This window comes from Microcoleus sp. K4-B3 (assembly GCF_036704615.1).
Classification (GTDB): Bacteria; Cyanobacteriota; Cyanobacteriia; order Cyanobacteriales; family Microcoleaceae; genus Microcoleus.
On sequence record NZ_JAUBSF010000009.1, the window covers coordinates 1 to 115,343 of the forward strand.

Here is a 115,343-nt window from a genome sequence, read left to right on the forward strand (position 1 = left end):
GAGACATACAGCAGATTGCACATTAATTATTCTCTTAGTATCCCTGATTTTGGATCATTTTTTCCTTGGATTACTCTTAATGGTTCAGCATCGCCGTCGAGACTTTATGGCAAAAGTAACTGAAGACTACAATGGTTCAGCCCGGAAAATAGAAAGATTTCTATGATGGAACCCTTAATAGTGTTCAACTCGGCTTACATGAACAAAGATAATCTTGGGTTTCTTAAATCTTGAACTTGCCAAGGATATTGACTTAAAAAGTGATGCAAGGATTGTTCATTTGCTAATCCTACCACTTGGGCACTCGCTGGTAGAGCTTTACGCGGTATTGAGGAGAGCCTCCCTAGATCTAGAGGCTTAAATGCCTCAAAACTTCTAACATCTGAAAACAAATTTCTCTAATAACCGCAATATTCATCGATACAATTAAGGGTAGGTGAAGCAGCAGGGGCTTTATCCATCTACGGCAATTGGGTTTGAGCAAGAATTTTTCTTGATTATACTCTTCTCACAGTGAAAGAAGAGCGATAAGCCGAATCAGGGAGATGTAGATCAGGGCCTGTGAGCAAGCCGGTAATCGCCGATCGTCCTTGCTCAACCGTCGATACCAATTGAGCCAACCAAAAGTTTTTTCAACCACCTATCTTTTTTTAAGTAAAACAAAGCCTTGGGTCTGTTGCAGTCGTAAAACCACCTGAATAATCCATCCCAAGCTATCCATCACCCATTTGAGAAACGGATGACGGCTGTCACCTCGATCGATCCAGATCAAATACAGCCGTGAAACCCTTTGTCCCATCTGGTAGACCGAAAGAGAGAACCTGTTTGCTCGCTTCACGTTCAGTAACACTTGCTGCTGTGACCACCACAGCACTAAGCCGAAGGTATCAACGGCAGTGTGGCGTTTTCGCCCCTTACTGCATGAAGGCTTTGTCAAACCTGACCCTCTGATGAACCATCGTTGCAGTGGCAACTGTTGAAACCAGGTTTTTTGCGGATGGCGCGTCCAAGACAGATTAAAAAAGCAGTCCTCAGTGTTTGCCCGAAGGAGGAGATCGAGGGCATTGCAGTTTGTCCTATCTGGGGAATACGGGGTAAAGTAGCGGTAGGAAAGATTTATCCATACTTTTACTAACTGTGCTACTTTCATTGTTAGCTGTAAACTATCATGCGGGAAATCTGCCAGAGCGTGGAAACCATCTTTCAACTGCTGTTAGACGAACTCAAAAAGTCCACTCGCGCGTCTGAGCAGAACTGCCGGGATGTAGCAGGACGACTCGCAGCAGAAGTCAACAGGATATGCACCGAAAGCCAGCGGATTCAAGCCTCTGGAGATATAGAAGGTTCAGCCCAGAGCCTCGCTCAGCACCGCTTGCAACAATGCCTCCACTATTACAATTTAGGCTCCGGGCCCGGGCGAGTAGAATTGCACAGTACCCTCAGCGCGATCGTCTATCGCTACATCACCCCACCCCAGGTGCAGTCTAGCTATCAGGCGCGAGTAGAATTGATCAAAGATTTTTTGCAAGGATTTTATCTCGAAGCTTTAAAGGCATTCCGGCGCGAAACCCAACTGCCACCCACCTACAGTCCCCGGACTCGCTTAGAACTAGCAGAGTACATGGCCTTTGTAGAGCGCTTTGGCAAGCGGCGCATTCCTTTGCCTCGGAACCGGAGCCAGCAACTAATTATTTTACGGGCCCAAACCTTTTCCCAGCAGCAGCCCAAAGAAACCTCCGTAGATATGGAACAAGCTGCCGACGGAGGGGCTTCTGATTCCGACCAAACTTGGAACGACACCTCGGTGCACTCCGTGCGGGAAGCGATGGCCGGACAGGGTTCGGCGGCAATTCGTCCGCTAGGCGACGAGTCAGAATCTCTGCGGCAAAACGTGATTGACGAATTAGTCGCTTACTTGAAAGAGCGCAACCAACAAGACTGCGCCGATTACTTCGTGCTGCGCTTGCAAGACTTACCGACTAATGAAATAGAGTCGCTTCTGGGCATAACTCCCCGCCAAAGAGACTATTTGCAGCAGCGCTTCAAGTACCATTTGCTCAGGTTCGCCATGTCGCACCGCTGGGAACTCGTTCACCAGTGGCTGGAAGCAGACTTAGATCGAAATCTGGGTTTGCTGCCTTCTCAGTGGCAGGATTTTGGCGAGCAAATTGGCCCAGAGGGACAGCGTTTGCTAAAGTTGAAACAACAGGGTCTGTCAGAGTCAGCGATCGCCCAAACCCTGGGCAGCACGGTAGCCCAGGTACAGAAGCGGTGGTTTAAATTGCTGGAACTTGCGTGGGAATTGCGAAATCGTTCAGATTCCGGAGAAGGGGCATCTAGTGATGAATAACGAAACGAACAGGGATGCAGAGGCTTTCGAGCGCCATTTTTTAGACTGGATATTGCAGGCGCCAATCGCGAATGCCTCTAGCCAAGATGAGGACAACCTCAATCCGTCCCCTCGCTCACAAGAGTGGGGCGACACAGAAGAGAATTCCGGGGTGGAATACTGGGAATGGGACGAACCAGACCCGCTGGACTATCAAGTGGGGGCGCACAGCAATGCACCCGCACAACCGCTGACAATTGGAGAAATACCGACCGTGCAAGACCGTTTTCAGACCTTGTTAAAACAAAGGCTTAGAGCCGAAATTGAATCCAACCCGCCGCTGTTCCCCTGGGAAACAGAATTCAAAAGCTACGACCACGATTACCCAGACGATGTAGCCCCGCAATGGGTTCCTCCCCTGCACCTCTGGACTCCCCAACTACAAAATATCAGGTGGGGCCGCCTGCCAATTCCGATCGCCCAAGGGGTTTTTGCTCAACTGCTAGAACCTTGTCAGGAACTGGTAATGTCGTCGCTGCGGCAAGGCTCGAAGTTAGTTCGCGCTGTAGATGGCTTGTTTCCGGGCCAGTCTCAGGAACTCAACGAATTAGCTGGTTTAGTGCTCAGAGGTTCTTTGCGGGGACTTCTAGATTTAGAAGATTTCCCGAATTACGAAGCAGCGAGTACCGATCAACAAATGGTGCTGTCGCTGTTGGCCGCCAAGGAAATCATTGAGTCTCTAACTTTGGATTGTCCTGTGAATCAGCCGCCGGTTTCGCGGGAGTGGCTGACTGGTTTGGGTTCGCTGACTCTGGAGGCTCAATACCTGTCGAACCGCAACAGAGAACAGCCAATGCCGTGTTTAAGAGTTGAGTGCCAATTTCCGGGGGCAGGAAGTTTGGAACTCAAGGGAGGAGATGCCGAAGCAACAGCACATCGTCCGAATTCCGGGCATTTAAGTGTGGAGTTGTTTGATCCACAACCTGACAAGACTTATGCCCTAGAAGTTCGATTCCAAAACTTCGAGACCCGACCTTTGATGTTTGCTATTCGTCCTATTTTGGCAGGACAAGATAGCAACTAGAAAGGTATAATTAGAGTAAATAATTTAGGTTTTTACTCTGTGGTTTGACCTCACACAAAAACAGATGCAATCCCTCGACTTCTGTCGTGGAAAGCAAAAAAAAATAGATATTAGTTAAAACCCAGATTTATCTGTGAAGTTAATCTGTGGATTCAATCTAAAATCTAATGACAGAAAAATAAGATTTAGATATTAGTTAAAACCCAGATGTATCTGTGGATTCAATCTAAAATCTAAAATCTAAAATCTAAAATCGTTGGATGGGTGCACATGACAACTGATAACCTGCGAAATATACCTGTTCTGGGTAAGCTGTGGGAGCAGATAGAGGCCATGCCTCCGCCGGTGATTGAGGATTCTTTACTGCTGCGAATCCTAGTTCAGTTGTTGGTAATTGTGGGAATTGTAGCTACTGACGTTGCTGCTGAAGAAGCCCTGAACCTGTGGGCTGTGCCTGTTAGTATTGTGGGAGCAACTTGGAGTTGGTACCGCCGCCGCGATCGCAATGTAGCTGCTAAGTTCTGCATAGCTATTGGAATGCTGGTGGCACTGTTCGCTTTTTTTAGCCGCTTGGTGGGAGAATTGAATGATACGCGGTTAGTTTTGGCGCAACTGTTAATCCAACTTCAAGTGCTGCACAGTTTCGATTTGCCTCGCCGCAAGGATTTAGGCTATTCGATGGTAATCGGGCTAATTTTGTTAGGGGTAGCAGCGACTCTCAGCCAAACCTTGACTTTTGGGCCGCTGTTGTTGGTGTTTTTGGCTTTAGCGCTTCCGACTTTGGTGTTGGATTATCGATCGCGCTTGGGATTTTTGAAGCCAGAAGCCATTGGCGAAAAAGCACAAGGTAAAGGGAAAAATGAAAGCCTGTCGCTATTTGCTGCTACTTTATCCCCAAAGTATTTTGCTTGGCTGCTGCTGATAACTGTCGGGTTGGGGCTGACTATTTTTGCGTTTTTGCCGCGCCTCCCTGGCTATCAGTTGCGGACTTTTCCGGTGAGTGCTCCTATTGAATATCAGGGCGAGTTTGACTCGCGCAGCATTTTGAATCCTGGGTATGTCAGGGGAGGAAACCAAAAAGGAACTGGCGGAGGTAAAGGGCGAAACCCAGACTCTGGGCCAGGAGAGGTAGACTCTACTTTTTATTACGGTTTCAACCAGCGCATCAATCAAAATTTGCGGGGGGAAATGAAACCCCAAGTGGTGATGCGGGTGCGATCGCAGGCTGCGGGTTTTTGGCGGGTGTTAGGCTTTGACAAATACACCGGTCAGGGTTGGGAAATTTCTCGCAACGACGACGCTTTTAAGGTGAATCGACCTAGGTGGTCTTATCAATTTTTTCTGAATCCTTTTCCCAATGCGCCTCGCACTCAAGAGGTGATTCAAAGTTATACTATTGTTGCTCAGTTGCCGAATTTGATTCCGGCTTTAAACAAGCCGAGGGAACTTTATTTTCCGACGCCAGAGGTGGCGATTGATGCGGAGGGGGGTTTGCGATCGCCTGTGGAATTGGCAGAAGGTTTGACTTATACGGTGATTTCAAATGTGCCTTTTCGCGATCGAGCTTTGTTGGGAAAAACTGGTACTAATTACCCGAAAAATATTCGCAAGTTCTATTTGGATGTGCCACCGGAAATTGCCCAGAAGGTGCGACAAAAAACTGAAGACATATTGGCGGCAAGAACTAGAGTATCTCAGTCGGACAGACCGATCGATTCTCCTTACGAAAAAGCTTTGTATTTGGCTCAATATTTAAAGCAAAATCCGAATTACAAAATAGAAAAAGCTTTGCCTTACTTAGAAGAAAGTGAAGATTTAGTCGAGGGTTTTCTGTTTGGCTACAAAAACACCCAGGGTGGCAAAAAAGTTACCGGTGGATATCCCGACCATTTTTCGACGGTACTGACAATTATGCTGAGGTCGATCGGGATTCCGGCGCGACTGGCGGGGGGTTTCGATACGGGGGAATTTAACCCGTTTACGGGTTTGTATGTTGTGAAAAATACCGATGCTTTCTTGATGACCGAGGTATATTTTCCCAATAACGGCTGGTTTGCTTTTAATCCGATTCCCGGTTATCCGCTGATTCCGGCTTCGGTGGAAGACAACCAGACTTTTAGTGCGCTGGAATCGTTTTGGAAGTGGATTGCCGGTTGGCTACCGACTCCTCTCAGAAGCGGGCTGGATTCAGTTATAGGTTTTGTAATTGGCTGGATCAGTTTGATTCTGGGCTGGTTTCTGGGACAGTTTGCTAAGGGTTGGGTGGGTTTATTTACTGGTTTGATTAGTGCGATCGGCTTTGGCTTTATTGGCTGGTTAATTTGGCAAGTGTGGCGCAAGTGGCGCCACCGCCGCTGGCTGGCGAAGTTGCCGCCGGTGGAGGGGGTTTATCAGGAAATGTTGAAGGATTTGGCGAGTAGGGGATTTGCCAAGCAGAAAGCTCAAACGCCTTTGGAGTATGCTGAGGCAATGCGCGGGAATCATGCAACTGATGAAGCCGAGGTGATTGATGAAGTTTCGCAAGCTTACGTGCGGTGGAAGTACGGGGGCGAAGCGGGAAATTTGAGTCAGTTGCAGCAGTTGGTGGAAAATTTGAGGCGATCGCACTTGAAGAAACTGAAAAAGTTAAGATAAAAATCAGCGATCGAAATCGCTTCTACACAAGTAGGAGTTACGGAGAAAAACCTTCATAACCGGGTTTTTTGCCCCGTTAAAGGGATGTAACGCGTCTTCAGGGCAAAAACTCGGTTTCTGGGCTCCCATGCGTAATATCAAATCTGGTGGCCTCGGATTTGATATTACCCACTGTCAGGACACCGCGCCAGGCCGTTTCCCGAAAATTAATCGGGCGATGGTTACACCTCTCATGGAGGGCGATCGATTATTTTCGGGTAGGGAAACGGCATTGCCGTGTCCAGAGTTGCTAAAGAAGTTGGGTATATAAGTATTCTGTTTTTTTATTTACTGTGCCTATCGAATCGGGAGTTCGACACCGAATTTTTGAGCTAAATCGGTGACATTGTTGGTAAAATCTGTCATGTTTGCGATCGGAGAAGCCATACTCCCCGCAATCGCTAAAATAGCAACCAATTTTTTCGCAATGAGTTTCAGATTGCGCTTTTCTTTGGGTTTCTTTAGTTGTTCTTCCACGTTGCCAATTTCCATCAACACTTCTTCGCGTTCGTCTTCGGGGAATTGTGCAGCGGTTTCACGCATGGATGAAATCAGTTGCAGAAGTTCGGCGGTATTGGCGTTATTAGTTTGATTAAATTGATTACCGCTAGCTTGGGCATTATCTTGAAATTGGGTGGCGTTAATTCCGGAGAGATTAGCACCTTGCAAGTTGTTTGTTTGGGAAGAATCTTGATTCATGCTGTTACCGTCGAAGTACAAGTTTAAAGTGTTTACAGTTTTCTGAGTTCTCGAATAATCTACCGCAGGCGATCGATCGATTCCAGGGACTTTCTCTTGGGAATAGTCTGGAAAATCCTCGATTAAGCCCCGCACCTGGACATCTTTATATGGCGGTTCTCCACATTCCACTGTGTACTTGCCATTTGCCAAACGGCGGCGCAAATCATCAAAGGCATAGGAAGAGGGATTTTGGCTACCTTTGCATTCGGAACAATTGCAGGGAATTAATTCTTCGTATTTGAGGCGCTTATCGTAACTATCATGAATTTCCCGGAGTTTGTGACGAATGCTATTTAGGAGATAGTTTTTCGGGGTTCCAGATACGCGGATGCGGATTTCTCGTTGATGATAATTCTCGATGACTTCGGCTTTGGCGTAGTTGTCTGCGAGGAGAACGCCGTCACGCCAGACAATATCCCGTCTAGCAGCACCTGAAGAGAGAGCGATATTGGGGCGGCAAATCAAGCGGTGCATCTCTACAATCAGCCTGGTGATGATGCCTTTGGGCATAAAGTCGTATTTGTAGCGCACTATCAGGTTGTCGGTGTCGTCCCAGTCGTACTTTGGTGCTTCCAAGGGGAGGCGTTGCGGGGCGACGTAGTGTCCCCGTTGGCCGGGGATTGGGTAGCAAATTTTGAAGTTTTCCATGAGCTCAAGTAGCTCATCGTGGAGGCCTTGGTATTGTCTATCGATCCAGATTTCCCTGAGGTTTTCGTCGGTGAAGTATCCACAATTGGCGATGACTTGTTCGTTATCGGTGACTTTGTAGACGGCGTTGGTTGCCCATTCGGGACGCAGGATGACCCAGTTGAGGAGGATAGATTTTTTTTTGTCAGCATTTGTTTGGAAGTGGAGGATAATACCCAAGTCGTGCAAATACTTGCTCAGACTCAGCATGGCCTGTTCGTCAGACTTGTCGAAGCCGTGGGTGGCGCAGATGTCGTAGAACTCAGAGACTTTGATGTGGGTTTTGCGCTGGGCGTAGTTTTCCAGGACGTGGCGGACTTTTGCCCAGTGTTTGGGGATGCCCTTACTGATGTGATCCAGGGTGGTGATGCGGTTTTGTAGGGCGCGCTGGAGGGTTTCGAGTCCGCGATTGTCGGCGAGGTTGGTGGTGAGGAGTTTTTCTAGGTTTTCAAAGTCACCGCGCAGTTGGGAAAAGTTGATTTCGCAGCGGCGGTCTTGTTTTTCGTTCTGGACGAGGAAGACGGGACTGCTGTTGCTGAGAAGTTCGATGATGTTCAACCAGTAGCAGAGGTTGGGGTTTTCGCGGCGGTTATCGACGAGGAGGATATAGAGGGAACGTTCGCTGAGGAAAAATTGGTGCGTGGCGTGGTAGATTTCCTGTCCGCCGAAGTCCCAGATGTGGACGCGGAAAGGTTTGCCGTTGGCTTGTGGGAATTCCCAGCGGATGACATCGATGCCTTCGGTGCTGGGTTCTTGTTTTTTTAGTGGGTAGTCGGGGTTGAGGAGTTTGTTTGCTAGGGTGGTTTTTCCCGATTCGCCTTCACCGACAATCAAAAGTTTAGCTTCGTTGAGTTCTTCGGTATCGTTGGGATCGCGGGTTTGGAAGTAGAAGTCGAGAATGGTACGCAAATCGCCAGCATCTCCATAGGATCGGCTGTCGCCCAGGATTTCCGGCGGGATTGGCATCGGATTACCCCGCAAATCTAGTTTTTCCAGCTTCTCCATGCTACGAATCCCCTCTGGGATGGCTGTAATCTGATTGTTCCAGAGGCAAAGCTGTGCCAGATTCGACAGTTGCGCGATCACCTCTGGGATGGAGGTAATCTGATTGTAATCGAGGGCAAGCCCTGTCAGATTCGACAGTTGCGCGATCACCTCTGGGATGGAGGTAATCTGATTGTCACTGAGGTCAAGCCGTGTCAGATTGGACAGTTGCCCCATCGCTTCTGGGATGGAGGTAATCTGATTCCTACGGAGGGAAAGCTCTGTCAGATTGGACAGTTGCGCGATCACCTCTGGGATGGAAGTAATCTGATTGTTATCGAGGTCAAGCTGTGTCAGATTCGACAGTTGCCCGATTGCCTCTGGGATAGCGGTAATCTGATTGCCCAGGAGGTAAAGCTGTATGAGATTCGACAGTTGCCCGATTGCCTCTGGGATGGAGGTAATCTGATTGTTATCGAGGTCAAGCTGTGTCAGATTCGACAGTTGCCCGAGCGCCTCTGGGATGGAGGTAATCTGATTGCGACTGAGGTTAAGCTGTGTCAGATTCGACAGTTTGCCGAGCGCCTCTGGGATGGAGGTAATCTGATTGCGACTGAGGTTAAGCAGTGTCAGATTCGACAGTTGCCCCATCGCCTCTGGGATGGAGGTAATCTGATTGTAATCGAGGGCAAGCCCTGTCAGATTCGACAGTTGCCCCATCGCCTCTGGGATGGAGGTAATCTGATTGCTATCGAGGTTAAGCAGTGTCAGATTGGACAGTTGCCCGAGATCCTCTAGGATGGAGGTAATCTGATTTTCACTGAGGTTAAGCAGTGTCAGATTGGACAGTTGCCCCATCGCTTCTGGGATTTGGGTAATCTGATTGCTACGGAGGTCAAGCTGTCTCAGATTCGACAGTTGCCCGAGATCCTCTGGGATGGAGGTAATCTGATTCCTACTGAGGTAAAGCTGTCTCAGATTCAACAGTTGCCCGATCGCTTCTGGGATAGCTGTAATCTGATTGTTATGGAGGTAAAGCTGTCTCAGATTCGACAGTTGCCCGATCGCTTCTGGGATAGCTGTAATCTGATTCCTACTGAGGTTAAGTATTTTTAAGTTGGTTAATTGAAGAACAGCATCAGGAAACTCAGTTAACTTATTCCCAACCCATGTTGTTTTCTCTTCATCGAAATTGCCCAACAGCAAAGTCTCAAGCTGCGAACACTTGCCAATCTCCGGCGGCAATTCCTCCAAGTCCAGCCCCGACAAATCCAGTTGGGTCAATTTTTCCTCGGCTGCCCGGTGAATTCGCCGCACTGCTTCCTCTCGCGTCATGCCCTTTGTCTCTCGGTAGGATTCATTTTATTGTGACAGGAATTTTTGTTGGGTGGGGAAAGCCAGCAAGAATCAGGACACGGCAGGAATCAGGACACGACGGGGTACCGTTTCCCGAAAAGTAATCAGGCGATGATTATATCCGAGGGAGGGCGAGGTCGATTATTTTGGGGTAGGGAAACGGCATTGCCCTGTCCAGAGTTGCCTGCGCACCAAAACCAAAGAAACCGGGTGTTTTCCGTTTTCTACGGCTGTAACGCCTCTTCTGGGCAAGAACCCGGTTTCTGGCCACCCGCGCATCATCTGATGGCGATCGCCAAATTTTCACTCTTAATACAGCCTCACGCTTTCAATCATCGGTTTGATGAGCAACAATCAGGCGATCGATTTCTTCGTGATGGCGATCGTAATAACCCCAAACATTCTCTCTTCTCGAAATCTGGCACAAGAAGCACTAGCTGACAGTGAAGCCGAAGGATTTGGACTATGAAAAGATTGCTGAGAGCGAGGAACTGCGAGGAATAAACTTTGAATTACTGTTGTGCTGCATTAATCTGGTTAATCATGTAGATGCTATCAAAACTTTTCAGCAAGCACTCAAGAACGATTAAAATAAGTAAGGGTTTTCAACTCAGATTGAGTATCAACCCACATAAAAATACGCCCCCGACAATAGGTGGGGTTGTCTGTTTTAATATAAAAATTTTGATGCGGATAAAAGGACTTGAACCTTCACTCCTTTCGGAACCAGAACCTAAATCTGGCGCGTCTGCCAATTTCGCCATATCCGCATTTTGACATTCAAATACTATAGCACACAACAGAGCGATCGGTCAATCGATTTTAGATTTTAGATTTTAGATTTTAGATTGAAGAAAGCGACCCACTGATAAATCCGCAGGCTGATGACCAAATCGCTCGATCGCTCAACATCGAGAAACCCGGTCATTGTTGGACACCGGGTTCAATCATGAGTTATGGCCACAGCAATTTTCCGTATTTTTCACTTGTCACTTACTTTTGGCCGAGCGCTTTCCAGGTTGTTTCGTCCACCATGCCGTCAGCAGTAAAACCCTTAAATTTCTGAAAGTTCTTGACAGCCGTAGCAGTGCGAGCGCCAAAAATGCCGTCGATCGGGCCCGGATCGTAACCCTGTATTTCCAAACGCACCTGTAGCGTCTTTACCTTGGAACCGACAGCGCCTTTATTTAGAAGAGTTGGAGGATTGCCGGGAACAGCAGCATTGCTCTGAATTGGAGCATTGCTCTGCACAGTTTCAGGAGCAGGCGCCGGATCTGCTGCTAAAGCTGTCCAAGTTTCCTTGTCCACAATCCCGTCTGAGTTCAAACCCTTAGACTGCTGAAAGGCACTCACAGCGGAGGTGGTGCGAGAGCCATAGGAACCGTCGATCGTCCCTACCTTGAAACTGTGCACCTGCAAGCGCTGCTGTATAGCTGCGACTTCTGGCCCGTCAGCTCCCGCCGAGATAGTTTTCTCCTTTCTCACTGGCGGCTGCTCGCCCGCGTAAAAAGGCTTGTTAAACATATCTGCTTGGGAATTTCCCTCGGGCGATGCTGACGCACCCGGATCGGCGGGAGCCGTAAAGTCTCTGCGGTACTGTTCCTGCACCAAGGGTTGGGAGTCGAAAGCAGCAGTTGCCTTTCGGGTCAAGGCCGGAGCGAGCAGAGCGATCAAGCTGAAAATCGTAACAGTAGTCACACGCATAAATTTCATCCTGTTAGTGAGGTTTGACAAGGTTTCCCTGTTTTCTAGTTTCTCAATCTAATTGTATTACCCGGACTGCTTTATGAGACATATAGCAGAAGGAAGAAGGAAGATGACCCTTCGACTTCGCGAGCAAGTAACTAGAAGTCCGAAGAAAGGGGTAATCGACCGCATTGGTTTGAGCCCTTAAGAAGCTCCTAAGCGTTTGGCGCGGTTGCTATATCTGCCCCGGCCTCTAGAAGAGAAGTTCGGCAATGGAGACACCAGCACTCAGAAGTTGCGAGTTTGAAGTTACGTGTTAGAAGTAGGGGCCGGTTCGTACTATTCCTAATAAACCCGGTTGATTCGGAGATGTTTCGTTACCAAAGCCCATATTTTCGTAGAAACAACGTCTTTTAGCCTCAGTCTAATGGTACAAAACCTGCCGTTATTCACAAATCTTTACAGGCTGATTTTGTACAAAGTTGCTCTATGAGAGGCTAAGTTTTTTCCTTCAACCCCGCCGTAATATCAATTCCGGTTGTATCGGAATTATTAAACCGCTCTTGACGCAGAGGATAAGGAGAAACGGAAGAGAGACATGAATAATTCCGATGCCAACGTATTTGATATAAAAAGCAAAACTCGCCACCACTTATCGGTTCGCGTGTTCGGTCAATAAAGCCTTGGCTCTTGGCTTGTAAATTAGATAAAACAGCGATTCTATGTAGCGGAGCATATCTTCGCGGTTTTCCTTAGATGAGTAGTTCCAGAAACCGTAAGTCCGGGCCAGCGTCAGCAGCTTGGTAGTGTGAATTTTCCATGTATACGTGCTGTAAACTCGGTCAATTCCTCGTGTTGAAATTTCATACCAATAGTTGGGATTGTGTTCGCACTTCGATAAAAAATCTAGAATTTTTTGGGCGGTTTCCTCGTGGTTTGTCGGGTTGATATAAAACCCATTTATACCATCTTGAATGATTTCCAGCGGGCCGCCAAACTGCGTCCCGAAAGTGGGAATTCCGGTAATCATTGCTTCTAGAATTGTCAAGCCGAAAGCTTCAAATAAGGCTGGCTGAACAAATATACCTTGGCCGTCGGCGATTACCCGGTAGATTTCACCGGACAGGCTTTTGGACAGCCGCACTCCCAGCCAGCGAATTTTACCGTGCAGGTTGTATTGGTCGATAATTGCGTAAAGCTTTTTAATTTCTTCGGCTTCTTCGCAGTCTTCGGTTTCTTCGACCCTGAGCTTGCCAGCTACTAGAATTAAGTTGCATTTTTCTTGCAATTCCTTGCTTTTTCCAAACAATTCTGCTAAGCCTGTCAGGTTTTTAATGCGATCGAGCCGCGCCATCGAAAATAAAGGGCGCTTGTGCGGGTCGTCGAGTTTTCCAAAGACTTGTTCCGGATCTTCTAGAGTAAATAGCAGTTCGCCCGGCCGATCGCGATCGCCTTGCACCCGGTCTTCGATCCGCGTGTAGGGAAAGTACACACTTTCGTTGACTCCCGGCGGCACGACGTTGAATTTAGGGCTGAACAGTTCAATCCCGTTCACAACGTGGTACAAATCCGGCATGGTAAAACAATGGTAAGATTCGTATTGACCGACACTATCGGGTTTGCCCACAATCTCTTGATAGGTGCTGGTGACAATACAATTAGCTGCATTCATGGCAATTATATCGGCAGTAAATTGCAGCGAAAAATGGTATTTTTCCTCTGACTCTTGCCAGTAGAGATTGCTTAACAAATATTTAGATTTTTCCAGCGCATGAGCAATATTGCACTGAGTAGTTTTGAGTTTTCGAGACAGCAAAAACGCTACTAAGTTACCATCGGAATAGTTGCCGACAATTAAATCTGGTTTGCCCTGAAACTCAGCCAGCAATTCTTTTTCTGCATCGATCGCGTAAGTTTCCAAATAAGGCCAAATCTCGAATCTCGAAATCCAATTTTGAGTTAGTTTGGGATTGAACTCCCGGAATGGAACCCGCAAAATCCAAGCATTCTCTGTGCCGTGAACTTTTTCCAAACGTTCGTTGCAGCGCGTGCCGTCGCTGTTAGGAATTAACCGGGTGAGAATAATTACTTTAGGTTTGACTCCTAAACTATCGAGACCGGCAAGATGAATGTCTTCTTGCAGTTGTTTCTCTAAACTCTTGGCTTGATCGAGGACATAAACTACCTGACCTCCCGTATCCGGTCGCCCCAAAACTCCTTCTTGGCCGAACCAGCCGTGAGGAGAAACTAGGACGATGTTGAAAATCATCGGGATGCGAGAAATAAATGCTTCTAGGGTTTGCGGATCGGGGGCATCAATTAATTCGTCAAGAAGTCCTAGGGTTTCATGCACGCGGGCTGCCGTATTTCCCCAACCTGCCTCCAAACCCATCATTTGCAGAACCAATCGAAATTTTTCGTATGGTTCTTCTTCAGAAAGTTCGCTGACAAAGGTGAGGGCTTTTTTGATTTTTTCTGAAAGTTGTTCTTGGGATTTTATGCGATCGTTAATTAGTAATTGTACGCCGTTGCAGCGGTGAATGCGCAAGAAATTAAATAGAGTTTCCTGCGATTGTCTGGGGTCTTGAAACAGTTTGCTGGACAGGTATCGGTTGAGGAATTGCACTCCTTTGCCGATGTTTTTGGGGTCGCGAATTGTGGGGGAATAGTCGTAAAACGGGCCGAAATCTAGTTCTAGAATGTCGCTTTCTTGGGGGTGAAAATGGTTGACGAAGCGATCGCGCACGTCGAGCAATTCTTGCACTGTCATCTGCTCAACAGTCAAGTCGTCTGCAACTCGCAGTATTTCCATTGTAGCAATTTTTGGCAGCAGCAGGACGCAAAGACTGCCATCTTCGAGAATAATTTCCTGAACGTAGTAAATCAGTTTGCTTAAAAGAGAAGATTGATGGAACTGTTCGGGCTTTTCGTATTTGGTGCAGTAGGCGGCAAAAGCGTTAACTATGTCGTTTCGCAGTAAATATTTGTTTCCCAAAGCGCGTAAATCGCTGGCAAACTGACGCAAGTCGGTTTTTTCGTCGCTGGCGATAACAGCCTGAAAGAGTTCCGACATACATACTCCCTTATTTAAGACTTTTGATTTGCGCTGTGAAATTAGGCGATACTCAAACAGTATCGCCATTTTTTTTAGCGGCTAATTTTTTTGTAATTTTAAAGTCTGCAATCTGAACTTGCTATCCCTCAAATGACATAAAATTCCCCGTATTTGTGGCGAATGTAACGGACAAAGGGATCGATACTTAAAGGTGAACCGGTAACGCGATCGATCAATTCGACGGCGGTGTATTTGCGGCCGTGCTGATAGATGTTTTGTTTTAGCCAGTCGTGGAGTACGGTAAAATTGCCCTGTTCTATTTCTACGGGAATTTCAGGATTGATTTTTACGGCTGTTTCGTAGAATTGGGCGCTCATCAAGTTGCCGAGGGTGTAACCTTGGAACATTCCGCCGATCGTACCAACATACCAGTGAACATCTTGCATGGCGCCTTCGCTGTCGGTGGCGGGGACAACTCCCAGGTCGTTTTGATAGCGTTCGTTCCAGGCTTCGGGGAGGTCTCGCACTGCTAATTTTCCTTCTACCATTGCCAATTCTAGATCGAAGCGGATGGCGACGTGGAGGTTGTAGGTTACTTCGTCGGCGTCTGTGCGGATGAGCGATCGCGAGACTTTGTTAATTGCCCGGTAAAATGCGTCAGTAGATACCTGTCCCAACTGTCGCAAAAATACGCCTTGGAGTTGCGGGTAGAAACATTCCCAAAAACCGCGGCTGCGCCCGACCAAATTTTCCCAAAGTCGCGACTGACTTTCGTGCAGGCCGGAGGAAATGCCGCCTGCCAGAAGCGTGCCTTCAAATTCCGGGGAATTTCCGAGTTCGTAAAGGGCGTGTCCGGCTTCGTGGATGCTGCTGAAGAGTGCTTGATCCAGGTGATCTTCGTAGACGCGGGTGGTGATGCGCACGTCGTCTATGGAGAAGTTGGTCATGAATGGATGCAGAGTGGTGTCTTGGCGTCCCCGCTGGAAGTCGTACCCCATGCGTTCTACGATTGTGCGGGTGAATTCTAATTGCTGGGATTCGGGGAAGTGTTGGTGCAAGCAGGAGTCGTCGGCAGGAGGTTGGGAGGTAATGGCTTCGACTATCGGCACTAATTCTTGACGCAGTTGGGCGAAAAGCGGGCGCAGCAGGGATACTTTCATGCCGTAGTCGCTACGATCGATCAAAGGATCGGCGATGTGTTCGTATCCGGGGAAAAACTCGGCGTACTGCCTGCTTAATTCTAGGGTTTTTTCGAGATACGGCTCGACGGCTGCGAAATTGTTGGCTGCTCTGGCCGCGGCCCAAGCTTCGTAGCAGTCGGCTTGGTGGCGGCAGAGTGCTGACATGAAGGTTGCGGGGATTCTGGCGGCGCGATCGTAGTCTCTGCGGGCGATGCGGATCAGGCTGGCTGCGGTGGAGTCGTAGGGGAGGGTTTGTTCGTAGAAACGCAAGTCTTCTAGGAGTTCACCAATTTTGGGGTCGGTAAATTTTTCATGGGATATTTGTTTGAGTGTAGCCAACTGCCGGCCTCTGGCACTTGCACCTTTGGCGGGCATATAAGTTGATTGATCCCAATGCAGCAGCGACGAGGCTGATTCGATGTCGTTAACTTCTCTGAGGTGGGCTGCCAGTTGAGCGAATTTTGCTTGAGTTTTGTCTAGGGTTTGCATGATTGGGGTTTATGGTGCTGTTTTACCTACAAAGGTTGCAGTGCGGCATCCGTATCCATCAATCATCGCTACCCTGAAATCAAGCTAAAAACCGCACTTCTTCCCGTATTGTACGCAATTTAGAGTCATTTTTGCACAGTTTCCGGTATTTATGGGGATTGAGTTCGATCGCCTCGGACAAGTTTTCGATCGCCAGCCGGATACTGGTGGCTACAAGTTCGGGGCTGTTTGTGAGTTCGCCTGCTGCTTTTTCCAGGGCGTAAACGCAAGCTTTTTGATAGTAAAGGTTTGGATCGTCGGGGTTGAGTGCGATGATTTTATCGTAGGAGGCGATGGCTTCGGTAAATCGTTGAATTGTTTTGAGGGCGACGGCGCGGTTGTACCAGGCTTCGGTGTTGTCTGGCTGCAACTCTACCGTTTTGTCCCACGAGGCAATTGCTTCTTCAAAGCGTTGTAAGTTGGCGAAGGCTAAGCCGCGGTTGTACCAGGTTTCGCTGTTATCTGGCTTGAGTGCGAGGGCTTTGTCCCAGGATGCGATCGCTTCTTCAAATTGTCCCATTTGTGCGATCGCCGTGCCGCGTTTGTTCCAGGCTTCGGCGGAATTCGGCCGCAGTTGCAGGGTTTTGTCGTAAGAGGCGACGGCTTCCGGGTAGAGTTTTTCATCGGCTAGGGCTAAGCCGCGGTTGTACCAGGCTTGATGCAAGTCTGGTTTAAGTTCGATCGCTTTGTCGTAGGATGCGATCGCCGCTGTATTTTGGTTGCATTTTCTGAGGGTAAATGCTTTGTTGTACCAAGCTTCGCAGTAGTCTGGTTTGAGTTCGATCGCTTTGTCGTAGGAGGCGATCGCTTCTGATAATTTTTCTAAGCTGACGAGGGTGTTGCCGCGGTTCGTCCAAGCTACGTGGTAGTCTGGCTTGAAATTTATGGCCTGTTCGTAGGAGGCGATCGCTTCTGAGAGTCTGTTGAGCTTCCGCAAAACGTTGCCCCGATTATACCAAGCTTCTGGATGGTTTGGTTTGATTTTTAGGGATTTGTTGTAGGCTGCGATCGCTTCTTCTAGCTGACCCAATTTTCGGAGGGCTACGCCTTGGTTGTACCGCGCTTCATAAAATTTTGGTTCGAGTGCGATCGCTTCTTCCCAAGATTCGATCGCAGCTTGGAAGCGCCCCATTGCTTCTAGGGCGTTGCCGCGATCGTACAAGGTTTGAGCCTTTTGGGTGTTGACTGCTATGGATTTTTCCCCTGAGTCGATCGGCTTTTCTATGCTGGCTAATTTTTGCAAGGGGTTTCACCTCATTTTCTGTCTAATTGATTCTTTTCTTTTTTATATGCGATCTTTTTCGCCTGTGAGTGCTTTTAATCGCGACTGTTTGGTTATTTATGGCAATTTTACAGGAATTTGGGGACTTTTTCAATTTTTTTCATTCTAATGCTAGAGCTGGGATTTGGAAGTATAGATTAATACTAATTTTTTTATATGACTGCGTAGAAGAGAGGGAAGGGCGATCGGGCTGACAGGATTACGTTAAAAGCATAAATAACCGCGATCGCCACCCGATTTTTCAAACAAACCGGGTTTCTGAGCATTTATTCGGGGTTAAATGCTATCTGGATCGATGTTCAATTCGCGCAGTTTAGCAGCTAAACGTTGAGCAATTTGATTTGCTTGTTCTGCCCTTTGATCTGCTTGTTCTGCCCTTTGAGATTCTTGTTGGGCTCTTTGAGATTCTTGTTGTAGGCGCTGACGATCTAATAACCTCTCTGCTTCTAATTCCGCATAGGAAAGAAACTTTTCTCCATTAGGTCGATAAATTTCTAACCCATCTTCTCCCAACTCAAACCGCACACCTAATCTCGGACTAATCCATCCCTCCATCGGCTCAATAACTTCTAAATTTCCCTCAATTCTTTGCCAACCTTCCAACTCATTTCTTTCTGGATCGTAAAGGTAATACTCCTCAACTCCATGACGCTGGTAAAATGAAAGTTTTTTATTCATTTTAGTGTTGCTGTCGTTGTGGGAACGAATCTCAAAGACGACTTGAGGGCCAATATTATTCTCTCGATATTGTATGTAGGAAAGGCGATCGCCCTTTGGCCTCCCAAATATCACCATTGTATCAGGTGCTTGAGAAATTTCAGGTTTCCCCTCAACGGGATACCACAGTAAATCGGCGGCTACAAAAACGTTTGGGTCATCTTTAAACAGCGATTCGCAACCTTCTTTGATTTTAACAATTAATTCGTATTGAATTGTGCTTTCTGCCATTGGTTGACCGTCGCTGGAAGGATAAATGATTTCTTCGGTTGTGACTTGCATAATCGTTGTCTCCGAGAAGTATTTAATTTTAATTATACTATTTATTCAGATGCCCGGCGGTTGAAACCGCTTCTACACAAACAATGTCCGCCTTCGCGGACTAAGAAATAGTGTGTATTTGTGATGCTGTAGGGGCGGGTTCGCCAACAATTTCTGCCAATAACTAACAATCTCAAAAACCCGCCCCCACCCAACGACAAGTCCCTATCCTTGAATTAATTCTTGAAACCGAGTATGCGATCGAATGCTGTCAAAATCCGAGTCAGTTTTTGCCATTTCTCGGTATTTGTCAGGATTCAGATTGATGGCTTGCTGCAAATTCTGAACCGCTTGGTCAATCTGACTCTGTAACGCATAGCAGCTAGCTTTATTATAAAATGCTGGGTGAAAATCTGCTTTGATTTCTAAGGCTTTGTCGTAGGAGGCTATCGCTTCTTCCCATCTTCCTAAATTACGCAGTGCATGGCCCCGACTGTTCCAGGCTTCGTGATAATCAGGTTTGAATTCTAAGGCTTTGTCGTAGGAGGCTATCGCTTCTTCCCATCTTCCTGAATTACGCAGTGCAATGCCCCGATTGTACCAGGCTTCGTGATAATCAGGTTTGATTTCTAAGGCTTTGTCGTAGGAGGCTATCGCTTCTTCCAATCTTCCTAAATTAACCAGTGCAATGCTCCCATTGTACCAGGCTTCGTGATAATCAGGTTTGATTTCTAAGGCTTTGTCGTAGGATGCTATCGCTTCTTCCCATCTTCCTAAATTACCGAGTGCATTGCCCCGATTGTTCCAGGCAACGTGTAAATCAGGTTTGATTTCTAAGGCTTTGTCGTAGGAGGCTATCGCTTCTTCCAATCTTCCTAAGTTACGCAGTGCATTGCCCCGATTGTTCCAGGCAACGTGATAATCTGGCTTGAATTCTAAGGCTTTGTCGTAGGATGCTATCGCTTCTTCCCATCTTCCTAAGTTACGCAGTGCAATGCCCCGATTGTACCAGGCTCCGTGTAAATCTGGTTTGAATTCTAAGGCTTTGTCGTAGGAGGCTATCGCTTCTTCCCATCTTCCTAAGTTACCCAGTGCCTTGCCCCGATTGTTCCAGGGAAAGTCTTTATCTGGTTTGAATTCTAAGGCTTTGTCGTAGGATGCTATCGCTTCTTCTAATCTTCCTAAATCCTCCAGTGCAGAGCCCCGATTGTTCCAGGCTTCGTGTTTATCTGGTTTGATTTCTAAGGCTTTGTCGTAGGATGCTATCGCTTCTTCTAATCTTCCTAACTTACCCAGTGCATTGCCCCGATTGTACCAGGGAAAGTCTTTATCTGGTTTGATTTCTAAAGCTTTGTCGTAGGATGCTATCGCTTCTTCCCCTCTTCCTAAATTACCCAGTACATTGCCCCGATTGTTCCAGGATTTGTGATAATCTGGTTTGAACTCTAAGGCTTTGTCGTAGGATGCTATCGCTTCTTCCAATCTTCCTAGATTACCCAGTGCATAGCCCCGATAGTACCAGGAAACGTGATTATCAGGTTTGAATTCTAAGGCTTTGTCGTAGGAGGCTATCGCTTCTTCCAATCTTCCTAAATTACCCAGTGCCTTGCCCCGATTGTTCCAGGCTGCGTGATTATCAGGTTGGATTTCTAAGGCTTTGTCGTAGGAGGCTATCGCCTTTGCATATTCTTCAGCATAGCCATACAATAAACCTTGTTCTAAAAACAATTCAGCTTGTTGTTCTGATGTTTGCCCATTCTCATCAATTAAAGATTGAATCCTCACCAATTCCCGTTTTCGTTCTTGGGGAGTCAAAGCTAGATAATCTTCTCGCTTCCATCTTTGGGAACAAGCTTGCTTTGATTCTGCTTGCAAGCTTTCTTCATCCATCGACAACTTAAATAAACTCGATCGCCAATCAAAGAAATCCGGAGCCCGCTGGATAAAATAATTAACTGCAAAACGAGGCAAAATAAACACAAAACACATCTTAAAATCATCTCTAAACCTTTCCCGCTGCTGGTTTAAATTGATTAAAACAGGCGGCACACCCCGCCAACTATAAGAATAAATATCCTTGCTTTCCCATCCGATCTCTTTTTTTTCTTTCTCATATTCATAAAGTGAATATTCTAAGCCTTTCACAAACAGAATATTAATTGCATCTCTGTCTGGCAAATCTTTAATTATGTTATAAAAATTATAAACCGACTCATCCAGCGACAACACCTCAATCTTTTTCTGCAGCACATCTGCTTGAACTTTCGCAATCAAGCGTTCACCTTCCGCCGGAAAACACTCAACAAACAACAACCGGAAACCATTTGTCCGTTTGAGAGTGCGTACCAGAGTTTGATATTCTTCCTCTGGTTCTGCTTCTGGTAAATCGGCATCACAATCAATTATTTCTGCTGTCATGGCTGAAGTTGTGCAAGACAATCTTTAAATTGCTTAATTCCTTTAATCAGCGGGTGAACATCATACCAAGGCTGCATTTCTCCTTCTTCATCATAGTATCGGTATTCCAAAATACAGCGGGTAAATAGCAAACCGCGGTGCTGTTCATCGTTCAGTATGCGCTGAGTTTGGGAGACTTTCGCTAAAATTTGCCATTCGCCTTCTTCAGGAGTTCTGCGGTAGACATCCCGCGCTTGAGTAATTGCCCTTTGCGCTGCTTTTGCAGTAATTGGCAAATCCTCGGTGCGAGTTATTGCTTCTTGCATCATCAACAGCAAATTTCTGACGTGACCCCCACTCATCAAACACAGGCGTTCTAGAGTTTCTAGACTGTCAAACAATCCTGTTTCTAAAGATTGATTCGGATTGACTTGTTTTACCCGCTTTTCAATCAACTCTTTGATTTTAGCAAGTCCCGCTTCGTTGGTGCTGCCGTCGGGATTCTGCACCATAATCATCGGCAACACTTGCGGGTCGTTATAATTATTGATTAACTCAGTAGCGCGGTTAGAATACACCATAGAAATCGGTATGGTGTAAATGACATGACAATCTAAAGCTTTGAGTTGTTCGGTGCGGTCTAAAAAGATTTCGTCGAGATTGCTGCGTTTCCCGTCTTGGGAAAACGGCACAATTCGGTCTAAATTATCGGCAATCACTGCGAGTTGCGAAGATTTATCCGGCAAGTTTTTTTTAGCATCGCCAATAAACTCATTCAGCGCATCAATCAGCGTCGTTGTGTGGGGATTAATTTTATCTCGAATTTTTTGGCGCAGAGTCGGTACGGTTCTGACATTCGCCGTCAGTTTGGCAAACTGAGCAATTTGCGACTCTAAGCTTAATGTTTCAAAAGACACTTCGGTTAGGGCTAAATCTTTCAAATCTTCCCACCTATCTCGCATCCAATCGCGTAAAGGTTTAGAGTTAGCATTTCTGAGATCTTCTAATAAATGCCTAGTGCAAGCTAGCAAAATATCAGTATATTCAGTATCTTCGGGATTAATATCTTGTTCGTCAGCCGCGAAATAAACTACAAAGCAGCCTTGATTTTGCAAATATTCCTGAAGTCGCAGCAATTCCGTTGACTTTCCCGCACCGCGATGTCCAGCATACAACTGACAAGTCATTCGCTGCGATAGCTTAATCTTTCTGCCCAAATCTTCGATAATATCGCCATCTCCTCGCACTTCCCGACAGTCAACATACTGCGGATCTCCTGCTGGTAAAGGATAGAATGGGTCAAAAGCATTGTAGAGGTTTGTTAGTAATTTTTCTGATTCTTGAGTCATAATTTGATCTTATTTTTATACTTTTAAATTTATTTTTCAGCACTTACACAAGACCACCAAAGAAACCGGGTTTTTTACCGAATCTGCGGGTTACAACTGAGATATTTAACTATTACCAAGAACAGGCAAGATGCCTGTTCCACAAAGAGTGAGTTTTCTTGTAGGTGGGCATCTGGCCCGCCCTCCCAAGACTTATTGAGAAGGGCGCAAGATGTGAGTTACAACGCGTAAAAAACCAGGTTTCAGGGCCCCCATGCGTAAGTCCTAAGAATGCTGCTGCACCCTATTTTTAAGCTTGATATTTTTTCAGAATAGCAACTTTTTCGGGAAAGATTTCGATCGCCATTTTGTCATCATAACGAGTCGCGAGCGATCGCCTCACCTCGCCCAAAAACAGCGGCTGCGACAGCCCTGGTTCAGGATGTACAACTGTACGAACCCGGATTGTCATGTAGTCTCTGCCCCGCCCAGAGCGCCCAGGAGAGTACAAATCCGCAGCCACTTGCTGCATCGTTGCTTCTAATTCCGATTCGGTGATCGTAGGTGGCACGGTAACTACTGTTTGAGCGCCGCCAGTATCGTAAACTAAAGAATAGCGAACTGCACCCGGAATTTCTGTGCGGGAAAACAGTCCCAAACCCAGACCGAATATACTTGCAGCAATTACTGCCATAAAGCTTGTCACTCCTACCAATCGGAAGCGAAAACCCCATTTGAAGATAAATGCTATAACAGTTAGAATAGCCAAGGCTGCTGTTAGAATTCCCGCCCATTGGGCGTAGATTAAAAGGTTAGAATTTACGCTCATTTGTCAATTTGGTAATTGGTCGTTTGGTCATTTGTCATATCGTTTTCCGTGGGATGGGCACGATCGAGTCAAAGTCAATAATTACACCTTCCCCCACTCCCCACACCCCACTCCCCACTCCCCATCATTCCGGTGCAACCGGAATTGATATCATGAGGCGTTTCGGGCTACAAGCAGATAAGTCATCATATCGCCTTTGCCTTTCACCGGAATCACGCCTCGCTCCTCAAAAACGTACTTATCCCGCAGGCGCTCGTAGGTAGCAACTGTCACCTGAATGCCACCGGGGACGCCTTGAGATTCCATCCGGGAAGCTGTATTTACCGTATCTCCCCACAAATCGTAAGTAAATTTTTTAGTACCGATTACCCCAGCTTCTACCGGGCCTGTGTGGATGCCGATGCGGATGCTGAGCGGCTGACCTCCCTTGGTGCGCATCTTAGTCATGGCTGCTTGAATTTCGATCGCCATTTCGGCGATCGACTCGGCGTGGTCGTCGCTGGGCGTCGGCAAACCGCCAACAACCATATAAGCATCGCCGATCGTCTTAATTTTCTCAAGTCCGTAGCGCTCGGCCAACTCGTCAAAAGCCGAAAAAATCTCGTTGAGCAACTCCACCAACTGAGCTGGCGATAAATGAGCCGAAAGCTTAGTAAAACCGACCAAATCGGCAAACATCACTGTTACCTCAGCGAAACTGTCTGCGATCGTACTTTCCCCGTGTTTCAGGCGCTGCGCGATCGCCTTCGGTAAAATATTTAACAGCAAACGCTCGGACTTTTCCTTTTCCAGGGCCAACTCGTGTAAATACGCCTGCTCCTTATCCCGCAGCCGCTTCTTTTCCAGACAAGCGCTAATCCGAGCCTTGAGCAATACCGGATTGAACGGTTTAGAAAGATAATCCTCCGCCCCCAACTCAATACACCGGACGATACTGTCGATATCGTCCACCGCCGAAATCATAATCACCGGGATATAGCGCAACTTTTCGTCCGCTTTCAGATTTTCCAGCACCTGATAGCCGTTCATTTGCGGCATCATAATGTCTAGGAGAACCAAATCAAAAGGATCTCTTCGCAACATTTCCAGAGCTTGAAGACCATCTTCAGCAACAGTGACCACGTGGCCTTGACGCTGAAGTCGGCGGGCCAGCAAATCGCGGTTTACCTCATTGTCGTCAACAACCAGCACGCTGCCCTCGTCACCTTTCATGTCATGGCCTCTTTCAGAAGCGTTTCAATTTTACCCAAAAGTCGGGGAAACTCGACCGGTTTGGTGTCGTAGTCGTCGCAGCCGGCGGCCAGACACTTTTCACGATCGCCCGCCATTGCGTGAGCTGTCAGAGCAATCACCGGAATCGTGCTAGTTTGTGGAGCCGCCTTAATTTGCTGGGTTGCTTGCCACCCGTCGAGCACAGGCAGACTCATATCCATCAGAATCAAATCCGGTACTTTCGCGAGCGCCATCGACACCCCCTCAGCACCGTCAACAGCAATAAAGACCTCGTGTCCCTTGCGGGCCAGACGCCTGGAAAGCATATCCCTATTCATTTCGTTATCTTCGACCAACAGGATTTTAGCCATTGGTGTTCTCCTTGCCTTTCGAGTCGTACCTGCGATCGAACCTGTCATTCACTATAGAGCGAACATCGCGCAACAAAGTATCGCAACTGTAGACTCCTTTTTGTAGCACCCGATCGACGTAGCCGTTTAGCTGCTGGCTTTCGAGTGGAGTTAGGTCTTTACCCGCGATCGCTACAATCGGTATAGGATCTCCAGAATGCGATTTGCGAAGTTCTCGGATCAACTCAAAACCATCCATTTCTGGCATCGTCAAATCCAGTAATATCAGGTGCGGGCGAGCAACTTTTAGCCGATCGAGAGCAGCGCGCCCACTATCAGCTTCCGTTACTCCCCAGCCTTGTCTTTCTAGTATCCGTCGCAGTATTTTGCGCGTGGCAACGTCGTCTTCCACAATGAGAATCTGACAGGTCAAATTGTTACTTGCAACGCCGTCTTGGTCGCGTCGGTACTTGTTCAACAAAGCAGCCAGCCGTTTGCCGTCCACTGGTTTGGTAAGGTAGTCCGAAGCGCCCAATGCAAAGCCGAGGCTTTTGTTGCCCACAAAGGATAGCAGGATTACGGGAATGGAGGCAAGGTCAGGATCTGCCTTCAGCGCGGAGAGTACCGCCCAGCCGTCCATTCCGGGCATAATCACGTCGAGGGTAATCGCGTCTGGCCGCAGTTGCTTAGCGAGCCGGAGAGCTTGCTCGCCGCCGCCGGCGACTTCTACGTGCAGCCCTTGGCGAGCGAGGGCGCGCTCGATCAAATCCCGCGAGATCGGGTCGTCGTCAACTACCAGCACCGTGCCGACAGCGGGGGCGACCGGAGGGTTAGTGCTGTCGCGGACTTTGTTGGCGATTTCCGGCTGTTGAATCGCGCTGGGCAAGAGCACGGTGAAAGTGCTGCCTGCGCCCAGCGTGCTGCTGGCCTCAATGCTGCCACCCATCATATGACAGAAGCGCTGGCTGATAGCTAGTCCCAAACCCGTGCCGCCGTACTTGCGGGTAGTCGAGGCGTCAGCTTGGGTGAAAGGTTGGAAAACTCGCTGCAATTGCTCTTTTGTCATGCCGATACCGCTGTCGGCGACGCGGAAACTTAAAAATTCGGAGTTGGAAATTAAAATTTGGGAAAATTCCTCTTGATTTATCATTTTTAATTGTTCATTTTTAATTCTTTCCACTCCGATCGTAATTGTCCCGTTTTGGGTGAACTTGGCAGCGTTGCTGAGCAGGTTGAGCAGCACTTGCCGGACTTTGGTCATGTCGGCGTGCATGGTGTCGAGGTTGTCTGGACAGTACACTTCTAGCGTATTACCGTTTTTCTCGACCAGCGGCCTCGCCGTGGCGACAGCACTTTCAATTAAGGCATGGATGTCGAAGGTTTCTAAGTAGAGATCCATTCGGCCTGCTTCAATTTTAGAGATATCTAGGATGTCGTCGATCAGGGACAGCAGGTGTTTGCCGGCGCTGCGGATTTTTTCGAGGTCGGGGACGAAAGCTTCATCGCCCAATTCTTCGGCTTCTTCTTTAAGCATTTCGCTGTAGCCGACGATCGCATTGAGCGGTGTTCGCAGTTCGTGGCTCATGTTGGCAAGAAATGTGCTTTTTGCCCGGTTGGCTGATTCTGCTGCTTCTAGGGCCGACTGCATGGCGGATTCTGCCTGTTTGCGATCGGTGATGTCTTGGACTGTGCCTTCGTAGTACAAAACGCTGCTGGTTTCGTCGCAGATGCTGCGGGCGTTTTCGGAAATCCAGATCGTGCTGCCGTCTCGGCGGTATATTTGGGATTCAAATTTTGATATTTGGCGGCGCGCGCCCAATTGGGCAATAAACTCGGCGCGTCGCTTGGGGTCTACGTAAAGTTGGCGGTTGAGGTTTGTGAGTTCGGCGAGCATTTGGGTAGAGGATTCGTAGCCGTAAATGCGGGCTAGTGCGGGATTTGCACTGAGGTAGCGCCCGTTTGGGGTGGTCTGGAATATGCCTTCGACTGCGTTTTCAAAGATGCTGCGGTATTTTGTTTCGGCTTGTCTCAAGGCTTCTTCTGCTCGCTTGCGCTCTAGGGCATTGGCGAGCATTTCTCCTACCATTTTTAGCTGTGTGGATATTTCGGGCGATGGACCTGCTGTTTGCTTTAAGGCATCGAATCCGAGAAATCCTACTAGGTTTTTACTGCTGCAAATTAGGGGAATAATTATCAGCGATTGGATATTTTTTAGCTGTTTTTTTGATTCTAAATTATAGAGGGAAGCGCCAATTGAAGGTATTGAGGCGATTGCTGTTTGATTGGCTGTTGGGGATGGGGAGTCTGTCTGGAATTGGGCGGGAGTTTGACCGACAAAATAGGCAATTTCGGCTTTGGCTGGGGGCGGGAGTTCGCCGATTTCGGGAATATAAAGGCATTCTGCGCGATCGAGCTTTTCTGCGATCCAAGGGATTTGTGCGATGTTTATTTGTTTGTCGGTGCTGCCTTTTATTACCGGAATGCCGTCAGCGCACCACTCGTAGGTTTTGTCGGCACGGGTTTTGTCTTGAGATAACAGGTAGATGTAACTGCGGTCAAACCCGCTCAAAGTGGCGATCGCTTCCAGAGTTCGATCGATGCTTTTGTCTATTCCCGATGCGGCCTGACTGATGAAATGGGTTGACCAACTGGCAATCAACTGATTGAATTCTACTTGATACTGCAAAGATTGTTCTACTTTTTTGCGCTCGGTAACGTCTCGAAAGCTCCAGACTCTCCCGACTCTGTTCGCTCCGACTTTTTTTGAGGGTAACGAATTTAATTCGATAATTTTTCCGTCTTTAAATTCTAATAATTCGCTGATTTGAGTATCTGGATCTGCCGACACTTCGATCGCGTTTTGGAGAAATCCTTGGGGATCTTTTAATTGTTCTCGGGCGAAGGGGAATCCTGTTTGGATGGTTTTTTTGACAGGGCCGAAGGTCGATCGGCTCAACTTTCCTTGGCTGGCGGACAAACCCCACATCTCGACAAATTTCTGATTATAATTGCATATATTGCCGTTTCTGTCAACCGCTATAATTCCAGCATCTGTAGATTCTAGAACGGCTTGCAGCATCGAGAGCGATTGTTTGTGTTCTCTAATGTCAAAAAACACCAAGACTGATATTTCGCCGCCCTCAACTGCGGGATTGAAAAAATAGGAAACTGGTAAAATCTTGCCGTCGCGGCACAGAAACTCGTCGTCCCAATTGCTGCAAGGTTGACCGGAGGCGATCGCCTCTTGTAAACCTAGTGTAGGTGCGATCGTCCCATCTTCACTCTTGCTTTGGAACTGTTTCGGAGCGCTCAAAACTTGGGATTTCTTGCTTTGATTTTGCTGACTGGCGATGCGCTGTAGCAGGGAAAGGCCTGCAAGTTCCGAATCTCGCCACCCCAGCAAGCGTTCGGCCTCTGGATTCACCGAGATGACAAACCCCTTCGCGTCAAGGATACACAATCCCGCCCCCAAATTGTTGACAGTGGCTCGCAGTCGATCGATTTCTGAAGCTGCTGGAGAGTCTTGAGGGGACTGGGGCGAGGGAACCAAATCCTGTAGCGCCACCGGATCGGAGTTCAAACAATCATGCCGCAGCGGTTCCTGCTCGCTCCGAGCTCCCTCGTAGCTACAACTTACCTGCTCTAAGAATAGCTGCCACTGCTCGGCATTGGGAGGGGGGGACTCCCTGGCTAAACCGAGCTGTTCGAGTTGGCGCTGGAGGTGAGAATGCATAATTTCTGGCGCTTTGTAGGCAACTTTATACAGTATATCTTTTTAATTAATAGTATATATACCCCGCTATACAGTTAGTGGAAAGGTACGGGATCGAACTTTCTCATAGGTTTTATCTAAAAGCCGATCGAGCATCTCTGCTCTCCAAAATTTTTCCAACTGCGCTAATTATATTTATAGCAGATGTTGAAGGCCCTTCGGCTCCCTTCGGCTTCGGGATCGGGCAAGTCGCTCAGGGTAAAAAGAAGGAAGAAGGAAGAAGCAATAAAAGCGAGGGTTTTAGCAATTAAGAACGTCCTTACCCTATGGACGCTTTCTATAATAGTATCAAAACTTTTTCGATTGTCACCAAACCCATGTTCTGAATGTCGGCCGCACACTCAAAAATGGTATCTTATCAAGTTAACTTACGCTCAAAAACCTGGTTTATGCCAAAAATCGCTTTTTTGACGGCCCGACTTAGGTGAAGAAACCGGGTTTCTGGAGCGATATAAAATCAAAATCCGGTTAGAAATGATACCGAGGGTGCGAGCACGACGCTCGCACTGCACTCTGATTATTCCGATGCCAGCGGAAACTCTATCAGGACTTTGTTACTTACTGCGAATTTAATTATGGTTAGAGAGCAAAACATGATATTATACCTAGTTTTAAGAATAAAATTAATAAAAATGAGTCGATCGATATGATAAATTATAGAAACCGCGCCCGACGGTTAGGACATTCTTAATTATTGCTAAAAAATGAACTCTGATATTGCAACTTCAGTCTTCCTTCTTGCTTCTGCTATATGTTCAAAATCTCCATACCTGCTAGCGAAATAATCAGCAAATTGCGGAGGCTAATAAATTTAGTAGCAATTGAAAATAACTGTTAAAAAATTATTATTTATCAGAGTTTTCGGTTGATATCGAAAGGTCGGTGAAAATAGCTGGCAGCCGAATGGTAAAAGTAGAACCTTTGCCCACCTCGCTGAATGCGGTAATGTCTCCGCCCATCATTTCGCAGAATTTCTTAGTAATCGTCAGCCCCAAACCAGTGCCGCCGTACTTCTTAGTAGTTGAGGAATCGGCTTGGGTGAAAGGCTCAAAGATTTTGGCTAACTGTTCGGGATTCATGCCAATGCCGGTATCTTTGACTGTAAAAACGATCCAATCTTGAGGGGAAGATAAGAGAGATAAGCTATTTTCAGCTTGGCCACCTTCTCTATACGCTCCAAGTTTTTTTCCTTTCTTTGCAGAGTCGGCGGGGGTTTCGACGGATCGGGTAACGGCGAAGGTAATCGCGCCGGAGCAAGTAAATTTCGCGGCATTGCTGAGGAGGTTGAGCAGAGACTGCCGGAGTTTAGTCAAGTCGGTCTGCATTGAGCCAATATCCTCGGGGCATTGTATTTCTAGGATATTGCTATTTTTGTCTGCCATCGGCGCGATCGTGGCGACTACTTCCTCAAGCAGAGTTGAAATGGTGAAGGTTTCGAGGTGGAAGTCGATGCGGCCTGCTTCAATTTTGGTCAAGTCGAGAATATCTTTAATCAGGTCTAGTAGGTGCTTGCCGGCCGTGTTAATTCTCTGGAGGTCGTCGATGAACTCTTCGGCACCGAGGTCTCGGGCGTCTTCTTGCAGGATCTCGCTGTAGCCGATGATGGCGTTGAGGGGGGTTCTGAGTTCGTGACTCATGTTGGCGAGAAAAATGGTTTTCGAGCGATTTGCAGCTTCCGCCGCTAATGCGGCCCGGCGGAATTCTTCGGAACGCAAGCGTTCGGTGATGTCGCTGGTCATGATTAAAACGCACTGAGTGCTGCCGAGGTCGATGAGTTCCACTGACAGCAGCCAGTCGCGCACTTCGCCGGCTTTGGTGCGAATTTTGATTTCTTGGTTGCTGATCGAATTTTGTGCTTGCAAAATCTGGGCTAGCCGCCGCCCGTCTTCTGAATTGACCAAGATTTTTAACTCGCTGGCGGTGCGGCCGATAAATTCGTGCCGCAGCCATCCTAATGAGCGCAAAAAGCTTTCGTTGGCATCGAGGAAGCATCCGTCTGTGAGGGTGCAGATGCTGATACCGACTGGGGAGGCGTGAAAGGTCTTGGAAAATCTTTCTTCTGAAGAACGCAGGGCGGCTTCGGCCCGCTTTCTGTCTGTGATGTCTTGGACGGTGCTGGTGATGTAGAGGGAGTTGACGGCGGCTTGTTCGTAGACTGTGCGGTTGCTGCCGTCGGGGAGTACGAGCCTGTAGTCGATGCTGTAAGGCTGTTGCTGAAATAAAGCGGCTTCGATCGAGGTTTTGACTAATTCTCTGTCTTCGGGGTGCACGTATTCCAAGAAGGCTTCAAGGCTGGGTTCAAAAGTTCTCGGTCGCTCTCCCAGGATGCGATAAATTTCCTCTGACCACCGCAATTGCTGGGTGTTGCGGTCTAAGTCCCAGTTGCCTAGTTGGGCGATGCGCTGGGCGTTGGCGAGGCTGGCTTCGCTGGCGCGCAGCGAGGCTTCTGCTTGGTTGCGTTCGGCGACGGTGGCGGCTAAGACTAAGCCGGTGACGGCGATGACGGCGATGAAGGCTTGCAGGGATAACAGTGCTTGGGGGATGCTGCTGGCGTGTTTGAAAAAGGGGCCGCTGCTTCGGGCTATGCCCCAGATGGCAAAGCCGCAGAGGATGAAGTTGGAGAGGGCCGTGTAGCGCTGGCCGAATCGAAAGGCAGCCCACACTACTAGGGGAAATGGTAAGTATTCGAGGGGATAGCGGGCGTAGGCGGCGCGGGTGCGCGAGCAGAAGACGAGCCAGCCGACTGCTAGCAGCAGCAGCAGCCAAATCGCTCGTTCAGCTATCTTTTTGCGATGGGTGGAGACTTTGGGGAATTGTTGCCACGTCAGCAGCAGCGGGGCGACGAGCAAAATTCCCATAGCGTCTCCCACCCACCAAGTCGCCCAAATCGTGCCAAAATTGCTGCAGCTAGATAAACTGCTCAGGCATAGGACAATGCTGCCAATGGTGGAGTTGATCAGGGTAGATCCTAAGGCTGCTAGTCCGACTATTCCTAAAACGTCTTTGAGCCGATCGAGCCCTGCGCTAAAGTTAATGCGCTGCAGTAGATAAGTTCCCGTCCACGCTTGCAGGGTTCTGGCGCCTGCCGATATCAATGCCGTGCCGATGTTGGCCGGCGGTACGCTCATGCTGAACAGGAAGCCTCCGATCGCGATTCCCGGCCACAGTTGCCGCCCGAACAGCAGCAGGGCGACTTGGGCAATTCCTGCTGCTGGCCACATCGGGTAAATTTCTGAACTGAGGGTGAGGGTGGAAACGGCGAATCGCGACGCCCCATAGTAGGTCAGGGCGATCGCACCTACTGCGAGGAAGTACCGCCAGGAATGTCCTCTGATGGCGTTAAGGAACTTTGTCTGCATGGTCGTTTGGGGAAAAGGTGGACGGTTGTTGGGGTTTCAGTAGGTGGCACGGGACGGGCACAGGGTAGAGAAAATGTTTCTATTAAGTGATGGTAGGTCATGGGTGGTAGGTAGGGGGAGAACCTTTTGAGCTAACTTTTTGTGGCGCCGTTGAAGGTTCGGTTTTTTTTTGCTGTGCGATCGAATCTGCGCATAAATTTCGGGGGTAGCCGTTTTTTGCCAATATATCTGTAATGACTAAGCATTTGGTTTGTAAATTTTGGGTTTTTGTTAAAAATTTATTACCGAGGGACAGCCGGTGTCTTTTCGTGTCGGGCGATCGCAACTCGATTTAACCTAACATCTTGCACCATTGTCAATAATACCCAAGCAACCGATAACAGCGACACAAAATCTCAGCTTTCAGGTAAGCCCAAGGCAAGAAATCCGGTTTCTGACTAGAAGTGCAGGCAGAAGTGATTTTAACTGGATTTTCAACCAATTAATTGATGCTTCAAGTCTTTTGATTCAATACAGTGAAAGCAGATAATTTACAGCAAATTTTTTTTATTCTCTATTTCCCTTTGGCTGTTGCAATATCTAAGGTTAGTGTCAAACGCTCTTGAGATTCTTTAAGGGCGTCTTGGGGGTTGCGGCCGAGAAGGGTTGCCTCTATGGCGCGACCGAGATTTTCTGACAGGCGGGAGTAACCTGAAATAATGGGTCGCGCTCTGGCGGAGTTCATTTGCTCTAAAAATACTCGCAAAACAGGGTTTTTTTCGACAAAGCTTTGATAAGCTTGGCTCTGTCTCGATTTTAAGTTAATTGGCAAGTAACCTGTTCCCAATGCCCATGCTGTTTGGAATTCTTCACCTAGAACGTATTCTAAGAATTCTAGGGCTGCTCGCTCTCGTTCAGGGGAGGTTTTCATTAAAAATAGGTTTTCACCTCCAACGACGGCTGCGGGGCGTTTGAGGGCGGGTATCGGCATCACTGCGTAGTCGATCGGGCTTTGCTGCAATTGTGCTAGCGTCCACGGCCCGGTGATTTGCATGGCGACTTTCCCGGCGATGAAGTTGTCGAGTTCGTAACCGCGTTCTGGTGCTGACAGTATTGCTGAACCTTCTTTTAACAAGTCGCTCCACAATTCTAAGGCCGCGCGAGAACCGGGATTGTCTATTTGGGGTACGGGAGTTTGAGGTGTTGCGGCTTTGAGTTCGCCACCTGCGCTGAACATGAATGGCAGCCAGGTAAATACTGTCCATTCTCCTTTGCCTAGGGGGAGCACTATGCCGTGTTGGTCTGTGCGGCCGTCTCCGTTGGTGTCTCGGGTGAGCGATCGGGCTGCTTGCTTTAATTGCGCCCAATTCTGGGGAACTTTTTTGATTCCTGCTGCTTTAAATAAGCTGGGACGGTAAAATATGGCGGTGTTATTTGTACCTAGGGGAACTGACCAAGTATGTCCGCCCAGTTCCATTGACTCGAAGAGTGCCGGGTCGATTTCGGCTTTCCGGGGCGATTTGTTAAGCCAGTTTTCTAAGGGTTGAATTGCGTTGAGTTCTGCTAGCTTTCCTGAAATTGTGGCACTATTCCACAGCAAATCCGGCGGTGCATTTCCAACTATTGCTGTTAGTATTTTTGGGAGTTGTTGGTCTGGCTGGCCGATGTAAACTGGTTTTATCTGGATGTTGGGATGCGTTTTGTTGAATTTGTCTGTGAGGGTTTGAAATACGTCGCGATTTGGTGGAGGATTGATGCCGTGCCACAGTGTAATTTTAATCTTTTCGCTGTTTTTTTCTGGGCTTTCACAGCCGCTTAATATTAGCAAATTTAAAATAAGTAAAATGCAAGCAGCTAGTTTGAGTTGCATTTTGATGGCTTGGGATAATTTTGATAAAATCATTTTTTAGTTGTATTCAGGAAAGAAGTTTTTTTAACCGCAGATGAACGCCGATGGACGCGGATAGTTAGAGGTTGGTAAAACGGGCTAATTCTATAAAATCTGCGGGTAGCTGATTTGTCTGTCCTGCTGAGGTGTTTTGAAACAAAACGGTAAAAGCTCCTGCTCCTAGTTTATCTTGCGGCCACATCCGATAGCAAGGAATTTCTGTCAGGTGCGATCGATATTTTTCTAAATGAGGAACAGTGACTGGCTGAAATTCGGGAAATTTGCTTAACAGCCATTCGCTGACTTGTTCGTTTTCTGCGGTTGAATAAGTGCAGGTCATGTATGCAAGATAACCTTGGGGCGCTACAATTTTAGCAGAATTGGCTAAGATTCTTTTTTGGCGGTTGGCATTGCTGTTGATGGTGACATGATGAAAGCATCCGGGTGCTTTGTCTCCTTTTGCTAAGAGTGATTGACCAGTACAAGGAGCATCTACTATTACTAAATTAGCAGTTTGTGGTATTTTTTCGGCAAGTATTTTGGAATCGACGTTAGCGGCGGCGGATGGTAGAATTTGGCAGCGTCTTAAATTAGAGATCAGCATTCCCATGCGTTTGCCTATGACTTCGTTACACAACAGCAATTCTGGGTTTAATGTTTTCCAGGAAAATACACTTTTACCTCCGGGGGCGGCGCACATATCTAAGATTAGTTTGATGGGCTGCGGTATTGTTAATAAGGTGGAGGCGGCGAAGATTGAGGAAAAGTCGAGACAGTAGTAATGTCCTGCTTGGTGTAAGGAATGTTTTCCCGGCTGGGATTCTAAGGCCAGTCTATCTACAAATTCCGGTTGCCAAGAGACGGGAATTTCGACCGTAAATGGGTGTTCTGTGGGTTTTGGTTGCAGCCACAAGATGGCAGGATTAAAAGGTTGGGGATTTGTGACGGCCTGAATAAAGTTTTCTTGTTCGGCGGTGTCGGCAAATAAGCTGCGGCTGAGTTTAAGCAGGAGATTAGATGGGCTTTCCATGTTCTGACAGATATGATAAGATTGAGATGAACACTAAAAACTGTAAATCAGATGATAATTCCTAGTGTAGAACAGTTAGATTTAACTTTGGAAGAATGGATGCAAAATCCTCCTGACGGGACGGAGTGGGCGGACGGTAAAGTTATAGTCAAACATCCTGTAGAATTTGTCAATGGAGAAGTAGTGGGGAAACCGGGAATGACTGCAAAGACTCGCCGCATTCAATCAAAGCTAGATTATTACTGGAGAAGTTACATGATCTCAAGCGGCCAAGGAGGCGAGGTTTATGTGGAAGTCACTTGTCAAACTCTGAAAAAAGGGCGAATACCCGATGTATCTTATATTACTCCTGAACTGTTGGCGCAAGTTGGGGAGTTTTCAGTTTTGGCGCAGAGTTTTCCGCTGCTAGCTGAGATTGTTTCGCCTAGCGACTTTGCAGATGATGTTTTTGCTAAGGCACAGGAGTATTTAGAATCGGGATGTTTGGAAGTTTGGCTGCTGTTTCCTAAGAGTAGTTGGGTGTTAGTAATTACTCAAAGTCAGGTGGTTTTGTTCAAGCCTGGTGAGGTGGCGATAACTCAGGTTGTTTTGGCAGGATTTAGGGTGGCGGTGGATGAATTAATGGCGTAGTTTTGTTGTTATTATTGTACGAAATAAGTAAAAATCTATGAAAATTGTCTTTTTTGGCACTCCCGACTTTGCTGTTCCTAGTTTATCCAGTTTGCTGAGTCATCCAGAATTTGAGGTTGTGGGTGTGGTGACTCAGCCGGACAAACGCCGGGGAAGGGGCAATAAATTGATGCCTTCACCTGTAAAAATGGCGGGTTTAAATCACAGTCTCCCGGTTTGGCAGCCGCGACGAATTAAGAAGGATGCGGAAACGCTTGCTAAGTTGCGGGAAGCGGCGGCCGATGTTTTTGTGGTGGTAGCTTACGGCCAGATTCTTTCTCAAGAAATTCTGGATATTCCTAATTTGGCTTGCGTTAACGTTCACGGTTCAATTTTGCCGAAGTATCGCGGTGCCGCGCCGATTCAGCGCTGTCTTGTTGACGGGGAAAAGGCGACGGGAATTACTACTATGCTGATGGATGCTGGCATGGATACTGGCGCGATGCTGTTGAAGGCTTTTGCGGGGATTACGCTGTTGGATAATGCTGATTCTTTGGGTGACAGGTTGGCGGAACTTGGGGCGGATTTGTTGATAGAAACTTTGATTAAATTGAGGGATGGAGAAGTTAAAGCTGTTGTTCAAAATGATGCTGAGGCAACTTACGCGCCGATGATTAAGAGTGCCGATTTTGTGCTGGATTGGTCGAAAAGTGCGATCGACCTTCACAATCAAGTTAGGGGCTTTTTCCCGGATTGCACAACCAGTTTTCGCGGCAATTCTCTGAAGGTGATGGCTACTGTGCCCGTGGGGCCAGAATATTGGCTGCAAATGCCAACGGATTTAAGAGTTTTGGAACGCGAATGGCCTGTTTTAGCCCAGTTGTCGGGCGCGAATGGGGAAGTTGTGAAGGTTGTGAAGGGGTTGGGGGCGATCGTCCAAACCGGTGATGGTTTATTATTGTTGCGGGAGGTGCAGTTGGCGGGGAAAAAGGTGCAGTCTGGGGTGGATTTTGCGAATGGAACTCGCTTGGCGCTGGGTGAGATTTTTGGGAGTTAAATAGTATATTTAGGGCGGGCAAGATGCCCACCATACAATACTTGGAAGCAAAATTATCCTGTAATATTAACTCCGGTAGCATCGGAATTAATATTACTCACAGTCAGGACACCGCGAGTGCCTAATTCCCTACAATTAATCGGGGTAGGGACACGGCACTGCCGTGTCCTCAGTATCATTCCGATGCCACCGAAAACGATATAATTAGATGCGCGATTCTTGACCTAAAATTCGACCAAAACTTCCTCGCCACCACCCAACAAACCTTGTGCCGCCTCTAACATACTCTCCGCAACATCTTTCAAATCTTCGCGACTTGCCAGATAAGTTTTCAAAGCGTCTAACGGTTCTATACTATTATTAGCATTCAATTCTGGCAACCGCGGCCTTGCTAGCTGACTGACTAATTCCGGTTGAATTGTGTAGCTGTGCGCTTCGCCCAGAAGTGCGTGCAATTCTGCGTTGTCGATTAAATCTAATTGTTCCGATCGCAATTGGTAGATCAATCTCACAACCGCGTCTGCGATCTCCTTCTTCCCAATAGCTTTCACCAGCTCAGCTTGCGGGTTTTCGGATTCGGAAACATTCACTTTAATCGTCTGAAACACCCGCACTGGCAAAGTGCAAAATTCCCACTCAGCTTTTCCCCGTTCCAAATTAACTAACACAAAACCTTTATCTTCTTTCTCTTCGCTAAAATCAACTCTTTCGATACTTCCGGGATAAATTACGGGCGGATTGTTGGATAAATTTAGATTTTGGTGTTTGTGAACGTGGCCGAGAGCAACGTAATCAAAACAAGGGCGAGTTAGCATAGAAACGGGAATGTTAAAACCTTTGCCAACTGCTAAAAAACGCTCGGCACCCAAACTCGCTTTATCTGCCATTAAATGCGCTAAAAGTACAGTTGGTATGTCGGGGTTAAGGCGGCGAATTTCGCCTTCCATTGCGATCGTCAGTTTTTCGGTTAATAATTGGTTAACATCGCCCATAGACAGGCTTTCAGTCTCGGAACGTGTCATTAAAGTCGATCGAGTCAACCAAGGTAATGTTACCACCTGTACGGGCCCGCTGCGGGTATGAATCAGGTGAGTGTCCAGGCGATCGCCTACAATAAACTTAGGTATCCCCAAAGTCCGATAAATCCCCAAACTCGCGCCGCCTTGTCCCTGAGAATGTTGGTCGTGATTTCCTACTAGCAAAACCGTCGGAATTTGCGCGTCCACCAAGCGGCTAAATTGGCAAGCAAAAGCCTCTTTGACAAACGGTGGAGGCGTCGAATCCGGGAAAGCATCGCCGCCGAATACGACTAAATCTACGGGTTCAGAAATTGCTCTGTCCATACATTTGCTCAGCGTCGCCGCGAAGTCTTCCAGCCGCGTATTTAAACCAGTTTCTGGATTAACCCGGCCGTGAGAAAAGCCGCTTCCCATGTGAATGTCTGAAAGGTGTAAGATTTTAATCATTGTTTTTTCTATTTGTTAGCTATCGTTGCGGTTCGTAGTGAGGACTGAAGTCCTCAGAAGAAGGACTTGCATTCGTGACTACGAACCCAAGAAAGTTGTTTTTCATACATCACAATATGATGCCGGGGACTTTTTCATATATCTCGCTAATTGCACAACTGAAACTCGTACTAACAAATTCTACTGTATCTCCTTGTCGGTAAGTCTGAGAAACCCAGTTACCCTCAGCATTGAGTCTAAAACATTCAATTTTGATTTCGGATTGAGTAATTAACACGTATTCTTGCAAACTCGATGCAGTTTGGTAATCGGCAAATTTATCGCCTCTGTCGAAAGCTGCTGTTGAGGGCGACAATACTTCTACAATTAAAGACGGATAAAGAATGAAATCTTCAGTAGAACCTGTATCTCTTTCATCGCAAGTCACCGCTACGTCAGGATAGTAATAGCAATTTGCTTCTGCCAGCCTGACTTTTATATCTAACGGTAAAATGATGCAAGGCGTAGGACGAAGATGATTTGCCAACAGCATGACTAAGTTGCTAGTAATGATAATGTGAGGTTTTTTTGCCCCCGTCATTGCATAAACGTGTCCGCGTCTGTATTCGTGTTTGATGGGGCTTACTCGTTCGCCTTCTAGGTACTCTTCTGGGGAGATGTAGAAATTATTTTTGCTAACAAACATTGATGTTTACTCCGATATTTTTATTTGACACTATTGGTTAATAATCGCATACCCGGGTGGGAAACGGCACTGCCGTTTCCCTACAGATTTAACAAAACTCCAGAAATCGTGCGTGCCATAATTTGCCACTTTCCGTCAAACCCTGCGATCGCACTTTAATTTTGACACTTTTGGGGTTAGCCTCGTAGAGTCGGGCAATTTCCTGCATTTCCTCCCCGCTAAACCCGGTTCCCACGGTTCCTACTGGGACTAATTTGCCATCAATTTCTTGCGCTACTTTGACGGCGCTAAACGGCCGCCCCGCCACTTTTGTAGCCGTCAATCCCACAATAAACAAATCGTATTCTTGACAGTATTTAGTCCTCACCATCGGATATTTTTTAATATCTTTTCCGCCGACATAGTGGCAGTTGTGCAATACCCAAACTTCGCCTTCTCTATTTTCAGATTCCTGCTGATTTGCCAGCACGAGTTTTTCGGCGGCGGTGCGAAATGTCGGTACAATTTCAAAGGCTGGGGATAAACTCGCCAGCATTTCGCCAACTTCAACTCCCGCTGCAATTCGTTCGGATTCTGCCACGGCAGTTAAATCATTGCCTTTGAAAAACAAACTTTTAAAAATGGCATAAATTGCGCTGGGCTGGATTGTCGGAAAACCGCTTTCAATATTAACTGTAGCAGCTTGCGCCCCCGTGCGGTGTTCGCTGCCGGTACAGCTTTTGTAATACAGTTCGCCGTCTAAAACAAAGGTGCCAATTTTAGCGGCTGTGTCGATTAATGTGCGATCGATCTCAATTGATGCTTGCTGTCGCAGGTTAGTCGATCGCGATTGGTAGTATACTTTATCTGGCGTCGCAATGACAACTACTCGATTGCCGTCGCGCTTCGGCTGCCCCCAATAATCGGGATTTTCGATATAATAAGAACGATCGCTCGGTGCGTCAACTGGCTGCATCGTCACAATCCTTCCCGGCTGCAAGTGCGGCGGCAATTCGGCAACAATGGGATTGTTTGCAGTTTCTATTTTTGGGGCGGAAGTTGATTGTTTAGCAGGAGCGAAATCGGCGGTAGAATTGTTTGGAGAATTCAGGGCGATCGGCTTTTCTCCGGTTTCCAATTCAAACGCTCTTTTCCAAAAGCCAAAAGCCATTTCCGGGTATCCTTCCGATTCCGCGCACAGTGCAAAACCAATAACTTTTGCCGTACCAATCCCGCGCCCGTAATCAGCTAAATACTGCACGGCACCCGCTTCACCCATCAAGTGCAATCCTCGCGTGACGATGCGATTGTTCCAGCGTTCTCGAATGTCGGCGCTGATTTTTTTAGCTGCTTTTCGCTTGGCTTCTGCGTATTCGGTGCAGTCCATACTGCCTCCTTTGTGTAGGGCTATTTATATACTATACTAAACATTGATTTATTAGTCAAGGTTAAGTTTACAATTAGGTGTTGTGAATAAATTTAAGTCTTTGATTTGTGAACTAGATTTATTTTTTAACCGCAGAGGCGCAGAGGGCACAGAGGAAGAGAAGAAAGAGAGGGATGGGGTTGTAGTGTTTTGATTGTCAAGCGCGGTAATCTGTTCGCTGCCAATGCTAAGATAACTTCGATCGCGCATTGCGACCAATAAAGCCGTGAGTTGCGTCTTACTCGCGTTGGGTTCGCCAACTTGCGATCGCACGTTTGAGAATTTAATATCGAGTCTAATTGTACTCTTATGATGCGATTGATTTTGTACAGCAAACCCGGCTGCCACTTGTGCGAAGGGTTGCAAGAAAAACTCGAACAGATTGAAAGCCTCAAGTTTCAACTCGAAGTCAGAGATATTACCGAACGCGATGACTGGTTTCAAGCTTATCAGTACGAAGTTCCAGTTTTGTTTAAAGTGCAGCCTCAGCCAATAAATTCTGCGGGCGAGGCTGCATTCTCCGCTGAAGAACTGTTACCCCGTCCTTCTCCCCGCTGTAGTGTCGCCCAATTGGAACAAATGTTACAGAAATATTTGCAAATCGATCCGTCACAATAATACGATTTACGCAAAAACTCAGGTATTAATCCTGGCCTCGGGGTGCGCGGTGCGCACTTTACTGTAAACCTGTAGGGTCGCACAGCAAAAGCCTGTAGATAGATAGCGGCTCAAAAAATGTGTTGCGCAAGTCATATTCAAGACATCCAAGTAAGGAGTTTTTCAGATGAAATTGAGAGAATTATTAGCAGCAGTTCCCAGCATTTCCTTTGACGCCAAAAATCCTGCCCTCGATGCCGAAGTCAAGGGTTTATCCACTAATTCCCACGCTTGTCAGGCGGGAGATTTATTTTTGGGAATGCCGGGAACTCGGGTAGATGGCGGAGATTTTTGGCAAAGTGCGATCGAATCTGGTGCACTTGCCGCCATAATTTCCACCCAAGCCGCGGAGAAGACACCCCCCCAACCCCCCCTTGCTAAGGGGGGGCGAGAAGAGGTTCCTTCCCCCCTTAGCAAGGGGCGAGAAGAGGTTCCTTCCCCCCTTAGCAAGGGGCGAGAAGAGGTTCCCTGCGTCATCGCAGCAGCCGATATGGCTCAAGTTTGCGGTCAAATAGCAACTGCTTTTTACGGCAATCCAGCTAGCAAATTAAAACTTGTCGGCGTTACCGGGACTAACGGCAAAACGACAACAACTCATTTAATCGAATTTTTGCTCAATGAAATGCAGTTGCCGACGGCGATTTTCGGCACGCTTTACACTCGCTGGCCGGGCTTCCAACAAACTGCACTTTACACCACACCTTTTGCAGTTGACCTGCAAAAGCAATTAGCAGAAGCTGTAGTCGCCGGATGCAAACACGGCGTGATGGAAGTCAGTTCCCACGCCCTAGCGCAGCAGCGAGTTTTGGGGTGTAGTTTTGAAGTTGCTGTGTTTACCAACTTGACTCAAGACCATCTCGATTATCACCGCGATATGGAAGATTATTTTGAGGCTAAATCGCTTTTGTTCAGTCCAAATTACCTCATAAATCGGGCGGTAGTTAATATTGACGACCCCTACGGTAAGCGGATAGTTGAAACCATTAAATCTGAAAAAGTTTGGAGTTATAGCACTAGCGACAAAACGGCAGATTTGTATGCTTTTGATTTGCAGTATCAGCCCAATGGAGTTAAGGGAATGCTGCACACTCCGAAGGGCGAAACGGCTTTTGTTTTGCCTTTAGTCGGTCAGTTCAATTTATCAAATATGTTGGCTGCTGTCGGTGCTGTTTTAGAATTGGGTTTAGATTTGTCCGCAATTGTGGAGAAGTTATCTCAGTTTTCGGGAGTACCGGGACGGATGGAACGGGTGCAAATTAGTCCAGACCAAGATATTAGCGTCATTGTCGATTACGCGCACACTCCCGACAGTTTGGAGAACTTGCTGAAGGCGTCGCGGCCGTTTATTCCGGGTCAGATGATTTGCGTGTTTGGCTGCGGCGGCGATCGCGATCGCACGAAACGCCCGATCATGGGTAAAATCGTTGCAGAATTAGCCGATTTAGCTGTTGTTACTTCCGACAATCCGCGCACGGAAAATCCCGATCGCATTTTGGAGGATGTTTTAGCAGGAATTCCCGCCGCAGTAAAGCCGATCGTGATGTGCGATCGAGCCGCTGCAATTCGCACTGCTATTATGGACGCTAAACCGGGAGATGGCGTGCTGATTGCAGGAAAGGGACACGAAGATTATCAAATTTTGGGTACCGAAAAAGTCCATTTTGACGATCGAGAACAAGCGCGAGATGCCTTAAAAGCCAGAATGAATTCGGTTAACTGAATTTGGTTAACTGTTAACGGTTAACTGAATTCGGTTAACTGTTAACGGTTAGCTGTTTGCGGCCTGGAAAATTAGTGGTATTTTCCAGTATTTATACCAGGGTTAAATCTGATTTACACTAAGTAAATCGGCGCGAAAAATAATAATATCTTGTAGGGGCTGCTTTAGCGGGTATATACACTAGCCACCAGTTTATCGCTTTAAAACCCACCCGATCCGGAGCTTTATTTCCACCTACCTACTTAGATTATCATAATAATAAAAAAATAAATTAATAAAAAAACAACTATCGCTCTAAAACAACTAACTGGTAATCAAATTCTCGCTCAAATTTACTCAGGAACTCGCACCCTAGTTTATCGCGGAATTCGCCTGTGCGACCAAAAACCTGTCGCCATCAAAGTCTTGCGGAACGAGTATCCCAGCTTCAGCGAACTGGTGCAATTTCGCAATCAGTACACGATCGTCAAAAACCTGAATTTGCCCGGAATCCTCCAAACCTACAGCTTGGAAGCTTACCGGAATGGCTATGCGCTGATTGTGGAAGACTTCGGGGGAATTTCTTTCCAGGAATGGACGGGGAAAGGGAAAACCGTTCCCTCTCTGGTTGAGTTTTTCCAAATTGCGATCGACCTGAGCAATACATTAGATAAACTTTACCGCCACCGCATCATTCATAAAGACATTAAACCCGCCAACATTCTGATTACTCCTGAGACGAAACAAGTCAAACTCATTGACTTTAGTATTGCATCTTTGCTGCCGCGAGAAACTCAAACGCTGATGAGTCCCAACGTGCTCGACGGGACACTAAGCTATTTGTCTCCCGAACAAACGGGAAGAATGAATCGCGGCATTGACTACCGCACTGATTTTTATTCTCTTGGTGTCACCTTTTACGAGTTGCTGACGGGAGAATTGCCGTTTCAGTCTAACGAGCCGATGGAATTGGTACACTCTCATATTGCCAAACAACCGCCACTGCTTGGCGAAAACAGAAGCGAAGAAATTCCCCACGTTCTCTGCGACATCGTGATGAAATTGATGGCGAAAAATGCCTAAAACCGTTATCAGAGTGCATTAGGGCTGAAATTTGATTTAGAATTTTGTTTGCGTCAACTAAAAGAAAGCGGTAAAATAGAAACTTTTGCGATCGCGCGGCGGGATGTGTGCGATCGGTTCATCATACCAGAGAAACTCTACGGCAGAGAAACCGAAGTTGCCCAATTATTGGCAGCATTCGATCGCATCTGTGGTTGCGAGACTCTTGCGGGGAACGAGGGAAGACGCGAGTTAATGTTGGTGGCGGGTTTTTCCGGTATTGGCAATTACTCGCATTGCGAATTTTATCCTCAAGGCTGGCACGATTTGTATGTGTACCTGAAAGAACTAAGATCGCATTGGGCTCAGCTTCGAGAACCTTCTCCTGTGCTTCAATGGAATGATATATTTTGGTGATATCAGCGTGAGCGGTAACGACGCTCTCGCCGTATAATTCGGATACAAACTGATTTGATATCACAGGTTACAGTCTGTGTAAGTGGAATCAAGAAATGAAGCGAGTAGAGGCTTATGCAAATTCCTGAAGAACCTATTTTCATCACCTTGTGCGACGCAGGTAGTCCGCGCGTCCAGCCACTGTATTCATCATTGCAGGGTAACTTGCGTATCCTCGATAATTACTGTCCGCGACTGGGACTCCTCTCAAAGATATTCAAGGTTCGCGACTTCTTAGCTTCTGATACCGATATTGCTGACGACACAATCATCGTCTTTACGGATGCCTATGATGTGCTGTGCATTCGTTACGATCCTGCTGGATTGGCAGCCGACTTCAGTGCCACAGGTAGAGATATTATTATCAGTGCCGAAACTGTATTCTGCCACCACAGTGCAGATGTACTTCCCTTCTTTTTGTCTAACTATTTAGGGCATCCAGCAAAGTACCTCAATAGTGGCTTTATTATTGGCTACAAATGGGCTTATCTCCGTATGCTTAACTATATTGCCAATAATTTTGTGGATAAATACATGATGGATTGCCGTCAGAATGACCAGCGTGTAATTTCGCGATTTATGTTAGAAAACTCTGAACTGGGTCTGTTGAACATGGCTATCGACAGCACGTTCAAATTCTGCTATACCCACACCTACGACAATAATCCACTATGCTGTGACAATTTGGCGTCTTATTTTGTCCATGTAACCTGGCTTGCCCTGGAAATACAGAAACAAGCCTACGAGGAGATACGGAGAGTTTTCAACATTTAGAAATGGCAGCAGGGCTGATTCAAAAAAGCCGATCGAGATAATCGGGAACGAAAGTTATTGAAATTAACAAATCCATAGGCTTGACACTTGCTCCTACTTCCTACTCTTTTGAAGCTCACAGACATAAAATTATTCAAGTCGTTGTATGTGATTCTTTATGTCGTATCGTTGGGTACAGAGAAAAGCGTTGTTAATCACCTTTTCTCTAAGGCACGAATCGCTTTCTATCATGGCTTGTTTGCTTGTGTTGGTAACACCAATAATATTGGTGGCACATTCCCATATCAAGCCATGCTTGCTTGGAGCATGAGGCGAATAGTATTTAATCGAAGGATGTTCCCTGGTGAAGATTCGTACTGGAATATGGGCGTAATAAACAGCTTGCATTCCAGCCAAGCTGCCGGCGAACCAATGAGTCTGAACAATATCGGTTTTATTTCCGATCGAGTGATCGTAAATAAATTTATCGTATCTTCGACCATCTATTTATCACTAAAGACGTGGGTCAAGGAACTGGGCTGGGACTGGCGATAGCGCGTCAAATTGTAGACTAAAAACACGGCGTAAAACTGAGTTGTATTTCTGCACTGGGGGAAGGAACGGAGTTTGTCATTGAGATTTTAATTGATTAATGCGATCGTGCTGTAGGGGCGGGTTTTACCAACAATATTTTAGGCTTACAAACAATCTATAAAAACCCGCCCCCACCAACCAATAACCTAGATTAACATGAGTCGTTGGGCTGGGGCGGGTTTATTATATTGTTCGTTTCTTACATAGATGGTTGGTTAAACCCGCCCCTACAGATTTTGCCAATAATTAATAACTATTGCAGCGGCAAAAATACCGTCATCACCTCACCCTTTTCAGGCCGCTGGCGAATTACCAACTTCCCGCCAGCAGCCCGAAATAAATTCTTAGTCACGCTCAAATTTAAACTCAAACTTCCCGTCTCCGGCTGCACCATCAACAAAGGCCCGATCGATCGCAAAGGAGCATTCGCCTTAGCTGCAAAAGTCGATGCGCCATTACCTTGAGGTAGGTGTTCCGATTCCAACTGCAACTTTAACTGATCGCCCGCCAATGTCACCTCCACCTGAATGCGACTCCCCGATGGCAAAGTTCGAGTAAAATTCTCAATCAAATTAGTTAAAACCTGATCCAACATCGTCGGATCGCTGACTACCGCCGGCAACTTTTTCGGAACAATAACTTCCAAAGTGTGGTTGCGCACAGCCGCCTGTTTTTGCCAGCGGGGAATGCTATTTTGCAGCACTTCACCGAGGGACATTGCTGTTAGCTGCACGCCCGAATTTTTGGCTTGCGACATTTCCAATTCCACGGCGCGGAAAATTAAACCGAAGCGATCGATCTGAGCGGTACACTCAGCATCAATCATTTCCAAACGCTTGACCACTACAGGCTCGAGTTTGGGTCGCTTCAGCAGCAGCCGAGTCAGCGTGCGAATAGTAGCCAAAGGTGTGCGGACTTCGTGGGCGATCGCCTGTAGCAATTCCACCTCTTTAGTAGCCAGAGGAATTGGAGATTTGCAGTTGATATCTGTAGCCGATAACTTTTGACGCCTCGGGTTCAAACCATCATCAATTCTTTCATCCTTTACCCTGCCTGCTTCCTCTTTCCCAACCGGCAAATTATGCAACAGCAAGCGGCTGAACTGCATCACTGTTTGATAATTTGGAGCAACAGGCGAAAACTGCTCGAACAGCGCGTCTAATTTAGTAGAATTATTAGTTAATTGGCTAACTGGTAAATTGAAGCTGCCGTCAGAATTGACAAGCAAACAGTCGCTTTCAGTCACCCTGCGCCGCAAAACTTCCCAAGCTTTGGCGACTACTTGCGGGTCGAAAGAAAATAGAAAAGCCGGAATTCCCGCAGAATTTTCACCCAAAACCATCACCAGGCTAAAACTAGCAGTTAAAACCAAACAAAACTGCTCGTGCGCCAAAGGATCGCCGATCGCCAAAGCCAAAGCCGGGGCCGCCGCAGGCACAGATATTTGCTCATCAGCCGCCGGCAGTAAAGCTAAAGTTTGTCTAGCCCGAAAAGACCACAAAGCAGCATCGTTGTCGGGAATACTGGTAAAAATCCAATTGGCAAAGCCCGAAGCCAAAGCGGGGTCAGTCAAAACCGAAGACGGGCCGGACAACACCAATCCCTGACAGGAATTGGGGATTGTCGATCGAGAATTGGCTCGATCGGCATCTGTTTTTTGTCCGGGTTTTTGCCGGTCGAGCATTTGATTCAAAGCTGCGATCGCCCCGTACCATTCCTGTTCAGCTTTCAGCCGAGCAGCCCCACGGCTGGCAGGACACCGATGGCGGTTGTTTTCTCCCGCCAACTTAGCATCAAAGAGACAGAGGTCATTTTCTTGGCCTTCGGAGGCTAAAATTTCGCTTATTGTCGGTAAAAAGTAAGTATTCACAGTTATAAACCCACCTTCGGAGGCATGAAGGGTGAAGTATTTATGTATAGGAAAGTTCAGGAGTTAAGAGTCAAGCACCAGCACGATCGAAAAATCCCGCATAGTTTCTTGCGCCTTCCTCCTAACCCACAGGATATCCACATTTGTCAACTAACGACATTGGCAGAACCGTACCAATAAGTCGCAATCTCCGCGCTTGGGGCGATATTTTGCACGATCGCCCTGACAAAAGTGCAAAATGAAGTCAGTTAAACACCGTGCTTTCCTTATGCCCACCTCGATCGCCGACTCGAAAAATCTGCTGTCAGACTTAATGGCACGCTACCGCAACCAAGTCGATTATCTGGCAATTCGACTCGAAGAAGCCGAAGGCACCGACATCCTGCTGCGGGGCGAAAAAATTGAAACCCTCAGCGAAGGAGTTTCAATTGGCGGCCAAGTCCGAGCTTGTCACAAAGGCGGCTGGGGCTTTGCCAGTTTTAACCGACTTTCCACCCTCGCCGAAAGAATCGAAGAAGCCATCGCCGCCGCCAAACTGATTGGCGAAGAAGAAACGGTTCTGGCACCAGTTACCCCAGTACAAGATATTTGCTTGCTGCCGCTGACAGGAACAGACCCCCGTCTGGTTCCCCTAATTGACAAAAAGCAATTGTGCGATCGCTACGCGGCGATTCTCCGCAGCATTGACCCCCGTATCGCCACAATCTCCGTGCGCTACGGCGACAGCACCCAGCGGATGATCCTCGCCACCTCCGAAGGCACCATGCTCGAACAAGGTTGGGCAGACATGGAAATGCGCTTTGCCGCCACAGCCCGCAGCGGGGAAACCGTACAAACCGGCCGCGAAACCACTGGTTCCCGCAAAGCTTACGAAGACTTAACCGATCTCGATGTTCAAGTTCGCAGCGCCGCCCAGAGAGCCGTAGATTCCCTAGCCTTACCCCCCGTCCAAGGCAACACCTACACCGTCGTCATCGACCCAATTCTGACCGGATTGTTCGTCCACGAAGCCTTCGGACACCTTTCCGAAGCTGACATGGCCTACGAAAATCCCGACATTTTGGAAATTATGACCCTCGGCCGCCAGTTCGGTCCAGAAAACTTGCAAATTTTCGACGGTGCAGCGCCAGAGGGACACCGGGGCAGCTATTTCTACGACGACGAAGGCACTCCCGCGACTACTACTCAGTTAATTAAAGACGGCGCTTTAGTCGGGCGGCTGCACTCGCGGGAAACGGCGGGCAAATTGGGAGAAACGCCTACTGGCAATGCTCGCTGTTTGAATTATCATTATCCGCCGATCGTCCGCATGACGAATACTTGGATAGAACGGGGTGACACGCCAGTTGCTGACTTATTTTCGGACATCAAAGAAGGAGTTTATGCGCGCAATTGGCAAGGTGGCATGACTAACGGCGAAATGTTTACTTTCAGTGCCGGCGAAGCTTGGATGATCCGCGACGGAAAACTCGACAATCCGGTGCGGGATGTTACTCTTTCGGGTAATGTTTTCAGCACTTTAGCCGATATTGAGGCGATCGGCGACGATTTCTACTGGGATGAATCCGGCGGCTGCGGCAAGGCAGGACAAAGCGGTTTGCCGGTGGGCTGCGGCGGCCCGAGTTTGCGGATTCGCGATGTCGTTGTTGGTGGCGAAGCTGCGGAAGAAGATTAAAGCTGCAAAAGTTGAAAGAATCAAGGTAAAGCGCCAGATTCTACTCGCGCTTTACCTTGATTTTTTGAGTACAACATTTCGCGGCCGTTTGTGGCATCTGATATCTTGAGTATGCTTGGCCAAAAAACCGGAATAGCCAAAAATTATGTCTTGAATCGTCAAATACGGCTAAAAAATCGGTTTTTTGGTAGGCAGTACGTAAGTCCTGAATTCATGAATTGAAATCTTCAAGTTTTCTCTTCTTGTCCCAATTTTCCATTCTGCCATTCTCCCCCTAATTCCCTGCAATTATCGCTTTTTTCGGCTTTATCTCCCCTCGCCTCGTTCTGGCGGGGTATTTTTATCGTTATCTGCGTAAAAGGTCTGAGTGTCGGCTACGGCGGTTAAAATTTCGGGAACACAGTTGTGTTGAGCAAAAAAGGTCGATCGAGTTTCTAAGCTTTGAGCGCTAACTGCGGTGCCGCTCAGTAACAGGCTTGACATCAGGATGGAAGAGTAAACGCGCATCATCAATTTTGGTGTTTGTATTTTCCCCTTCTTGATACACAGTCTGTACTCTGCTATCAGGATAAAAAAATTAATTGCGGTGAAACCATCAATTAGTAATTGACGGCACATACACTTTTTTTTATTTTTCCTTAAATGTGGCTGAAACCCCTGATCTAGCTCGCTTGTTCGCTCGTAACTTCGAGTTGTCTGCTATTGGCGGCCAACCAGCTAAATTCAATACCATCTAGAAAAAAACAATGCCACTCTAGGCCGGTGCTCCAAACCCTGGTAGTTATAAATCATTCCCAATTTTAAAATCTCAAATCTCAAATCTCAAATGGTATAAACCCTGGAATCCTCTTGAAACAATCTGCAAATAAGGAAACGAAAACCGCAAACTATAAATTTTTAATACTCTTCAGATTAATTTCATAATTTATTGATATTAGGATGCCACCCTCGAATTAAAGACAAAATAGCAGAGTACAGAGGCGCGTCATCAGCACCCTACATATAAATTAAAGTTTTTGGTGCATAAGATTCCTTAAAGCAAGCAATGTCTCATCCTTCAGAATAACTTCATAAATGGTTGCTATGGTATTTTTAAAGGAATTGTGAACGTTTTTTATTTTTTTTCTGCTCTTGCTTTTTGTCAAAATGGCTAGCGCGCCGCTCCGAAGGACGAGTCGAAAGCGGTTCGGGAAAAAAAGCCCGTTCACAAAATCGTGGAGTCAATCTCAAAACTCAAAACTCAAAACTCAAATCTACTAACTTGCGCGCAGGGATTAAAAAAACCGGCTTTTTAAACTGATATCGCTGAGTCAATCTGAAATCTCAAATCTTAAATCGACTGACTTGCGCATCTATCTGCACGAAAAGCGAATCCAGGGTTGACGAGTTGTCCAAAACAACATCAGCTTGTTGACACTTTTGAGCTAGCGATAACTGGGCGTTAATGCGGGCATTAGCTCGATCGTAACTCAAGCCGTCTCGCTGCATTAGTCGTTCTAACTGCACTCCCGGCGAACAGTACACCACCCAAATTTCGGTACACAAGTCAGTCATGTTAGCTTCAAACAGCAGCGGCACTACCAAAACCAAAGTCAACGTGTCAGTCGGGGCGCAGAAACCGGAGTTTTTTTCAACAATACTTCGTTCTAGCTTTTGATGACGGTGAACAAACCCGGTTTCTTGAGTTTTTGTACTTAAGTGATGTGTGCCTTGCGATACCGGAGTCAATGCAGCAATGCAGCTTTGGGTTTCCTCAACAAATCGGCGACGGACATAAGGGTGAATCTGTTGTTCCAACCACTGTCGCTCGGCTGGGTTACAAAAAATAATATTTCCCAACTCGGGCCGATTTAAATTGCCGTCGGGCAGCAAAATACCCGCGCCGTATCGTTCTACAATAGAGTACAGTATTGGCGAACCGGGGTTCACAGCTTCGCGGGCGTAAATATCGGCATCTAAAATCGGAAATCCACAGGCATCTCTCAGATAATTAGATATAGCGGTTTTACCGGTGGCGATGCCCCCAGTTAAACCAATCAGACGCACAATTCCATCGCTCATAATTTTCGCTGTTTAAATTTCCTGGGTTTCGACACTTACTGTCTGTCTTTGCTATGTTGGTGACACAATCAAATTTAGACTGAAAATTTAAGATTTGCGATCGAGAACTAGCGTTAGGAAGTGTCAGCATTGGGGTGCGATCGACTCTTTTTTACCTAAAATCTCAATTTTAAACTCGAATTAAGGTCTAGACCGAGGCAAACTTATGAATGCTCAACGTGCTGTGCGGTCGATTCTGGCAGCAATTCCCATTGCCGGATTTTGGATATTAGATTTTTCCCCCAACCTGCTTTTCCTCAAAGAAAATAGCAGCGGATGGGTACTCGTGGCAATTTATCCCCAATCTCAAATTGCTGCAGCACAATCTATTACTCCAGCCCCAGACGGCACCGGAACCGCTGTCACCGCCCCAGGTACAGGGTCGCCCCCTCGCTACGACATTCAAGGCGGCACTCCCTCCAGAGACGGAGCAAATCTGTTCCACAGTTTTACTCGGTTCGGTCTGAATTCTGGCGAAACTGCCAATTTCATCTCCAACCCAACCGTTAAAAATATCCTCGGCCGCGTTGTCGGCGGGGACGCTTCCTTAATTAACGGTCTAATTCAAGTTAGCGGCGGCAATTCTAACTTGTTGCTGATGAATCCCGCAGGCATCATCTTCGGAGCAAATGCCCGACTCGATGTGTCCGGGTCTTTTTTTGCTACCACCGCTAGCGGTATCGGTTTTGACGACCGTTGGTTCAACAGTACAGGGGCGAACGACTACGCAGCCCTAGTCGGAACGCCGAATGCTTTTGTTTTTGGCTCACAGCCGGGAAGCATTGTCAATGCCGGTAACTTGGCTGTCGGCACGGGGCAAAATTTGACTTTGCTGGGCGGTACGGTCATCAGTACAGGGCAACTTTCAGCCCCGGGCGGTCAAATTACTGTGGCGGCTGTCCCGGGCGAAAATCTGGTGCGGTTCAGTCAAAACGGACTTTTGCTGAGTTTAGAAGTTTCTCCGGCTGCGGGAGTGTCGGGTTCGGAAGCTCTTCCCTTCTCTCCGCAGAGTTTACCTCGGCTGCTCTCGGGGCCAGGTGTGGCTAACGCTACGGGTATAACTACGAACGCTCAAGGTGAAGTCGTGCTGACGGGCGGCCAAACAGTGCCTGCAGGTGCTGGAACTGCGCTGGTAGCGGGTGATGCGGACGTGTCTGCCAGGGGGGGCGCGGGAGGAAGTGTCAACGTGTTGGGCGACAAGGTAGGGCTGTTTGGAGCGAATATTGAGGCTTCGGGGCCGGACGGCGGCGGAACGGTGCGGATCGGGGGAGATTACCGAGGCGAGGGAACTGTGCCGAATGCAACAATGACTTACGTGGATGGCAAAAGTTCGATCGCCGCAAACGCAACTGAATCAGGCAACGGGGGCAGAGTTTTTGTCTGGGCTGACAACACAACAGCATTTTTGGGCAGCATCAGCGCGAATGGCGTTTCTGCAACGGAAACCGCAGGTGTTGGCGGGTTGGTCGAAGTTTCGGGCAAGCAAAGATTGATTTTTAACGGTACTGTCGATACTTCTGGGACAAACGGTTTGGGGACTTTGCTGTTAGATCCAGAGAATATTTTAATTACAGATTCCCCAGAAGGCGGCGGCGATGCGGCAATAATTGCCAACAATAATATTTTGGCAACAGGAACGCCACCCGAACAGCCAAACAATTCTGAGCCTTCGCTGAGAATTTCGGCTAGAGCTTTGGAAAGTATGTCGGCGACGACAAATGTGGTTCTAGAAGCGCTCAACGATATTACAATTGCTGATTTGGCGGACAATGAGTTGAGCTTTGCAGCAACTACTGGTTCGGTGACATTGAGAGCAGATGCCGATCGCAGTGGGGCGGGTGTTTTTTCGATGAATGCGGTCGATACAATTAGCACTCAAGGCGGTGCGATCGCCATTTCGGGAAATCAAATTACTGCGGGCAATTTGTCAAGCAACGGCGGAAATATTAGTTTAATTAGTCCGGGAACAACCGTTGCCGCCAATATTTCTTCATCGAATCCCAGCACCGGAACCAGCGGGAATATTTTACTCGAAGGCCTGAACGTAACGGCCCAAAAACTTGATGCCAGCGGTCCGGAAGCGACGGGAAATGTAACTGTGACTGCTCAGAATGTTCTGGGAGTGAGCTTCGTCGCAGGGGGCTCGGGAAACATTACTTTGACTGGTAATGAAATTAATTTTAAAGGCGACAAAAATTCAGTCAGCGGCACTGGCTTTTTGGTACTGCAACCTTGGAACCCAGGTCAAAATATTGCGATCGGCGGTTCTGGAGATGTCGGCACTAATATTTATTTGAATCTGACGGCAAGCGACCTCGGAAGTTTGCAAAATGGGTTTGCTGGAATTACGATCGGCCGCAGCAACGGTATCGGTTCGATTCTGATTGCCAACGATTTCACATTTTATGACTCGCTAATTATTCAATCGCCGGCGGGTTTGGGAACAATCACTACCACAAATTCCTTGACAGGGGCCGACAATGCCTCAATTACTCTCAAAGCTGACGGCAATATCAGAACCGGAAATATCACTACCAACAATCAGGAAATTCGCATCGCCAGCACAGCGGGCAATGTCACAACCGGTCAGCTACGTACTGGAACTGCCCCCACCATCAACACTTCTGTCAATTCTGCCAAAGTGCCACGCTCGGAGGCGGGAGATGTTAGCGTTACCGCACAGGGCACGGTGACTGCAGGGGCGATCGACACGAGGGGCGATCGCGCGGGGAATGTGACGCTGACGGGACGGAATCGAGTCACTGCGGGTGCGATCCAAGCTGGCGGCTCGAAAACACCGGGAAATATTACTTTAACCGGCAACGATATTGACTTGACGGGTGGCAACAATTCGATCGCCAGCAACGGCAATCTGGTGCTGCAACAGGCCGATCCCAGTCAAAATATTATAATTGAAGGTTCTGGCGATACCGAAGCTCTGAACTTGACTGCTGCGGAATTGAACTCGCTGCGGAATGGGTTTGCTTCGATCGCGATCGGGCGTTCTGACGGTAGCGGTGCGATATCGATTGCTTCTGGAACGCCAGATTCCACACCAGTGACGGTGACATTTCAAGACCCGACGACGATTCAATCGCCCAATGGCACTGGCGCGATCGTGGGAACGGGTGCGATCGTCGGAACTGATAACGCCACGATCGCTCTGATGGGCGGTACTGTAGCCGTCGGAGACGTTACCTCGACTGCGGGGATTAACATTACTAGCACTCAAGGCAACTTAACTGCTGGTACGCTTTCATCTCGATCGGCTTCCGCGGCGGGCGATATCAACATCGACAGCGCCGCTGCGGTAGAAACCGGCAACATTGATGCTTTCGGTGCTAGAAGCGGGGGAGATATTTCGATTGCGGCGCCGGGGCGGATCGTTACAGGGGTGATCAATTCCAGTTCGCAGTCGGGAAGTGCCGGTTCGAGCAAGATTAGCGGACAGAAAGATGTTGAAGTTGTTTCGATCAAAGCTCGCGGCAATACGGGCGGCGATGTGGCAATCGAGGCTGGGGGAGCGTTTCGGGCTGCGGGAACGGGAACGGCTGCCGATCGCGCCGAGGTCAGCATTTCTACAGACGGGCTGGCTCGATCGGGTTCGCTGACGCTCTCTCAAAGCACTTGCCCGTCGGGAACCTGTACGGTGGCGACTGTTGGGACGGGAAACTCGAAGTTGAACACTGCCACCTCCTCAACTACTATCGGGCCGCTGGCGATCGTGTCGAGTCCGGCACCAACTACCAGCGTGGAACTGAAAACTACAGCCAATTCTCAACAAATTGTGACGGAGGTGAGTCTCCCCTCCGCAGCGTCTGCGCCAAAGAGCAGTACCGCAAATGTCTCGCCAGAACCTGCTGCTACGTCTGTTGAGGCGGGGTCGAACGAAACTGCGACCGGCTCGGTATTGCTGTCGCAGTCGGTGTTAACAGACAATCAGGGTGCGCCGGCGGCGACAGAAAACGGCAGCGGGGGGGCAACTGCACAGAAGCCGGCGAGTGGGGCGAGTGCAGGAAGTATCGGGAATGTTAGGGTTCCTGAGATTTCTCGATCGAGTTCGATCGGGCAAATAAATCCGATCGACGCAGTGCAGCAAAGGGATAGAACTCAGGGCCGGGAATTTGAACGTTACTTTGGGGGCAATCTCGGTCAAAAGTCGGTCACGCAGCAAAGTATTCGAGATACTCTCAGCAGTGTCAATCGGTTGACTGGAGTTAAACCAGCCATCCTTTACGTGTGGGCGAAAGACAAACATTTAGAACTTGTGTTGTTATTGCCAAACGGCAAAAATGTTTTTAAAAGCGTGCCTGCAAGCCGCGAGACAGTGCTGCAAGTTGCTAAAGAATTTACTAATGCTATCAGAACTCCCAGGAGATTGAATGCTGCTGATTACAAGGAACCTGCCGAGGAACTTTACCAGTGGTTAATTGCACCGCTGCAACCGGAATTGGAGGCTAACAAGATTGACACTTTGGTGTTTTCGATGGATGCCGGTTTGCGGACTTTGCCTTTGGCTGCTCTTTACGACGGCAAGCACTTTTTGGTAGAAAAGTACAGTTTGGGGCTGATTCCGAGTTTGAGTTTAACTGATACTCGCTATGCCGATGTTAAGGGTTCTGAAGTTTTAGCGATGGGTGCGTCGAATTTTCCTGCCAAATACGATCAAAATCCTTTGCCTGCGGTGCCGCTGGAAATATCGACAATTGTGGGCAAGATTTGGCCCGGTTCCTCTTTTCTCAATGAAGCTTTTACTTTGGCAAATTTGAAGGAGAAGCGCAATCAACCCCAATACAAAATTATTCATTTAGCTACTCACGGCGATTTTCAGCCTGGGGGGGCGGAAAATTCTTACATTCAGTTTTGGGATACTAAGTTGCGGTTGAATCAGTTGGAGCAGTTGAAGTTATCTAACCCGCAGGTGGAGTTGTTAGTTTTGAGTGCGTGTACTACGGCGGTGGGAGACGAACAAGCTGAGTTGGGGTTTGCGGGGTTGGCGGTACACGCGGGGGTAAAATCGGCTTTGGCGAGTTTGTGGTATGTCAGCGATGTCGGTACTTTGGGGCTGATGACTGAGTTTTACCAGCAGTTGCGCACAGCGCCGATTAAGGCTGAGGCTTTGCGGCAAGCGCAGTTGGCGATGTTGCGGGGAGAAGTGCGGTTGCAAGACGGTTATTTGGTGCGATCGGGCAACAATCAAGCTCTGCCCTTACCGTCGGAGTTGACCACCAGGGGCGATCGAAATTTGTCGCATCCTTATTATTGGGCTGCTTTTACTATGATCGGTTCGCCGTGGTAATTGTGAAGGAAGAGGGCATGGGGGTGCGATCGTCCAAAGTCACTAATAACTAATGACTAATGACTCCTGACTCATGACTCATTGCTAGCTGCGATTTGACTCAAGCGTTTGAGGATTCGGAGTACATCATGTAAATTATTGGTGCGATTGCTAATTCCAAATAAATCAGATGTGCTATATCGAGGGGATTCTCCTTGCACTAATTTAACAAAAATGAAACTGCCTCCTGTAGCAATCATGCCGTAACTAGGTTTATTGGGATTAGGATTTGCCAGCATATCAGCTAAGATTTGCGCCAAGCCCGCTTCGATGGAAAACGAAACTCGTTTCGATTCTATTACCATCAGCCACAACTGCTCTTTTAAAACTAAAGTGTCGATGCTGCCTTTAATGATAACTCATTCATCTTCTTCGGAAATTTCGACGGATTTTTCTGGTTTAATGTAGAAAGGATGCAGATAAAACTCGCCGACAAATAACAGCGGAGAGACGATCGACAAACTGATGGTTTTTTCCAGCATCGGCGGATACTCTAGCAAGTTGAAGTAACCTGCTTTAATCCGATCTAGCTGTCGTTTTTGAAAGTCGGTGATTTCTGGCAACTCGTATTGCCATTCTATAAAAAATTGGTCGTCTGTGACAAGTTGCAGGTCAAAAAGCGTTTTTAATTCTTCTAATGTGACATTTTTAGATTGAATTATTTGAACCATAATTCAAGCGCGTTAATTTTATGAATACTTATAATTTTATCCCATTTTCAGCTAATATTATCTCCCTCCAACGAACGATAATAACAAAATTGGTTCGTAGTGAAGACGGAGAGTCTCGGTCCAACTCGCTATGACTTGCATTCTTCACTACGAAATAGTAACGGTAATTTTATTTAAGATGATATAAGTCAAAATTTAATTCTACTAATTCCAAATTTTTTGCAAATTGAGAACAAATCCCGGCAAAACATTTTCTCCAGAAAGGGTGAGAGGAGATTGTAAAACTTCCACATCTTGACTGGGGCGATAAATTTCAACTTCCCGTTTTTTGCGGTTAATCAGCCAACCCAAACGGCAGCCATTTTCCATATATTCTTGCATTTTGTCCTGAGTTTTTTTCACGCTGTCGCTGGGTGAGACTAATTCAATGACAAAATCGGGACAAAGCGGGATGAATTTTTCTCTTTGTTCGGGCGTCAAAGCTTCCCAGCGCGATTTTTCTACCCAAGACGCATCGGGAGAGCGATCGGCTTTGTTTGGGAGGGTAAATCCTGTGGAGGAATCAAACACTTCGCCGAGTTCGGTTTGTTCGTTCCAAATTCCTACCTGTAAGTTAAGTTTTGAGTTGCGTTTCCCTGTTTCTCCTCCGGTTGGCGGCATGACAATTAATTCTCCGTTGGCGCTGCGTTCTAGTTTCAGTCCCGGGTTTTCTTCACACAGTTGATAAAACTGTTCGGAAGTTAATTTAATAATGGAATTGAGGTTTAATGTTATAGCAGTCATGTTTATTTACCTGCTGTTTGTATAAAATAAATCAAGAATTAAAAATGGGATTATTCATTCTTAATTCTTAATTGTTAACTTCTAATTCTACTGGAATTGTTTGATTCTGTTGAGCGCGTCTTGATAGGCGCTGGTTCTTCCGCCTTGTTTGTAAAGTTCTGCTGCTTTTTGAAAGTCCGCAATTGCTTTCGGTTGGTCTTTGTTGTCCAGGTAAGCTAAAGCTCGGTTGTAGTAAGCGTCGGCAAAACCGGGATTGGCTTCGATCGCCCGCGTGTATGCTTGAATAGCAGTGGAACCGCGTGTGGATTCGAGTGGGGGCAAGCCGGCGGTGATGAAAGTGCGGGCATTACCGATATTAAAATACAATTCAGGGGTATATTTGGGCTTGAAAGCGAGTGCTCTGTTGAAGTCCGCGATCGCCTCCCAAGCATCTCCTCGATCTAACAGCGAAAGTCCTCGAAAATAATAGGCTTGGGCGTCTTGCGGATTGGCGGTGGATACCGGGCCGCTCGTTGGGGGAGTATTGTCTACTTTCAACTCGGATTTGTTGATTCCCGCGGCCACTAGCTTCGCGATAAATGTATTGATTGGAACTGCTGCGTTAAATCCGGTTTTAATCGGGGCGACTTCCCCGGAACTGGTTTGAGCAAAACCGAATTCCCCTTGTCCGTGTAAACCGATGACTCGGGCTTCGGAGTCAAAAACTGGGCCGCCACTCATACCACTCCAAGTTACGGCTTGATACCGCAAAGTGTAACCTTCTGGGCGGTTGCGCGGGCGGCTGGTAACGAGTCCGGGAGAGAGTTCGGGTTCTCGTTCGGCGCCGAAAAGTCCGCCCGTAGCGGGATAGCCGTAAACGAAGATTTGAGTGCCGATGACGGCTAAATCGGAATCTGCGATCGTCGCGACTGGATATTCTTCGGGACTTTCAAATTTGACTACTGCTAAATCCGGATCTGTTGTGGCTGTTTGCAAGCGGGTGACTGCGGTTGCTTGATAGTTTTTGCCGATCGACGTGCGAACGGTGTATTTCACGTCTGCTTTTTCTACGACGTGATTGACTGTTAAAACTGTGTATGTTTTGCCTGTTTTGGCAATAATTACGCCAGAACCGTCTCCTAGGGAACTGTTAATTTGTACTGTCAGCGGCCCGGCAATGCTGGCGACTTCTTGGGGCGTTTTGGCGATCGCGGGTTGGCTGATGACTATGGTTAAGGCTGCGGTAGTTCCTGCTAGCAGGGTGGTTAAGGTGTCGTAACGAGAAAAATTTATATTCATGGCTATTGCTAATTTGTAGTTGGGTAGCGGGATTTGCGGGAGAAAGGGCGATCGGCGGTTTGTGCTTTTTTCTGTTTAGTTTTATTACTGATTTGACGCAAAGGCGATCGGCTTTGTTCTTTAGTGATAATTTTACTCGCTTTTTTGTTCCGCGATTCGCTATTTCAATGTAGGGTGAGTACGCCGCACCTTACTTAATCTCAATGAAGGCTGCCCAACTTACTTATTAAAACTCAAAAATACATGACTCGAACTCGGTGGTTAGTTCTTCCTTAGTCATGGTTCCCCGTGCGACTCGCATGACTAAATCATATGCTCGATCGTCCGTCAAATTCAAAGTGCAACTATTTAAACGCAAAAAGGTATCTGTCACCGCAAAAGCCTATAGTTCGTTTATTGCCGTCAATAAAGGGATGATTCATCGCTATGTGATAGAGATAGGCGGCAGCTTGTTCGCTAATTGTTGGATGCAAAAAATCCACGCCAAAAGTTGCTTGTGGCTGAGCCAAAGCCGACTCTAACAAACCTTCGTCTCTGACGCCTGGAGTGCCGCCAAATCTCTCTATCTGTCTGGCGTGGATACTTAAAACCATACTTTTGCTGACAAAATTAGGAGTTGGCAAGGCGACGGTAAACCTCCTTTCTTTCGCGTTCTGAATCTAGATATGCCTGCCATGCTTTGGCTTCTAGTTTTTGTTGTTCTTCTTCAGTCTTTAAGGAACGGACAAATTCAAGCACTTTCAGCAGCACGGGTTCTGGTACTTGGTCGAGTTCTTGAAGAAGTTGGTCTTTTGCGGTCATGTTTCTTTCCTCCTAGTTATTTTACAACTATTTTATCCGAATTTATAAAAGTCTTGCAGAGATTTTACGCGAGCATCTGTAGGGACACGGCACTGCCGTGTCCTTACTTACTTTTTTCAATTGGTATTACAACCATTTTACTACAGATTAGATAATTAACGACTGCCCGCTCGCACTTATGAACTTTGATATTCTGCAACCCATTCAACGATCGCCTCAGTCAATCCGTCTAACGTGTATTCTTTGGCTTCCACATCTAACTTACCCAATAAATTCTGACAGCTTTTGGAAGTTTCCGGCCCGATGGATGCGATGCAAACGCTTTCCAACCAATCCTGAGATCCGGACAATTGCGGGCTTTGTTCTATGAGATTGCAGAAGTTATGCACAGTTTTGGAACTGGCAAAGGTTATGATATTTACGGCTTGATTTTGGAGTGCGGAGAGGGCGACTGGATCGATAGTTTCGGGACAGCAAGATTGGTAAGCTGGCACTTCTATTACTTGCGCTTCTTTAGCGGTGAATTCTTTAACTAAAACTTCTCTGCCACCGCTTTCTACTCTGGGAAATAGGATTTTGCAGTTTTGCAAGTTATCGGGGAAGTTCTCGACTAGGGAATCGGCGACAAAGTTGGGGGGAATAAAGTCTGGTTGTAGAGAGTGCGATCGCAAACTTTCGGCTGTTTTTTTGCCGACAACTGCGATTTTAATACCAAACAAGCTGCGGGCGTCTTTGCCTTTTGCTTGTAATCGTTGAAAAAAGCAGTCTACAGCGTTGTGGGAAGTTAGAATTAACCAGTGAAAGCTTGACAATTGTGCGATCGCGCTGTCTAATGGTTCCCAACTCGAAGGTGGCCCAATTACCAAGGCGGGCATTTCGATAACGCGGGCTCCTTGTTGCTGAAGTCGATCGCTAAATTCAGCAGACTGGGAAGCTGCGCGGGTGACTAAAATTGTTTGTCCTGCTAGCGGCAATTGGCTGTTATTAGTGGTGACTGGTGTATCGATCATATTTGTGCTTTCTGGCTGGATTAAATATTCGCGCAATCTAACTACTTCCCCAATTACCATCACGCAAGGCGATAGAGATTGACCTGCTGTTTGCTGTACAATGTTGGAGAGAGATCCCAGCCAAATTTGCTGTTCGGGGCGGCCGCAATCTCGGATAATGGCGATCGGAGTTTCGGGCGATCGCCCGTGCTTTTGTAATTGCCAGATAATCTCGCTTAAATTTCGCCCTCCCATCAATATTACCAAAGTTTCTATCTGCACTAATGCTTCCCATTCTAAAGCATCCGGTTCGTGGGCGCTCATCACTGCAAAACAGCGACTCATTACCGGATCAGTCAGAGGAATTCCTGCTAGTAAAGGTGCGGCTAAGGCTGATGAAATTCCGGGTATTGCTTCAAACTCGCAGCCCGCTGTGATTAATGCTTGTATTTCAGAACTGGAGCGACCAAAAATAAACGGATCGCCGCTTTTTAGCCGCACGACTTGTTTGCCTAACTTGCAATGTTCTACGAGCAAACGGTTAATTTCTTGCTGCTGGGTGGAAGGTTTGCCGCCGCGTTTCCCGACTTCTATTTTCCGACAAGTTGCTGGGATTAATTCGAGTTGCGGGATGTCGATGAGAGCATCGTAGATTAAGACTTCGGCTTGGGATAGCAGTTTGTGCGATCGCACTGTCATCAAGTTACAATCTCCGGGCCCCGCACCGACTAGATAAACTTTCCCTTTGTGGTTTTTCACAATTCCTCCTCGATTGTCTCGATAGTATAGTTTTATGAATATTGCGGTGCTTCGGCGCAACCTACCCTACCCTATAATTTAATCAGACTTTTCAAGCAGCCTGTAGGGGCGGGTTCACCCCTTCCCCTCAACGGTGCAAACAGGTTAAATAAACCCGTCCCCACCCAACGAGATGCACCCGTTACTATTTATGCAGATTATCATCATCACGGCCGCCGATGCAAATTACTTTGAATTGGTGCGAGGCACTATTTTATCAGTGCGGGAAAAACCAGAGGGTGAAAATGTGGCGATCGGCTTTTTCGATCTCGGCTGCACTCCCGAACAGTTGCAGTGGCTAAAAACACAAGTTAATATCGTTAAAAAGCCCGATTGGGACTTTGACTTTCCGGGCAGAAATGAAGCTCCCGAACATTTAAAAGGACTATTAGTTAGACCTTGTTTGCGAAAATACTTTCCCAATTTTGATATATACATTTGGATAGATGCGGATGCTTGGGTTCAAGACTGGAGAGCAATTAATTTGTTAGTTGCAGGAGCAGCCCGCCGGGGACTGGCAATTGTTCCCGAAGTTCACAGGGCTAGCTTGCAGCAGTACGGACAACTTCCTCAGTTTTGGCAGTGGGTTTATCAACAATACGAAGCTAACTTTGGTGAAGAAATCGCTAATAAATTCTACAGTTATCCGATTTTAAATGCCGGAGTTTTCGCCCTCCTCAAAGACGCTTTGCACTGGGAAATATGGGCTGATAAACTCAATCAAGGATTGCAAAGATCCGGCTGTGTGATGACAGATCAATTTGCCCTCAACCTCGCTGTTTACAGTGGCGAATTGTTCAATCTCACTGAAATGCTCCCAGCTTGGTGTAATTGGATATTCAACGGTTTTCCGGTTTGGGACAAGCAGCGAGGCTGTTTTGTGGAGCCGTACTTGCCACAGGAGGCGATCGGCATTTTGCATTTAGCTGGCCGCCAGCAGTTTGACCGAGTACAATTGATGGCAACTGACGGCGACATACTGGAAATCAGCGTCCGTTACCAACCTAAAAAACAGGAAGCAGTACAAATATTTCAAGAACCCAAAATGACTTACCAACAACCTGAAATTAGCAAAAATAATTTATTACAACCAGGGGATTATGTCTCGCCAGGGTTCCAAATAATTATACCTGACTCCTATTTCCCCAATATGATTATTGCCGACCCAAATACGAGTAACTGGCCTTATTTGCGCCGGGAAGTTCCGCATAATTGGTATGCAGACAAGCGCTATCCATTCATCGGGTTTTTGAATCGCGACGAAGCACATATTCTTTACAATACTGCTCTGCAATTCAAAGGTAAAAAAGCCTTAGAAATAGGTTGCTGGCTGGGGTGGTCGGCCTGTCACTTAGCCCTCGCCGGAGTTGAGTTAGATGTCGTCGATCCGCTGTTAGAAAGAGAAGACATCAGACAAAGCGTAATCGACTCAATTCAAGGTGCTCTAAATGCGTCTGGGGTTCAAACATCAGTCGAGCTAATACCCGGCTACAGCCCCCAAAGAGTAGAAGAATTTTCCGCTCAATTCAACCGCAAATGGTCGTTAATTTTTATTGACGGAGAACACGGAGGTGATGGGCCGTTAAATGATGCCATTGCGTGTGAAAAATTGGCGGAGGAAGATGCAATAATTTTATTTCACGATTTAACTGCTCCAGATGTTGCTCGAGGTTTGGATTACTTAAAGCAAAGGGGATGGCAAACATTAGTATATCAAACAATGCAAATTATGGGTGCAGCTTGGCGGGGCAATGTCGAGCCAGTAAAACATCAACCAGACCCCAATATTTCCTGGCAGTTGCCAGCACATTTGCAGGGTTACAATATTAGCAGTTTAGAGACAATTAATTCTCAAACACCCAGCCAAACCAATCAAAACCAACAGTCATCTTATACAAGAGATTTTTACCAATTAATCGGAGAAGGAACTCGCAGTTCGGCTAGAGAAATTATTCCCCTGCTATTAGACTTGCTGCAACCCATTTTACCTAAAAGTGTGGTGGATGTGGGCTGCGGTACGGGAAGTTGGTTAGCTGCTTTTCACAAGTTGGGAATTGCCGACTGTTTGGGAATAGATGGAGATTATGTCGATCGCAATCTTTTACAAATTCCTTTAAATCAGTTCCAATCCGCCGATTTAAAGCAACCGCTGCAAATAAACAGAAAGTTTGACTTAGCAATTTCCCTAGAAGTTGCGGAACATTTGCCGGCTACCTGTGCCGAAAATTTTGTTAATTCTCTCACTCAACTAGCACCAGTGATTCTGTTTTCTGCTGCGATACCATTTCAAGGAGGCGTCGAACACGTTAACGAACAGTGGCCACAATATTGGGTTTATTACTTTCAGAAAAACGGCTATGCAGTTATTGACTGCTTGAGAAAAAAAATATGGAACAATGACAAAGTAGAGCCTTGGTACGCTCAGAATATCTTAATTTTGGTTAAACAAGAATACTTGTCGAGATATCCGAGGTTAGTAAATGAATATCAAAATACCGATCTGAATCAATTAGCCATCGTCCATCCCAAAATTTATTTTTACAGCTTACAAGCTGCTAGAAATTCGGCACAGAATTTACAATCAGAAAGTGTCAAACAAGTTTCAGCATCGCCACAATTGGCAGATCGACCTTTGGTATCTGTGATTATTCCCTGCTACAATCAATCTCATTTTTTGCTGGAAGCAGTAACTAGCGTGATTAACCAAACTTACAAAAATTGGGAAATTATCATTGTCAATGACGGCAGCTTAGATACTACCAGCACAGTTGCCAAAAATTTAATAGTAGCAAATTCCCAATATCAAATTAGGCTTGTAGAACAAACAAATCAAGGGCTTTCAAGTGCTAGAAATGCTGGCATAGCAGTAGCAAACGGTGAATACATCATGCCTTTAGATGCCGATGATATCCTAGCTAAAAACGCCTTGACTGATCTTTTAGAAATATGTTTAAAATCAAATACACCTTGCGTAGCTTTTGGTTCTTATCAAATGTTTGGCACTGAAAATCGCATAGTACCCAGTTACGAGTTGTATTCTCCCGAAAATATCAAGCAATCTAACATGATTCACCCATCTTCACTCTATCACAAATCTATTTTGGATTTGGTCAGCGGGTACAAAGTTGGGATGAAAGAAGGTTACGAAGATTGGGAGTTTTGGGTTAACTGCCACAAGCATAATATTCCCTTTTTGGGAACAAGAGAAGTAGTTGTCAATTATCGGCGTTCCCAGGGTTCTATGTTGGCTAAAGCTCAGCAATATCATCAAAAGTTGGTAGCACAAATTGTTTGTTACAACCGGGAACTTTACGATATGGAAAGCGTGAATAGTGCTAAAAATATCTTGGGACAAATCGCAAGTTAATCTTGATTCTTTATTCTTTAGTCCGCAAAAACGGACGTTGTTTGTGTAGTAGCGAATTCTATTCGCCGGAAAAAGATGATTGTTAAAGCGAATTTGATATAACATCAAGAAAGCGCTTAACCTGTTTTTCCCAAGTCCAATTGAGCATAAAATTAGCCGCAGCTAAACCGCGACTTTTTGACTCTTCGCGATTAGTATAAACTTGCTCCAAAGCCTCAACAACTTCTGCAACCTCAGACTCTCCCCAACCTTCTACACCGGAAAAATGAGCAGTCGGTTTAACTCGTCCCTGATTCGATAAAGGATAGCAAATGTTATGGTAAATCAAGTCTAAATGACCAGTATTTGCTGATAAAATAGTCGGAATTCCGCAGGCCATACTTTCCATCGCGACTAAATTAGTGCCTCCTTCGCAGCGGTTGGTAAAAACAGCGCAGTCGGCTTCTCGCAAAATTTGTCCGGCGAGGTGATTGGGAATTAAGCCGATGTCGATAAAAGAGTCAGCCGGCAAACCGTTAGCCGCTAACCATTGGGAAATTCCTAAACTTCCGTCGCGGTTGATATTGGGAAGTCCCGCAACGTTTCCGGTTTGTTCGATTCCCAACATATACTGAGGCCAGAAGTTGTGCCATGTTGTTAGTAACAAAGCTTCTGGATGTTTGGCGCAAAATCGTTTGAAAGCGGCAATTACAATATCTTGACCTTTGCGATATTCCAGTTTGCCACCAGAGAAGATGACGAAGCGATCGCCAAATAGATTAGATTTGGGTGCAGGATGAAAAATTGTGGGGTCAATTCCTTGATTTACCATCGCCACATTAGTCAAGCCGCAGCTTCTCAAAACATCAGCATTCCAGTTAGAACCGACGACAATTGCGCTATATTTTTTGGCTTTTTCTAGTGCTTCTGCTGTGATTCGCGTGTCTTCAAAAAATATGACTCCTATTTGACAAGCGCTGGTAATTTGATTCTCAACTCCAGAGGATGCTAAATTATTCCCCAAAGCGTAAAGTACGGGAAAGTTGCAAGTTATCTGTTTGTCTGAATTTGCGGTTACTAATTTCTGAAAATTTTTCTGCTTTTCTACTACCGGTAATAACAGGGATTTATGCAGCGGATTGATAGATTCTGAGGTGATAGATGGCGGTACTAAAAGTGCAACTTCCCAGGCGGGATTTCGCAGCAGTTGCAGTGTTAAATTCATGCCGTAAATTCCCCAGCCGCTGGTTATGCTGACTGGCCAACTAATGCCGATTCCGGTAATTTGTGGGGGAGTTTCTGGGCGTTGGATTTGAGACTGAGCATCAGAATCTGCGTTCCCAGGCTCAGCCTGATAACGAGTAGATTGTAGGGGCGGTGCCCCCGTGCCCGCCCTCTCTAGCAAGGCTGCTTTTATACGATCGCAAACTCCACCCCAATCACCCGCTTTTTGCTGGCGAAACAGACGCACAGTGGGATACCAAGGGCTATCTTCGCGTTCCAGCATCCACCGCCAATCGGGAACAAAAGACAGCAAAACCCAGACTGGTTTGCCCAAAGCACCGGCCAAGTGGGCCACAGAAGTATCTACGCAAATTACTAAATCGAGTTGCGCAATAATTGCTGCGGTGTCGGCAAAATCGACGCAATGTTCGCTCAAATCTTCAATTTGCTGTTGATTTAATAAAGTAATATCGACCGCTGACAAATCTTTCTGAAGACTGTAAAAACTCACTCCAGGAACATCTACAAAATTCACAAAATCGCTCAATTTACACGATCGCTGATGATTGTTGCGGTGCAGCGGGCCGCCCGCCCACACAATACCTACTTTTAGTTGATTGTTCGGTTTTAGAGAAAATTTAAAATCCTGTGGCGGGGCTAAATAAGGAATATTCGCCGGTATATTTTCCAAAGTTGTTCCCAGAATTCGCGGCAAACTTAGCAGCGGGGCTTGCACTTGAAAATCTACCATATCGCTCTGTCGCACTACTACTCGATCGACTTCTGAAATTCCTTCAAATAAACGCTGCAGCACCAGATGACAAGCAACAACAACTTTGCCACCTTTTTGCTTAACTAAAGGTGCGTAGCGGATAAACTGTATCGTATCGCCAAAACCTTGTTCAGGGTGCAATAAAATTGTTTTTCCCTGTAAATCAGAGCCGTCCCAAAGTGGTTGGGCAAAATGTCTGGGTTCCATTTCTTGAGTTTGCCAGCGCGATTCGTACTCCGCAAAACCGCGCTCATAATTTCCAGTTAAAAGCAAAGCTAAGGCTAGTCTCAAGCGCCAATTTGGCGAGTTGGGACTTAGTTGAATTGCTTGATTGTAGAAGTCGATCGCCTCTGCGACTTGTCCCTGCTCTTCGAGAGCGGAACCCAAGTATAAGTTAGTTTCAGCCTGGTTGGGATTGATTTTTAGCGATTTTTGATAATGAGCAATAGCCGAGGCTATTTGCCCGTTTTCCTGTTTGATATCACCTAAATAACTGTGGGCTTCTGCGTGGCTGGGTGAGGCGGCAATTACTTGTTCGTAGCGAGCGGCTGCATCTGCTTTTTTACCTTGTTTTTTTAAGGCATTTGCTATTTGAAATTGTACCTGTGCGGGCGATAAGGAAAATCGAGGCAAAGTCTCGGAATCTGCGTTCCCAGGAAGATCCTGGGAACGAGTAGAGATTAGGTGTTTTAAGGCTGTTTTTATGCGATCGCAAACTCCCACCCAATCCCCCGGTGTTTGCTGCCGAAACAGCCGCGCCGTCGGATACCAAGGGCTGTCTTCGCGTTCCAACATCCACCGCCAATCCGGCATAAAACACAGCAAAATCCATACGGGTTTACCCAAAGCACCGGCTAAGTGCGCGACAGCGGTATCCACGGAAATTACTAAATCTAGTTGCGATATCACCGCTGCTGTATCAGCAAAATCGTTCAAATTGTCGCTCAAATCTATCACGGGAATTTGAGTTAACAAAGTACGATCGCCCGCCGATATTTCTTTCTGAAGACTGTAAAAACTTACACCGGCAATATCTAACAATTGCAGAAAATAGCTTAAGTCGCTCGATCGCTGAAAATCCTTCAAATGTTCCGAACTGCCCGCCCACACAATCCCAACTTTGAAATTGCGATCGGAATTTAAGGAAAATTGCCAATTCGGCGGCGCAGCTAAATAAGGAACATTTGCCGGTATATTTTCTAAATTTGTTCCCAGAAGGTGCGGCAAACTCATCAGCGGTGCTTGCACTTGGAAATCCGGCAATTCATCCATCCGAACCACCACTTGTTCTATCCCAGGAATATGCTTAAACAAACGCTTCAGTTCTTGATAGCAGGAAATGATTACTTTGCCGCCTTTTTGCTGCACAATTGCCGCGTATCGCACAAATTGAATCGCATCGCCCAAACCTTGTTCAGATCGGAGCAAAATAGTTTGCCCGTTCAAATCAGAAGCGTCCCAAATCGGTTGGTCAAAATTCAACCGTGGCAATTTTTTCGCCTGTTCTGTTTGCCAGCGCCACTCGTACTCTGCTAAACCGCGCGGTAAGTCCCCAGTCAACAGCAATACTAAGCTTAAATTGAAGTGAGCCTTAATACAGTTGGCATCTATTTCGAGAGCTTTTTTATAACAGGCAATAGCCCGATTAGCGTCTCCTAATTGTTCAACAGCACTGCCTAAATTAGTGAATGCTTCTACATAACTTGGATCTAATGATATTGCTTGTTCCAAGCTAAAAATTGCCTGTTCTATTTTGCCCGCACCCAAGCATAAAGTTCCCAGGTGATAGTGTCCTTTAGGATTGTTCGGTTCTGCTTCAATTGCACGCTCGTAAAGGCGTTCTGCCTCGGCTAACTGACATTTTGCTTGCAGCGCCACACCCAAATTTACCAGGACTGGCACGTAATTGGAATTGACAGAAAGTGCTTGATGAAAACAGGCGATCGCACTCGGTAACTCGCCCTGCTGCTGGAGTGTCGCGCCGAGATTGTTGAGAGCTTTAACGTAAATCGGATTCAGGGCGATCGCCTTTTGAAAGCAAGATACAGCATCGGCTATATTACCTCGATCTTGCAGCAAAATACCCAAGTTATTCTGCGCTTGAGCGCAGTTAGGGTCGATTTCGATCGCGCGCTGATAATAGGTGGCAGCTTCGGCTAAATCGCCTGTTTGGTGCAGCGTCACTGCCAAATTAGTGGCGGCTTCTATCGAATTCTGCTGCAAAACTAAAGCATTTTTAAAATAAGCGATCGCCTCGGCAAATCTACCTTGCGACTTGAGAAAATTTCCCTGATTGAACTGTTTTTGATATAATTGAATATTGGTCTGAGTTTCTATTGGCGGTAGATCTTCTAGATGCTGACAAATTCTTTCTCTCAGCGCCAAAGCAGCCCGATCTAAAACTCCTTCCCAATCTCCCGCTGTTGACTGGCGAAACAGCCTTGCACTTGGATACCAAGGACTATCTTCGCGTTGCAACATCCACCGCCAATCCGGCACAAAACACAGCAAAATCCACACTGGTTTGCCCAAAGCACCAGCCAAGTGCGCCACACAAGTATCTACAGAAATCACTAAATCCAGAGCCGAGATTGCCGCCGCAGTATCGGCAAAGTCGTGCAAATAAGAGCTTAAATCTGTGACGGGCATTTGCTCTAACAAAGCGCGCTCGTCTGCTGTCATTTCCTTTTGCAAGCTGTAAAAATCGGTTCCGGGAATATCTAACAGTTTGGTTAACAAATTCAGCGGTAACGATCGCACCTTATTTTGGGAATATTGAGAATTTCCAGACCACACAATCCCTACTTTCAAATTAGCAGTTGGACTGAGAGTAAATTCCTCACCGGGCGGCGGAGCTAAATAAGGAACTTTCGCCGGTATAGTTTCTAAAGTTGTTCCCAGAAGCTGAGGCAAACTCATTAGCTGCGCGCGAACTTGAAAATCCGGCGCATCCTCTGGATTAACTATTAATCCATCGATTCCCGAAACTTGTGCAAACAAGCGCTGCAAGTGCGGCAAACACCAAACAATTACCCTACCGCCTTTTTGCTTGACTAAATCTGCGTAGCGGATAAACTGAATTGCATCCCCTAAACCCTGTTCGGGGCAAAGCAAAATAGTTCTTCCCTGCAAATCTTTGCCATCCCAAAGCGGCTGAATAAAGTTCTGGGGCTGGAACTGTTTTTCTTTAACTAGGAGTCGCCATTCGTACTCGCAAAAACCGCGCTGTAAGTCTCCCGACAGCAGCAAAGCTAAACCTAAATTTAGGTGAGCTTCGGGGTTAGCAACATTGAATTTTACTGCTTGGCTGTAGCAGGTGACAGCATCTGCAAATTGTCCGCGATCGTGCAAAGCACTTGCCAAACTGGTGAGGGGATTGAGATAACCGGGTTTGAGTTCGATCGCCCGACGGTAACAATCGATCGCCTCTGCCATTTTTCCCGCTTCCTCAAAAGCTTTGCCGAGATTGTTTAAAGCTTCTGGAAAGCCGGGTTTCAGGCTCAAAGCTTGCTGATAGCAGGCGATCGCATCTTCAATTTTGCCCTGTTTCTGCAGGACAATTCCCAGATTGCAGTGAGCCTGCGCAGTGGCTGGCAATGCCTGAATCGCTTGCTGGCAAACAGCTAGATCCTCATCCAACTTATCTGGGCTTGACAGCGAACTCCCGAAAGCGAGATCGGTTTCTGCCAAATCCGGTTGCAGCGCCAGAGCTCGATCGTGGTATGCGATCGCATCTGGAATTTTGCCCTGTCGGATCGAGGCGTATGCTAAATGGTGCAGGGCGTCCACATAATTTGGCTCGATCGCGATCGCCCGTTCATAATTCGCGATCGCTTTCCCTTCCTCCCCTTGCCCCTCCAAAGCAATTCCCAAATTCAAATAAGCCACCGCGCAATTAGGATTGACTTGAATCGCTTGCTCGTAGCAGCTTACAGCTTCCGCAACATCTCCTTGCTCTTCCCGCAACAGGCCCAAATTAATCAGCGCTTCCGCGCAATTCGGGTTCAAAGAAAGCGCCCGCTCGTATTCTGCGATCGCCTCTTCAGTCTCCCCTGCTTCCGCGAGCGCGCTGCCCAAATTGCTTGCAGTTTCCGCCAAATTCCGGTCGATTGCTAGGGCTTGTCGGTAGTGCGCGATCGCCTCTGTTAGGCTGCCAGTTTGCTGTTTGACAACGCCTAAATTGCTGTAGGCGGCTGCGTAATTAGGATCGAGCGCGATCGCCCGCTCATAACATTCGATCGCACCGCCAAAATCGGCTTGCTGCTGCAAATCCACGCCCAACCGAAACTCTGCATCCGCCGAATCCGCCGGTACAAATGCCGCAGCAATCGCCCCTAAAGCTTCCGCCACCCGAGCGAAAACGTCCTCCCAGTCGCCCCGCTGATGCTGGCGAAACAGCCTTGCGCTTGGATACCAAGGACTGTCTTCGCGTTGCAACAGCCACCGCCAATCCGGCGAAAACGCCAGCAAAATCCACACTGGTTTGCCCAAAGCGCCCGCCAAATGGGCGACAGCGGTATCGACACTAATGACTAAATCCAATTTGGCGATCGCAGCAGCAGTATCGGCTAAATCGCCAAAATGCGGGCTCAAATCTACCATCGACGTTTGATTCAACAGCGTGCGATCGGCCTCGGAAACCTCTTTCTGCAAGCTGTAAAAACTTACCCCCGAAACGTCCAAAAGTGGCAGAAACTGACTTAAACTGCACGAACGCTGCTTGTTTTTGCGGTGTTTTGGATTCCCCGCCCAGACAATCCCAACTTTCAAATTGCGATCGGGCAGAAGCGTAAATTCAGCACCCGCAGGCGGAGATAAATAAGCAGTGTTTGCTGGTATTGTTTGCAGCTTTGTACCGATAATATACGGCAAACTCAACATCGGCGCTTGCACGTCAAATTCCGGCAGCGGCTCGCCTTTAACTATTAGCAAATCAATGCCGTCAACCGTTGCAAATAAACGGTGCAATTGCGGGTAACAGCCCACAATGACCCTACCGCCTTTATTTTTGACGATCGCAACATAGCGAATAAACTGAAGCGAATCGCCTAAACCTTGTTCGGCGTGCAGCAAAATAGTCTTTCCCACCAAATCAGAACCGTCCCACAGCGGCCGGTATTCTCTCGCCGAAACTGTATTTTCCGGCCCAGTCAAAAAACACGAGTGACCAGTGTGAAATTCTTTAATTTGCCAGCGCCACTCGTATTCTGCCAGACCATTTTCCAAATCTCCCACCAACAGCAAAGCCAAGGACAAATTCAGGTGAGCGCTAGCATGATTTGGATTTAAATGAATCGCTCGTCTGTAGCAGGATATCGCATCTTCTACCGCGCCTTTTTCCAGAAACGTCCTCCCTAAATTGTTGATAGCTTCCACAAAATCCGGCAGCAATTCTAGAGCTTTGTGATAATACTCCAGCGCATCTTCTAAATTGCCCTGTTCTTGCAACACTGTTGCCAGATTGTTGTAAGCTTCCCAGCTATGCGGATGAATTTCCAGCGCTCGCCGGTACAGCTCGATCGCTCTTACAAGTTCGCCTTTTTCTTGCAGCGCCACCGCTAAATTAATCAGGGCGGGAACGAAATCCGGTTGAGCTACAAGAGCTTGTTCGTAATGTGCGATCGCCTCTCCCACTTGACCTTGCTCCTCAAAAATCTTTGCCAAGTTGTAAGCTGTTTGAGGAATATTTGGATCGATGGCTAAAGCTTCTCGGTAATGCGGGATAGCTGCGTCTAATTCGCCCTTTTCTTGCTTGAGAAAACCAAAATTAATCCGCGCTTGAACGCAATTTGGCTCAACAGATATAATTTGTTCGTAAAGGGCGATCGCCTCTTCTTTATCGCCTGTTTCCATTAAATGCTCTGCTTGCCGCAATAAATCCTCTAAAACAACCAAATTATCGCCAGCCGTTCCAATCGCCACCGATGTCTCAATCCCCTGCGATTGCTTAGCTGCGGAGCCTTCTGCTAACACTTCGCTCGCCATCAAAAATATTTTTTTACTCTCTTGAACCACGCTTCCACCTGTCATTGTGAGAGCCACAGAATCGAGGTCAGGCTTATTATTAGCAGTCATTGCGAGTGAAACGAAGTCAAGCTGAGCTTGGGCAGAATCCTCAGAATAACTAGCAGTATTGGCGCTCGCAAATAAACTCAAAGCCGCCTTTACTTCTTCAAACAATTCTTGCCAACTTTCCGGCTGACTTTGGCGGAAAAGCCTCGCAGTTGGATACCAAGGATTGTCTTCACGATCCAGCAGCCAACGCCAGTCAGGAGCAAAAGAAAGCAGCACCCAAACCGGTTTTCCTAAAGCACCGGCTAAGTGCGCCACAGCCGTATCGACACTAATGACTAAATCCAGTTGAGATATAGCCGAAGCGGTATCAGCAAAGTCGTTCAAATGCGGAGTTAAATCCGGCACTAAGTGTTGGTTCAACAAAGTGCGATCGCTCTGGGACAAGTTTTTTTGTAAACTATAAAAAGCAATTCCTGGAACCTCCAAAAATCGAATAAAATCGCTCAAGCTGCAAGAACGCTGATTGTCTTTCCGGCGCTGCGGACTCCCCGCCCAAACAATCCCTACCTTCAATTTTGCATCAGAAGAAAGCGCAAACTTGCACTCATCAGGCGGAGCTAAATAAGGAACATTTGCCGGTATTGTTTCCAGAGTTGTCCCCACAATTCGCGGCAAACTCATCAGGGGTGCGTGAACGTCAAATTCTGGCAAACCTTCCAGACTAACTGATAAATATTCAATACCAGCAACTGTCGCAAACAACCGCATCAGTTCTGGATAGCAAGCCACCATAACTTTAGCGCCTCGGCTGCGAAGAATAGGCGCGTAGCGAATAAACTGAATAGAATCGCCAAAGCCTTGTTCGACGTGGAGTAAAATAGTTCTCCCCTGCAAATCCGAACCATCCCAAACCGGCTGTTTAAATTGCCTGGGTGATAGTTGCGGAGTGCGCCACCGCCACTCATATTCAGCAAAACCGCGCTTAAAATCTCCGAACAATAGCAAAGTTAAAGCTAATTCCAGGTGTGCGGTTGCATTGTCTGGCTGCAATTCCAAGGCTCGACTGTGACAAGAAAAAGCCTCTTGAAACTCTCCTAAATCGACCAAAGCGTGTCCGAGATTATTAATAGCCTCCACGAAGTCTGGCTTTAAGTTTAATGCTTGTCGGTAGTGGGATATTGCTGCTTTTGCATTGCCTTGTTCGTGGAAAAATGCTCCTACATTGTTGTGAGCTTCGGGATTGTTTGGCTCTAGTATTACAGCTTGCTGGTAGCAGTTGAAAGCTTCTGCTAATTTCCCCTGCTGTTGCAGAACTGTTCCTAACCCCATCAGAGAATATGTCAAATTTGGATTTATTTTTAAAGCGTGGAGGTAATAAGCTATCGCCTCGTTTAAGTGATTTTTTTGTTTAAATAAATGTGCTAAATTGTGCGCTGTTTCGTACAGATTGGGGTCGAGTCGTAGCGCTGTTTGGTAATATAAAATAGCTGCGTCTATTTCGCCTAATTGCTGTTTAAGCCAGCCCAAATTTTTGTAGGCGAGTGCGGAATTTGGCTCGATTTTGATGACTTGCTCGTAACTGGCGATCGCCCTTTTATACTCGCCTACATCCAGCAAAACATTAGCCTTATTTAAATGTGCTTCTACAAAATCGGGGTTTTGGGCGATCGCCTGTTCGTAAAAGTCGATCGCTTCGGCAATTTTTCCCTGCTGTCTCGCCGCTATTCCCAACAAGCACAGCACGTTTGCTGATTCCGGCTGCACTTGTATTATTTGCAGGTACAAATTCTCAGCTTCTAACAAACGGCCCGCTTGGTGATGTTCCCAAGCTAATTTCAAAGAGTCTTCGGCACCCAGTTTGCAGGCAGATTTCCGAATTTTTTTTTGAGAAGCCATAGTTGTCTTTGTTGTTTGGGAGTTCGCTAACTTGTAATTGCCAACTTGTTCTAATTTGTTAACTCTTCCTTCCTTCTTCCTTCTTCCTTCCTTCCCCCTTCCTTCTTCCTTCTTCCCCCTTCCTGACATCCGTTACATCCGTTACATCCGTTACATAATCCGTTGCCGAACTTCCTTCTTCCTTCTTCCCCCTTCCTTCTTCCTGACATCCGTTACATCCGTTACATCCGTCGAGCGAATCCGTTGCCGAACTTCCCCTTCTACCCCAACAAACAAGCTGCGGGAAAAATCAGATATTCTAAGAAAAACAACTTCCAGATAAACTGATAAAATGCAGCAATTTCTATTTGATCGTCCAAATCAACTTTCGCGCTCCAAAACCACATCAAACCCAAAGCCGCCAAATGAGAAACTGCCAGAAACACTAAATTAACATTAGACAATACGATCGCTCCCGCCAAAGTCGCGCCCAAATAACAAACCGTCAACACCCAGCGAGATAAATTAAAGACGGCCGGCTTGCCCAGCTCAATCGTAAACGTAGTAATATTATATTGCTTGTCCCCTTCCATGTCGGGGATATCTTTAAAAATGGCGATCGCAAACGTAAACACCACGACAAAAATCGTCAGCACCCAAACTTCCGCAGGAATCGCAAAAGACACACTCTTCAAACTCCAGCCAGAAAAAACGCTTTTCGCCCTTCCCAAACCCAACACCCAATTAAAGTGCAAAAATAACCCTAAATTTACGATCGCGCCCCGCACCGTAAAAATGCACAGCGCCGCCCAAAAAGGAAACCGTTTCAGCCGAATTGGGGGCAGAGAATAAGCAGTCCCGATCGCTAAACTAACGCCAACGGTAGCCAGCAAAAACGGGCCTTGTAAAACAGCAGTCAAAATTGCTAGAATTCCCGTGACAATTACAATTAATTCCCCGGTTTTCCGAGAAAACACTCCAGAGGCGATCGGCAAATACGGCTTATTAATTTTATCAATTTCAACATCTTCTAACTGGTTCAATCCCACAATATAAATATTGCCGCAAATGCAAGCCAACCAGGCAAAAGCTAGGGGCCAAAATACAGGATTCACCAACAGCCGCGCGCTTTGGGCGATCGCGTACAAAGCCAATACACTCAAGCTAGTACCCACAATTGTGTGCGGCCGAGAAAACTCCCAAAATGCCCTCACCCAGCTTTGCGGAGCCGAGCCATTTTTATCACTCCAAGACTTGCCAATCGAATCATTGCCCATAAATCTCACACCCACGCCAAACAAATAATATTCTGTAGGGTGCGTAATACGCACCTTACTCATCAACTCAAAACTCAAAACTACTCTGATATATGCTTGTTATTTTACAGCACTAATCAGCCCGAAACGAATCAATCCGCTCTGATATCCACGGCTCATCAATCCGAGAGCAAGTGCTGCTTGAATAGTAGTCCAACCGCTCGTTAGCAAGCCCCAAATCGCGCTCGGAGTCAAAGCAGAATCGATCACCACATCCCAAAAAGGAGCAACAGCTTTTGACCAATCAGCGGTGCGAATACTTGTCAAAGGCAAACTGCGGACAATTTCCTCGTATTCCGGCAAAGAAATCACATAAGGCAAAGCATAAACCCGGTAAATTTCTGCCAGTTCCTTTCTCTCTTCATCAGTTAATTCTCCCGCCGTTTCTCCCACCGGGCGGTGACACCAAGTCGCCAAAATCAAAGTTCCTCCCGGCTTGAGCACGCGGCAACATTCCTGCAAAAACTTAATTTTGTCGGGCATATGTTCGCCACTTTCGAGCGACCAAACCAAGTCGAATGACTCGTCAGAAAAAGGCATATTCAAAGCATCGGCTACCAAAAAATTGACATTGCTTTGAGCATCGGCAATTTTAGCGCGTTCGGTCGCTCTGTCGGCCTGTACCGGACTCAGAGTAATCCCGGTCGCTGTAACGCTAGCGCCCGTTTTATTTGGTTCGGGCGATCGGCTAAAATCTCGATCGACCCTGCCATCCAACTTTAAATTATTTTGAGCGATCGAACTAAACTTTTCGGTCAAATAAAGCGTGCTGCCGCCGATCCCGCAACCGACATCGAGAATGCGGTAAGATTCACAGAGTGCCTTCTCTGAAGGTACTCCAGCCCAGCCCAGCAGTTCTTCTATCAAATCTATCTGAGCCTGTCGGCGCTCTTTTTTCAAATTGCCATCCGGGCCGTAGTAACCGTGGTGCATATGTTCGCCCCACACCTGCTCCCACAAACCGCTAGAAGCGTCGTAAAGTTGCTGAATTTGCTGGTAAAGTGTTGATGTCATCGCCGGATTGCAAGTTATTAAAGGAATTCTACCGTTATTTTCCCGATGTTGTCATCGAATTTGGCCATTTAGTTCGATCGACCGCAGCTACTCGCCAGACAGAGATGTCCTTATTTCGAGCCGGACGATCGATTTGTGGGTTCCCTCTAAAATCTAAAATCTATTTGTGGGTTCCCTCTAAAATCTAAAATCTAAAATCTAAAATCTAAAATCGAATGACTGTCTCGCGAACCATTGCTTTGGGCTTTCTCGCTGTCATCCTCGCAGGTGCTCTATTACTGATGATGCCCTTTTCCACAATTGATGGAACTTGGAGCGATCCAATAACAGCACTGTTTACCTCTACTTCCGCTGTCTGCGTCACGGGCTTGTCGGTTGTGGATGTCGGAAAATATTACTCTTTTTGGGGGCAACTGTGCCTAGTTTTACTGGTGCAAATAGGAGGCTTGGGCTACATGACAGCCACGACTTTCTTGCTGCTGTTATTAGGTCGCCGCTTTGGCTTGAAAGACAAAATTGCCCTGCAACAATCTCTCGACAAATCCGGGCTAGCCGGCGTAGTACAACTCGTGCAGTCAATTCTAGCAACAACGCTTTTGTTTGAATTAACAGGAGTGTTTTTGCTGATGACGGTTTTCGTCCCCCAATACGGATTTAAAGAGGGCGTGTGGTCTGCTATATTTCACAGCGTTAATTCCTTTAACAACGCGGGTTTTAGCATCTATTCAGATAATTTGATCGGCTACATCAGTTCGCCTATGGTTAACTTCACAGTCAGCGGTTTAATCATATTTGGGGGAATCGGCTATCAAGTAATTATGGAAATGTACCTGTGGCTGCGCGATCGCTTAAACAAAAGCCCTATCTGCACAGTTTTTTCCCTGAACTTCAAAGTTGTTACCACTACAACGGCTGTCCTTTTAATTTTAGGAACGCTAGCCTTTTTGGTGCTGGAATACGACAACCCAGACACTTTCGGCTCTCTAACTTTTCCTCAAAAGCTGATGGCAGCTTGGTTTCAATCTGTTACTCCCCGCACGGCGGGGTTCAATACAATTAGCATTGGCAAAATGACCGAAGCCTCGCTATTTCTGACTATCGCGCTGATGTTTATCGGCGCCAGTCCTGGCAGCACCGGCGGCGGAATCAAAACCACAACTTTTAGGATATTGTTTTGCTGTACCACAGCAGTTATCGAAGGCCAGGAAGATGTGGAGTGCTATCAGCGTCAAATCCCGCCAGCAATGATTCTGAAAAGCATTAGCGTAGTTTTCGGTTCCCTGTTGGTCGCGTTCACATCTGCAATTTTAATCGAGCTGACCAATCCCCAAGTACAATTTATCGCAGCGCTGTATGAAGCAGTTTCTGCTTTTGCCACGGTCGGTCTTTCTACTGGGATTACACCCACGCTTTCAGCGATCGGTAAGTTGATTTTGATTGCTACAATGTACGTAGGTCGGGTTGGGGTGCTGCTGCTGATAAGTGCTGCATTCGGCGACCCCAAACCCAGGTCTTTTAAGTATGCTGAGGAAAGTTTGTTAGTTGGATAAAAAAATCCTGCCTCGTTGCTGATAATCTAAACAATGGGTGACAACCCAAATCAACTTTTACTACTTACCCAAAAATCAAAAGGAGGCGGCGCTGTCTCTGCTAAAATTTAAACAGCAAGACGCTCAGCGCTGGATATTCAGTGAACCTGTCATCTTTAAATTTTTTTCGGACTTTGCGCGCCGAAAACAAGCAGTTTGCAGTTATTGGTTTGGGACGCTTCGGCAAAGCTGTGTGTTCGACTCTGCACGGCTTGGGTTACGAAGTCTTGGGAGTTGACACCGATGAAAAAAAAGTAACTCAAGCTTTGACCGATCGTATTGCTGCTCACGTTGTGCAGTTAGATTCTACTGAGCCTAGCGCTCTTGCGGAAGCCGGTATATTTGAATTTGAAACAGTGATTGTTGCGATCGGCAATTACCTAGCAGAAAGCATTACCACCACCCTAAATCTTAAGGAAGGCGGGGTAAGTCACGTAATAGCCAAAGCTTCTTCGGAAACTCACTTAAAACTGTTGAAAAAAGTCGGCGCAGATCATGTCGTTTTTCCAGAACGAGAAATGGGCTGCTCTTTGGCCCGGATTCTTACACAACCCAGCATTTTAGAACGGTTTGACCTCGACCCAGATCACAGCATCGTTGAGGTGCTTGTTCCTGAAAAGTTTGACGGTAAAACCATCTCCGAATTGGATCTCCGGCGGAAGTATGGTTTGAACTTATTAGCAGTCGGTCGCGCCGACAAGTTCGAGATTAATCCACAGCCAAGCGAACGCTTGAAAAAGGGCGATGCGATGGTAGTTGTTGGTTCTAATCAAGATATCAATCGCTTGCCAATTTAACAGCTCGCCATTTTACGCACTTACAGCAACACTCCTCGACTCAGAAACCCGGTTTCTTCGGTTCCGAGTGCCTAATTCCTAAGCAAGTCTTGCGGGATTTGTGAAAATTTTAGCCTCCTACAAACCCGGTTTATCTTAGATAAACCGGGTTTCTCTGTCGATCTTTATGTTCTAATTTTTAACCGAAATATCTAAATTGAATTCATCAATGCTGGGGTTGCTTCCGCTTTAGCGACCCCCTCTGAGAACATAGCCAGACAAATTGCGAAAATTTCAACAAGGTAGCAGCACCCGATCGCGCTCCCGCAACTCTCTTAAGCGCTAGCCCTGAAAATTCAGCCAACGTTCAAGATTTTTTGCAGGTAAGCTTTGCCCAAAACCACCACCGCCAAGACTAGAGCGAGTTCAACAGGCCAAGGACACACTGCCACAAACCAAATTAACGAACACACTCCAATAATTGCAGCTATGGGAGCCGGAATTCCGTCTAGCGTTCTGTTGTCAGTCCCCACAGCCACCAACCAAGCAATAAAGCAGACCGCCAACGGAATCAAGCAAGTTGTGATCATGATTTTTACCCCATCAATTTTTTTTACATATGGCATCTCAGCATATTTACAATACATCAAAGATTCGGAAATGCACCATTAATTGCGATATAATTTAAGATTAAGAAATTAATACTCTGGGGTGATATATTTTGTAATTTTTAGCTTCGCATCTCTCTAAAGGCAGAAGTAGGTTGGCATCAGGCAGGATTTGGGAATTTTTATTTCGGCAGAAGTGCTTTTGCTTTCTACCTTGAGATTAATTGCGATGCGCCCATATCTGCAAGTTATAGTGAGGATTGCAGGCAGTTACTGTAGAGCGTGAATCAATGCTGGGCAAATTTTTTCGCAAGCCAGAATCAGAAAACAGCGATCGCGTCCCCCCGGGTCAATACCTCGCCAACGGCTTTCCCGTTCTGACCTACGGCGATACACCCTCCGTCAGCATTGAGAGTTGGGAATTTAAAGTCTGGGGATTGGCAAAACCAAAAACCTTCACTTGGTCGGACTTCCAGGCTATGCCCCAAAGTAACTTTACTGCGGATTTTCACTGCGTCACCCGGTGGTCAAAACTGGACGTGCAGTGGACGGGAGTCAAAGTCACAGATTTCATGAACTACATAGAAGTCGATCCGAAAGCTCTGCACGTCCTGGAACACTGCTACGGCGGCTACACCACTAACATTGCGATCGCCGACTTACGGAGAGAAGAAAACTGTTTCGCCCACACCCTCTTCGGCGAACCTCTATCCCCAGACCACGGCGGCCCGATGCGGCTGGTAGTTCCGCACTTGTACGCTTGGAAAAGCGCTAAATGGATTAACGGCCTGGAGTTTACCGAAACCGAAGAACTCGGTTTTTGGGAACGCAACGGCTACCACCAGCGGGGCGAACCTTGGGCCGAGGAACGCTACAGCGGTCTGTTTTGATGCGGTCGATCGGGAGCAAGGACTTGCCCAGAAGTTCTATATACGGTATTTGTTAAGGGGCTATCCGCTCTTTTACCGCTTCAATCTGATCCCATCGCATATCGTCGATCGCATCTTTGGGAGGGATCGCGGCGCTGGATCTATTTAATTTAACCAAAAGACGTAAACCAAAAGATCGCAGTTTGTACGTAATTTACCCGATCGATAAACTACTTTAACTTTCATACGCAAGTCCCAAAAAACAAATATTCCCAGTTTCTGGTTAATATAAAACTTCTCTACCTGTCAGTGGGCAAGAATATCACCGTATATATACTTAAGTGTTTGCTATTGAGGATTTAGACTTGAGAATAGAATAAAAAATGAGCATAAGCCCGCTCCAAATCAGTTTGGCTGCTGGGCGCTCCCATGCCGGCGACTGCAAGGTTTAAAGCCACAATTTGTATAATTATTTGTGTGTATTTTGAGGGAGCGCTCGCCCTGCAAGCCGATGCGATCGACAGCATTTGTGAAGGATGTGTAAAGGCTGGATAAAGAATATGTCAAAATTTACATAAAGTGCCAAAAATACAAAAAAGTATCCGATAATGAAATTATTAAGAGCCTATCGAAAAAGGAACAGATTATGAATACCAAACTATTATCCGCCCTAACAGCTACCGCAGCCGCCACAGCTATGTTGGGCGCCGCAGCTCCAGCTCACGCATTCTCCTTTGGTAGCAGCGGCATCTCATTCGAAACGACTCAAACTCTCAACTTTAAGTTCGCAGAATCTCACGGTATGTACCAATCCGCTTTGGGAGTCTACGCTGTGAATGGCTCGGCGATCTCTAAAGTGGCCACCCTGTTTGCGGAAACTAAATCCTCAGACAACGAGTGGAATAACGAATGGAAAGGAACTCTGGGCGATACAGTCAAGGGTCCTGCCTCAGTACCATTCACATTCATGGCAAATCAAATTTATACTTTGGGACTCGACAGCGGCGACGATGGCATTGTCTACTCAACCTCAGCCTTGAACTCCGGCACTCAGCTAGCCGTGTTTGGCGGGCAATCCGAACTGTGGAACGCACTCAACAAAGAAACAACGAACGTCTTCCAAGCTGCCGGACAATTCACAAACGGAACAAGTTCTCTGTTTAATGGAGGCACGCTAATCTCCTTCGACGATCGCGGTAACAGCAACGACGCAGACTTCCAAGACTTCGCAGTGAGCGCAGAAGCAGTTCCCGAACCAATGACAATGACTGGTTTGGCTCTCGGTTTGGGTGGCTTGGTTGCAGCCCGCCGCCGCCGCGCTAGCAAGACGGCTTCCTGATTTTTTCAACTGCAACAATCTGCTCAATTTCGTTTGGCAAAATAGAATACAATTTGGAGGCGCGCTAATAGAAAATCGGCTCGCCTTTTGCTTGATTTGAAAAGTCAGAAGCCAGAAGTCAGAGGGAAGTTCGGCAACGAACCAGTGTACGGGATTTAACGGATTTAAGGGATGGATGTTGAGGGAAGAAGTCAAGGGGGAAGAAGTCCGAGGGGAGAAAGAGGATTTTTCCCACTCTCCGACTCTCCCTGTCTCGCCCTCTCCCAACTCAAAATTCAAAACTCACTCACGGTCAAATGTTCGATCGTACAAAGTCACTGGTACGGGTTTAGGGATTTTAAGGTCGGCCGGACGCACGCTACTTTAATCATCACCGCAACCCTGGTTTTTGTCCTTCCCACCTGTGTTTGTTCCGGCAGCGTCCAATAGCCGACAATAAGATGCAAAGAACGATCGTTAAGGCTTGAATTATCAACTTCCGCAGTTGGTGGCGACAAAACGCCTTCGACTTCGGAAATAGCTTTAAACAAGGTTTCAATTACTAGGGAAGGTCGGTATCGCAGGCTAAAATTAAAGGCAGGTCTGTTCGCCTGTGTGGCAGGGCTGTTAGTACCCCCACAGAATTGGTAAATACGATCGCATTGGGCCTGATAACTCGGTCTCCCCGATCGGTCAGAATTTGAGTTAAACGCATCGAAATCTTTTCAACAGTACCTTCAAAGGCTTCTAAAATGATCTGATCGCCCAATTGAAACGGTTCGTGCAACAGCAGCAATATTCCCGCTAAAAATTTTTTGAAGATATCTTGGAAGGCGAAACTAATAGCTACTGAACCCAGTCCTAACAAACCGATAATATCTCCCGGATGCAAAGCCGGGAACGCAATCACGCAGGCGATCGAACTTCCAGCAGCCCAAGTGAGAGTGTCAAATAATTCAAGAACGCCAGGCTAACACAAAAGATTGAGATCGATCGCCCGACAGGAATGTTTGACTCTCGCTGTGCGGGTGACTCCATAGACTCGCTCGCTAATCGATCGAACACAATCAAAATTTAAGATTAGCCTCGCCGCCCCCGATCGAGTAAAATCACAGCACTTGCCCGCCGATGGCTTAATCTGCTAAAACTAACAAAGTTTGATGATTTCTCAGAAATAACATACATGGTTGCTACATCCGTCAAGATTAAACACGAAGTCAAAGACTTGTCCCTCGCCCCCTTGGGAAAGCAACGCATCGAGTGGGCCGGCCGGGAAATGCCCGTTTTGCGGCAAATTCAAGAACGCTTCGCTAAAGAAAAGCCTTTCGCTGGCATTCGCTTGGCTGCTTGCTGCCACGTAACCACAGAAACCGCTCATTTGGCAATCGCCATCAAACTCGGCGGTGGCGACGCCGTACTGATCGCCAGCAACCCCTTGAGCACTCAAGATGACGTAGCGGCTTGCTTAGTTGAAGACTACGGCATTTCCGTCTTCGCCTTCAAAGGAGAAGACGCGGCTACCTACGAACGTCACGTCTACACAGCCCTAGACCACCGCCCCAATATTATCATCGACGACGGCAGCGACGTAGTGGCGGCACTGATCCAGCACCGCCCGAACCAAATTTCCGACTTAATCGGAACTACCGAAGAAACTACCACAGGCATCGTGCGCCTGCGGGCAATGTTGAAAGACGGCGTGCTGACTTTCCCCGCAATGAACGTCAACGACGCCGACACCAAGCACTTTTTCGACAACCGCTACGGTACCGGTCAATCTACCCTAGACGGCATTATCCGCGCTACCAATATTTTGTTAGCCGGTAAAAATATTGTAGTTGCAGGTTACGGTTGGTGCGGCAAAGGCACGGCACTGCGCGCTCGCGGCATGGGTGCTAACGTAATTGTCACCGAAATCGATCCGATTCGGGCGATCGAAGCAGTGATGGACGGTTTCCGCGTCATGCCGATGGACGAAGCAGCAACAGTCGGAGATATATTCATTACCGTTACGGGCAACAAACACGTCATTCGTGCCGAACATTTCGAGACAATGAAAGACGGCGCAATTGTTTGCAATTCCGGTCACTTCGACATTGAGATTGACCTCAAATCCCTCGGCGCAAAAAGCACCGACGTGAAAACAGTCCGGTCTTTCACTCAAGAATATCACCTCAATAATGGCAAGTCGGTTATTGTTTTGGGCGAAGGTCGTTTGATTAACTTGGCAGCAGCGGAAGGACACCCCAGCGCCGTGATGGATATGAGCTTTGCTAACCAAGCTTTAGCCTGCGAATATCTGGTTACGAACAAAGGCAAACTAGAGCCTGGTATTCACTCAATCCCCGTGGAAGTTGACAAAGAAATTGCCCGTCTCAAATTGGAAGCAATGGGAATTCACATTGATACCTTGACTGCCGAGCAAATTGAGTACACTAACTCTTGGACTTCGGGCACTTAATCATCGATCTATCTATCCCCACCGTAGGGACACGGCATTGCCGTGTCCCTACTTCATGAACTTCCTTCTTCCAACTTCGGCATTCGGTCTTCCTGACATCCGTTACATAATCCGTTGCCGAACTTCCTTCTGCTATACCTATTACCAATTATTAAATCAAAATGGTTGAATGGATAACTAACACAATGCAGTCGATGGGTTATCTCGGAATTGGCCTGTTGATGTTTTTGGAAAATCTTTTCCCGCCCATACCCTCAGAATTGATTATGCCGCTGGCAGGATTCACGGTATTCAAGGGCGGAATGGAGTTTTCACCGGCGATCGCCGCAGGGGTAATTGGTACAGTTCTGGGGGCGCTTCCTTGGTACTATGCCGGTAAATTATTGAGCGAAGAACGCTTGAGGAATTTAGCCGACAAATACGGCAAGTGGATCACTGTATCGGGCGCGGATATTGACAAAGCGAATAGATGGTTTAACAGACACGGCAACAAAGCCGTGTTTTTGTGTCGCCTCGTACCGGGAGTTCGGACGCTGATTTCCCTGCCCGCTGGCATCAACAATATGGCTTTAATTCCTTTTTTACTCTACTCAACAGGCGGCACTCTTTTGTGGGTGAGTTTCCTGACTTTTGCCGGATATAAACTAGGGGAAAATTATGGACTTGTAGATGATTATCTGAGTCCGGTTTCCAAAATAGTTGTGGTGATTATTGTCATTTGGTTTATTTTGTGGGTGGTCAAAAAGAATATGCAGAAGGAAAAATATCGCAAATAAATGCAAATTTTGTGAGAATAATCTGCGTTTATTTGCGTTTATCTGCGGTCGCTACAATTAATCAGCATTTTGAGTAGCTTCCAGCATCTTCCCAACCGTAGCGCGGAAACATATAGAGGCATATTTGATAGAAAATTCTGCTATCTTTGCTACTTTTTAAAAGTTACTTTTAAATTTACGTTCGCTCAAAAATCACAGTGACGGGCAGCCGATCGCCCAAAAATCCAACTTAAATTTATACAAATATTTAGGCGTGGTTGAGGTTTAGGCAGATAATCGTGGCAAAATAGGGAACATTGCTATCCGCGCTGTTAAGATATGTACGAAAAGATTGTAGCCCCGACAACTGGTTCTAAAATTACTTTCAAAGACGGTTTGCCGATCGTCCCCAATGACCCGATTATTCCCTTCATTCGCGGTGACGGTACGGGTGTGGACTTGTGGCCAGCATCCCAGAAAGTCATGGATGCTGCGGTAGAAACAGCTTACGGCGGCAAGCGGCAAATTAACTGGTTCAAAATATATGTAGGCGACGAAGCTTGCGATGTCTACGGCACTTACCAATATTTGCCGCAGGATTCCTTAGACGCCATCAAAGAGTACGGAGTCGCCATCAAAGGGCCGCTGACAACCCCAATTGGGGGCGGCATTCGATCGCTCAACGTAGCTTTGCGACAAATCTTTGACCTTTACGCCTGCGTGCGACCCTGCAAATATTATGCTGGAACACCATCGCTGCACAAAACTCCTGAACTCCTAGACGTAATTATTTACCGGGAAAATACAGAAGATATTTACCTGGGAATTGAATGGCCCAAAGGCAGCGAAATCGGCAAAAAATTGATTGAATTCCTCAATAATGAGTTGATTCCGGCAACACCCGAACACGGCAAAAAACAAATTCGCCTCGATTCAGGAATAGGAATTAAACCAATTAGCAAAAGCGGTTCTCAACGTTTAGTGCGGCGCGCCATCGCCCACGCTTTGCGGTTGCCGAAAGACAAGCAGCAAGTGACTTTGGTGCACAAAGGCAACATCATGAAATACACCGAAGGAGCTTTCCGAGATTGGGGTTACGAACTGGCAACCACCGAATATCGCGCTCAGTGCGTGACTGAAAGAGAGTCTTGGGTTCTCGGCAACAAAGAACAAAATCCCGACATTAGCTTGGAAGACAATGCCCGCCTAATAGATCCGGGATACGATGCTTTGACTCCAGAAAAACAAGCTAAAATTCGTCAAGAAGTTGCCGACGTTTTGTTTGCAATTTGGACCAGTCACGGCAGCGGTCAGTGGAAAGAAAAGATTATGGTCAACGACCGAATTGCTGACAGTATTTTCCAACAAATTCAAACTCGACCGGGCGAATATTCGATTTTGGCGACCATGAATTTGAACGGGGATTATTTGTCGGATGCGGCGGCAGCAATTGTCGGCGGATTGGGCATGGGGCCCGGCGCGAATATTGGTGATGAATGTGCTGTTTTCGAGGCAACTCACGGCACTGCACCGAAACACGCCGGTTTGGATAAAGTCAATCCCGGTTCCCTGATTTTGTCCGGGGTGATGATGTTGGAATACATGGGATGGCAAGAAGCCGCAGATTTGATTAAGAAGGGTTTGGGAGCGGCAATTTCTAACGGTGAAGTTACTTACGATTTGGCGAGGTTGATGGAGCCGCCGGTGCCTGAGTTGAAGTGTTCGGAGTTTGCTGAGGCGATTATTAAGCATTTCGCCGATTGAGTTTTAGGGCTTTTTTTGAACGGGCTAGAAGCCCGTTCCACAACCAGTAAACTTGCTTTGTGGGGTGGGCGGGACGCCCTCCCGAAAATACAATTTAGATGGGTTTATAATGATGGAACAGCCATTCCGCGCTCAACGGCGGGACGCTTCTGCACGGTTTCTACCCAACGTTTGAGGTGGGGGTGGTTGTCGAGGGTTAATCCTTGAAATTCGTAAATAGCAACCCAGGGATAGGTAGCAATGTCGGCGATCGAATAGTCGCCGCAGATGTATTCGTATTTTGCTAGTTGAGTGTCTAATACTCCGTAGAGGCGCAATGTTTCTTTTTCGTAGCGCCCGATCGCATAGGGAATTTGTTCGGGTGCAAAGCGTTTGAAGTGGTTGAGCTGACCAAACATCGGGCCGACGCTGGCCATTTGAAACATCAGCCACTCCATAACTTGAAAGTATTTTTGTTTGTCGGTGGGCAGAAATCTGCCACTTTTTTCGGCAAGATAGATCAGAATAGCGCCGGACTCGAAGACGGTGATGCCGTTATCTCGATCGACTATGGCCGGAATTTTGCTGTTGGGGTTGATGGCGATGAACTCGGGGCTAAATTGGTCGTTTTTTGTGATGTCAATGACGTGCACGCTGTAGGGTAAACCTATTTCCTCGAGCATGATCGAGACTTTGCGGCCGTTCGGTGTGGTAAAAGTGTAGAGGTCGATCATAGTTGTGCTGTTAAGTTAAAAGTTGGCCAGGAAGGAAATAACCGGACATAATATCAGAATTTGGACAGAAACTGCGCACTTTTTGAGCGAGGGAGCCATCCTAAGGCAGAACGTAGAAGGCAGAAGCCACAATTAAAGAAAGGTTTTGCTAACAATTATATTATAATAAGATTTTGGATTGGTGACGGTAGATTAAGAAAAATGGACATTATTGAAATTCTCAAAGACGATTATCAAAGATTCCCCGAAAATCAGAGTTACAACATATACGCAAAAGATGTTTATTTTGAAGACCCAGTGAATCGATTTACAGGAGTCGAACGCTACCGCAAAATGATCGGGTTTATGGGGACTGTTTTTAAACAAATTAAACTCGACTTGCACAACATTTCCCAGTCGGGAGATACTATCGAAACTCGCTGGACTCTGAGCTGGATCGCACCGCTACCTTGGAAACCGAAAATGGCGATCGCCGGTAGGAGCGAACTTAAAGTCAACAGTGAGGATTTAATTGTTTCTCACATCGATTACTGGGACTGTTCGCGGTTGGATGTGCTCAAACAACTTGTATTTGCTCGGAAAACTAATGTTTGAGAATTTTTCTTAGGTTTTTTAGCAATAAAAAATAGTGTTTCAAGAGCGAGATCCCTTTTTTAACCGCAGATATTAGCAGATAAACACAGATAAACGCTGATGGATTTTTATGCGTCGCAATTGATATCTGAGATAAATAATTTTAACTGATCTTGACATGGCAGCAATTTCGTGAATGACCGAAAATGTGCTGTGTCCGGCTGCTGCTTGTCGCCAAAATTAATTCCCCCACTAAATTAATCTTTGTTACAGAACGTTACAATAAAGAAGTAAAGAATTTTCAGGCGAGCTAAACAATCAATGCGCTTAATATTAATGACCGGAAAAGGCGGCGTCGGCAAAACCTCCGTAGCCGCTGCGACTGGGCTGCGATGTGCCGAATTGGGATACAAAACCCTAGTGCTGAGTACAGATCCCGCTCACTCCTTAGCCGACAGCTTTGACATGGAACTCGGACACGATGCGCGGCTGGTGAAACCGAATTTGTGGGGAGCAGAATTAGACGCTCTCAGGGAATTAGAAGGCAATTGGGGAGCAGTTAAGCGCTACATTACTCAAGTCTTGCGAGCGCAGGGACTCGAAGGGGTGCAAGCTGAAGAATTAGCCATCTTGCCAGGAATGGATGAAATCTTCGGTTTAGTGCGAATGAAGCGGCATTACGACGAAGGCGAATTTGATGTTTTAATTATCGATTCTGCTCCGACTGGCACAGCATTAAGACTGCTAAGCTTGCCGGAAGTTGGCGGCTGGTACATGAGAAAATTTTACAAGCCGCTGCAAGGCATATCAGCCGCCCTTAGACCTTTAGTTGAACCTATTTTTAGACCAATTGCGGGTTTTTCTTTACCAGACAAAGAGGTGATGGATGCACCTTACGAATTTTACGAACAAATCGAAGCTTTGGAAAAGGTTTTAACTGACAATACTGTCACTTCGGTAAGGTTAGTTACCAATCCAGAAAAAATGGTAATTAAAGAGTCTCTGCGCGCTCATGCCTATTTGAGTTTGTACAATGTAGCCACAGATTTAGTAGTAGCTAACCGGATTATTCCCGCAGAAGTAACTGACCCATTTTTCAAACGGTGGAAAGAAAGCCAGGAACAGTACCGTCAGGAAATTCACTCAGATTTCATGCCGCTGCCAGTTAAGGAGGTGCCACTTTATTCAGAAGAAATGTGCGGTTTGGCAGCTTTAGAACGGTTGAAAGAAACGCTTTACAAAGACGAAGACCCAAGTCAAGTTTATTACAAAGAAAATACGATTAAGATCGTGCAGGAAAACAATCAATATAGTCTTGAACTGTATTTGCCCGGAATTGCTAAGGATCAGATCCAGTTGAGCAAAACGGGAGATGAGTTGAATGTTCGGATTGGGAATCACCGCCGTAATTTGGTGTTGCCCCAAGCTTTAGCGGCGCTGCAACCGTCGGGGGCGAAGATGGAGGATGATTATTTGAAAATTAAGTTTGCTTAACAGGACTTACCAAAAAAAACCCGGTTTCTCCGAAAAATCTTGGATTATCCCTTGAGAGATTGACCCAGAAACCGGGTTTTTGACCCTGCGTGTATAAGTCCTGTAATACAGACAAATTGATGAACTCATTGATTATCAGCGGCTGACCAGTCTTCTATTCGTAGCTCTACGACTTGTCCAAAATCTGACTTATTACGGGTGAGTAAGGTTGCGTTGTTAATTAGAGTAATGGCGGCAATTTTCAGATCCATATTTCCTAGACGTGGATACACTCTTCGTAGGCGTTGATGCTCCAAAGCAGCCGCACGGTTAAAAGGAATAATCACGATAGATTGATAGTCGAGTGCAAGTTGCTGTAATCCTTTATAAGCCAAGATTTGTTCATCTAATGTTCTTGCTTTGGATAGGAAATTGAGCCGTCCTCTAACTTGTTCTTCGTAGGTAATTACAGTCACTGCAACTTCAAGTTCTTCTATGGCTGCCAGCCTTGATAAAATTTGCTTTCCCTCTTGCCCATTGCGCTGGATGAAACTGAGATGGTCGGTGTCAAGAATATACATCGTAAGAAGGTATTGAGCTATTCAGCAGACTTACGCCATTCTTGTCCGAGGCGAACTGCTTCGTCAAAGGTAGGATCGTTTTCAAAACTACCCGCAACTTTTAGCCACCAAGGAGTTTTTTTTTGAACGAATACAGATAACATCTGTTTCATTTGTGCTAGTTCTGTTTCTAAAGTTGCAACTCGGGATTCTAGGTGTTGAGATTGGTCCTCAATCTGTTGGGAGATCATATAAATTTTTAGCAAGATAGAGTTATATGACTATTGTAGCAATATCTCTGCGATCGCAACAAGCCTATCTATTTAATTTAGTATGTCCGATCATCTTCGCTCCACTTCCCGTTTTATGTCTGTAAGGTTTCTTCTAAAGGCTCGCAGCTCTGCTGGATATATTGACGCAACGCTTGATTAATTAAGGTTTGGTAGTTCCCTCCATCTGCTCAATGAACTCGATCGCGAAACCATGCTAAAACCTCATCATCTAACCGGATTGTGATGCGAGTTTTCCCTGGTAATTTTGGATCGATCGCCCCGGGCTTACCCTGACTAAAATCATACTCTGCTTCCATTACTATTCCCCTCCCTCTTATTTCTCCTCCTCTGCGCACTCTGCGCCCTCTGCGGTTCGTTCAATATTTCCTGAAATTAGCTCAATTTTTACCGACTATGACAACAACTTCCTAATCAATTAAGTCAATGAGCATCTAAGATTTTCAAATCACGGCTCAAAAAATAACTTGTAGATTTGTGCGATCGCTCACGGACTGCTGCTACAGCAATGCGAGCTCAATTCATGGTCTCAATCTACTCGGTTCAGACGATAAACGAAGCAATCATCGTCACCGAACTTTCGGTACTCGATAAATTGAAAGCCAAGACGTTCATAGAAGTTGTGGGCCCGAGTATTATTGGCAAGCGGATCGACGAGGACAGCCTTCACCGCCGGATCTGCGAAACATCTGACAATTGCAAGCTGCATTATTTGTGTTCCATAGCCTTTGCCTAAATCAGCCTCTTTCCCAATCCAAATGTCAATGGCACGAAGATCCGCCGCAACATCACCCCAATAGTTGGTCTCCTCGCGTCCCGGATCGATGATCTGGATAAATCCGATAGGACGACCATCGATTTCAGCAATCAATTGCTCCCTCCAATCGGGTGCGCGCTCAAGCTCCACCTCCCAAGCCCAGTCATCGTTAGGATCTGACGAAATTACGTGAGGTTGCTCATCCCAGTGTCGTAACAGATCCAAATCAGCGGAAGTCGCGGAGCGTAGATTAATCATCACTTCACATTTGAACGTCACACTTGTAATAGCTGAGATCCGAGTTTTCCGAGGTAATGTTAGATCGATCGCCCTCGCTTACCCTAACTAAAATCAGACTCTGCTTCCATAACTATTCCTCTCCCTCTTCTTTTCCATCCTCTGTACCCTCTGTGCCCTCTGCGGTTTGTTCAATCTTTCCCGCATTAAACTCAATCTTTTTCTGCTGGCGTTCCGACGCAGCTTTTTGCAGCATTTTCAATTTTTCTGGATCGGCATTCGATCGCCAAAACAACTTATGATCCTTAATTTTAACGCAATTTTCCTCCAAACACTTCACCCATTCTCGACGCTTTTTAACTGCGCCACGATCGAGAATCCCTAACTTTTCTTCTTGGCGGCTGAGTTTCGCAAATTTTTCGTAATGGGGATAACTAGCACTAACAAAAGCTTCTTTTCTAACTAAAATTGGCGGATTGTACAAATCAGAATAGTCTTGATAGCTCACAGAAAGGTCGCGCAAATCTATGTGCATAGAAGTGTGGAGAGCTGGATGCGGGTTAGTGTCAAAATCGGGATAAAATAAATACGAAATCTGAGGCTTGCGAGCGTGAAATTTGATGATTGTAGCGCCGTCAAGCCTGCCAATTGTGCGGTTGGCGCAGCCTTCGTAGAGCCTGAGCAAAGGGTCTAGTTCTTCTAATGCAGAGACGTGCACTGAAAGGGAACCGGGCTGTTTGTAGCCGATCGCACTATCTTCGCAGCAGTCAGCCACAATATCAGGTTTGCTCAGACTGTATAGCATTAAATCGGCCAAAGTGCAAGCTTTTTGATAATTGTCAAACAAACCTTTGATGTCGTTGCGGATTTGAGCCGGGAGTCGGCGGATTGAAGGCCGATCGCCCAAACCGTTGAGAGCGAGATATACCAGCAAATCCTGGCGGCGTTTGTCGGCGATTGTCTCCCAATCATCCGCGTCGGTTGCTTGCAAAATCACCCTCCAAGCGCGATTAAAACTGTGAAATTCCTCCTTAATCGCCGATTCTTCCGCTAGTTCGCCTTTAACCGGAAGACGGCCTCGATCGCTCACAAAAGCCATCAAAGGAGCCAGCATTTCCGCATAATCCTCAAACCGCTTAACTTGCGATCGAACTCTGGGAGTCGATAAGTGCGATCGAAACCGAGAAGCACGAAAACTTTCACCCTCCGCAGCATCCCGAAACACAAAATAAATCCCCAAAGCCACAGGAATCGCATCAACACTCAAAACTTGGTCGATATAAATCTTCAACTCTTCCTGTTCGTAATACTTCTGAAAAGTATTCCGAGAAGTAATCACCCCATCCCCGTAAGCAATTTGACCTTGTTGGCGATCGTCTATCAAAACCTGAGCCGCTACAACTAATAATTTTTTAGTCAATCCCCAAGCATTCAGCAAAGATTCTCGGCGTTCCGCCAAAGATTCAATCACATTAATCACGTAACCAATATTCACAATATCAGCACAAATTCGCGGAGTATCCGGCTGATAGTATGGGTCCCAACCCGAAACAGCATAACCCTCTTGTGCAATATATTTAACATCTCCGCCGTAACCGCAACCGTAATCAAAAAAAGTCGCCCCGTCGATCGCTAAATCAGCTTCTAAAACCAGACGCAAAGGTTTAGACAAAGAGTTACGCACCATCGCAGCTTTGTGTCGCTCGATTTTAGGAATTGAAAGCTCGCTATTCTCCTGTTTCAAACGCTCGACAACAGCATGATCTTGAATTTCGACACCGCAATATCCTAAATATTTGAGCCAACCCTCGCGAGTGCCGATAACGCTAGTATTGTCAAGAAGTCCCCATCCTTCCTCGCAGCGAGTGAGTCGAGCAAACTTTTCGTAATTGGGATAATCGGCAGCTACAAAAGTTTCCTTGCGGTGCAAAACCGGGGGATTTTCGCTGTTGCTGTAATCGAAATATTTAACTTCCCCTGTTTCCAGATTAATTTGGATGCTGGTTTGCAAAGCAGGGTGAGCATCTGTATCAAAATCAGGGTAAAAAAGATAAGATATTTTAGGTTGATGGAGTGAAATTTTAACTAAAGTTGCTTCATCAATATTTTCGAGAGTGCGTCTGGCACAATTTTCGTAGATTCCGAGGACCGGGTTGAGTGCTTCCAAAGCAGAAACATGAACGTAAAAAGCCGTAGGTAATTTTTTTCCAACCTTGCTTTCACGACAGCAGCGAGCCACTTTGGCAATCAGATTGTCAATACAAAAATTATTGATCTCGTCGGGCGGGTACGGCACAGCCTTTACAGAATCTTGCTCAGAAATAGCCTCGTTTTCATACAATAAAAGTTCCCGAGCAAAAGTCATCAAAGGGGTTAACATTTCTCCATTATTTTCTAATGAATCGCTCTCTAAAATAGAGTTTCTACTGGTATCGTAATTCATAGCTAAATTAATTATTTTTTAATTAACCGCAGAGAAAGCAGAGGACACAGAATGAAGGAAGACAGAAAGAATTTATTTTTTAGTCTCTGAGAGAGGGACGATAGTTGATGTAGTCACAATTTCAGTCGCCGACTTTATGTCTTAGTCTCTGAGAGAGGGACGATAGTTGGTATAGTAGTGGCGATTTTAATTGCAGACGTATCTAACAACCAAAAACAGACTTAAATTTTAACAAAACATTCGAGTTTCCACAAATTCTTGAACCCGGGCTAAATGAGTGGACAAACTCACTAATATGTTCTCAATCTTCTCAATACTTGACAATTCCACCTCTGCTAGTTTAGCTTGAAAGCCTCGGGCTTGATGCTCCAATTGTGTGGCTAAATCCGACATCAGAGCAACTCCCACATTAGCCGAAGTTCCCTTAAGACGGTGTGCTTGATATTCCACAGCTTGCCAATCTTTAGCTTTTACGGCTCTTTTGGCAGCAGCCACATCAGCTTGCGCGTCTGCCACAAAAGCTTGCAAAAGTCGCTCTGGCAATTTAATATTAACTCGTCCGAGTTGCTCCAATCTGCTCTTGTCGAACAGTCCGTCGCAGTCTCCATGTTCCCAAGTTTGAAGTGCGATCGCCCTTGGTGCCGGCACAGCCACAACCTGCGCTTTTTCCAAAACTTCTGTATAATTTGTTGCTAATTGAGATTTATTTTCCGAATTAATACTTTTAACTCCATACTTATTTTCAAACTGAACATTTCGGGATTCATACTTTTTCAGCGCCGCCGCCAAAGCATCTAAATCTACAGGTTTGCTGAGATAATCGTCCATCCCCGCCGCCAGACACTTTTCTCGTTCCCCCGGCATAGCATGAGCAGTTAAAGCCATCACAAAAGTATGCCGATCGCTTCCTTCAATTTCCCTCAACTTTTGCGCCGTTTTGTAACCGTCAAGTACGGGCATTTGACAGTCCATCAGCACTAAATCATAGCTTTTTTTTGCCAGCAAATCCAGCGCTTCTTGACCGTTGACTACGCAGTCAGCGTGATAGCCTAAAACTGCCAACTGTTCGACAAGCACTTGTTGATTGATCGGGTGGTCTTCCGCCAGCAAAATTCTCAAGGATGACGGCGAATTGGGAGTAACATATTGAGAATTAACTGCTGGCAACTTGCAAGTATTAGCAGCCTCCAACCTCCCAAACTCTCTCGTTCTCTTCACCGGTGCCAGCACAGCCTCAAGCAGGCGGCTCGGCCGCACCGGCTCGATCAAATACCCGCTAAAACCCCGACTGCAAAGCGCTTCAGCGTTCGGCTGTTCCCGCAAAGCAGTCATGACGATTAACGAGCCCACTGTCGAGGTCGATCGCACTTCCCTAGCAAATTCCTCCGCATCCAACTCCGGCATTTGCAAGTCCACAAGCACCACATCACAGCTTTTTTCCCCCTCCCCCGAATGCTGAGAAATCCCGCCCTGGGCTTTTTTCAACCAACTCAAAGCCTCAGCAGCGGTTTCTGCCTCGTCGCAGCGGGCACCCCAACTTTGAGCGAGCGATCGCACTGCTGCCCTCCTCAAAGCGCTTCCAGAGACTACTAACAGCTTCTTGCCCGCAAGTTCGGGATCTTGAGGCTCAACTTGCAACTGTTTTTCCAAAGGTACAGTAAACCAAAAAGTCGAACCGCTGCCTAGCAAACTGCGAACTCCAATGTCGCCTCCCATCATCTCCACTAACTGCTTGCAAATAGCCAAACCCAAACCCGTCCCGCCGTAAGGCCTAGTAGGAGAATCGTCTACCTGAGAAAAAGATTGGAACAGCTTTGTTTGCCCTTCTGCCGAAATTCCAATGCCAGTATCCCGCACCGAAAATAGCAATCTTGCCCCTTGTCTACCGTCTGCCAGTCGGTTGCCCTGTTTCACAGTTACGTGAACTAGAACTTGACCGCGATCGGTAAATTTTATGGCATTCCCCGTCAAATTCAGCAAAATTTGCTTCAATCGGCCAGAGTCGCCCACCAACTTTTTCGGCACCGAACTGTCAACTAAAATATTCAATTCAATATTCTTTTCCTCTGCCAAATGCGCTATCATTTCTATCACCGACTCAACGCAGCTATCCAAATCAAAATCAGCCTTTTCTAGCCGCATTTCTCCAGCTTCAATCTTAGAAAAATCGAGGATATCATTAATAACGTTCAGCAAATGTTCAGCACTGCGGTAAATAGTCTGAGCGCACTCCTGCTGTTTCGGTTCCAGAGTAGCGCGCAGCAGCAATTGAGCCATTGCCAAAACCCCATTCATCGGAGTGCGAATTTCGTGACTCATGTTCGCCAAGAATTGCGACTTCACCCGGCTGGCTTCTAAGGCAGTTTCCCGCGCTTCCACCAACTCATTAATCTTGTCGGCAACCATCACAATTCCCCCGACTTTTTCGTCGGGAGCGTACCAAGGGTGAGCAGCCCACCGCAGGTACAGAATAGATCCGTCTGCTCGTTCCCAGGCATCTTCGCTCACAGACACTACCTGGCCTTTGAGCACTTCTTGATACATGACTTTCCAGCGATTCGGCGTATCTGGAAACAATTCGTAATGGCTGATATTATTTAGGGAAGGCAACTCCAAATTAAATTGACTAACCCATTTTTTAGAGTTAGCCATATAGCGCATTTCTCTATCGAACATCGCCATTGCTACAGGCACACAAGTAATAATTTGTCTCAGTTGCTGCCGTTCCCTTTCCAGAGCATCTTCCGCCTGTTTGCGCTCAGTAATATCGCTGATCATACCGGCCATTCGCAGCGGTTTTCCATAATAATTCCGCTGAGCTTTTCCCTGAGAAGTGCAATAGCGGTAAAAACCCGAAGAGTGCAGCAGGCGAAATTCGACATTGTAGTCTATTTCTTGTTCCAAGTGAGCGGCGATCGCCCGGACGATTCCCTCCTTGTCCTCGGGGTGCAGGCGGTTGTAGAGAGCTTCCATAGTCCTGCCAAATTGCTCTCGCGACAAACCGATAATTTCCAAAAGGCGATCGTTCCAATAAACCTCATTTTTACTTAAATCCCAATCCCAAATTCCGTCGTTCACTCCCTCTAAAACTAACCTGTACCGTTCCTCACTTTCCTTAAGTTTTTGGCTGGTATGAAACGCCTGAGATTCCGCGCGGTAAACGCGCATGGCATTATACAAACTGCGGGATAAACTCTCGGGAGAAAGCTTGTTTTTAGCGATATAATCAGAAGCTCCAGCCTTCATCAATTCCACAGCAATTTGTTCGTCGCCTTGACCTGTGAGCACAATTAAGGGAACTTTTAGCCCAGCTTCCCGTAGATTTTGTACCAAACTCAGTCCGTCTCCGTCCGGCAATCCGTAGTCGAGGAATACGCAGTCAAATTCGCACTCAAATATCTGATTTAATAGCAGGCCGTTTTCTGTCTCCTCAACCTCGCTTAAATGTTGAGATTTATTTTGTTTGGATAGTTTCGCGGCTACCTGGGTATAATTTTTACTTACCGAGAGTTTTGCCAGGGTATCGGCGCAGTTTTCTGCTTCAATAACTTCTGCCGAAACGCCTGCCGACTTGAGCGAGCGTTTGACCGCCATCCGATCGACTGCATCGTCATCAACAATCAGAATTTTGATAAGTTTGTCCATAACAACCGAATTGTGGATTACTCCGAAAAAGCAGCGGTCTACAAAAAGTAATTAAAATAAATGCACCGCTGAAAAATTACCAAAGCTACCTTGAAAAATTTCCTGTTATAATTTATCTTATTTAGGGAATTTCGCTCAGCATCCAGTATCTATTGAGGGTAGCCATAACTTCCACGAAGTTAGAAAAAGTGACAGGTTTAAGAATATAGCCCGCTACATTCAAATTATAAGCTTCTACTTTATCTCTATCTTCATTAGAAGTTGTGAGGACGATCACCGGAATCGACCTCAAACATTCATCCAGTCGCAATTCTCGCAAAAACTCGATCCCGTTCATTCTCGGCATATTTAAGTCCAGCAGAATTAACCGGCGCGCTTGAGGCATTGCAGGCTCGATTTTCCCTTCTCCGCGCAATATAGACAGAGCTTCTAATCCGTTGGCTGCCATGTAGAGAGGGTTAACGATGTTATTTTTTTTGAACGCTCGCCGGACGTTCATCACATCAACCTCATCATCTTCAACCAAGAGGATATGAATTTTTTTGTCTTCCATAAATTAGTCACTTTGCAGATGTTTTGTAAGCACCAGTCTCGTTGGCGAGGTCGATCGCGCACCGATCGCGAACCCAGCAAGTCTAATCTCTATTGTCCTTTGTCAAGAATCATTTATGCCTCAGCCGATCGCGGTATCTACCTGCAGGGGTACTCGCCCGTCAGGGGCATAAGTGGGGCCGCCGAGATCCAAACACTCGCCAATAACGCCCGATCGAGCTACTGTAAAATCTAAAACTTATCTACATTATTAATCGCCATGTCAGCCGATCGCAAACTCTACGAAGGCAAAGCCAAAATCCTCTACTCCACCGAAGACAGCGAAATTTTGCTGACCCACTTCAAAGACGACGCCACAGCCTTTAACGCCCAGAAACGCGGCAGCATCGTCGGCAAAGGCGAAATCAACTGCGCCGTATCCGCGCACCTGTTTCGGATGCTAGAAGCCAAAGGCATTCCCACACACTTCATCGACACGCCGGCTCCCAACCAAATGCGAGTCTGTCGCGTCCAAATCTTGCCCTTGGAAGTTGTAGTCAGAAATATTGCCGCCGGCAGTCTTTGCAAGCAAACAGGACTCGCCCTAGGCACAATTGTCAATCCGCCGCTGGTGGAATTTTATTACAAAAACGACGATTTGGGAGACCCGCTACTGACCCGCGGCAGAATCCAGTTAATGCAGCTAGCCACCCCCGAACAAGTAGACCAACTAGAAATCGCCGCCCGCGAAATTAACGAAATACTCAAAGAATTTTTCACCGAGTGCGGCATCACCCTAGTAGACTTCAAACTAGAATTCGGTATCGACCAACATCAAAATTTGATCCTCGCCGACGAAATCAGTCCCGACACCTGCCGCCTCTGGGACAACACAGAAACTGACCCCGATGCCCGTGTTATGGATAAAGACCGATTCCGGCGGGACTTGGGATCGGTAGAAAGTGCTTACCAGCAAGTTCTCCAGCGGGTTTTAGCTCAGAAAGTCTAGAGGCCTTAACAATGCGCTAAAATTGCACAGTTTGTCACCCTTCTGCTTTCGATGTCAGCAATCAGCGGTCAACAGTCATCAATTAGCGGTCAGCGCGAAATTCAACCGACTTATATAACTAATGACTAATGACTAATGAATAATGACTAATGTGGTGTGTTGATTGCCCAAAAAAGTGAACAAAAATGCGTTTATCTGCTGTATTGGTGGCAGTTTTTACTGCCTCAGCAACATTCGGGTTATCAAATTCGGCAAGCGGCCAAACATCCTACTCTGAATCAGCAGAGGAAGCTTTGGCTGCCGTTCCGCCCGCCCCGTCGATCGAATTACCCGATCGCCCCATTCCACAATTAACCCAAAATCCTCCTCAAAACCGCAAAGCCGCTAAAACTAGCAAAGCCGAAGCCCTAAAAATAGCGGCGGCCCCTGACAGAGGAGAGAACGACCGCGAACCCCCAAGCCTAGTCACAGACCCGCCCTCCCCGGTTTCACCTCCGAGCCTTCAACTCAAATCCGAGCTAGCATCCAACCCCTCCCCTGCCTCTAGCAGCCAAAACGCCCTGCCAGACGAGCAACTGGGCAGCCCGCTCCCCCCATCGGAAGCGGCTGTAACGCCCGCCTGGATCGCAGCAGAGCTAGGGAAACCAGAGGAATCAGGGGCGATCGCTCAAAACTCCCAAGTTGCCCCCAGACCGGCCCCGACCAGACCGCCCGCCAACACCGTTCCTCCATTGCCCCCTGGCCCAGCACCGCAGCCCAGACCAACCCCCGCACCCGCCGGGGCGGCCGAACCCCAAGTGCTAGTTGCAGAAGTTACCGTCACCGGGGCGACGGGAGACTTGGAACGCGAGATTTACCGAGTCATCAGCACCCAACCGGGACGCACGACCAACCGCAGCCAACTGCAACAAGACATCAACGCCATTTTTGCCACGGGCTTTTTCAGAAACGTGCGGGCAGTACCCGAAGACACCCCGTTGGGCGTCCGGGTGACTTTTATTGTGCAGGCAAATCCGGTGCTGCGGGGAGTGACAATCACCGGCCAGCAAGTGCTGCCCCAAAGCGTAATTGACGAAAGCTTCCGCGATCAGTACGGCCAAATTCTCAACCTCCGCCGCTTTGAGGAGGGAGTGAAAAAAATTAATGCGTGGTACCAAGAGAACGGCTATGTTTTGGGCCAAATCACTGATGCCCCGCAAGTAGGAGAGGACGGCACAGTCACCCTGGTAGTGGCAGAAGGCCAGATCGAATCCGTTGATGTCCGCTTCCTGAACAAGGAGGGAGAGGCAACGGATGCCACGGGTCAGCCGATCGGAGGCAACACCCGTCGCTTTGTCGTCACCCGCGAAGTAGAACTCAAGCCCGGAGACATCTTTAACCGCACCAAGGCGGAAAGGGATTTGAGACGGGTGTTTGGTTTGGGAATTTTTGAAGACGTGCGGCTTGCCTTGGAACCGGGAACGACTGACCCCCGCAAGGCAAGGGTAATTGTCAACGTCATCGAGAAAAATACTGGTTCTTTGGCGGCTGGTGCGGGTTTGAGTTCCGCGACGGGTTTGTTCGGTACGGTGAGTTACCAGCAGCAAAACTTGGGCGGTAGAAACCAGAAATTGGGGGCTGAAGTACAAATCGGGGAACGCCAAACGCTGTTTGACCTGAGTTTTACTGACCCCTGGATTGCGGGCGATCCTTACCGGACTTCTTATACGATTAATGCGTTTAGAAGACGATCGATCAGCGTGATTTTTGACGGCGGCGAACGGGAAGTCAGATTGCCCAACGAGGATCGACCCCGCATCGTTCGCACCGGTGCCGGCATCAATTTCACCCGTCCCCTGTCGCGCAATCCTTTTGCCGATTCAGAGTGGACTGCTTCAGTCGGCTTGCAGTACCAGCGAGTCTCAATTACCGATCGCAAAGGCCGTCGCGAATCCGAGGACGAACTCGGCAACCAGTTGAGTTTTAGCGATTCCGGCTCCGACGACTTGACAACACTGCAAGCAGGTGTTGTGCGCGATCGGCGCAACGACCCCCTCCGCCCCACTAGCGGTTCCCTGCTCAGATTTGGGATGGAACAATCGATTCCTGTAGGTTCCGGCAACATCCTGTTAAACCGCCTGCGGGCTAGCTACAGCTTGTACCTACCAGTCAAGTACACTAACTTTACCCCCGGCCCTCAAACCCTGGCATTCAGTTTTAGAGGCGGCACCATATTCGGAGATTTGCCTCCCTACGAAGCCTTCGCCTTAGGCGGCGCCAACTCGGTGCGCGGATACAACGAAGGCGACCTGGGAGCCGGTCGCAGCTTCCTAGAAGCCAGCGTTGAGTACCGTTTCCCGATTATTTCGTTTATCGGCGGAGCGCTATTTTTGGATGCTGGCACCGACTTGGGTACGGGCAAAAATGTCCCGGGCGACCCGGCCGGTATCCGCGAAAAGCCCGGTAGCGGTTACGGTTACGGCCTCGGCGTGCGGATTCAATCTCCTTTAGGGCCAATCCGGATCGATTACGGTATCAACGACACCGGCGACAATCAAATTCACTTTGGGATTGGTGAGCGATTCTAATTGGGCATTGGGCATTGGGCATTGGGCATTGGGCATTGGACATGGGAAATTGGGCATTGGACACTCGTACTGAGCGTAGTCGAAGTATTGGGCATTGGACATTTAGAATTGGTAATTGGTAGTAATTAACTAATAACTAATAACTAATAACCAATAACCAATAACCAATTACCGATGCCCAATAACCAATAACCAATAACCAATAACCAATTACCGATACCCAATTCCCCATGCCCCATGCCCCATGCCCCATGCCCAATAACTAATGACTCAACGTACCTTAAAATCTGAATTTGAACTGTCGGGAATCGGTTTGCACAGCGGCGAACAAACTCGCGTCCGAGTTTTGCCTGCTGCGGTTGGGGAAGGTCGCTATTTTGTCAGAATTGACTTGCCCGGTGCTCCAATAATTCCTGCAAAAATTGAGACGGTTTGTCAGACTGCACTTTCAACTGAACTGGCAGGTATCGATGCTCAAATTCGCACTGTAGAGCATCTATTAGCCGCTTTGGCGGGGATGGGAGCGGATAATGCTCGAATTGAGGTTGATGGGCCGGAAGTGCCGCTGCTGGACGGTTCGGCTCTGGTTTGGGTAGAGGCGATCGCCCATACCGGCTTAGTTCCTCAAGAACCGAAGCAAGACCCCACATCCTCCTGCGTCCTAGAACAGCCTATTTGGGTGCGTCACGGGGATGCTTTTGCAGCGGCTTTACCGTCAGCGGAAACTCGGTTCAGTTACGGAATTGATTTTGAGGAACAGGCGATCGGCAATCAATGGTACAGTTGGTCGCCAGAGGCAGAAAGTTTTGCGACGGCGATCGCCCCAGCCCGCACTTTTGGACTTGCTCGCCAAGTTGACCAATTGCGACAAGCAGGTTTGATCAAAGGTGGTACCCTAGAAAACGCCCTAGTTTGCGATCGATCCGGCTGGCTCAACCCGCCTTTGAGATTTGCCAACGAACCGGTGCGCCATAAAATCCTAGACTTAGTAGGCGACCTCAGCCTGCTGGGAACTTGGCCAAAAGCTCACTACTTGGCTTACAAAGCCAGTCACAACTTGCACGTCCAACTCGCCTTAGCACTCAAATCCCAAGCTTGGGTCGTGAAGGAGACAAGTTAGAAAAGGTGCGAGCCAAGTCACCGTTACAATTGACAACCCAAGACGCGATCCCTCGCGTTTCTACCACACTCAAAAGTCTTCAAGCAATGTCCACGCTGACTGAAGTTAACACCCTCAATACTGCTAATTCTGAATCCGTTCCCACCGAAAACGGTGAGGATTCTCCAGCGGTTAAATCTACTTTTACTCTCGAAGAAATTCAGAAATTATTGCCTCATCGCTATCCTTTTGCACTGGTTGACAAGATTGTTGATTACGTGCCGTCCGAGAGGGCTGTAGGAATTAAAAATGTGACTTTCAACGAACCGCATTTTCAAGGGCATTTTCCCGGACGGCCGATTATGCCGGGGGTATTAATTGTTGAAGCGATGGCTCAAGTTGGCGGTATGGTTCTGGCTCAGTTGCCCGACATCGAGCAAGGATTGTGGATGTTTACGGGAATTGATAAAGTCAAATTCCGCCGTCAGGTTGTACCGGGCGATCGGTTGCTGATGACTGTAGAATTGCTGTGGGTAAAACGCCGTCGCTTCGCAAAAATCCAGGCTCTGGCTGAAGTAGACGGACAAAAAGTTTGTGAAGGAGAATTGATGTTTTCGATGGTAGATTAAATTTGTTATTTGTTACTTGTTATTTGGGAATTTATATCCCTTCCTTCTGACAACTGCCAACTGCCAACTGCCAACTGCCAACTGCCAACTGCCAACTGCCAACTGCCAACTGCTAACTTACAACTGCCAACTGCCAACAGACAGCAAAAAAACTGACAAATGCTTACTTTGATTCACCCAACTGCTGTGATTCATCCCGGTGCTGAACTTCACCCGACTGTAGAAGTGGGAGCTTATGCTGTAATTGGGGAAAGAGTGAAAATCGGGCCGGATACTAAGATTGGCGCTCATGCAATTATCGACGGGCTAACAGAAATAGGCGCTCGCAATCAAATTTTCCCCGGTGCGGCGATTGGTTTGGAACCTCAAGATTTGAAATACGAGGGTTCTGCGACTAGGGTGAAAATTGGCGACAGCAATCTGATTCGGGAATACGTGACAATTAACCGCGCTACTGGAGCGGGGGAAAGCACGACAATTGGCAATCATAATCTATTGATGGCTTATGTTCATGTGGGACACAATTGCGCGATCGCCGATCGAGTAATTATCGCCAATGCTGTAGCCTTAGCCGGACACGTTAAAATCGAGTCTCAAGCCCGATTGAGCGGTGTTTTGGGCGTTCACCAGTTTGTCCACATCGGTCGCTTGTCTATGGTGGGCGGCTTGAGCAGGATCGATCGAGACGTACCTCCTTATATGCTAGTCGAGGGGAATCCTTCGAGAGTGCGAGCAATCAACAAAGTAGGTCTCGAACGCGCCGGTTTTACCCCAGAAGATTTGCTAGTTTTGAAGAAAACTTTTCGTATTCTATACCGTTCTGGCTACACTCTCGATCGAGCTTTGGAACAGTTGGATTTGTTGCCAGAAAACGCCCACTTGCAGCACCTGCGGAGATTTGTGCAGCAGTCTGTAACCAAAGGGCGGCGCGGTTTGATTCCAGGCAAAAAGTGAATCAGGTAGAATAAACCTATGAACTAAGCGACTGTTGCCCTATGAATGTATATACTTCAGTCAAATCTACATCCCCTGAAACAGAACAAGATGGCTGCATCAGGTTCTCAGATGTTAGTTGGCAGCAATTTGAAGCGATAGAAGCAGCTTTTAAAGATGTCAGAGGTGTGAAATTTTTCTATCTCGATAAAATACTGCAAATTATGACTGTCTCGCCCGAACACGAAATAATCAAGAAAACTCTCTGTATGCTCCTAGAGGCATATATGAGAGCAAATGGGATTCGATTTTACGGCAAGGGCGGGCCGACTCTGGGTGACAGAGAATTAGGCGGTAGAAAAGAGCCGGATGATTCCTATGATATAGGAACCCAAAAAATAGTCCCAGATATTGCTATTGAAGTCGTAATTACCAGTGGCGGGATAAATACTCTAGAATTTTACAAAAGATTGGGTGTTCGGGAAGTCTGGTTTTGGCAAAATAGTCAGTTATCTCTCTATTACTTAACAGGTGAAAATTATCAGGAGATGGCCCGGAGTACATTCCTTCCCGATCTGGACTTAGAATTACTCCTATGCTGTGCTAATATGCCCGATCAATATGATGCTGTTACCGAGTTATTAGCAAACATCTCACCTGTTTAAAGTCAGAATATGAAAATTTTTATCAGCACTGGTGAGGTTTCTGGCGATTTGCAAGGAGCTTTGTTAGTTGCAGCCTTAAAACGTTACGCTGTCGCCGCTGGTTTGGAGTTAGAAATAACAGGATTGGGCGGCCCTCGTATGGCAGAAGCTGGTGCTACTATTTTAGGCAACACTGTGGGCATTGGTTCTATGGGCATTATAGAATCTGTACCCTATATTTTGCCGACGATCAAAGTTCAGGAAAAAGCTAAAGAATATCTCAAAAACTTCCCCCCCGATGCGGTTGTATTGATTGATTATTTGACTCCAAATCTCGGTATTGGCAGCTACATCCGGCGCTGTTTGCCTGATTTGCCGGTGGTTTGGTACATCGCACCTCAAGAATGGGTTTGGTCGATTTCTCCTCGAAATACCGATCTGATTGTCAATATTTGCGACAAACTTTTGGCAATTTTCCCCGAAGAAGCTTGTTATTATCAAAAAAAAGGAGCCCAAGTGAGTTGGGTTGGTCATCCTTTGGTGGATAGAATGCAATCTGCGCCCAGCCGGGAAGTTGCCCGCAAAACTTTGGGAATTGTGCCGGAACAGGTGTCGATCGCCCTAATTCCCGCTTCCAGACACCAAGAACTCAAGTACCTGATGCCGGTTATATTTGAGGCAGCTCAAATTATTCAAGCTAAATTGCCGGAAGTTCATTTTTGGATTCCGCTTGCTAACAAAGCTTTTCGCAGCAAAATCGAACAGGCGATCGAGAATTACGGTTTGCGGGCTACTTTGTTGGAAAATCAAACTCTGGAAATCTTGGCGGCTGCCGATCTGGCGATCGCTAAATCTGGTACTGTTAATCTGGAGCTAGCTTTGCTCGACGTTCCGCAAGTTGTCGCCTACCGCGTCAGTCCGATTACGGCGATTATTGCTCGCCACGTCCTGAAATTTTCGATTCCTTTTATGTCTCCGCCCAATTTGGTGCAAATGAAGCCGATCGTCCCAGAGTTACTGCAAGACGAGGCTACTGCGGAAAATATAGTTAACCATGCACTGGATTTGCTGCAAAATGCCGATCGACGCCAGCAAATCAAAGCGGGTTATCGGGAAATGCGCGAAAGTCTAGGAGAGGTGGGCGTGTGCGATCGCGCGGCTGCGGAAATAATGAAAAATGTTAAATTAAATACAGCAAATTAAAGCAACTTTGTTATTGAAATGTTATGCCAAGCAATCGGAAAAAGCGACCGATCGCTGTTGATTTATTTGCAGGCGCGGGTGGCATGACACTGGGCTTTGAACAAGCAGGTTTTGACGTACTTGCATCAGTCGAAATTGACCCAATTCACTGCGCTACACACGAATTTAATTTCCCGCTGTGCTCTATTGTGTGCAAAGATGTCGCAGACCTTACGGGATCGGAAATTCGGAAAAAATCGGCGATCGGGCGGCGCGAGATAGACGTAGTAATCAGCGGCTCGCCCTGTCAAGGGTTCTCGATGATGGGCAAGCGCGATGTGGACGACCCGCGAAATTCTCTAATTTTTCACTTTCAGCGCTTAGTTTTGGAGCTAAAACCCAAGTTTTTCGTAATGGAAAATGTGCCGGGAATTGCGTCAGGAAAACACAAAGAACTCCTGAATATCTTAATTAGCTCTTTTTTGGAAGCAGGCTATCAAGTAGAAGAAAACTATCAAGTTCTCAACGCCGTTCACTACGGAGTGCCGCAAGCTCGCAAACGATTGTTTCTGATTGGCTGCAAAAAAGAGTATGAGCTGCCAAAATACCCTCAACCAACTACTTTCCTGCCAAAAATTAAAGTTACTAAACGCTATAAAAAAGTTAATTTACCTGCTGTCCCGACAGTTTGGGATGCTATTGGAGATTTGCCGGAAGTGGAAAAGTACAGCGAGTTGCTGCACCGAGATTGGGTAATGGCGGAGTACGGAAAGTGCAGCACTTATGCGAGTATAATGCGCGGAATTGATGATTTGGATGATGATTATTCCTACGATCGCGAGTACGATCGACAAATCCTCTCTTGTAGTTTGCGAACTAAACATTCTCTGGAATGTATGGAAAGGTTTCATGCGGCCAAACACGGCGAAAAAGAGCCGATCAGCCGTTTTTACAAGCTTCACCCTGACGGAGTTTGCAACACTCTCAGGGCGGGAACCGACAGGGCGAGGGGGGCTTATACTTCGCCGAGACCGATTCACCCGATCGCCCCTCGGTGCATTACAGTCAGGGAAGCTGCGCGACTGCATTCCTATCCTGACTGGTTTAGATTTCACGTCACAAAATGGCACGGTTTTCGCCAAGTCGGAAATTCTGTACCGCCGCTATTGGCGAAAGCTGTAGCAGCGCAGATTATTAGCGCTTTGGGCGTGCAAGCAATTAAGCCGAGTCTCAAGCTGAAATGGGGAGATGATTCGTTGCTCAAACTGAATTGGTCGGAAGCAGAACAATATTATCTCAAAAGTTAAGCTTTAGATTTAACAATTTCTAATTGGGAATGGGGAATTGGTAATTGCTAATTGGTAAACAAGTAGTAATTTTTGCCTTTCATCTCCTTCTAAAGACCGGGTTAGATCAAATCGCATAACTACTTATAGCTATCCTAAATCATTTGTGAATTTCTTACTCCCTCCCCGCGGGTTCGGGGAGGGTTGGGGTGGGGTAAAAAATTTACGACTCCTTTACGATTGCTATATGCAGGACTACCCCCAATTAAGCGCGGGCTACCGTCCCCTGTATCAGTGGGCACAGTTCGATGACCCGCACGAGATGTCCCCGGTAGTTAAACAAACCGGGAATGTATTCCAGTCCGCTGTGCAGTTTTTTTAAGGTGACTGTGGGGCAACTATTTCGACTACGCCTCTGCTATCCAAGGCGTAGCGATCGTCCTATACATCAAATAGCAACATCAACATCTAGATACTATTTAAGATTTTAGATTGTGAAAGTCTGCCGATAAAACATTTTGATAAATTTCGCTGAGTTTTGCAACAATTACGAGTCTTTGGGAATTCTAGAGCTATCGTGTAAAAAGTGTATTTTCAGGAGACTCAACTAATATGGGTTGGTTTAAAAGACTGTTCGGACTCGAAAAGCCTGAAGCCCCGGCTGAACCGATGGCACAAGTAGTACAGCAAGCAGCACAAGCGCAATCCATCGCTCCTGCTAAAGTCGGCCCAGACGGAAATTTTGACGAAAGCGGCTTAGCGAAGCGGGTTGCTTTAGCTTTTGACGGCGATTCAGAAGTTGCTGATATCGAGACTGTTTATGTGGCTCAGCTCAGCGGCACGGTTGTTCTCAAAGGTCAAGTTCCCAGTCAGGAAATTCTCGACAAGTTGGTGGCGATCGCCTCTGCTGAAGAAGGCGCAACAAGCGTGAAAACCGATGAGGTGACAGTCGGCTAGAGCCTATTGGGTCACTTCTGCGATCCCTCCTCACTTCCCTGTTTAAGGGGAGTTGAGAGGGGATGCCAGGGGCTTGTCAAAGCTGGGAAACTAGATCTCGAAAGTTTTTTAGCCATAACTTAGTTGCTGGAGTCGATCGAACTTGACCGCCAGCAAACCTTGAGATCCCGCTGTAGCGGGCTTTTTTGTGCGCTCTAACCGTGAAAATATTAATTTTTTTTAACTTGACTGGTTATTTCCTTAAATGGTAAAATAGAATACAGAAAGTAAAAAATTTTTACTGACTAAAAAGCAAACCTGACCTGACTGCCCTTTTTATCTCCATACATATAAGGATCAAAAAATATGAAACTTACTTATCGCGGCGTAAACTACGAGTACGACATTCCGACAGTAGATATGATCGAAGGCGAAGTCGCGGGCAAATATCGGGGTCAAAACTGGAACTATCGCTATCCGAGACACATTCCGGTGCCCCAAAAATCCGGCGGCCCAAACTATACCACAAAGGGAGATTCTCAAGCTGGCGATCGGGATACCGCAGCAGCTAGCGCCCCAGCGGCGGTTAATTCTTACCCAACAGTGGTGGAAGTGGCGCAAGTGCACCGGGCGAATATTTGCAATATTCTCGATCGTAGAACGCAAGCAGCCAAAGCCAATGGCGATGAAAGACTGCTGCGCTTGCTAGAAATTGAGTGGAGACAGATGGTCTGTTAGAGAAAAGCTTCAGAAAACAAAGCGTTTGTCAAGAGGGGGAAGTTGAGTTAAGCTCAATTTCCCCCTTTTGATTTGCTTTGTGCGATCGAATTTGCAGCCTCGAAGCGATATCAATCGTCTGGATTTTGGGCGATGCGATCTTTTTTAATGCGATCGATCTCCTCAAAACTCTTTTGGGTGCGACGGGTTTTGACGATTAACTGTATAGCTTGAGTAATCATCGACGGGATAACATCGAGGACGGGTTTACCTGAATGCACATCGAGATTTCCCTTCACACAAATCAATATGGCTAGCACGATCGGGGCAGTTGCGATCGCTTGGCGGATGAACTTGTGTTGATTGCTTTGGCTGTTGTTTTTCATGTTCGGAACCTTCTTATACTTCTGCTGCATAAAGCGTTTAATTGGTTGTTAATCCAATTTAAAATCGCCCGCATAAGCAAGTCAGTTCCCAAAAAATTCCACTTGAAGTAGAACCAAGTAGAAAAATTCTTCTACTTGGCAATCTTTGAAGTAGACGGCTCGCCTCAACCATAGAGTAGGGGCAGGGAATCAGTCAGTTTTGAAGCTAATCTGAAGATGGTTGAATGCCGTATCTGTCTCATCTCTCCAGTCAGCGTGTGTATAATTGAAATATCTTGCTGAAGAGATTAAATATGGAATCGTGGCAACGCTGGGAGGACTTTCTAAAAATAAGATCCCGCGACTATGACTTGACTGATGCTGAAACAGAATCTTTTTTATTACAATTTGCTAGACAGAATCTGGGCAAAAGCTTAAAAGAAATTTCCGAACAACTGCCACTGATGGAAGATCGGCTGGGAAATCATAAAAAGCGGATGTCCGAGGTATATCGTAACTTCTCTAAGAGTTGCGTTGAACTAAAGTCAAAAACGCCCAACAAATCAAAACCTTTACAGGAATGGCTGGAAACAGAGTATTCTCAATGGTTGTCTGTTCAAGACTCTGATTCTGCCTTATCATCTGCTACAACAGAAACGCCGATATACTGGCGAAATATTTGCCTCGCCATGTTGGAAGCTGAGAAACCGCTAACCACCAATGCGTTGATGCGCGATGAGGACGATCGCTTTGAGTTAGAAGAAATCCACGTACCGCTAGCATTAGTAGAGCGCAAAAAACCTAATCTGATCGGTGGCGACACTCAAGCAGAGCAAGGTTCGCGGCTGTACGAGCCAGAATACGAAGAAAAGCAGCGCTTTGAACACGAACAGTTTTTGCGGGATATTCTCAAAGACGGGAAAGGTAAGCAAAACGGTAAGCGCATCGCTATTATTGGCGAACCGGGGGCGGGAAAAACAACCCTCTTACGCAAAATCGCCTTTTGGGTGCATAAAGAAAACACCGAAATTTTACCGATTTCGATTTCCCTGGCAGATTTACCAGAAACTAATCCCAAACAGGAATTTCTGGAACAGTTTTTACTCGACAAATGGCTGAAAGCAGCACTACCTTATATCTCCTTGGAAATAGTAGAAGTAACGGAAGCGTTGAAAACAGAGTTTAAAAAACTGTGCAATCAGGGGCGAGTTTGGTTGTTGTTGGATGGCGTGGATGAAATATCGGTGCAGGGAGAAGAACGCCTCTGGGCAATTTCTAACCAATTGAAAGGCTGGGTGGGACAAGCGCGGGTGGTGCTGACTTGTCGGCTGAATGTCTGGGAGGCAAACCGCAACGTGCTGGCGGACAATTTTGAGATTTATCACACCTTGGATTTTAGTTATGGGGATAGTACAAAGCCGGATAGAGTGGAAGAATTTATCGCCAAGTGGTTCAACAAACAGCCAAATTTAGGTCAGGAATTGCGACAGGAGTTAGACAAACCAGGAAAAGAGCGCATCAAAGATTTGGTAAAAAATCCCCTGCGGTTGGCGCTGTTGTGCAGCACTTGGAATTTGTGGCGCGATCGTGGGGGTTTGCCGGATACAAAGGCGAAACTTTATCAGGGATTTGTCGAGAAGTTTTATGAGTGGAAAAGCCGGGAATTTCCCACAAATTCTACTCAGCGGGAGAAATTAAATCGGGCATTGGGAGAGTTGGCTAAGTTGGCGATCGACCAAACTGAATCCCGGTTTCGACTTAAGCACAGTCTGGTTTGTCGGGTATTGGGGCAACCAGATGAGGAGTTGTTTGGGTTGGCGTTGAAATTGGGTTGGTTGAATGAGCTTGGTTTGGCGGCTGAAAGCCCGGATGAAACAGTTTATGGTTTCTGGCATCCCACGTTTGAGGAATATTTTGCGGCGCTGGCCGTTGATGATTATTGGGACTTTTTCCTCAATCATGTGCCGGAGAATCCGAAGCAGGGTATTTACCGCATTTTTGAGAAGCAGTGGAAAGAGGTGATTTTGCTGTGGTTGGGGCGAGGGGAGGAGCGCTTAAGGGAGCAGAAAGAGGAATTTATTGATGCTTTGGTTAATTTTGAGGATGGGTGTGGACAATGGGATTGGGAAAAAATAGGAAAAGGGTTTTATCAGTATCGCGCCTATTTTCTGGCTGCATCAGGAATTAATGAATTTAAATCTCATCCTCTGGCAAATAAAATTGTGAATCAATTAGTAAATCTGGGTTTTGGTTATTTCAGTCATAAAAAACAGGAATGGCAAGATTACATGGGTGTTATGTTAGGTTACGTGATGATAAATAAAATTCTGACACAAACTGATAAATTAAGTACCATTCAGAAAATTTGCTCGCTTTTAGAAAATCCTCAATATCCTGAATCTTCTTATAGGCGTGCCATCTCTGTCTTAGGAGAGATTGGACAGGGTAATTCTCAATCTATTGCTGTTTTAAAGAGAGTCTTGAATAACACAAAAAATCCCGAAATTAACCGCCAAGTATTGATTAGCTTAAATAAAATAGAATCTGGACAACTCTCCCCTATCGACAGCTCAATAAAAACAACAACAACAATTCCTGTTCATCATAAAAAATCTCATCCAGAAGAGGTTGATAAAATTCAGCATTTTATAGAAGTATTATTAAATGAAAAAAATGATAATAATACTCGCATGAATGCCCTGGATAAATTCAAGAGAGCAAGCCAAGAAGATAGCCGAATTATCAATGCTTTAGTAGAAGTTATTGAAAAAGCTAATGATCCATCTCTTCGTTACTTAGCATTACACTATTTAGGCAAAATTGAGCAAGGAGGTATCACAGTCACAAGAGTATCAATGAAAATCCTAGAAAACTTTAAGAAAGAGGATGAAGATCTACGATTTAAGGCTGTGAAAAGCCTAAGAAAAAGCAATCCAAATAACGCTGGAAATAATGTAGATTGCTTGCTCTCTATTTTAAATGAAACTAAGGACCCAGATCTATATATAGCCCTATTAGAAGCTTTAGGCAAAATTGGGCATGACCATCCTAAAGCTATCGCCACGTTGACTGGTATTCTAGCAAACACTAAAGATGAAGAGATCCGTTTTCAGTCTGCTGACAGTCTAGGAAGAATAAATCCAGGGAACTGCAAAGCTGTAGCCGTAATAATTGAAATCCTAGAAAATACCAAGCATGAATATACCTCAATTGTCCATGATGTACTTAAGCCATTCCTTAAGCCATTCGAGGATCTTTGGGAGAGTTCAAAAGCATTGGATAGCTTAGGAGAAATTGGCAATGGAAGTAAAAATGCTATTCATGCCTTAGTAAAGGTACTAGAAATAGCTAAAGCAGAATATGCTAGGAGAAGAGCGACTAAAAGTTTATTAAAAATCATTACTACTGATGAACATCGTCAAGAGGTGGTTTCTTTGCTTCAACCTCACCTGAAGACTGAAACTTACGAAAATAACTTTGATTTATTTAACGACTGCTACGTAGTCCTCTGGGACTGTGCCCAAAACCTCCCTTACCCCACCTTCTATGAAGCATGGCACGATTCCGCCACCACACGCGATCCAGAAGTCCCATAAACTACCGCCGATTCTACTCCCTGGGCACAAAGTTTCAACTCAGCAAACTTACCCCAAGTCCTTGCCAATACTATTGACAACGAACCCGATTTATCTAACAAACTAAAACTAATTTGCATCGACATCAGCAAATTCATCGACCCGGAAAACCCCGCCCCAGAAATTTACAATGAGATGCTAAATCAAAAATGTCCAGAGTGGCAGAATGGGTATCCCGATACAATGCAAAAACTAAAAATTTATTGGAATTCCCTGCGCCGCCAAAGCGAAACCCCCCTATTTTTCATCTGCTACGATTCCACCGCACTCTCAGCCACACCCACAGGATTTAGCGATTAATTTCTGAAAGCTTTAAGCAAATTCGATCGCGCGATTTGTGTGGTGTGCGAACAAGGAAATATTCCCTTGCGAACTTTTTCACCCAGTCAACCCGATTTAGTCGCTGCTGTTGTAGCATGGATTCGGCGAAGTATACTAGAAAATAGACATCCTATTTAAGAGTCGATCGACAAAGTAGCAACTATGACACTTACAAAGACCGAGTATAAATATATAGAACTCAACGAAGACAATGTTCCCATCATAGCCGGAACTACGATGAAAGTCGTTGAATTAGTCGAAGCTCAAATAGCTTATGGTTGGAGTCCAGCAGAATTACACCTCAATCATCGCTACTTAACTATGAGCCAAATTCTTTCGGCCTTAGCTTATTATTGGGATCGCAAACAAGAACTCGATGCAGAAATCAAGCGACGAGAAGAGTATGTTAAACAGGCAGAAATTGAAGCTGGCGAATCTCCTTTTGCTGCTAGACTACGTGCTCAAGGGCTATTGAAATGAGTCTAGCACTTTATATGGATGAACACATCCATTCAGCTATTACAGTTGGTTTACGTCTTCGAGATGTAGATGTTTTAACTGTTCAAGAAGATGGACGTGCTGGTACACCAGATACTATTTTACTCGATCGAGCTATGGAACTTGGGCGAGTTATATTTTCACAAGACCAAGATTTTTTAATTGAAGCAAAACGTCGTCAAGCTGAAGAGATAAACTTCTCTGGTGTTATCTTTGCTCGTCAGTCTCGGGTTTCCATTGGTGATTGTATCCGCGACTTGGAAATAATTACTAAACTTGGCGAACTGGAAGAATTTGCTAATCGAGTTCAATATTTGCCTTTATAGTTTCCCTTACATTCACCCCTTGACGCAAACAACCTGCTTCAAAGTCGCCACAACTTCCACCAAATCCGACTGCTGAGTCATCACCTCATCAATCGACTTGTAAGCCCCCGGAATTTCATCTAAAAATTGCTCATCTTTCCGGCACTCAACCCCCTCAGTCTGCCGCACCAAATCATCCAGAGTAAATACATTCTTCGCTTGAGTGCGAGACATCAATCGGCCAGCACCGTGACTGCAACTACAGTAACTCTCAGTATTTCCCTTCCCTTTAACAATGAAAGATTTTGCCCCCATCGAACCCGGAATAATCCCGTAATCCTCAACATCCGCGCGCACAGCACCCTTGCGAGTCACATACACATCTTCCCCAAAATGCACCTCTTTTTCCGCGTAATTGTGGTGGCAATTCACCTCTAATAACGGCTTAACAGATTTGCCTCCAGCGACGTGCTTTTCCACAATTCGCTTAAACCGATTCATCATTACATCGCGATTAAAACGAGCATAATCTTGCGCCCACTGCAAATCGTGCCAGTAAGCCGCAAACTCCCGCGTACCCGCTACAAAATAAGCCAAATCTTTGTCAGCCAGATTAATCTCTGCCAGTTTAGCTAAATCTTTAGCAGTCTCTATATGCTGCTGTGCGAGCAAGTTTCCAATACCGCGAGAACCCGAATGCAGCATCAGCCAAACAAAGTTTTCAGTATCAACACAAACCTCAATAAAATGATTGCCACCGCCGAGGGAACCCATTTGTTTTAAGGCTTTATTGTTTTGATGCTGCACACCTTGGTGAAGTTCCTTAAATTCACCCCATT

Annotated in this window: 80 protein-coding genes, 1 tRNA gene and 4 pseudogenes (1 of these 85 running past the window's edge); 39 read left to right on the forward strand and 46 right to left on the reverse strand. The window is 46.8% G+C overall.

The features are described from left to right. Positions 1-508 precede the first annotated feature (508 nt). Positions 509-977: pseudogene (locus tag QUA78_RS06685) on the reverse strand (transposase); the annotation flags it as partial. Positions 978-1,168: 191 nt separating this feature from the next. Between QUA78_RS06685 and hetZ the strand changes: the two are divergent. The 3 genes from hetZ to QUA78_RS06700 all read left to right on the forward strand — a co-directional run bounded on the left by hetZ (position 1,169) and on the right by QUA78_RS06700 (position 6,047). After that, positions 1,169-2,350, forward strand: coding sequence for a heterocyst differentiation protein HetZ (hetZ, locus tag QUA78_RS06690; protein ID WP_333398678.1), 1,182 nt, complete (start codon positions 1,169-1,171; stop codon positions 2,348-2,350). Next, on the forward strand, positions 2,343-3,413 hold the full coding sequence (locus QUA78_RS06695; RefSeq protein WP_333398680.1) for a hypothetical protein: 1,071 nt from the start codon (positions 2,343-2,345) through the stop codon (positions 3,411-3,413). Before hetZ ends, QUA78_RS06695 begins: the two co-directional genes overlap by 8 nt. A gap of 270 nt (positions 3,414-3,683) precedes the next feature. After that, positions 3,684-6,047 carry a transglutaminaseTgpA domain-containing protein gene (locus tag QUA78_RS06700; RefSeq protein ID WP_333300718.1) on the forward strand — a complete coding sequence of 788 codons (2,364 nt, stop codon included), beginning with the start codon at positions 3,684-3,686 and terminating at the stop codon, positions 6,045-6,047. Between the two features lie 336 nt (positions 6,048-6,383). Here QUA78_RS06700 and QUA78_RS06705 read toward each other — a convergent pair whose 3' ends face one another. Then, complete coding sequence (locus QUA78_RS06705) at positions 6,384-9,833, reverse strand: leucine-rich repeat domain-containing protein (protein WP_333398682.1); 3,450 nt, start codon at positions 9,831-9,833, stop codon at positions 6,384-6,386. Between the two features lie 364 nt (positions 9,834-10,197). On the opposite strand from QUA78_RS06705, the gene QUA78_RS06710 reads away from it, so the two are divergent. Continuing rightward, the gene (locus QUA78_RS06710; RefSeq protein ID WP_333300723.1) at positions 10,198-10,323 is read left to right on the forward strand and encodes a hypothetical protein; all 126 of its coding nucleotides are present in this window, start codon (positions 10,198-10,200) and stop codon (positions 10,321-10,323) included. A 219-nt stretch (positions 10,324-10,542) separates the two neighbouring features. Here the strand turns inward: QUA78_RS06710 and QUA78_RS06715 are convergent. The 15 genes from QUA78_RS06715 to QUA78_RS06785 form a co-directional block, all read right to left on the reverse strand. Next, positions 10,543-10,624: transfer RNA gene (locus tag QUA78_RS06715), tRNA-Leu, on the reverse strand. Between the two features lie 223 nt (positions 10,625-10,847). Next, positions 10,848-11,558 (reverse strand): peptidoglycan-binding protein, encoded by a 711-nt coding sequence (locus QUA78_RS06720; RefSeq protein ID WP_333300725.1) that lies wholly within the window; start codon positions 11,556-11,558, stop codon positions 10,848-10,850. Positions 11,559-12,192: 634 nt separating this feature from the next. Next, positions 12,193-14,613 (reverse strand): sucrose synthase, encoded by a 2,421-nt coding sequence (locus tag QUA78_RS06725; RefSeq protein ID WP_333300727.1) that lies wholly within the window; start codon positions 14,611-14,613, stop codon positions 12,193-12,195. A gap of 128 nt (positions 14,614-14,741) precedes the next feature. After that, positions 14,742-16,265: a carboxypeptidase M32 gene (locus QUA78_RS06730; protein ID WP_333300729.1), complete on the reverse strand. Its 1,524-nt coding sequence runs from the start codon at positions 16,263-16,265 to the stop codon at positions 14,742-14,744. 79 nt (positions 16,266-16,344) lie between these two features. Beyond that, positions 16,345-17,547 carry a tetratricopeptide repeat protein gene (locus tag QUA78_RS06735; protein ID WP_333300730.1) on the reverse strand — a complete coding sequence of 401 codons (1,203 nt, stop codon included), beginning with the start codon at positions 17,545-17,547 and terminating at the stop codon, positions 16,345-16,347. Between the two features lie 315 nt (positions 17,548-17,862). Then, the gene (locus tag QUA78_RS06740) at positions 17,863-18,585 is read right to left on the reverse strand and encodes a Uma2 family endonuclease (protein ID WP_333300732.1); all 723 of its coding nucleotides are present in this window, start codon (positions 18,583-18,585) and stop codon (positions 17,863-17,865) included. A gap of 204 nt (positions 18,586-18,789) precedes the next feature. Continuing rightward, positions 18,790-20,982 (reverse strand): tetratricopeptide repeat protein, encoded by a 2,193-nt coding sequence (locus QUA78_RS06745; protein WP_333398683.1) that lies wholly within the window; start codon positions 20,980-20,982, stop codon positions 18,790-18,792. Continuing rightward, a complete protein-coding gene (locus tag QUA78_RS06750; RefSeq protein ID WP_333300735.1) occupies positions 20,979-22,310 on the reverse strand; it encodes an ATP-binding protein in 1,332 nt (443 codons plus the stop codon). The genes QUA78_RS06745 and QUA78_RS06750 overlap by 4 nt, the downstream gene beginning before the upstream one ends. Before the next feature lie 289 nt (positions 22,311-22,599). Beyond that, positions 22,600-23,118, reverse strand: a complete 519-nt coding sequence (locus QUA78_RS06755) for a Ycf51 family protein (protein ID WP_333300737.1) — start codon at positions 23,116-23,118, stop codon at positions 22,600-22,602. 150 nt (positions 23,119-23,268) lie between these two features. After that, positions 23,269-24,330: an adenylate/guanylate cyclase domain-containing protein gene (locus QUA78_RS06760; protein WP_333300739.1), complete on the reverse strand. Its 1,062-nt coding sequence runs from the start codon at positions 24,328-24,330 to the stop codon at positions 23,269-23,271. Then, the gene (locus tag QUA78_RS06765; RefSeq protein ID WP_333300741.1) at positions 24,327-24,701 is read right to left on the reverse strand and encodes a response regulator; all 375 of its coding nucleotides are present in this window, start codon (positions 24,699-24,701) and stop codon (positions 24,327-24,329) included. The genes QUA78_RS06760 and QUA78_RS06765 overlap by 4 nt, the downstream gene beginning before the upstream one ends. Continuing rightward, the gene (locus QUA78_RS06770) at positions 24,694-28,413 is read right to left on the reverse strand and encodes a response regulator (protein ID WP_333300742.1); all 3,720 of its coding nucleotides are present in this window, start codon (positions 28,411-28,413) and stop codon (positions 24,694-24,696) included. Before QUA78_RS06770 ends, QUA78_RS06765 begins: the two co-directional genes overlap by 8 nt. An 884-nt stretch (positions 28,414-29,297) precedes the next feature. Beyond that, positions 29,298-31,811, reverse strand: coding sequence for an MASE1 domain-containing protein (locus QUA78_RS06775; RefSeq protein WP_333300744.1), 2,514 nt, complete (start codon positions 31,809-31,811; stop codon positions 29,298-29,300). Between the two features lie 553 nt (positions 31,812-32,364). Beyond that, positions 32,365-33,693 (reverse strand): ABC transporter substrate-binding protein, encoded by a 1,329-nt coding sequence (locus QUA78_RS06780; RefSeq protein WP_333300745.1) that lies wholly within the window; start codon positions 33,691-33,693, stop codon positions 32,365-32,367. Between the two features lie 64 nt (positions 33,694-33,757). Beyond that, the gene (locus QUA78_RS06785) at positions 33,758-34,708 is read right to left on the reverse strand and encodes an RsmB/NOP family class I SAM-dependent RNA methyltransferase (protein ID WP_333300747.1); all 951 of its coding nucleotides are present in this window, start codon (positions 34,706-34,708) and stop codon (positions 33,758-33,760) included. A 51-nt stretch (positions 34,709-34,759) separates the two neighbouring features. Between QUA78_RS06785 and QUA78_RS06790 the strand changes: the two genes are divergently transcribed. After that, positions 34,760-35,338 (forward strand): Uma2 family endonuclease, encoded by a 579-nt coding sequence (locus QUA78_RS06790; protein ID WP_333300748.1) that lies wholly within the window; start codon positions 34,760-34,762, stop codon positions 35,336-35,338. A 37-nt stretch (positions 35,339-35,375) separates the two neighbouring features. After that, complete coding sequence (fmt, locus tag QUA78_RS06795; RefSeq protein WP_333300750.1) at positions 35,376-36,374, forward strand: methionyl-tRNA formyltransferase; 999 nt, start codon at positions 35,376-35,378, stop codon at positions 36,372-36,374. 224 nt (positions 36,375-36,598) lie between these two features. On the opposite strand, the gene QUA78_RS06800 is transcribed toward fmt, so the two are convergent. The 3 genes from QUA78_RS06800 to QUA78_RS06810 form a co-directional block, all read right to left on the reverse strand. Next, positions 36,599-37,840 (reverse strand): exonuclease SbcCD subunit D, encoded by a 1,242-nt coding sequence (locus QUA78_RS06800; protein WP_333300752.1) that lies wholly within the window; start codon positions 37,838-37,840, stop codon positions 36,599-36,601. Positions 37,841-37,949: 109 nt separating this feature from the next. Continuing rightward, positions 37,950-38,525 carry a Uma2 family endonuclease gene (locus QUA78_RS06805; RefSeq protein WP_333300753.1) on the reverse strand — a complete coding sequence of 192 codons (576 nt, stop codon included), beginning with the start codon at positions 38,523-38,525 and terminating at the stop codon, positions 37,950-37,952. Between the two features lie 88 nt (positions 38,526-38,613). Next, positions 38,614-39,891 (reverse strand): ATP-dependent DNA ligase, encoded by a 1,278-nt coding sequence (locus QUA78_RS06810; RefSeq protein WP_333300755.1) that lies wholly within the window; start codon positions 39,889-39,891, stop codon positions 38,614-38,616. 351 nt (positions 39,892-40,242) lie between these two features. On the opposite strand from QUA78_RS06810, the gene QUA78_RS06815 reads away from it, so the two are divergent. The 6 genes and pseudogenes from QUA78_RS06815 to QUA78_RS32785 all read left to right on the forward strand — a co-directional run. Then, positions 40,243-40,548, forward strand: coding sequence for a glutaredoxin family protein (locus QUA78_RS06815; RefSeq protein ID WP_333300777.1), 306 nt, complete (start codon positions 40,243-40,245; stop codon positions 40,546-40,548). 166 nt (positions 40,549-40,714) lie between these two features. Beyond that, entirely contained in the window at positions 40,715-42,307 is a 1,593-nt protein-coding gene (locus tag QUA78_RS06820) for a UDP-N-acetylmuramoyl-L-alanyl-D-glutamate--2,6-diaminopimelate ligase (RefSeq protein ID WP_333300757.1), read from the forward strand. A gap of 288 nt (positions 42,308-42,595) precedes the next feature. After that, positions 42,596-43,633 (forward strand): annotated as a pseudogene (locus tag QUA78_RS06825) (protein kinase domain-containing protein); the annotation flags it as partial. Positions 43,634-43,879: 246 nt separating this feature from the next. Next, positions 43,880-44,578, forward strand: a complete 699-nt coding sequence (locus QUA78_RS06830) for a glycosyltransferase domain-containing protein (protein ID WP_333300759.1) — start codon at positions 43,880-43,882, stop codon at positions 44,576-44,578. A gap of 147 nt (positions 44,579-44,725) precedes the next feature. After that, positions 44,726-45,112 (forward strand): hypothetical protein, encoded by a 387-nt coding sequence (locus tag QUA78_RS06835; RefSeq protein ID WP_333300761.1) that lies wholly within the window; start codon positions 44,726-44,728, stop codon positions 45,110-45,112. Continuing rightward, positions 45,046-45,210, forward strand: a pseudogene (locus QUA78_RS32785) (ATP-binding protein); the annotation flags it as partial. The gene QUA78_RS06835 and the pseudogene QUA78_RS32785, both read left to right, overlap by 67 nt. Positions 45,211-45,404: 194 nt before the next feature. Here QUA78_RS32785 and QUA78_RS06840 read toward each other — a convergent pair. Beyond that, positions 45,405-47,021 (reverse strand): HAMP domain-containing sensor histidine kinase, encoded by a 1,617-nt coding sequence (locus QUA78_RS06840; RefSeq protein ID WP_333300762.1) that lies wholly within the window; start codon positions 47,019-47,021, stop codon positions 45,405-45,407. A gap of 268 nt (positions 47,022-47,289) precedes the next feature. Between QUA78_RS06840 and QUA78_RS06845 the strand changes: the two genes are divergently transcribed. After that, a complete protein-coding gene (locus tag QUA78_RS06845; protein WP_333300779.1) occupies positions 47,290-48,696 on the forward strand; it encodes a TldD/PmbA family protein in 1,407 nt (468 codons plus the stop codon). Between the two features lie 306 nt (positions 48,697-49,002). Here QUA78_RS06845 and patX read toward each other — a convergent pair whose 3' ends face one another. Together patX and coaE are read right to left on the reverse strand one after the other, a co-directional pair. Next, positions 49,003-49,314: a heterocyst-inhibiting protein PatX gene (gene patX, locus QUA78_RS06850; protein ID WP_333300764.1), complete on the reverse strand. Its 312-nt coding sequence runs from the start codon at positions 49,312-49,314 to the stop codon at positions 49,003-49,005. A 705-nt stretch (positions 49,315-50,019) separates the two neighbouring features. Continuing rightward, complete coding sequence (coaE, locus tag QUA78_RS06855) at positions 50,020-50,757, reverse strand: dephospho-CoA kinase (protein WP_333300765.1); 738 nt, start codon at positions 50,755-50,757, stop codon at positions 50,020-50,022. Between the two features lie 205 nt (positions 50,758-50,962). Between coaE and QUA78_RS06860 the strand changes: the two genes are divergently transcribed. After that, positions 50,963-56,095, forward strand: coding sequence for a CHAT domain-containing protein (locus tag QUA78_RS06860; RefSeq protein WP_333300767.1), 5,133 nt, complete (start codon positions 50,963-50,965; stop codon positions 56,093-56,095). A gap of 71 nt (positions 56,096-56,166) precedes the next feature. On the opposite strand, the gene QUA78_RS06865 is transcribed toward QUA78_RS06860, so the two are convergent. From QUA78_RS06865 to cobA, 7 genes are all read right to left on the reverse strand, one after another. After that, a complete protein-coding gene (locus tag QUA78_RS06865) occupies positions 56,167-56,439 on the reverse strand; it encodes a hypothetical protein (protein WP_333300769.1) in 273 nt (90 codons plus the stop codon). Positions 56,440-56,493: 54 nt separating this feature from the next. Then, positions 56,494-56,805: a hypothetical protein gene (locus QUA78_RS06870; RefSeq protein WP_333300770.1), complete on the reverse strand. Its 312-nt coding sequence runs from the start codon at positions 56,803-56,805 to the stop codon at positions 56,494-56,496. A gap of 204 nt (positions 56,806-57,009) precedes the next feature. Beyond that, complete coding sequence (locus QUA78_RS06875; protein ID WP_333300772.1) at positions 57,010-57,588, reverse strand: Uma2 family endonuclease; 579 nt, start codon at positions 57,586-57,588, stop codon at positions 57,010-57,012. An 87-nt stretch (positions 57,589-57,675) separates the two neighbouring features. Continuing rightward, complete coding sequence (locus QUA78_RS06880; protein WP_333300773.1) at positions 57,676-58,866, reverse strand: tetratricopeptide repeat-containing serine protease family protein; 1,191 nt, start codon at positions 58,864-58,866, stop codon at positions 57,676-57,678. A gap of 344 nt (positions 58,867-59,210) precedes the next feature. Beyond that, a complete protein-coding gene (locus QUA78_RS06885) occupies positions 59,211-59,489 on the reverse strand; it encodes a Fic family protein (protein ID WP_333398685.1) in 279 nt (92 codons plus the stop codon). Continuing rightward, entirely contained in the window at positions 59,476-59,667 is a 192-nt protein-coding gene (locus QUA78_RS06890; protein WP_333353820.1) for a DUF2281 domain-containing protein, read from the reverse strand. Before QUA78_RS06890 ends, QUA78_RS06885 begins: the two co-directional genes overlap by 14 nt. Before the next feature lie 176 nt (positions 59,668-59,843). After that, complete coding sequence (gene cobA, locus QUA78_RS06895) at positions 59,844-61,415, reverse strand: uroporphyrinogen-III C-methyltransferase (protein ID WP_333398687.1); 1,572 nt, start codon at positions 61,413-61,415, stop codon at positions 59,844-59,846. A 190-nt stretch (positions 61,416-61,605) separates the two neighbouring features. Here cobA and QUA78_RS06900 point away from each other — a divergent pair, with 190 nt between their 5' ends. Beyond that, positions 61,606-64,821, forward strand: coding sequence for a glycosyltransferase (locus QUA78_RS06900; protein WP_333304488.1), 3,216 nt, complete (start codon positions 61,606-61,608; stop codon positions 64,819-64,821). Positions 64,822-64,903: 82 nt separating this feature from the next. Here the strand turns inward: QUA78_RS06900 and QUA78_RS06905 are convergent, their stop codons facing one another. The 3 genes from QUA78_RS06905 to QUA78_RS06915 all read right to left on the reverse strand — a co-directional run bounded on the left by QUA78_RS06905 (position 64,904) and on the right by QUA78_RS06915 (position 77,016). After that, positions 64,904-74,836, reverse strand: a complete 9,933-nt coding sequence (locus QUA78_RS06905; RefSeq protein WP_333398688.1) for a tetratricopeptide repeat protein — start codon at positions 74,834-74,836, stop codon at positions 64,904-64,906. 131 nt (positions 74,837-74,967) lie between these two features. After that, positions 74,968-76,026, reverse strand: a complete 1,059-nt coding sequence (locus tag QUA78_RS06910; protein WP_333304490.1) for a homogentisate phytyltransferase — start codon at positions 76,024-76,026, stop codon at positions 74,968-74,970. 36 nt (positions 76,027-76,062) lie between these two features. Next, positions 76,063-77,016 (reverse strand): methyltransferase domain-containing protein, encoded by a 954-nt coding sequence (locus QUA78_RS06915; RefSeq protein WP_333398689.1) that lies wholly within the window; start codon positions 77,014-77,016, stop codon positions 76,063-76,065. Between the two features lie 215 nt (positions 77,017-77,231). Here QUA78_RS06915 and QUA78_RS06920 point away from each other — a divergent pair, with 215 nt between their 5' ends. Both QUA78_RS06920 and QUA78_RS06925 read left to right on the forward strand, forming a co-directional pair. Beyond that, entirely contained in the window at positions 77,232-78,566 is a 1,335-nt protein-coding gene (locus tag QUA78_RS06920) for a TrkH family potassium uptake protein (RefSeq protein WP_333398690.1), read from the forward strand. 140 nt (positions 78,567-78,706) lie between these two features. Beyond that, positions 78,707-79,402 (forward strand): TrkA family potassium uptake protein, encoded by a 696-nt coding sequence (locus tag QUA78_RS06925; RefSeq protein WP_333306604.1) that lies wholly within the window; start codon positions 78,707-78,709, stop codon positions 79,400-79,402. 335 nt (positions 79,403-79,737) lie between these two features. Here the strand turns inward: QUA78_RS06925 and QUA78_RS06930 are convergent, their stop codons facing one another. Beyond that, positions 79,738-79,971 (reverse strand): hypothetical protein, encoded by a 234-nt coding sequence (locus QUA78_RS06930; RefSeq protein ID WP_333306606.1) that lies wholly within the window; start codon positions 79,969-79,971, stop codon positions 79,738-79,740. 308 nt (positions 79,972-80,279) lie between these two features. On the opposite strand from QUA78_RS06930, the gene QUA78_RS06935 reads away from it, so the two are divergent. Both QUA78_RS06935 and QUA78_RS06940 read left to right on the forward strand, forming a co-directional pair. Then, positions 80,280-80,879 carry a sulfite oxidase-like oxidoreductase gene (locus QUA78_RS06935; RefSeq protein WP_333306608.1) on the forward strand — a complete coding sequence of 200 codons (600 nt, stop codon included), beginning with the start codon at positions 80,280-80,282 and terminating at the stop codon, positions 80,877-80,879. A 625-nt stretch (positions 80,880-81,504) separates the two neighbouring features. Next, complete coding sequence (locus QUA78_RS06940; protein WP_333306610.1) at positions 81,505-82,197, forward strand: PEP-CTERM sorting domain-containing protein; 693 nt, start codon at positions 81,505-81,507, stop codon at positions 82,195-82,197. Positions 82,198-82,511: 314 nt separating this feature from the next. On the opposite strand, the gene QUA78_RS06945 is transcribed toward QUA78_RS06940, so the two are convergent. Continuing rightward, complete coding sequence (locus QUA78_RS06945; RefSeq protein ID WP_333306612.1) at positions 82,512-82,727, reverse strand: hypothetical protein; 216 nt, start codon at positions 82,725-82,727, stop codon at positions 82,512-82,514. An 11-nt stretch (positions 82,728-82,738) separates the two neighbouring features. After that, the gene (locus QUA78_RS06950; RefSeq protein ID WP_333306613.1) at positions 82,739-83,086 is read right to left on the reverse strand and encodes a mechanosensitive ion channel domain-containing protein; all 348 of its coding nucleotides are present in this window, start codon (positions 83,084-83,086) and stop codon (positions 82,739-82,741) included. Positions 83,087-83,359: 273 nt separating this feature from the next. Between QUA78_RS06950 and ahcY the strand changes: the two genes are divergently transcribed. The 3 genes from ahcY to QUA78_RS06965 all read left to right on the forward strand — a co-directional run bounded on the left by ahcY (position 83,360) and on the right by QUA78_RS06965 (position 87,156). Further along, entirely contained in the window at positions 83,360-84,637 is a 1,278-nt protein-coding gene (gene ahcY / locus QUA78_RS06955) for an adenosylhomocysteinase (protein ID WP_333398692.1), read from the forward strand. Between the two features lie 161 nt (positions 84,638-84,798). Then, complete coding sequence (locus QUA78_RS06960) at positions 84,799-85,413, forward strand: DedA family protein (RefSeq protein ID WP_333304344.1); 615 nt, start codon at positions 84,799-84,801, stop codon at positions 85,411-85,413. Between the two features lie 318 nt (positions 85,414-85,731). Continuing rightward, positions 85,732-87,156, forward strand: coding sequence for an NADP-dependent isocitrate dehydrogenase (locus QUA78_RS06965; RefSeq protein WP_333304345.1), 1,425 nt, complete (start codon positions 85,732-85,734; stop codon positions 87,154-87,156). Positions 87,157-87,260: 104 nt separating this feature from the next. Here QUA78_RS06965 and QUA78_RS06970 read toward each other — a convergent pair whose 3' ends face one another. Further along, positions 87,261-87,869 (reverse strand): glutathione S-transferase N-terminal domain-containing protein, encoded by a 609-nt coding sequence (locus QUA78_RS06970; RefSeq protein ID WP_172188644.1) that lies wholly within the window; start codon positions 87,867-87,869, stop codon positions 87,261-87,263. Between the two features lie 201 nt (positions 87,870-88,070). Here QUA78_RS06970 and QUA78_RS06975 point away from each other — a divergent pair, with 201 nt between their 5' ends. Further along, positions 88,071-88,463: a DUF2358 domain-containing protein gene (locus QUA78_RS06975; protein WP_333304346.1), complete on the forward strand. Its 393-nt coding sequence runs from the start codon at positions 88,071-88,073 to the stop codon at positions 88,461-88,463. Between the two features lie 300 nt (positions 88,464-88,763). Continuing rightward, the gene (locus QUA78_RS06980) at positions 88,764-89,936 is read left to right on the forward strand and encodes a TRC40/GET3/ArsA family transport-energizing ATPase (protein ID WP_333304347.1); all 1,173 of its coding nucleotides are present in this window, start codon (positions 88,764-88,766) and stop codon (positions 89,934-89,936) included. A 125-nt stretch (positions 89,937-90,061) separates the two neighbouring features. On the opposite strand, the gene QUA78_RS06985 is transcribed toward QUA78_RS06980, so the two are convergent. From QUA78_RS06985 to QUA78_RS07015, 7 genes are all read right to left on the reverse strand, one after another. Then, entirely contained in the window at positions 90,062-90,496 is a 435-nt protein-coding gene (locus QUA78_RS06985) for a type II toxin-antitoxin system VapC family toxin (protein WP_333304348.1), read from the reverse strand. Positions 90,497-90,513: 17 nt separating this feature from the next. Continuing rightward, entirely contained in the window at positions 90,514-90,726 is a 213-nt protein-coding gene (locus tag QUA78_RS06990; RefSeq protein ID WP_333304349.1) for a hypothetical protein, read from the reverse strand. A gap of 209 nt (positions 90,727-90,935) precedes the next feature. Then, on the reverse strand, positions 90,936-91,064 hold the full coding sequence (locus QUA78_RS06995; RefSeq protein WP_333304350.1) for a BrnA antitoxin family protein: 129 nt from the start codon (positions 91,062-91,064) through the stop codon (positions 90,936-90,938). A 230-nt stretch (positions 91,065-91,294) separates the two neighbouring features. Further along, positions 91,295-91,780 carry a GNAT family N-acetyltransferase gene (locus tag QUA78_RS07000; RefSeq protein WP_333304351.1) on the reverse strand — a complete coding sequence of 162 codons (486 nt, stop codon included), beginning with the start codon at positions 91,778-91,780 and terminating at the stop codon, positions 91,295-91,297. Positions 91,781-91,892: 112 nt separating this feature from the next. Continuing rightward, positions 91,893-94,202 (reverse strand): DNA phosphorothioation-associated putative methyltransferase, encoded by a 2,310-nt coding sequence (locus QUA78_RS07005; protein WP_333304352.1) that lies wholly within the window; start codon positions 94,200-94,202, stop codon positions 91,893-91,895. Between the two features lie 228 nt (positions 94,203-94,430). Beyond that, entirely contained in the window at positions 94,431-97,847 is a 3,417-nt protein-coding gene (locus QUA78_RS07010; protein ID WP_333304353.1) for a response regulator, read from the reverse strand. 121 nt (positions 97,848-97,968) lie between these two features. Continuing rightward, the gene (locus tag QUA78_RS07015) at positions 97,969-98,400 is read right to left on the reverse strand and encodes a response regulator (protein WP_172188630.1); all 432 of its coding nucleotides are present in this window, start codon (positions 98,398-98,400) and stop codon (positions 97,969-97,971) included. Between the two features lie 258 nt (positions 98,401-98,658). On the opposite strand from QUA78_RS07015, the gene purC reads away from it, so the two are divergent. From purC to QUA78_RS07070, 11 genes are all read left to right on the forward strand, one after another. Then, on the forward strand, positions 98,659-99,387 hold the full coding sequence (gene purC / locus QUA78_RS07020) for a phosphoribosylaminoimidazolesuccinocarboxamide synthase (protein ID WP_333196510.1): 729 nt from the start codon (positions 98,659-98,661) through the stop codon (positions 99,385-99,387). A gap of 185 nt (positions 99,388-99,572) precedes the next feature. Further along, a complete protein-coding gene (locus QUA78_RS07025) occupies positions 99,573-101,954 on the forward strand; it encodes a BamA/TamA family outer membrane protein (protein WP_333304354.1) in 2,382 nt (793 codons plus the stop codon). A gap of 265 nt (positions 101,955-102,219) precedes the next feature. Beyond that, on the forward strand, positions 102,220-103,074 hold the full coding sequence (gene lpxC, locus QUA78_RS07030) for a UDP-3-O-acyl-N-acetylglucosamine deacetylase (RefSeq protein WP_333398694.1): 855 nt from the start codon (positions 102,220-102,222) through the stop codon (positions 103,072-103,074). Between the two features lie 86 nt (positions 103,075-103,160). Beyond that, on the forward strand, positions 103,161-103,682 hold the full coding sequence (gene fabZ / locus QUA78_RS07035) for a 3-hydroxyacyl-ACP dehydratase FabZ (RefSeq protein WP_333303734.1): 522 nt from the start codon (positions 103,161-103,163) through the stop codon (positions 103,680-103,682). A gap of 9 nt (positions 103,683-103,691) precedes the next feature. Beyond that, positions 103,692-103,838, forward strand: coding sequence for a hypothetical protein (locus QUA78_RS07040; protein WP_333303735.1), 147 nt, complete (start codon positions 103,692-103,694; stop codon positions 103,836-103,838). A 3-nt stretch (positions 103,839-103,841) separates the two neighbouring features. Beyond that, entirely contained in the window at positions 103,842-104,636 is a 795-nt protein-coding gene (lpxA, locus tag QUA78_RS07045; RefSeq protein WP_333303736.1) for an acyl-ACP--UDP-N-acetylglucosamine O-acyltransferase, read from the forward strand. Positions 104,637-104,677: 41 nt separating this feature from the next. Then, entirely contained in the window at positions 104,678-105,280 is a 603-nt protein-coding gene (locus QUA78_RS07050) for a Uma2 family endonuclease (RefSeq protein ID WP_333303737.1), read from the forward strand. Positions 105,281-105,289: 9 nt separating this feature from the next. After that, positions 105,290-106,462: a lipid-A-disaccharide synthase gene (lpxB, locus tag QUA78_RS07055; RefSeq protein WP_333303738.1), complete on the forward strand. Its 1,173-nt coding sequence runs from the start codon at positions 105,290-105,292 to the stop codon at positions 106,460-106,462. 23 nt (positions 106,463-106,485) lie between these two features. After that, positions 106,486-107,748: a DNA cytosine methyltransferase gene (locus QUA78_RS07060; protein ID WP_333303739.1), complete on the forward strand. Its 1,263-nt coding sequence runs from the start codon at positions 106,486-106,488 to the stop codon at positions 107,746-107,748. A gap of 591 nt (positions 107,749-108,339) precedes the next feature. Beyond that, a complete protein-coding gene (locus QUA78_RS07065; RefSeq protein WP_333303740.1) occupies positions 108,340-108,684 on the forward strand; it encodes a BON domain-containing protein in 345 nt (114 codons plus the stop codon). Between the two features lie 345 nt (positions 108,685-109,029). Then, positions 109,030-109,401 carry a DUF4278 domain-containing protein gene (locus QUA78_RS07070; protein WP_333303741.1) on the forward strand — a complete coding sequence of 124 codons (372 nt, stop codon included), beginning with the start codon at positions 109,030-109,032 and terminating at the stop codon, positions 109,399-109,401. A gap of 110 nt (positions 109,402-109,511) precedes the next feature. On the opposite strand, the gene QUA78_RS07075 is transcribed toward QUA78_RS07070, so the two are convergent. After that, positions 109,512-109,766 carry a hypothetical protein gene (locus QUA78_RS07075; RefSeq protein ID WP_333303742.1) on the reverse strand — a complete coding sequence of 85 codons (255 nt, stop codon included), beginning with the start codon at positions 109,764-109,766 and terminating at the stop codon, positions 109,512-109,514. A gap of 293 nt (positions 109,767-110,059) precedes the next feature. Between QUA78_RS07075 and QUA78_RS07080 the strand changes: the two genes are divergently transcribed. The 4 genes and pseudogenes from QUA78_RS07080 (at position 110,060) to QUA78_RS07095 (ending at position 114,525) form a co-directional block, all read left to right on the forward strand. After that, the gene (locus QUA78_RS07080; protein WP_333303743.1) at positions 110,060-113,341 is read left to right on the forward strand and encodes a HEAT repeat domain-containing protein; all 3,282 of its coding nucleotides are present in this window, start codon (positions 110,060-110,062) and stop codon (positions 113,339-113,341) included. Positions 113,342-113,404: 63 nt separating this feature from the next. Next, positions 113,405-113,839, forward strand: a pseudogene (locus QUA78_RS32790) (NACHT C-terminal alpha/beta 1 domain-containing protein); the annotation flags it as partial. 24 nt (positions 113,840-113,863) lie between these two features. Then, entirely contained in the window at positions 113,864-114,181 is a 318-nt protein-coding gene (locus QUA78_RS07090; RefSeq protein ID WP_333303745.1) for a DUF433 domain-containing protein, read from the forward strand. Between the two features lie 14 nt (positions 114,182-114,195). Continuing rightward, positions 114,196-114,525 (forward strand): DUF5615 family PIN-like protein, encoded by a 330-nt coding sequence (locus QUA78_RS07095; RefSeq protein ID WP_333398695.1) that lies wholly within the window; start codon positions 114,196-114,198, stop codon positions 114,523-114,525. 12 nt (positions 114,526-114,537) lie between these two features. Here QUA78_RS07095 and QUA78_RS07100 read toward each other — a convergent pair whose 3' ends face one another. After that, positions 114,538-115,343, reverse strand: the 3' portion of a protein-coding gene (locus tag QUA78_RS07100; RefSeq protein ID WP_333303747.1) for an RtcB family protein. 1,342 nt of this gene lie beyond the right edge of the window; 806 of the gene's 2,148 nt are visible here — the last part of the coding sequence; its start codon lies beyond the right edge, outside the window; the stop codon is at positions 114,538-114,540.

Bases quoted from the DNA above. Each gene is read 5' to 3' on its own strand.
- hetZ (WP_333398678.1), top strand. From the start codon at position 1,169: ATGCGGGAAATCTGCCAGAGCGTGGAAACCATCTTTCAACTGCTGTTA.
- QUA78_RS06695 (WP_333398680.1), top strand. From the start codon at position 2,343: ATGAATAACGAAACGAACAGGGATGCAGAGGCTTTCGAGCGCCATTTT.
- QUA78_RS06700 (WP_333300718.1), top strand. From the start codon at position 3,684: ATGACAACTGATAACCTGCGAAATATACCTGTTCTGGGTAAGCTGTGG.
- QUA78_RS06705 (WP_333398682.1), bottom strand. From the start codon at position 9,833: ATGACGCGAGAGGAAGCAGTGCGGCGAATTCACCGGGCAGCCGAGGAA.
- QUA78_RS06710 (WP_333300723.1), top strand. From the start codon at position 10,198: ATGAGCAACAATCAGGCGATCGATTTCTTCGTGATGGCGATCGTAATA.
- QUA78_RS06720 (WP_333300725.1), bottom strand. From the start codon at position 11,558: ATGCGTGTGACTACTGTTACGATTTTCAGCTTGATCGCTCTGCTCGCT.
- QUA78_RS06725 (WP_333300727.1), bottom strand. From the start codon at position 14,613: ATGTCGGAACTCTTTCAGGCTGTTATCGCCAGCGACGAAAAAACCGAC.
- QUA78_RS06730 (WP_333300729.1), bottom strand. From the start codon at position 16,265: ATGCAAACCCTAGACAAAACTCAAGCAAAATTCGCTCAACTGGCAGCC.
- QUA78_RS06740 (WP_333300732.1), bottom strand. From the start codon at position 18,585: ATGCAAGTCACAACCGAAGAAATCATTTATCCTTCCAGCGACGGTCAA.
- QUA78_RS06745 (WP_333398683.1), bottom strand. From the start codon at position 20,982: ATGACAGCAGAAATAATTGATTGTGATGCCGATTTACCAGAAGCAGAA.
- QUA78_RS06750 (WP_333300735.1), bottom strand. From the start codon at position 22,310: ATGACTCAAGAATCAGAAAAATTACTAACAAACCTCTACAATGCTTTT.
- QUA78_RS06755 (WP_333300737.1), bottom strand. From the start codon at position 23,118: ATGAGCGTAAATTCTAACCTTTTAATCTACGCCCAATGGGCGGGAATT.
- QUA78_RS06760 (WP_333300739.1), bottom strand. From the start codon at position 24,330: ATGAAAGGTGACGAGGGCAGCGTGCTGGTTGTTGACGACAATGAGGTA.
- QUA78_RS06765 (WP_333300741.1), bottom strand. From the start codon at position 24,701: ATGGCTAAAATCCTGTTGGTCGAAGATAACGAAATGAATAGGGATATG.
- QUA78_RS06770 (WP_333300742.1), bottom strand. From the start codon at position 28,413: ATGCATTCTCACCTCCAGCGCCAACTCGAACAGCTCGGTTTAGCCAGG.
- QUA78_RS06775 (WP_333300744.1), bottom strand. From the start codon at position 31,811: ATGCAGACAAAGTTCCTTAACGCCATCAGAGGACATTCCTGGCGGTAC.
- QUA78_RS06780 (WP_333300745.1), bottom strand. From the start codon at position 33,693: ATGATTTTATCAAAATTATCCCAAGCCATCAAAATGCAACTCAAACTA.
- QUA78_RS06785 (WP_333300747.1), bottom strand. From the start codon at position 34,708: ATGGAAAGCCCATCTAATCTCCTGCTTAAACTCAGCCGCAGCTTATTT.
- QUA78_RS06790 (WP_333300748.1), top strand. From the start codon at position 34,760: ATGATAATTCCTAGTGTAGAACAGTTAGATTTAACTTTGGAAGAATGG.
- fmt (WP_333300750.1), top strand. From the start codon at position 35,376: ATGAAAATTGTCTTTTTTGGCACTCCCGACTTTGCTGTTCCTAGTTTA.
- QUA78_RS06800 (WP_333300752.1), bottom strand. From the start codon at position 37,840: ATGATTAAAATCTTACACCTTTCAGACATTCACATGGGAAGCGGCTTT.
- QUA78_RS06805 (WP_333300753.1), bottom strand. From the start codon at position 38,525: ATGTTTGTTAGCAAAAATAATTTCTACATCTCCCCAGAAGAGTACCTA.
- QUA78_RS06810 (WP_333300755.1), bottom strand. From the start codon at position 39,891: ATGGACTGCACCGAATACGCAGAAGCCAAGCGAAAAGCAGCTAAAAAA.
- QUA78_RS06815 (WP_333300777.1), top strand. From the start codon at position 40,243: ATGCGATTGATTTTGTACAGCAAACCCGGCTGCCACTTGTGCGAAGGG.
- QUA78_RS06820 (WP_333300757.1), top strand. From the start codon at position 40,715: ATGAAATTGAGAGAATTATTAGCAGCAGTTCCCAGCATTTCCTTTGAC.
- QUA78_RS06830 (WP_333300759.1), top strand. From the start codon at position 43,880: ATGCAAATTCCTGAAGAACCTATTTTCATCACCTTGTGCGACGCAGGT.
- QUA78_RS06845 (WP_333300779.1), top strand. From the start codon at position 47,290: ATGCCCACCTCGATCGCCGACTCGAAAAATCTGCTGTCAGACTTAATG.
- patX (WP_333300764.1), bottom strand. From the start codon at position 49,314: ATGTGCCGTCAATTACTAATTGATGGTTTCACCGCAATTAATTTTTTT.
- coaE (WP_333300765.1), bottom strand. From the start codon at position 50,757: ATGAGCGATGGAATTGTGCGTCTGATTGGTTTAACTGGGGGCATCGCC.
- QUA78_RS06860 (WP_333300767.1), top strand. From the start codon at position 50,963: ATGAATGCTCAACGTGCTGTGCGGTCGATTCTGGCAGCAATTCCCATT.
- QUA78_RS06865 (WP_333300769.1), bottom strand. From the start codon at position 56,439: ATGGTAATAGAATCGAAACGAGTTTCGTTTTCCATCGAAGCGGGCTTG.
- QUA78_RS06870 (WP_333300770.1), bottom strand. From the start codon at position 56,805: ATGGTTCAAATAATTCAATCTAAAAATGTCACATTAGAAGAATTAAAA.
- QUA78_RS06875 (WP_333300772.1), bottom strand. From the start codon at position 57,588: ATGACTGCTATAACATTAAACCTCAATTCCATTATTAAATTAACTTCC.
- QUA78_RS06880 (WP_333300773.1), bottom strand. From the start codon at position 58,866: ATGAATATAAATTTTTCTCGTTACGACACCTTAACCACCCTGCTAGCA.
- QUA78_RS06890 (WP_333353820.1), bottom strand. From the start codon at position 59,667: ATGACCGCAAAAGACCAACTTCTTCAAGAACTCGACCAAGTACCAGAA.
- QUA78_RS06900 (WP_333304488.1), top strand. From the start codon at position 61,606: ATGCAGATTATCATCATCACGGCCGCCGATGCAAATTACTTTGAATTG.
- QUA78_RS06905 (WP_333398688.1), bottom strand. From the start codon at position 74,836: ATGTCAGGAAGGGGGAAGAAGGAAGAAGGAAGGGGGAAGGAAGGAAGA.
- QUA78_RS06910 (WP_333304490.1), bottom strand. From the start codon at position 76,026: ATGAGTAAGGTGCGTATTACGCACCCTACAGAATATTATTTGTTTGGC.
- QUA78_RS06915 (WP_333398689.1), bottom strand. From the start codon at position 77,016: ATGACATCAACACTTTACCAGCAAATTCAGCAACTTTACGACGCTTCT.
- QUA78_RS06920 (WP_333398690.1), top strand. From the start codon at position 77,232: ATGACTGTCTCGCGAACCATTGCTTTGGGCTTTCTCGCTGTCATCCTC.
- QUA78_RS06930 (WP_333306606.1), bottom strand. From the start codon at position 79,971: ATGATCACAACTTGCTTGATTCCGTTGGCGGTCTGCTTTATTGCTTGG.
- QUA78_RS06935 (WP_333306608.1), top strand. From the start codon at position 80,280: ATGCTGGGCAAATTTTTTCGCAAGCCAGAATCAGAAAACAGCGATCGC.
- QUA78_RS06940 (WP_333306610.1), top strand. From the start codon at position 81,505: ATGAATACCAAACTATTATCCGCCCTAACAGCTACCGCAGCCGCCACA.
- ahcY (WP_333398692.1), top strand. From the start codon at position 83,360: ATGGTTGCTACATCCGTCAAGATTAAACACGAAGTCAAAGACTTGTCC.
- QUA78_RS06960 (WP_333304344.1), top strand. From the start codon at position 84,799: ATGGTTGAATGGATAACTAACACAATGCAGTCGATGGGTTATCTCGGA.
- QUA78_RS06965 (WP_333304345.1), top strand. From the start codon at position 85,732: ATGTACGAAAAGATTGTAGCCCCGACAACTGGTTCTAAAATTACTTTC.
- QUA78_RS06970 (WP_172188644.1), bottom strand. From the start codon at position 87,869: ATGATCGACCTCTACACTTTTACCACACCGAACGGCCGCAAAGTCTCG.
- QUA78_RS06975 (WP_333304346.1), top strand. From the start codon at position 88,071: ATGGACATTATTGAAATTCTCAAAGACGATTATCAAAGATTCCCCGAA.
- QUA78_RS06980 (WP_333304347.1), top strand. From the start codon at position 88,764: ATGCGCTTAATATTAATGACCGGAAAAGGCGGCGTCGGCAAAACCTCC.
- QUA78_RS06985 (WP_333304348.1), bottom strand. From the start codon at position 90,496: ATGTATATTCTTGACACCGACCATCTCAGTTTCATCCAGCGCAATGGG.
- QUA78_RS06990 (WP_333304349.1), bottom strand. From the start codon at position 90,726: ATGATCTCCCAACAGATTGAGGACCAATCTCAACACCTAGAATCCCGA.
- QUA78_RS06995 (WP_333304350.1), bottom strand. From the start codon at position 91,064: ATGGAAGCAGAGTATGATTTTAGTCAGGGTAAGCCCGGGGCGATCGAT.
- QUA78_RS07000 (WP_333304351.1), bottom strand. From the start codon at position 91,780: ATGATTAATCTACGCTCCGCGACTTCCGCTGATTTGGATCTGTTACGA.
- QUA78_RS07005 (WP_333304352.1), bottom strand. From the start codon at position 94,202: ATGAATTACGATACCAGTAGAAACTCTATTTTAGAGAGCGATTCATTA.
- QUA78_RS07010 (WP_333304353.1), bottom strand. From the start codon at position 97,847: ATGGACAAACTTATCAAAATTCTGATTGTTGATGACGATGCAGTCGAT.
- QUA78_RS07015 (WP_172188630.1), bottom strand. From the start codon at position 98,400: ATGGAAGACAAAAAAATTCATATCCTCTTGGTTGAAGATGATGAGGTT.
- purC (WP_333196510.1), top strand. From the start codon at position 98,659: ATGTCAGCCGATCGCAAACTCTACGAAGGCAAAGCCAAAATCCTCTAC.
- QUA78_RS07025 (WP_333304354.1), top strand. From the start codon at position 99,573: ATGCGTTTATCTGCTGTATTGGTGGCAGTTTTTACTGCCTCAGCAACA.
- lpxC (WP_333398694.1), top strand. From the start codon at position 102,220: ATGACTCAACGTACCTTAAAATCTGAATTTGAACTGTCGGGAATCGGT.
- fabZ (WP_333303734.1), top strand. From the start codon at position 103,161: ATGTCCACGCTGACTGAAGTTAACACCCTCAATACTGCTAATTCTGAA.
- lpxA (WP_333303736.1), top strand. From the start codon at position 103,842: ATGCTTACTTTGATTCACCCAACTGCTGTGATTCATCCCGGTGCTGAA.
- QUA78_RS07050 (WP_333303737.1), top strand. From the start codon at position 104,678: ATGAATGTATATACTTCAGTCAAATCTACATCCCCTGAAACAGAACAA.
- lpxB (WP_333303738.1), top strand. From the start codon at position 105,290: ATGAAAATTTTTATCAGCACTGGTGAGGTTTCTGGCGATTTGCAAGGA.
- QUA78_RS07060 (WP_333303739.1), top strand. From the start codon at position 106,486: ATGCCAAGCAATCGGAAAAAGCGACCGATCGCTGTTGATTTATTTGCA.
- QUA78_RS07065 (WP_333303740.1), top strand. From the start codon at position 108,340: ATGGGTTGGTTTAAAAGACTGTTCGGACTCGAAAAGCCTGAAGCCCCG.
- QUA78_RS07070 (WP_333303741.1), top strand. From the start codon at position 109,030: ATGAAACTTACTTATCGCGGCGTAAACTACGAGTACGACATTCCGACA.
- QUA78_RS07075 (WP_333303742.1), bottom strand. From the start codon at position 109,766: ATGAAAAACAACAGCCAAAGCAATCAACACAAGTTCATCCGCCAAGCG.
- QUA78_RS07080 (WP_333303743.1), top strand. From the start codon at position 110,060: ATGGAATCGTGGCAACGCTGGGAGGACTTTCTAAAAATAAGATCCCGC.
- QUA78_RS07090 (WP_333303745.1), top strand. From the start codon at position 113,864: ATGACACTTACAAAGACCGAGTATAAATATATAGAACTCAACGAAGAC.
- QUA78_RS07095 (WP_333398695.1), top strand. From the start codon at position 114,196: ATGGATGAACACATCCATTCAGCTATTACAGTTGGTTTACGTCTTCGA.